107 protein-coding genes, 4 tRNA genes and 1 pseudogene (2 of these 112 cut by a window edge) are annotated in these 111,533 nt (G+C 59.9%); 84 read left to right on the top strand and 28 right to left on the bottom strand.

Going from position 1 to position 111,533, the window contains the following annotated elements; genetic code table 11:
* Positions 1-1,944: the 5' portion of a response regulator gene (locus tag ACA070_RS22835; protein WP_497448444.1), read on the bottom strand. It extends 810 nt beyond the left edge of the window; 1,944 of the gene's 2,754 nt are visible here — the first part of the coding sequence; its start codon is at positions 1,942-1,944; its stop codon lies beyond the left edge, outside the window.
* 213 nt (positions 1,945-2,157) lie between these two features.
* Here ACA070_RS22835 and ACA070_RS22830 point away from each other — a divergent pair, with 213 nt between their 5' ends.
* The 8 genes from ACA070_RS22830 to ACA070_RS22795 all read left to right on the top strand — a co-directional run bounded on the left by ACA070_RS22830 (position 2,158) and on the right by ACA070_RS22795 (position 11,750).
* Positions 2,158-2,880 (top strand): response regulator transcription factor, encoded by a 723-nt coding sequence (locus tag ACA070_RS22830; RefSeq protein WP_497448443.1) that lies wholly within the window; start codon positions 2,158-2,160, stop codon positions 2,878-2,880.
* Entirely contained in the window at positions 2,867-4,291 is a 1,425-nt protein-coding gene (locus ACA070_RS22825) for a sensor histidine kinase (protein WP_497448442.1), read from the top strand. Before ACA070_RS22830 ends, ACA070_RS22825 begins: the two co-directional genes overlap by 14 nt.
* A 183-nt stretch (positions 4,292-4,474) precedes the next feature.
* Positions 4,475-5,497: a PDDEXK nuclease domain-containing protein gene (locus ACA070_RS22820; RefSeq protein WP_497448441.1), complete on the top strand. Its 1,023-nt coding sequence runs from the start codon at positions 4,475-4,477 to the stop codon at positions 5,495-5,497.
* 107 nt (positions 5,498-5,604) lie between these two features.
* Complete coding sequence (gene cysM, locus ACA070_RS22815; RefSeq protein WP_461955230.1) at positions 5,605-6,507, top strand: cysteine synthase CysM; 903 nt, start codon at positions 5,605-5,607, stop codon at positions 6,505-6,507.
* A complete protein-coding gene (gene rlmD / locus ACA070_RS22810; RefSeq protein WP_497448440.1) occupies positions 6,507-7,859 on the top strand; it encodes a 23S rRNA (uracil(1939)-C(5))-methyltransferase RlmD in 1,353 nt (450 codons plus the stop codon). The genes cysM and rlmD overlap by 1 nt, the downstream gene beginning before the upstream one ends.
* Positions 7,860-7,980: 121 nt before the next feature.
* Positions 7,981-10,224, top strand: coding sequence for a GTP diphosphokinase (gene relA / locus ACA070_RS22805; protein WP_497448439.1), 2,244 nt, complete (start codon positions 7,981-7,983; stop codon positions 10,222-10,224).
* Positions 10,225-10,345: 121 nt separating this feature from the next.
* Positions 10,346-11,179: a nucleoside triphosphate pyrophosphohydrolase gene (gene mazG / locus ACA070_RS22800; protein WP_403105999.1), complete on the top strand. Its 834-nt coding sequence runs from the start codon at positions 10,346-10,348 to the stop codon at positions 11,177-11,179.
* A 28-nt stretch (positions 11,180-11,207) separates the two neighbouring features.
* On the top strand, positions 11,208-11,750 hold the full coding sequence (locus tag ACA070_RS22795; RefSeq protein WP_403106002.1) for a DUF2058 domain-containing protein: 543 nt from the start codon (positions 11,208-11,210) through the stop codon (positions 11,748-11,750).
* Between the two features lie 70 nt (positions 11,751-11,820).
* Here the strand turns inward: ACA070_RS22795 and ACA070_RS22790 are convergent, their stop codons facing one another.
* From ACA070_RS22790 to ACA070_RS22765, 6 genes are all read right to left on the bottom strand, one after another.
* Entirely contained in the window at positions 11,821-12,009 is a 189-nt protein-coding gene (locus tag ACA070_RS22790) for a hypothetical protein (protein ID WP_497448438.1), read from the bottom strand.
* A 443-nt stretch (positions 12,010-12,452) separates the two neighbouring features.
* The gene (gene fabB, locus ACA070_RS22785) at positions 12,453-13,673 is read right to left on the bottom strand and encodes a beta-ketoacyl-ACP synthase I (RefSeq protein ID WP_461975890.1); all 1,221 of its coding nucleotides are present in this window, start codon (positions 13,671-13,673) and stop codon (positions 12,453-12,455) included.
* Between the two features lie 11 nt (positions 13,674-13,684).
* Positions 13,685-14,200 (bottom strand): 3-hydroxyacyl-[acyl-carrier-protein] dehydratase FabA, encoded by a 516-nt coding sequence (fabA, locus tag ACA070_RS22780; protein WP_140667384.1) that lies wholly within the window; start codon positions 14,198-14,200, stop codon positions 13,685-13,687.
* Positions 14,201-14,448: 248 nt separating this feature from the next.
* Positions 14,449-16,350 (bottom strand): ATP-binding protein, encoded by a 1,902-nt coding sequence (locus ACA070_RS22775; RefSeq protein WP_497448437.1) that lies wholly within the window; start codon positions 16,348-16,350, stop codon positions 14,449-14,451.
* Positions 16,347-17,279: an ABC transporter substrate-binding protein gene (locus tag ACA070_RS22770; protein ID WP_497448436.1), complete on the bottom strand. Its 933-nt coding sequence runs from the start codon at positions 17,277-17,279 to the stop codon at positions 16,347-16,349. Before ACA070_RS22770 ends, ACA070_RS22775 begins: the two co-directional genes overlap by 4 nt.
* Complete coding sequence (locus ACA070_RS22765) at positions 17,280-19,403, bottom strand: TonB-dependent receptor plug domain-containing protein (protein ID WP_497448435.1); 2,124 nt, start codon at positions 19,401-19,403, stop codon at positions 17,280-17,282.
* A gap of 196 nt (positions 19,404-19,599) precedes the next feature.
* Here ACA070_RS22765 and ACA070_RS22760 point away from each other — a divergent pair, with 196 nt between their 5' ends.
* The 10 genes from ACA070_RS22760 to ACA070_RS22715 all read left to right on the top strand — a co-directional run bounded on the left by ACA070_RS22760 (position 19,600) and on the right by ACA070_RS22715 (position 28,529).
* Positions 19,600-20,625 (top strand): NAD(P)H-dependent glycerol-3-phosphate dehydrogenase, encoded by a 1,026-nt coding sequence (locus ACA070_RS22760; protein ID WP_462028246.1) that lies wholly within the window; start codon positions 19,600-19,602, stop codon positions 20,623-20,625.
* Between the two features lie 32 nt (positions 20,626-20,657).
* On the top strand, positions 20,658-21,005 hold the full coding sequence (locus ACA070_RS22755; protein ID WP_010457073.1) for a DUF4389 domain-containing protein: 348 nt from the start codon (positions 20,658-20,660) through the stop codon (positions 21,003-21,005).
* Positions 21,002-21,454 carry a phosphohistidine phosphatase SixA gene (gene sixA / locus ACA070_RS22750; protein WP_497448434.1) on the top strand — a complete coding sequence of 151 codons (453 nt, stop codon included), beginning with the start codon at positions 21,002-21,004 and terminating at the stop codon, positions 21,452-21,454. Before ACA070_RS22755 ends, sixA begins: the two co-directional genes overlap by 4 nt.
* Before the next feature lie 208 nt (positions 21,455-21,662).
* Positions 21,663-23,330: an AMP-binding protein gene (locus tag ACA070_RS22745; RefSeq protein WP_497448433.1), complete on the top strand. Its 1,668-nt coding sequence runs from the start codon at positions 21,663-21,665 to the stop codon at positions 23,328-23,330.
* A gap of 32 nt (positions 23,331-23,362) precedes the next feature.
* The gene (locus ACA070_RS22740) at positions 23,363-23,806 is read left to right on the top strand and encodes a hotdog fold thioesterase (protein WP_497448432.1); all 444 of its coding nucleotides are present in this window, start codon (positions 23,363-23,365) and stop codon (positions 23,804-23,806) included.
* Between the two features lie 416 nt (positions 23,807-24,222).
* Positions 24,223-25,029 (top strand): alpha/beta fold hydrolase, encoded by an 807-nt coding sequence (locus ACA070_RS22735; RefSeq protein WP_497448431.1) that lies wholly within the window; start codon positions 24,223-24,225, stop codon positions 25,027-25,029.
* Positions 25,026-25,880, top strand: coding sequence for an alpha/beta hydrolase (locus ACA070_RS22730; RefSeq protein ID WP_497448430.1), 855 nt, complete (start codon positions 25,026-25,028; stop codon positions 25,878-25,880). Before ACA070_RS22735 ends, ACA070_RS22730 begins: the two co-directional genes overlap by 4 nt.
* A gap of 50 nt (positions 25,881-25,930) precedes the next feature.
* Positions 25,931-26,590 carry a glutathione S-transferase family protein gene (locus ACA070_RS22725; RefSeq protein WP_497448429.1) on the top strand — a complete coding sequence of 220 codons (660 nt, stop codon included), beginning with the start codon at positions 25,931-25,933 and terminating at the stop codon, positions 26,588-26,590.
* An 8-nt stretch (positions 26,591-26,598) separates the two neighbouring features.
* Positions 26,599-27,405, top strand: coding sequence for a DUF4892 domain-containing protein (locus ACA070_RS22720; RefSeq protein WP_497448428.1), 807 nt, complete (start codon positions 26,599-26,601; stop codon positions 27,403-27,405).
* 68 nt (positions 27,406-27,473) lie between these two features.
* Positions 27,474-28,529, top strand: coding sequence for an AI-2E family transporter (locus tag ACA070_RS22715; protein ID WP_497448427.1), 1,056 nt, complete (start codon positions 27,474-27,476; stop codon positions 28,527-28,529).
* A 125-nt stretch (positions 28,530-28,654) separates the two neighbouring features.
* On the opposite strand, the gene xopAW is transcribed toward ACA070_RS22715, so the two are convergent.
* The 3 genes from xopAW to ACA070_RS22700 all read right to left on the bottom strand — a co-directional run bounded on the left by xopAW (position 28,655) and on the right by ACA070_RS22700 (position 31,550).
* Positions 28,655-29,503 (bottom strand): XopAW family type III secretion system calcium-binding effector, encoded by an 849-nt coding sequence (gene xopAW, locus ACA070_RS22710; protein WP_497448426.1) that lies wholly within the window; start codon positions 29,501-29,503, stop codon positions 28,655-28,657.
* A gap of 239 nt (positions 29,504-29,742) precedes the next feature.
* Positions 29,743-30,792, bottom strand: a complete 1,050-nt coding sequence (locus tag ACA070_RS22705) for a sensor histidine kinase (protein WP_497448425.1) — start codon at positions 30,790-30,792, stop codon at positions 29,743-29,745.
* A complete protein-coding gene (locus ACA070_RS22700) occupies positions 30,792-31,550 on the bottom strand; it encodes a response regulator (protein ID WP_497448424.1) in 759 nt (252 codons plus the stop codon). Before ACA070_RS22700 ends, ACA070_RS22705 begins: the two co-directional genes overlap by 1 nt.
* 293 nt (positions 31,551-31,843) lie before the next feature.
* On the opposite strand from ACA070_RS22700, the gene pyrF reads away from it, so the two are divergent.
* On the top strand, positions 31,844-32,542 hold the full coding sequence (gene pyrF / locus ACA070_RS22695) for an orotidine-5'-phosphate decarboxylase (RefSeq protein ID WP_497448423.1): 699 nt from the start codon (positions 31,844-31,846) through the stop codon (positions 32,540-32,542).
* Between the two features lie 139 nt (positions 32,543-32,681).
* Here the strand turns inward: pyrF and ACA070_RS22690 are convergent, their stop codons facing one another.
* Entirely contained in the window at positions 32,682-33,686 is a 1,005-nt protein-coding gene (locus ACA070_RS22690; RefSeq protein ID WP_497448422.1) for an NADP-dependent oxidoreductase, read from the bottom strand.
* A 236-nt stretch (positions 33,687-33,922) separates the two neighbouring features.
* On the opposite strand from ACA070_RS22690, the gene ACA070_RS22685 reads away from it, so the two are divergent.
* The 4 genes and pseudogenes from ACA070_RS22685 to ACA070_RS22670 all read left to right on the top strand — a co-directional run bounded on the left by ACA070_RS22685 (position 33,923) and on the right by ACA070_RS22670 (position 38,335).
* Positions 33,923-34,684, top strand: a complete 762-nt coding sequence (locus ACA070_RS22685; protein WP_131063511.1) for an SDR family oxidoreductase — start codon at positions 33,923-33,925, stop codon at positions 34,682-34,684.
* A gap of 186 nt (positions 34,685-34,870) precedes the next feature.
* Positions 34,871-36,262, top strand: coding sequence for an aminotransferase-like domain-containing protein (locus tag ACA070_RS22680; protein WP_497448421.1), 1,392 nt, complete (start codon positions 34,871-34,873; stop codon positions 36,260-36,262).
* A 108-nt stretch (positions 36,263-36,370) separates the two neighbouring features.
* Positions 36,371-37,426, top strand: a pseudogene (locus ACA070_RS22675) (HAMP domain-containing protein); the annotation flags it as partial.
* Positions 37,427-37,453: 27 nt separating this feature from the next.
* Positions 37,454-38,335: a methyl-accepting chemotaxis protein gene (locus ACA070_RS22670; protein WP_497452008.1), complete on the top strand. Its 882-nt coding sequence runs from the start codon at positions 37,454-37,456 to the stop codon at positions 38,333-38,335.
* A 631-nt stretch (positions 38,336-38,966) separates the two neighbouring features.
* Here the strand turns inward: ACA070_RS22670 and ACA070_RS22665 are convergent.
* Positions 38,967-39,737: a hypothetical protein gene (locus tag ACA070_RS22665; protein ID WP_497448420.1), complete on the bottom strand. Its 771-nt coding sequence runs from the start codon at positions 39,735-39,737 to the stop codon at positions 38,967-38,969.
* 378 nt (positions 39,738-40,115) lie between these two features.
* On the opposite strand from ACA070_RS22665, the gene ACA070_RS22660 reads away from it, so the two are divergent.
* The 4 genes from ACA070_RS22660 to ACA070_RS22645 all read left to right on the top strand — a co-directional run bounded on the left by ACA070_RS22660 (position 40,116) and on the right by ACA070_RS22645 (position 40,530).
* Positions 40,116-40,191 (top strand) — tRNA-Glu (locus tag ACA070_RS22660).
* A gap of 3 nt (positions 40,192-40,194) precedes the next feature.
* Positions 40,195-40,270, top strand: a tRNA-Gly gene (locus ACA070_RS22655).
* A gap of 105 nt (positions 40,271-40,375) precedes the next feature.
* Positions 40,376-40,451 (top strand) — tRNA-Glu (locus ACA070_RS22650).
* 3 nt (positions 40,452-40,454) lie between these two features.
* Positions 40,455-40,530: transfer RNA gene (locus ACA070_RS22645), tRNA-Gly, on the top strand.
* Between the two features lie 149 nt (positions 40,531-40,679).
* Here the strand turns inward: ACA070_RS22645 and ACA070_RS22640 are convergent.
* The 4 genes from ACA070_RS22640 to ACA070_RS22625 all read right to left on the bottom strand — a co-directional run bounded on the left by ACA070_RS22640 (position 40,680) and on the right by ACA070_RS22625 (position 44,746).
* Positions 40,680-42,419, bottom strand: a complete 1,740-nt coding sequence (locus ACA070_RS22640; protein WP_497448419.1) for a dipeptidase — start codon at positions 42,417-42,419, stop codon at positions 40,680-40,682.
* Between the two features lie 196 nt (positions 42,420-42,615).
* Positions 42,616-43,254 (bottom strand): LysE family translocator, encoded by a 639-nt coding sequence (locus ACA070_RS22635; protein WP_497448418.1) that lies wholly within the window; start codon positions 43,252-43,254, stop codon positions 42,616-42,618.
* 1 nt (position 43,255) lies between these two features.
* Complete coding sequence (locus ACA070_RS22630) at positions 43,256-44,026, bottom strand: 2OG-Fe(II) oxygenase (RefSeq protein WP_497448417.1); 771 nt, start codon at positions 44,024-44,026, stop codon at positions 43,256-43,258.
* 93 nt (positions 44,027-44,119) lie between these two features.
* Entirely contained in the window at positions 44,120-44,746 is a 627-nt protein-coding gene (locus ACA070_RS22625; RefSeq protein ID WP_497448416.1) for an alanyl-tRNA editing protein, read from the bottom strand.
* A gap of 90 nt (positions 44,747-44,836) precedes the next feature.
* Between ACA070_RS22625 and ACA070_RS22620 the strand changes: the two genes are divergently transcribed.
* Positions 44,837-45,835, top strand: coding sequence for a LysR family transcriptional regulator (locus ACA070_RS22620; RefSeq protein WP_497448415.1), 999 nt, complete (start codon positions 44,837-44,839; stop codon positions 45,833-45,835).
* Between the two features lie 159 nt (positions 45,836-45,994).
* Here the strand turns inward: ACA070_RS22620 and ACA070_RS22615 are convergent, their stop codons facing one another.
* A complete protein-coding gene (locus ACA070_RS22615; RefSeq protein WP_497448414.1) occupies positions 45,995-46,402 on the bottom strand; it encodes a PA2817 family protein in 408 nt (135 codons plus the stop codon).
* Between the two features lie 65 nt (positions 46,403-46,467).
* Positions 46,468-48,915 carry an acyl-CoA dehydrogenase gene (locus tag ACA070_RS22610; RefSeq protein ID WP_497448413.1) on the bottom strand — a complete coding sequence of 816 codons (2,448 nt, stop codon included), beginning with the start codon at positions 48,913-48,915 and terminating at the stop codon, positions 46,468-46,470.
* Between the two features lie 248 nt (positions 48,916-49,163).
* Between ACA070_RS22610 and ACA070_RS22605 the strand changes: the two genes are divergently transcribed.
* From ACA070_RS22605 to ACA070_RS22590, 4 genes are all read left to right on the top strand, one after another.
* Positions 49,164-49,823, top strand: a complete 660-nt coding sequence (locus ACA070_RS22605; RefSeq protein ID WP_497448412.1) for a transglutaminase-like domain-containing protein — start codon at positions 49,164-49,166, stop codon at positions 49,821-49,823.
* A 43-nt stretch (positions 49,824-49,866) separates the two neighbouring features.
* Entirely contained in the window at positions 49,867-50,490 is a 624-nt protein-coding gene (locus ACA070_RS22600) for a glutathione S-transferase family protein (protein ID WP_497448411.1), read from the top strand.
* 133 nt (positions 50,491-50,623) lie between these two features.
* Complete coding sequence (locus ACA070_RS22595) at positions 50,624-51,556, top strand: ABC transporter ATP-binding protein (RefSeq protein ID WP_497448410.1); 933 nt, start codon at positions 50,624-50,626, stop codon at positions 51,554-51,556.
* The gene (locus tag ACA070_RS22590; protein WP_497448409.1) at positions 51,553-52,332 is read left to right on the top strand and encodes an ABC transporter permease; all 780 of its coding nucleotides are present in this window, start codon (positions 51,553-51,555) and stop codon (positions 52,330-52,332) included. The genes ACA070_RS22595 and ACA070_RS22590 overlap by 4 nt, the downstream gene beginning before the upstream one ends.
* A gap of 149 nt (positions 52,333-52,481) precedes the next feature.
* Here ACA070_RS22590 and ACA070_RS22585 read toward each other — a convergent pair whose 3' ends face one another.
* Positions 52,482-53,000 (bottom strand): DUF2062 domain-containing protein, encoded by a 519-nt coding sequence (locus tag ACA070_RS22585; protein WP_497448408.1) that lies wholly within the window; start codon positions 52,998-53,000, stop codon positions 52,482-52,484.
* 135 nt (positions 53,001-53,135) lie between these two features.
* Here ACA070_RS22585 and ACA070_RS22580 point away from each other — a divergent pair, with 135 nt between their 5' ends.
* The 12 genes from ACA070_RS22580 (at position 53,136) to ACA070_RS22525 (ending at position 64,598) form a co-directional block, all read left to right on the top strand.
* On the top strand, positions 53,136-55,370 hold the full coding sequence (locus ACA070_RS22580; protein ID WP_497448407.1) for a DNA internalization-related competence protein ComEC/Rec2: 2,235 nt from the start codon (positions 53,136-53,138) through the stop codon (positions 55,368-55,370).
* 98 nt (positions 55,371-55,468) lie between these two features.
* Entirely contained in the window at positions 55,469-56,104 is a 636-nt protein-coding gene (gene pocA / locus ACA070_RS22575; RefSeq protein ID WP_162556235.1) for a flagellar polar localization protein PocA, read from the top strand.
* Positions 56,101-56,532: a flagellar polar localization protein PocB gene (gene pocB, locus ACA070_RS22570; RefSeq protein ID WP_461975829.1), complete on the top strand. Its 432-nt coding sequence runs from the start codon at positions 56,101-56,103 to the stop codon at positions 56,530-56,532. Before pocA ends, pocB begins: the two co-directional genes overlap by 4 nt.
* On the top strand, positions 56,532-57,542 hold the full coding sequence (lpxK, locus tag ACA070_RS22565) for a tetraacyldisaccharide 4'-kinase (RefSeq protein WP_497448406.1): 1,011 nt from the start codon (positions 56,532-56,534) through the stop codon (positions 57,540-57,542). The genes pocB and lpxK overlap by 1 nt, the downstream gene beginning before the upstream one ends.
* A 25-nt stretch (positions 57,543-57,567) precedes the next feature.
* Positions 57,568-57,753 (top strand): Trm112 family protein, encoded by a 186-nt coding sequence (locus ACA070_RS22560; protein ID WP_010461887.1) that lies wholly within the window; start codon positions 57,568-57,570, stop codon positions 57,751-57,753.
* Positions 57,750-58,514, top strand: a complete 765-nt coding sequence (gene kdsB, locus ACA070_RS22555) for a 3-deoxy-manno-octulosonate cytidylyltransferase (protein WP_497448405.1) — start codon at positions 57,750-57,752, stop codon at positions 58,512-58,514. Before ACA070_RS22560 ends, kdsB begins: the two co-directional genes overlap by 4 nt.
* Positions 58,514-58,978: a low molecular weight protein-tyrosine-phosphatase gene (locus ACA070_RS22550; RefSeq protein ID WP_497448404.1), complete on the top strand. Its 465-nt coding sequence runs from the start codon at positions 58,514-58,516 to the stop codon at positions 58,976-58,978. Before kdsB ends, ACA070_RS22550 begins: the two co-directional genes overlap by 1 nt.
* Positions 58,975-59,994 (top strand): UDP-N-acetylmuramate dehydrogenase, encoded by a 1,020-nt coding sequence (gene murB, locus ACA070_RS22545; RefSeq protein WP_497448403.1) that lies wholly within the window; start codon positions 58,975-58,977, stop codon positions 59,992-59,994. Before ACA070_RS22550 ends, murB begins: the two co-directional genes overlap by 4 nt.
* Before the next feature lie 245 nt (positions 59,995-60,239).
* Positions 60,240-60,710, top strand: coding sequence for a (2Fe-2S)-binding protein (locus ACA070_RS22540; protein WP_497448402.1), 471 nt, complete (start codon positions 60,240-60,242; stop codon positions 60,708-60,710).
* A complete protein-coding gene (locus ACA070_RS22535) occupies positions 60,707-63,028 on the top strand; it encodes a xanthine dehydrogenase family protein molybdopterin-binding subunit (RefSeq protein WP_497448401.1) in 2,322 nt (773 codons plus the stop codon). Before ACA070_RS22540 ends, ACA070_RS22535 begins: the two co-directional genes overlap by 4 nt.
* A complete protein-coding gene (locus ACA070_RS22530) occupies positions 63,028-64,011 on the top strand; it encodes an XdhC family protein (protein ID WP_497448400.1) in 984 nt (327 codons plus the stop codon). The genes ACA070_RS22535 and ACA070_RS22530 overlap by 1 nt, the downstream gene beginning before the upstream one ends.
* Positions 64,008-64,598, top strand: a complete 591-nt coding sequence (locus ACA070_RS22525; protein ID WP_497448399.1) for a nucleotidyltransferase family protein — start codon at positions 64,008-64,010, stop codon at positions 64,596-64,598. The genes ACA070_RS22530 and ACA070_RS22525 overlap by 4 nt, the downstream gene beginning before the upstream one ends.
* Positions 64,599-65,115: 517 nt before the next feature.
* On the opposite strand, the gene rne is transcribed toward ACA070_RS22525, so the two are convergent.
* Positions 65,116-68,340: a ribonuclease E gene (gene rne, locus ACA070_RS22520; RefSeq protein WP_497448398.1), complete on the bottom strand. Its 3,225-nt coding sequence runs from the start codon at positions 68,338-68,340 to the stop codon at positions 65,116-65,118.
* 700 nt (positions 68,341-69,040) lie between these two features.
* On the opposite strand from rne, the gene rluC reads away from it, so the two are divergent.
* From rluC to ACA070_RS22505, 3 genes are read left to right on the top strand one after another with little or no spacing between them, the layout of a single operon-like run.
* The gene (gene rluC / locus ACA070_RS22515) at positions 69,041-70,003 is read left to right on the top strand and encodes a 23S rRNA pseudouridine(955/2504/2580) synthase RluC (RefSeq protein ID WP_461955184.1); all 963 of its coding nucleotides are present in this window, start codon (positions 69,041-69,043) and stop codon (positions 70,001-70,003) included.
* Positions 69,990-70,652 carry an HAD-IA family hydrolase gene (locus tag ACA070_RS22510; RefSeq protein ID WP_497448397.1) on the top strand — a complete coding sequence of 221 codons (663 nt, stop codon included), beginning with the start codon at positions 69,990-69,992 and terminating at the stop codon, positions 70,650-70,652. Before rluC ends, ACA070_RS22510 begins: the two co-directional genes overlap by 14 nt.
* Positions 70,653-70,676: 24 nt before the next feature.
* A complete protein-coding gene (locus tag ACA070_RS22505) occupies positions 70,677-71,666 on the top strand; it encodes a S49 family peptidase (RefSeq protein ID WP_497448396.1) in 990 nt (329 codons plus the stop codon).
* Positions 71,667-71,714: 48 nt separating this feature from the next.
* Here ACA070_RS22505 and ACA070_RS22500 read toward each other — a convergent pair whose 3' ends face one another.
* A complete protein-coding gene (locus ACA070_RS22500) occupies positions 71,715-72,293 on the bottom strand; it encodes a Maf family protein (protein ID WP_497448395.1) in 579 nt (192 codons plus the stop codon).
* 105 nt (positions 72,294-72,398) lie between these two features.
* Here ACA070_RS22500 and ACA070_RS22495 point away from each other — a divergent pair, with 105 nt between their 5' ends.
* From ACA070_RS22495 to ACA070_RS22365, 27 genes are all read left to right on the top strand, one after another.
* Positions 72,399-72,926 (top strand): YceD family protein, encoded by a 528-nt coding sequence (locus ACA070_RS22495; protein ID WP_004371317.1) that lies wholly within the window; start codon positions 72,399-72,401, stop codon positions 72,924-72,926.
* A gap of 13 nt (positions 72,927-72,939) precedes the next feature.
* The gene (gene rpmF, locus ACA070_RS22490) at positions 72,940-73,122 is read left to right on the top strand and encodes a 50S ribosomal protein L32 (protein WP_008152339.1); all 183 of its coding nucleotides are present in this window, start codon (positions 72,940-72,942) and stop codon (positions 73,120-73,122) included.
* A gap of 4 nt (positions 73,123-73,126) precedes the next feature.
* Complete coding sequence (gene plsX / locus ACA070_RS22485; RefSeq protein ID WP_497448394.1) at positions 73,127-74,137, top strand: phosphate acyltransferase PlsX; 1,011 nt, start codon at positions 73,127-73,129, stop codon at positions 74,135-74,137.
* Between the two features lie 126 nt (positions 74,138-74,263).
* Positions 74,264-75,202, top strand: coding sequence for an ACP S-malonyltransferase (fabD, locus tag ACA070_RS22480; RefSeq protein ID WP_008152335.1), 939 nt, complete (start codon positions 74,264-74,266; stop codon positions 75,200-75,202).
* A gap of 16 nt (positions 75,203-75,218) precedes the next feature.
* Positions 75,219-75,962, top strand: a complete 744-nt coding sequence (gene fabG / locus ACA070_RS22475; protein WP_438657890.1) for a 3-oxoacyl-ACP reductase FabG — start codon at positions 75,219-75,221, stop codon at positions 75,960-75,962.
* A 191-nt stretch (positions 75,963-76,153) separates the two neighbouring features.
* Positions 76,154-76,390 carry an acyl carrier protein gene (gene acpP / locus ACA070_RS22470; protein ID WP_003442511.1) on the top strand — a complete coding sequence of 79 codons (237 nt, stop codon included), beginning with the start codon at positions 76,154-76,156 and terminating at the stop codon, positions 76,388-76,390.
* A 107-nt stretch (positions 76,391-76,497) separates the two neighbouring features.
* Positions 76,498-77,742 (top strand): beta-ketoacyl-ACP synthase II, encoded by a 1,245-nt coding sequence (fabF, locus tag ACA070_RS22465; RefSeq protein ID WP_131062725.1) that lies wholly within the window; start codon positions 76,498-76,500, stop codon positions 77,740-77,742.
* Positions 77,742-78,557 (top strand): aminodeoxychorismate lyase, encoded by an 816-nt coding sequence (gene pabC / locus ACA070_RS22460; RefSeq protein WP_497448393.1) that lies wholly within the window; start codon positions 77,742-77,744, stop codon positions 78,555-78,557. The genes fabF and pabC overlap by 1 nt, the downstream gene beginning before the upstream one ends.
* A 3-nt stretch (positions 78,558-78,560) precedes the next feature.
* Positions 78,561-79,796 (top strand): endolytic transglycosylase MltG, encoded by a 1,236-nt coding sequence (mltG, locus tag ACA070_RS22455; RefSeq protein ID WP_497448392.1) that lies wholly within the window; start codon positions 78,561-78,563, stop codon positions 79,794-79,796.
* A gap of 19 nt (positions 79,797-79,815) precedes the next feature.
* Positions 79,816-80,448, top strand: a complete 633-nt coding sequence (gene tmk, locus ACA070_RS22450; RefSeq protein WP_497448391.1) for a dTMP kinase — start codon at positions 79,816-79,818, stop codon at positions 80,446-80,448.
* Entirely contained in the window at positions 80,441-81,427 is a 987-nt protein-coding gene (locus ACA070_RS22445) for a DNA polymerase III subunit delta' (RefSeq protein WP_497448390.1), read from the top strand. The genes tmk and ACA070_RS22445 overlap by 8 nt, the downstream gene beginning before the upstream one ends.
* 42 nt (positions 81,428-81,469) lie before the next feature.
* Positions 81,470-81,826, top strand: coding sequence for a PilZ domain-containing protein (locus ACA070_RS22440; protein ID WP_497448389.1), 357 nt, complete (start codon positions 81,470-81,472; stop codon positions 81,824-81,826).
* A 14-nt stretch (positions 81,827-81,840) separates the two neighbouring features.
* Positions 81,841-82,626 (top strand): TatD family hydrolase, encoded by a 786-nt coding sequence (locus ACA070_RS22435; protein WP_497448388.1) that lies wholly within the window; start codon positions 81,841-81,843, stop codon positions 82,624-82,626.
* 342 nt (positions 82,627-82,968) lie between these two features.
* Positions 82,969-83,607, top strand: coding sequence for a TetR/AcrR family transcriptional regulator (locus tag ACA070_RS22430; protein ID WP_008152317.1), 639 nt, complete (start codon positions 82,969-82,971; stop codon positions 83,605-83,607).
* 138 nt (positions 83,608-83,745) lie between these two features.
* Positions 83,746-84,714 (top strand): GTP 3',8-cyclase MoaA, encoded by a 969-nt coding sequence (locus ACA070_RS22425; protein WP_403108147.1) that lies wholly within the window; start codon positions 83,746-83,748, stop codon positions 84,712-84,714.
* A gap of 171 nt (positions 84,715-84,885) precedes the next feature.
* A complete protein-coding gene (locus ACA070_RS22420; RefSeq protein WP_438657882.1) occupies positions 84,886-85,491 on the top strand; it encodes a DUF4823 domain-containing protein in 606 nt (201 codons plus the stop codon).
* 15 nt (positions 85,492-85,506) lie between these two features.
* Complete coding sequence (locus ACA070_RS22415; protein ID WP_497448387.1) at positions 85,507-86,067, top strand: DUF1285 domain-containing protein; 561 nt, start codon at positions 85,507-85,509, stop codon at positions 86,065-86,067.
* A 208-nt stretch (positions 86,068-86,275) separates the two neighbouring features.
* Complete coding sequence (locus ACA070_RS22410; protein ID WP_497448386.1) at positions 86,276-86,992, top strand: FadR/GntR family transcriptional regulator; 717 nt, start codon at positions 86,276-86,278, stop codon at positions 86,990-86,992.
* 126 nt (positions 86,993-87,118) lie between these two features.
* The gene (locus ACA070_RS22405; RefSeq protein WP_497448385.1) at positions 87,119-87,994 is read left to right on the top strand and encodes an SMP-30/gluconolactonase/LRE family protein; all 876 of its coding nucleotides are present in this window, start codon (positions 87,119-87,121) and stop codon (positions 87,992-87,994) included.
* 196 nt (positions 87,995-88,190) lie between these two features.
* Complete coding sequence (locus tag ACA070_RS22400; RefSeq protein WP_497448384.1) at positions 88,191-89,009, top strand: SDR family oxidoreductase; 819 nt, start codon at positions 88,191-88,193, stop codon at positions 89,007-89,009.
* A 115-nt stretch (positions 89,010-89,124) separates the two neighbouring features.
* On the top strand, positions 89,125-90,129 hold the full coding sequence (locus ACA070_RS22395; protein ID WP_109633825.1) for a substrate-binding domain-containing protein: 1,005 nt from the start codon (positions 89,125-89,127) through the stop codon (positions 90,127-90,129).
* Between the two features lie 66 nt (positions 90,130-90,195).
* Positions 90,196-91,740 carry an L-arabinose ABC transporter ATP-binding protein AraG gene (araG, locus tag ACA070_RS22390; RefSeq protein ID WP_497448383.1) on the top strand — a complete coding sequence of 515 codons (1,545 nt, stop codon included), beginning with the start codon at positions 90,196-90,198 and terminating at the stop codon, positions 91,738-91,740.
* 9 nt (positions 91,741-91,749) lie between these two features.
* Complete coding sequence (araH, locus tag ACA070_RS22385; RefSeq protein ID WP_497448382.1) at positions 91,750-92,718, top strand: L-arabinose ABC transporter permease AraH; 969 nt, start codon at positions 91,750-91,752, stop codon at positions 92,716-92,718.
* 254 nt (positions 92,719-92,972) lie between these two features.
* On the top strand, positions 92,973-93,686 hold the full coding sequence (locus ACA070_RS22380; RefSeq protein WP_497448381.1) for a GntR family transcriptional regulator: 714 nt from the start codon (positions 92,973-92,975) through the stop codon (positions 93,684-93,686).
* Positions 93,683-94,681, top strand: coding sequence for an ADP-ribosylglycohydrolase family protein (locus ACA070_RS22375; RefSeq protein WP_497448380.1), 999 nt, complete (start codon positions 93,683-93,685; stop codon positions 94,679-94,681). The genes ACA070_RS22380 and ACA070_RS22375 overlap by 4 nt, the downstream gene beginning before the upstream one ends.
* 237 nt (positions 94,682-94,918) lie before the next feature.
* The gene (locus tag ACA070_RS22370) at positions 94,919-96,385 is read left to right on the top strand and encodes a purine-cytosine permease family protein (protein ID WP_497448379.1); all 1,467 of its coding nucleotides are present in this window, start codon (positions 94,919-94,921) and stop codon (positions 96,383-96,385) included.
* Entirely contained in the window at positions 96,378-97,307 is a 930-nt protein-coding gene (locus ACA070_RS22365; RefSeq protein ID WP_497448378.1) for a PfkB family carbohydrate kinase, read from the top strand. Before ACA070_RS22370 ends, ACA070_RS22365 begins: the two co-directional genes overlap by 8 nt.
* A 189-nt stretch (positions 97,308-97,496) precedes the next feature.
* Here ACA070_RS22365 and ACA070_RS22360 read toward each other — a convergent pair whose 3' ends face one another.
* The 4 genes from ACA070_RS22360 to ACA070_RS22345 all read right to left on the bottom strand — a co-directional run bounded on the left by ACA070_RS22360 (position 97,497) and on the right by ACA070_RS22345 (position 100,183).
* Positions 97,497-97,751 (bottom strand): hypothetical protein, encoded by a 255-nt coding sequence (locus ACA070_RS22360; protein WP_462028191.1) that lies wholly within the window; start codon positions 97,749-97,751, stop codon positions 97,497-97,499.
* 40 nt (positions 97,752-97,791) lie between these two features.
* Complete coding sequence (locus tag ACA070_RS22355; protein WP_497448377.1) at positions 97,792-98,127, bottom strand: hypothetical protein; 336 nt, start codon at positions 98,125-98,127, stop codon at positions 97,792-97,794.
* An 84-nt stretch (positions 98,128-98,211) separates the two neighbouring features.
* A complete protein-coding gene (locus ACA070_RS22350; protein ID WP_497448376.1) occupies positions 98,212-99,417 on the bottom strand; it encodes an MFS transporter in 1,206 nt (401 codons plus the stop codon).
* A gap of 112 nt (positions 99,418-99,529) precedes the next feature.
* Positions 99,530-100,183 (bottom strand): HD domain-containing protein, encoded by a 654-nt coding sequence (locus tag ACA070_RS22345; protein ID WP_497448375.1) that lies wholly within the window; start codon positions 100,181-100,183, stop codon positions 99,530-99,532.
* A 212-nt stretch (positions 100,184-100,395) separates the two neighbouring features.
* Between ACA070_RS22345 and ACA070_RS22340 the strand changes: the two genes are divergently transcribed.
* The 4 genes from ACA070_RS22340 to ACA070_RS22325 all read left to right on the top strand — a co-directional run bounded on the left by ACA070_RS22340 (position 100,396) and on the right by ACA070_RS22325 (position 102,844).
* Entirely contained in the window at positions 100,396-100,878 is a 483-nt protein-coding gene (locus tag ACA070_RS22340; protein ID WP_497448374.1) for a GNAT family N-acetyltransferase, read from the top strand.
* A gap of 234 nt (positions 100,879-101,112) precedes the next feature.
* Positions 101,113-101,607, top strand: coding sequence for a PAAR domain-containing protein (locus ACA070_RS22335; protein WP_497448373.1), 495 nt, complete (start codon positions 101,113-101,115; stop codon positions 101,605-101,607).
* A 109-nt stretch (positions 101,608-101,716) separates the two neighbouring features.
* A complete protein-coding gene (locus ACA070_RS22330) occupies positions 101,717-102,340 on the top strand; it encodes an alpha/beta hydrolase (RefSeq protein ID WP_497448372.1) in 624 nt (207 codons plus the stop codon).
* Between the two features lie 6 nt (positions 102,341-102,346).
* The gene (locus tag ACA070_RS22325; protein WP_497448371.1) at positions 102,347-102,844 is read left to right on the top strand and encodes a hypothetical protein; all 498 of its coding nucleotides are present in this window, start codon (positions 102,347-102,349) and stop codon (positions 102,842-102,844) included.
* 49 nt (positions 102,845-102,893) lie between these two features.
* Here the strand turns inward: ACA070_RS22325 and ACA070_RS22320 are convergent, their stop codons facing one another.
* Positions 102,894-103,337: a hypothetical protein gene (locus ACA070_RS22320; RefSeq protein ID WP_497448370.1), complete on the bottom strand. Its 444-nt coding sequence runs from the start codon at positions 103,335-103,337 to the stop codon at positions 102,894-102,896.
* A gap of 181 nt (positions 103,338-103,518) precedes the next feature.
* Between ACA070_RS22320 and ACA070_RS22315 the strand changes: the two genes are divergently transcribed.
* The 5 genes from ACA070_RS22315 (at position 103,519) to ACA070_RS22295 (ending at position 108,731) form a co-directional block, all read left to right on the top strand.
* Positions 103,519-104,511, top strand: a complete 993-nt coding sequence (locus ACA070_RS22315) for a 2-dehydro-3-deoxygalactonokinase (RefSeq protein WP_497448369.1) — start codon at positions 103,519-103,521, stop codon at positions 104,509-104,511.
* A 19-nt stretch (positions 104,512-104,530) separates the two neighbouring features.
* Positions 104,531-105,151 carry a 2-dehydro-3-deoxy-6-phosphogalactonate aldolase gene (locus ACA070_RS22310; protein ID WP_497448368.1) on the top strand — a complete coding sequence of 207 codons (621 nt, stop codon included), beginning with the start codon at positions 104,531-104,533 and terminating at the stop codon, positions 105,149-105,151.
* A gap of 60 nt (positions 105,152-105,211) precedes the next feature.
* The gene (dgoD, locus tag ACA070_RS22305) at positions 105,212-106,360 is read left to right on the top strand and encodes a galactonate dehydratase (RefSeq protein ID WP_497448367.1); all 1,149 of its coding nucleotides are present in this window, start codon (positions 105,212-105,214) and stop codon (positions 106,358-106,360) included.
* A gap of 196 nt (positions 106,361-106,556) precedes the next feature.
* The gene (locus ACA070_RS22300) at positions 106,557-107,867 is read left to right on the top strand and encodes an MFS transporter (RefSeq protein ID WP_010461785.1); all 1,311 of its coding nucleotides are present in this window, start codon (positions 106,557-106,559) and stop codon (positions 107,865-107,867) included.
* 60 nt (positions 107,868-107,927) lie between these two features.
* Positions 107,928-108,731, top strand: coding sequence for an IclR family transcriptional regulator (locus tag ACA070_RS22295; protein ID WP_461975754.1), 804 nt, complete (start codon positions 107,928-107,930; stop codon positions 108,729-108,731).
* Here ACA070_RS22295 and ACA070_RS22290 read toward each other — a convergent pair.
* The gene (locus ACA070_RS22290) at positions 108,728-109,780 is read right to left on the bottom strand and encodes an NAD(P)-dependent alcohol dehydrogenase (RefSeq protein ID WP_497448366.1); all 1,053 of its coding nucleotides are present in this window, start codon (positions 109,778-109,780) and stop codon (positions 108,728-108,730) included. The two genes, ACA070_RS22295 and ACA070_RS22290, sit on opposite strands and share 4 nt — an antisense overlap.
* A 191-nt stretch (positions 109,781-109,971) precedes the next feature.
* Here ACA070_RS22290 and ACA070_RS22285 point away from each other — a divergent pair, with 191 nt between their 5' ends.
* Positions 109,972-110,862 (top strand): AraC family transcriptional regulator, encoded by an 891-nt coding sequence (locus tag ACA070_RS22285; RefSeq protein WP_497448365.1) that lies wholly within the window; start codon positions 109,972-109,974, stop codon positions 110,860-110,862.
* Positions 110,863-110,981: 119 nt separating this feature from the next.
* Here the strand turns inward: ACA070_RS22285 and ACA070_RS22280 are convergent, their stop codons facing one another.
* Positions 110,982-111,533, bottom strand: partial view of an electron transfer flavoprotein-ubiquinone oxidoreductase gene (locus ACA070_RS22280; RefSeq protein WP_461975748.1) — the end only. It continues 1,113 nt past the right edge of the window; only the last 552 of its 1,665 coding nucleotides appear in the window; its start codon lies off the right edge, out of view; it ends in the stop codon at positions 110,982-110,984.

Genomic DNA, 111,533 nt, shown 5'->3' with positions numbered 1-111,533 from the left:
CAGATCGGACAATGCCCGGCGCAGTTTGCGGGTGCAGGCCGGTTTGGCCTGAAGCTGACTGTGCGGGTTGGGTACCGAAAGATGGAACAGCGTCTGTTCGGTGGTCGGGCACAGCACCAACACTTTGCAGCCCAGGTGCTCAAGGTCCCAGATGTGCTGGTTAAGGCGCTCCGGCGGCATGTCGTTGCTGGTAATGCCGAGCACCGCCAGATCGATCGCCTGATCGGTCTGATGTGCGCCAGTCACGCCATTGGCCAGGCTTTCCAGCGTGTTGAAAGGCGTCACGACCAGGCCGCAATCTTCCAGTTGATGCTGCAAGGCCTGGCGTGCCAGTTCATGGTTTTCCAGCACCGCCACCCGGCGCCCGAGCAGCGGCGGGGCGGGAAGGTCTTCGGCATCGTCGCGGGTCTTGGGCAGGCTGAGGCTGATCCAGAACTCCGAGCCTTCGCCCGGCGTACTGTCGACGCCGATCTCGCCGCCCATCTGTTCGATCAGGCGCTTGGAAATAACCAGCCCTAAACCGGTGCCGCCGGGCTGGCGGGACAGCGAATTGTCGGCCTGGCTGAACGCCTGGAACAGGGCGCGCACGTCCTGGTTCGACAGGCCGATGCCGGTGTCTTGAATGCTGATGCGCAGTTGCACGCTGTCTTCGTGTTCCTCTTCAAGCATGGCCCGGGCGACGATGGTGCCTTCGCGGGTGAACTTGATCGCATTGCTCACCAGGTTCGTGAGGATCTGCTTGAGTCGCAGCGGATCACCCACCAGCGACAACGGCGTATCGCGATAAACCAGGCTCACCAGCTCAAGCTGTTTGGCGTGGGCGGCCGGGGCGAGGATGGTCAGCGTGTCCTGCAACAGGTCGCGCAGGTTGAACGGAATATTGTCGAGCACCAGTTTGCCGGCCTCGATTTTCGAGAAGTCGAGGATCTCGTTGATGATCCCCAGCAGGCTGTCGGCGGACTTTTCGATGGTGCCCAGATAGTCGAGCTGGCGCGGGGTCAGCTCGCTTTTTTGCAACAGGTGGGTGAAGCCGAGAATGCCATTGAGCGGCGTGCGGATTTCATGGCTCATGTTGGCCAGGAACTCGGATTTGATCCGGCTCGCTTCCAGGGCTTCCTTGCGCGCCAGGTCCAGCTCGATGTTCTGGATCTCGATGGTTTCCAGATTCTGGCGCACGTCTTCGGTGGCTTGGTCGACGCTGTGCTGCAATTCTTCCTGGGCGTTTTGCAGCGTGCCGGCCATGCGGTTAATGCCCGACGCCAGCTCATCCAGCTCCTGACTGCCAAGGGGCGGCAGGCGGGTTTCCAGGTGACCGTCCTTGAGTTGCGCCACCGCCAGTTTGATCTGGCTGATCGGCCGATTGATCGTCCGGCCCATGCGCAAGGCGAGCAGCGCCGCACCGGCCAGGCCCGCGCCAATCAGCAGCAGGCTGGCGAACAGGCTGCGGTAACCGCGCAGCAGCATGCCGCTGTGGGACAGTTCGAGCTCGACCCACCCCAGGAGGAGGTCGGCTTCGTCAGGTATCAGGTCGCCGGCCAGGTTGCGGTGCTTGCCAAACACCGGCAGCAGATAACGCGTCGCATCGTTGCCGCTGCGGCGCAGCATCTGCGAGCCATTACCCATAGGCGCCGGGTTGAGCATGGTCGGGCCGGCGTGAGCCACGGGCGTGCGGTCCGGGGCGAGGAAGGTCACGGCGCGCACGTCAGGTGTTTCCAGCGACTGGGTGGCGATGCGCTCCAGCAGCTCATTGTCTTTGTGGCCCATGGCCGGGGCCACCAAAGGTGCGAGCTGTTCGGCGATCATTTCGCCACGCTGCATCAGTTGGGCTTGCAGGTCGGATTGCTTCGTCCAGGTGAAATAGCCGCCCAGGACCAGCGCCATCAGAGTGGTCGGCAACAGGGTCAGCAACAGCACGCGGCCTTTAATTCCCAGTTTCTTGAGCACGCATCTCTCCTGCATCCAGCTATTGATTGACCTGCACGTACGTCCGGCACGCGCCATCGGGCCAGTGTAGCGATTTGCAGGCAGGCAATCTTCGTAAATTGATGTCGTCATTCGTCGGCCAGATCGCCGCTTTTGCGCCACGGGCAAACCTTGGGTTGCCCATCGGCAGGCAATCTTGAATAATCGCCAACTGAGAATTATTTGCAGATACTCATGACTCCCATCTCTGTTGGCCATCCCCGCATCCTGTCCATCGAAGACGATTTGGTCCTCGGTGCTTATGTGCACGAGCATTTGGGCCGTTGTGGTTTTCAGGTGACCTGGTGCCAGAACGGCCAGGAAGGCCTGGACATTGCCCGCCAGCAGCCCTTTGACGTGGTGTTGATGGATATTTTGCTGCCAGGGCTGAACGGACTGAACGTGCTGACGCAATTGCGCCAGAGCCATTCCACCCCGGTGGTGCTGATGTCAGCACTGGGCGCCGAGGCGGATCGCATCAGCGGTTTTCGCCTGGGGGCCGATGATTACCTGCCAAAACCCTTCAGCATGGCCGAGTTGCGCGTGCGCATCGAAGCGATCCTGCGCCGGGTGGCGCTCGACCGTCGGCCGGAGCCGGCAGCGGTGGCGTCCTTGGTCGACAGCCTGCGTTTCGACGATGAGCGCTGTGAGGTTTTCTATGGCGAACATGCCGCCGGCCTGACCCGCAGCGAGTATCGACTGCTGGACACACTGAATCGCAATGGCGATGAAGTGCTGAGCAAAGCCTTCCTTTATCAGCAGGTGCTGCAACGCGGTTTTGCGGCCCATGACCGCAGCCTCGATATGCACATCAGTCAGATCCGCCGCAAACTCAAAGGCATCGGCTACACCGAGCGGGAAGTGCGTACGGTCTGGGGCAAGGGTTACGTGTTGAGCGCTGGCGATGAAATGGTCTGACCTGCCGGGCCGGCATTCGCTGTTCTGGAAACTGGCGTGTTTGCTGGTGGCGTTCTGTCTGCTGATGATCTGGTTGAGCTGGTCGTGGGGCCGCTACATGGAGGAACGAAACCAGTTCCTGTCGGATCAGGCCCGAGGCACCTTGACGGCTTATGCCGCCGAGGCCGGACAGGCGTGGCGACAGGGGCAGCGGGTCGGCGTCGATCAATGGCTGCAAACCATGCGACAGCGCGAAGCGGGCTGGGTAGGTGTCATTGGCGGTGATTTACAGTCGTTGGGCAGTCAGCCGCTGGCGGACAAGGAAGTCGAGCGTCTGACTTTTCTGCGCGGCCTGGATTGGCCCATTCACAAGAAACGCCTGCCGTGGCTGCGCGTGCCGTTTCCCGGCGATCCGACCGCGGGCAGTCTGGTCATCCAACTGCCCCAGCGCTTCGTGCCCGGCCAATACCGGGTGTTCTGGCGCGTGATCACCAACGGCATCATCCCGGGACTGTTCACGCTGTTGCTGTGCGTCGGTCTGTATCGGCTGCTGGTCGTGCCGTTGAACAGCCTGCGCGAACAAGCCAACGCCTGGCGCGCCGACCAGTTGAGCGTGCGCGTGTCGAGCAGCACCACTAATCGGTCGGATGAACTCGGTGAACTGGGCCGGGCGTTCGACCACATGGCCGAGCGGCTGCAAAGCACTGTGGCCCTGCAACAGCAATTGCTGCGCGATTTATCCCATGAACTGCGTACGCCGCTGAGTCGTCTGCGGGTTGCCAGCGAAAGCGAGCAGGGGCTGGCGCAATTGCGCGAGCGCATTGGTCGAGAAGTCGATGGCATGCAGCGGCTGGTAGAAGACACGCTGCAACTGGCCTGGCTCGACACCGAGCGCGCGCCGTTACCCGACGAAGCGATTCAGGTCCAGGCACTGTGGGAAATGCTCACGGAAAACGCCTGCTATGAAAGCGGGTGGCCGGCGAGTCAGCTGCAGTGTGTGGTGGATTCGTCGTGCTGGGTGCGGGGCAATCTCAACACTTTGGCGCAGGCGCTGGAGAACATTCTGCGCAACGCCATTCGTCATTCACCGAGTGGCGGCATCATACGACTCGGCGGTCAGCGCGATGGCGACTTCTGGTATTTGTGGCTGGAGGATGAGGGCGGCGGGGTGGCTGAAGCGGATCTTGAGCGGATCTTCTGCCCATTCACTCGGCTCGACGGTTCGCGACCGGGGGATGGCGGGTTCGGGTTGGGGCTGAGCATTGCGCGGAATGCGGTGAAGCGTCAGGGCGGGAGTCTTTGGGCGCAGAACACTGAGTTGGGGTTGCGGTTGAATATGCGATTGGTGGCTGAGAATGATGGCGTCTTCAAAGACGCTATCGCGAGCAGGCTCACTCCCACAGTGGATGTGTGTCGACCACAAATCGTGTGACCAACCCGATCCCTGTAGGAGTGAGCCTGCTCGCGATGAGGCCCTCCCGGCCACTTCCATCCTGATCTTGCCGGAGCGTTCCCGTTTTTTTTGTACGACCCTTCCTAAAGCGTGTCGCCGACACCTTTATGGCTACCTTGACGGTTTAGAGTCTCGCTTTTCCTCGTCCTCAAGGAGTTGGGCATGAATGCACCCAATGTTGCCGGCAGCACAGTTGATGTCCGTTTCGATGAGGTACTTGCGCTGATTCACAGTGCCAAATTGCAAGCCATGCAGGCGGTCAATACCCAACTGATCGACCTGTATTGGCAGGTTGGTGCTTACATCAGTCGCAAGCTGGAACAGGCTGAGTGGGGGGATTCGGTGGTCAATCAACTGGCCGAACATCTGGCGCAGACTCAGCCGGGGTTGCGCGGTTTTACCCGGTCGAATTTGTTTCGAATGTGCCAGTTCTATGAGACTTACCACGCCGAAGAGAAAGTCGCACCACTGGTGCGACAATTGTCTTGGTCGCACAACTTGATCATTTTCAGCCAGAGTAAACGTCCGGAAGAGCGGGAGTTTTACGTGCGTATGGCAGTCCAGGAGAAATGGTCGAAGCGAGAGTTGGAACGCCAGTTAAAGGCTGCACTGTTCGAACGAAGCGTCACCCAACCGGCAAAAGTCTCAGCAGCGCTGAGACAAACTCACCCGGCAGCGCTTGAGATATTCCGCGATGCCTACATGCTTGAGTTTCTCGACCTGCCCGGGGGGCATGCCGAAACGGATCTGCATAAAGGGTTGCTGGCGCGCCTCAAGGAATTTCTGATCGAGCTTGGCCGCGACTTCTGCTTCGTCGGCTCCCAATACCAACTGCAAGTTGGAGGGCGTGATTTTGCTCTGGACCTATTGTTCTTCCACCGTGGGCTCAACTGCCTGGTGGCCATTGAACTCAAGGTCGGGCGTTTCGAGCCGGAGTATCTGGGCAAGCTCAACTTCTATCTGGAAGCACTGGACCGCAATGAACGCAAATGCCACGAAAGCCCGGCCATCGGTGTGCTGCTCTGTGCCAGCAAAGATGACGAGGTGGTCGAGTACGCCCTCAACCGAAGTCTGTCGCCAGCGTTGATTGCTGAATATCAGGTCCAACTACCGGACAAGCAGTTGCTGCAGGCCAAGTTGCATGAATTCTATGCATTGAATATCGCGCAGGGAGAGCAGTACTGAATAGACGCTTATTCCCATAAGCCATAAGCACCACACTTTGCGTGATATGGCCTGCGCAGGTTTGCCGGTATGATAGGCGCCCCCGCAGTCTGGATTGCGAATACGCCATGACCTTGCAGTACCCAACCATCGCCGATTGCGTCGGCAACACTCCGCTGGTCCGTTTGCAGCGCCTGCCTGGCGCCACCAGCAATACCCTTTTGCTCAAGCTTGAAGGGAATAACCCGGCGGGTTCGGTCAAGGACCGTCCGGCGCTGTCGATGATTACCCGCGCTGAATTGCGCGGGCAGATCCACGCCGGCGATACGCTGATCGAAGCGACTTCGGGTAACACCGGTATCGCGCTGGCCATGGCTGCCGCGATCAAGGGTTACAAGATGATCCTGATCATGCCGGACAACTCCAGCGCCGAACGTAAAGCCGCGATGACGGCCTATGGCGCCGAGCTGATTCTGGTCACCCAGGAAGAAGGCATGGAAGGCGCGCGCGACCTCGCCCAGCGAATGGAAGCCGAAGGCCGTGGCAAGGTGCTGGATCAGTTCGCCAATGGGGATAACCCTGAAGCGCACTACACCACCACCGGCCCGGAAATCTGGCGCCAGACCGAGGGCACCATCACCCATTTCGTCAGTTCGATGGGCACCACCGGCACCATCATGGGCGTGTCGCGCTACTTGAAAGAGCAGAGCGACAACGTGCAGATCATCGGCCTGCAACCGATGGAAGGTTCGGCGATTCCGGGCATCCGTCGCTGGCCGCAGGAATACCTGCCGAAGATCTACCAGGCCGAGCGCGTGGACCGGATCGTCGACATGGCGCAAAGCGAAGCCGAAGACGTGACCCGTCGTCTGGCCCGTGAAGAAGGCATCTTCTGCGGCGTGTCCTCGGGCGGTGCCGTGGCAGCGATGCTGCGCCTGTCCCAGGAAGTTGAAAACGCGGTGATCGTCGCGATCATCTGCGACCGTGGCGACCGTTACTTGTCGACCGGCATTTTCGACGCGCCCAACTGATGGCCAAGCAAGAGAGAGGCCTGCGCTTCCAACCCACCGGTGGCAGCAAGGCCCCGCAAATTCCGACCGGCAAAAAGCAGCGCTTGAGCATCGAGCGCCTGGCCAATGACGGTCGCGGTATCGCGTTTTTCGAAGGTCGCACCTGGTTCGTCATCGGCGCGTTGGCCGGTGAAGAAATCGAGGCGCGCGTGTTGGGTGCCCACGGCAAGGTGGTCGAGGCGCGCACAGAACGTGTGTTCCAGGCCAGCGAATTGCGTCGTCCGGCACCGTGTCCGCATGCCGGTCGCTGCGGCGGTTGCAGCGTGCAACATCTGCCGCACACCGAACAACTCGCCCTGAAACAGCGCATGCTCGCCGAGCAACTGTCCAAGGTCGCCGGTGTCGAACCCCAAGAGTGGGCAGCGCCATTGAGCGGTCCGGAATTCGGTTACCGTCGTCGCGCCCGAGTGGCGGTGCGTTGGGACATGAAGGCGAAGAAACTCGAAGTCGGTTTCCGCGCGGCGGGCAGTCAGGACATCGTGGCCATCAACGAATGCACGGTGCTGGTACAGCCCTTGCAGCCGATCATGACTCGCTTGCCGGAAATGCTCAGACGCTTGAGCAAACCTCAGGCGCTCGGGCATGTGGAATTGTTCGCCGGATCGTCGTTGGCGGTATTGCTGCGACACATGGCGCCGTTGTCCGACGCCGACCTGACGATCCTCAAGGATTTCTGCGCGTTCCATGAAGCGCAATTGTGGCTGCATGGAGATGGCGAACCACAACCGGCCGAAGCCGATCAGTCTTTGGGCTATCGACTTGAGCAGTGGGATTTGAACCTGGCGTACCGGCCGGGGGATTTCATCCAGGTCAATGCCGGGGTCAACGAAGCGATGATTGCCCAGGCGCTGGACTGGCTGAAGCCGACAGCGGATGAGCGGGTTCTCGATCTATTCTGTGGGTTGGGTAACTTTGCTTTGCCGCTGGCAAAAGCCGTTCGCGAAGTGGTGGCAGTGGAAGGCGTGCAGGCCATGGTCGAGCGGGCCGCCGAAAATGCGGCTAGCAACAATCTTCATAATGCGAAGTTTTTTCAGGCCGATTTATCCCAGCCTTTGACCGATGCCGAATGGGCGCGCGAAGGCTTTTGTGCGGTACTCTTGGACCCACCGCGTGACGGCGCTTTCGAGGTCGTGCGCAAGCTGGCGTCCCTGGGCGCCAAACGGTTGGTGTATGTATCGTGCAACCCGGCAACGCTGGCGCGCGATACGGCTGAATTGATCAAGCAGGGCTACCGGTTAAAACGTGCCGGGATTCTCGATATGTTTCCTCAGACGGCACATGTCGAGGCCATGGCGTTATTTGAAGCGAGCTAGGACGGCTCGTCTGGTCCGACTGGCCGCCCGTGCTGCTCTCGCTTAGCCCCGTGAGGGCCATCGGGCAATGAAGGTCAGCGAATTGACGCATTGAATCTGCGTCGTAGGGAAGGTAAGCAAGATGGTACAGGTGAGAGCACACCAGCCGATCAACACCGACGGCAGTATCAATCTCGAGGCTTGGCTCGATCATGCGGTCAGTGTCGATCTGGCACTGGATCGCGAAGCCTTGAAGGAAGCGTGCGAGTTCGCTCGCGTGTCTGAACAACAAGCCAATGCGGCGAAGAATCTATGGTCCGAAGGGACCTCGAGTTTCCGCACGGGCCTTGAGATCGCCGAGATTCTCGCCGACCTCAAACTGGATCAGGATTCGTTGGTCGCGGCGGTCTTGTACCGCGGCGTGCGCGAGGGCCAGATCGAACTGCCGGCGGTCAGCCAGCGCTTCGGTCCGGTGGTCGCCAAACTCATCGACGGCGTGTTGCGCATGGCGGCGATCAGCGCCAGCCTCAGCCCCCGTCAATCGTTGGTGCTGGGCACCCAGGGCCAGGTCGAAAACCTGCGCAAAATGCTGGTGGCCATGGTCGACGACGTTCGCGTCGCGCTGATCAAACTGGCTGAACGCACCTGCGCGATCCGTGCGGTGAAAACCGCCGACGACGAGAAGCGCAACCGCGTTGCCCGTGAAGTCTTCGACATCTACGCGCCGCTCGCTCACCGTCTCGGCATCGGTCATATCAAATGGGAACTGGAGGATCTGTCCTTCCGTTACCTGGAGCCCGATCAGTACAAACAGATCGCCAAGTTGCTCCACGAGCGGCGTCTGGATCGCGAGCGCTTCATCGCCGATGTGATGAGCCAGCTCAAGAACGAATTGCAGGCCACCGGCGTCGATGCCGACATCAGCGGCCGGGCCAAACACATCTATTCGATCTGGCGCAAAATGCAGCGCAAGGGTCTGGAGTTCAGCCAGATCTACGACGTGCGCGCCGTGCGCGTGCTGGTGCCGGAAATGCGCGACTGCTACACCGCGCTCGGCATCGTCCACACCTTGTGGCGCCATATCCCGAAAGAGTTCGACGACTACATCGCCAACCCGAAAGAAAACGGCTACCGCTCGCTGCACACGGCGGTGATCGGGCCTGAGGGCAAGGTGCTGGAAGTGCAGATCCGCACCCATTCCATGCACGAAGAAGCCGAGCTGGGCGTGTGCGCGCACTGGCGCTACAAGGGCACCGACGTCAAATCCGGCTCCAATCACTACGAAGAGAAAATCTCCTGGCTGCGTCAGGTGCTCGAGTGGCATGAAGAGCTGGGCGATATCGGCGGTCTGGCCGAACAGCTGCGGGTCGATATCGAGCCGGACCGGGTCTACATCTTTACCCCGGACGGTCACGCCATCGACCTGCCGAAGGGCTCGACGCCGCTGGACTTCGCCTACCGCGTGCACACCGAAATCGGTCACAACTGCCGTGGCGCGAAGATCAACGGGCGCATCGTGCCGCTCAACTACAGCCTGCAAACCGGTGAACAGGTCGAGATCATCACCAGCAAGCACGGCACCCCGAGTCGTGACTGGCTGAACTCGAACCTGGGTTACATCACCACCTCGCGAGCGCGGGCGAAGATTGTTCACTGGTTCAAATTGCAGGCGCGCGACCAGAACGTCGCCGCCGGCAAAACCTTGCTCGAACGCGAACTCACCCGCCTTGGCTTGCCGGCGGTGGACTTCGACAAGCTGGCCGACAAGGCCAACATGAAGACCGCCGAGGACATGTACGCCGCGTTGGGTGCCGGTGATCTGCGCCTGGCGCAACTGGTGAACCTGGCGCAGCAACTGGTCGAGCCGGAACGCGGCAACGAGCAGCTGGAACTGATCCCGCGCAAAGCCACCGGCTATAAACCGGGCAAGCGTGGCGACATTCAGATCCAGGGCGTCGGCAACCTGATGACGCAGATGGCGGGTTGCTGCCAGCCGCTGCCGGGGGATGCCATCGTCGGCTACATCACCCAGGGCCGCGGCGTGAGCATTCACCGTCAGGATTGCGCCTCGGTGCTGCAACTGGGCGGGCGCGAGCCGGAACGGATCATCCAGGTCAGCTGGGGCCCGGTGCCGGTGCTCACCTACCCGGTGGACATCATCATCCGCGCCTACGACCGGTCCGGTCTGCTGCGTGACGTTTCGCAAGTGCTGCTCAACGAGCGGATCAACGTGCTGGCGGTCAACACCCGCTCGAATAAAGAAGACAACACCGCGTTGATGTCCCTGACCATCGAGATTCCGGGGCTGGATGCACTGGGTCGGTTGCTGGGGCGGATTTCCCAGTTGCCGAACATCATCGAAACCCGGCGTAACCGTACTCCTTGAAGATGTCCCCGTGTGGGAGCTGGCCTGCCAGCGATACAGGCACCTCGGTCTTTAAGTAGAGTCGAGGTGATGCCATCGCTGGCAGGCCAGCTCCCACAGGTTTTGTGGTGAGAGATAAATGATGTACAGCCTTGAAGATTTGCTGCACCTGATGAGCCGTCTGCGCGACCCGCAGTTCGGCTGCCCGTGGGATATCAAGCAAACCTACGCCACCATCGTCCCGCACACCCTTGAGGAAGCCTACGAAGTCGCCGACGCGATCGAGCGCGGTGACTTCGATCACTTGCAGGGTGAGTTGGGCGATTTGCTGTTCCAGGTGGTTTATTACAGTCAGCTGGCCCGTGAAGAAGGGCGCTTCGAATTCGCCGGCGTCATCGACAGCATCACCCGCAAGCTGATCCGTCGTCATCCTCACGTGTTTCCCACCGGCGATCTGTACGCGCCGCTGGATGTTCCGCGCCTGAGTGAAGAACAGGTCAAGCAACGCTGGGAAGAGATCAAGGCTGAAGAACGCGCCGAGAAATCTGCCGCACCCGAACAGCTGTCCTTGCTCGACGACGTGCCCGCCGCACTGCCGGCGTTGTCTCGTTCGGCCAAGTTGCAAAAACGTGCGGGGCAGGTCGGTTTCGACTGGCCGGACGCCTTGCCGGTGCTGGACAAGGTCCGCGAAGAATTGGATGAAGTACTCGAAGCCATGGCCGACAACGACTCGGCAGCGATTGCCGATGAAGTCGGTGATCTGCTGTTTTCCGTGGTCAATCTGGCGCGTCATTTGAAGGTCGATCCGGAAACTGCACTGCGTGGCGCCAACAGCAAGTTCGAAAGACGCTTCCGTTTTATCGAACAGGCATTGCGCGACACCCACCGTCCCATGGAAGATTGCACCCTCGAAGAGTTGGACGCCCTGTGGGGTGAAGCCAAACGTCAGGAAAAGAATTTGCCCAGCTGCGGTTGAGCAGTTGCCTAAGTGAGAAATAAGCACCATGAGCATTTCCCTTCGCGACCAGTTGCTCAAAGCAGGGCTGGTCAACCAAAAGCAGGCCAAACAGGTCGGCAAAGAGAAACAGAAGCAGCAACGCCTGGCCCATAAAGGCCAGATTGAGCTCGATGACTCGCAGCAGCGTGCGGCTCAAGAAGCGATGGCCGAGAAGGTCAAGCGCGACCAGGAGTTGAACCGTCAGCAACAGGAAAAAGTCGAGGCCAAGGCCCGCGCGGCCCAGATCAAGCAGTTGATCGAAGTCTCGCGCCTGCCGAAGCTGACCACCGAGGACTACTACAACTTCGTAGATGACAAGAAGGTCAAGCGCATCTCGGTCAACACGCTGATGCGCAACCAGCTCAGCAATGGCTTCCTGGCGATCGTGCACCACGCCGGCGGTTACGAAGTAATCCCGCGTGAAGCCGCCCTGAAGATCCAGGAGCGCGATCCGCAGAGGATCGTGCAGCTGAATGTGAAGACTGAAGAAGTCGCTGCTGAGGACGATCCGTACGCGGCCTATCAGATCCCTGACGATCTGATGTGGTAAGTCTTTAAAGGCTGCAACAACGACGAACCCCGCTCATGGCGGGGTTTGTCGTTTTCAATGCTGTCATTGCTTATGCGGATTGGAGCGCTCGTTGCTGCTCCAGTATTTCGAGTTCGGCCTTGTAGCTGTGGGCCTCGGTTTCTGAATGAAACATCCCCACCAGCATGTCTTGTTGATGTACATCCCAGATACGGATGCCGGCGGCTATGCCTTCATGGGATTTATGTGAATCGTCGCGTTCAGTTACTTTTACAGTCATCTGCTAGCTCCAATCTCTGTTATCTGCAGCAAGGCGTGTGCAGGACTCAGTTATATATTTTGGTAGCTAGCTAAGTAAACGGCTGAGTTCGGTAACGAATTTTTGCGAAATCCGCAAAAGTCCTGCAGCCCGCCAAACACGCGGCATTCGGTCGCAGGGCGTTGAGTTTTATGACAAAAGCTTCATGTTCACGAAGAACAAAACTGCAGGCTACGCACGACTTGTAGCAGCTGGCGAAGCCTGCGTTCGGCTGCGAAGCAGTCGTAATTCCTGCAAATGCGATTTGCCTGATATACCGAGGTGCTGATTTCACGACGACTTCGTCGCCGAACGCAGGCTTCGCCAGCTGCTACAGGGAGCGGCAGTGAAGTCATTTTCTTCGGGCACAAAAAAACGCCCCGAACCAGTCGGGGCGTTTTTATGTGCGGCGTAGCAGCGGGGTGTTACTTACCCTGCCAGCGCTTCAGTACCAGGGTGGCGTTGGTGCCACCGAAGCCGAAGCTGTTGCTCATCACGGTGTTGATGGTAGCGTCTTCGCGAGTCTTGGTCAGGATCGGCATGTCAGCCACTTCCGGGTCCAGTTCGTCGATGTTGGCGGAGCCCGCCATGAAGTTGCCTTCCATCATCAGCATGCAGTAGATCGCTTCGTGAACGCCGGCGGCGCCCAGGGAGTGACCCGACAGGCTCTTGGTGGAGCTGATGGCCGGAGCCTTGTCGCCGAACACTTCACGCACACCTTTCATTTCCGCGACGTCGCCGACCGGGGTCGAAGTGCCGTGGGTGTTCAGGTAGTCGATCGGTGCATCAACGGTGGACATGGCCATCTGCATGCAGCGGATGGCGCCTTCGCCGCTTGGGGCGACCATGTCGTAGCCGTCGGAGGTCGCGCCGTAGCCAACGATTTCCGCGTAGATCTTCGCGCCGCGAGCCAGAGCGTGTTCCAGCTCTTCGACCACGACCATGCCGCCACCGCCGGCGATGACGAAACCGTCACGCTTGGCGTCGTAGGCACGGGAAGCTTTTTCCGGGGTTTCGTTGTACTGGCTGGACAGTGCGCCCATGGCGTCGAACAGGAACGATTGGCTCCAATGTTCTTCTTCACCGCCGCCGGCGAACACGATGTCCTGCTTGCCCATCTGGATCTGTTCCATGGCGGTACCGATGCAGTGAGCACTGGTGGCGCAGGCAGAAGCGATGGAGTAGTTCAGGCCCTTGATCTTGAACGGCGTGGCCAGGCAAGCGGAAACGGTGCTGCTCATGGTCCGCGTTACACGGTATGGGCCGACGCGCTTCACGCCTTTCTCGCGCAGGATGTCCAGCGCTTCCATCTGATTCAGCGTGGAGGCACCACCGGAACCGGCGATCAGGCCGGTACGCGGGTTGGAGACTTGCTCATCGGTCAGACCGGAGTCGGTGATGGCGTCTTTCATGGCCAGGTAGGCGTACGCCGCCGCGTGGCCGACGAAGCGATAGATCTTGCGATCGATCAGTTCTTCGAGAGGAAGGTCGATGGAGCCGGAAACCTGGCTACGCAGACCCATTTCGGCATATTCCGGGTTGAACCGGATGCCAGGGCGGCTTGCACGCAGGTTAGCGGAGACGGTCTCTTTGTCATTGCCCAGGCACGATACGATGCCCAGACCAGTGATAACGACGCGGCGCATGCGGATAACCCTTAGAAGTTTTCAGTGGAGGTGAAAACGCCGACCCGAAGGCCTTCGGCGGTGTAGATCTCGCGGCCGTCGACGCTGACCGAACCATCGGCGATGGCCAGGTTCAGCTTGCCCTTCAGCACGCGCTTGATCTGAATGTTATAGGTCACTTTCTTGGCGGTCGGCAGGACCTGGCCGAAGAATTTCACTTCGCCCGAACCCAGCGCACGGCCGCGGCCCGGCAGACCTTGCCAGCCGAGGAAGAATCCGACCAGTTGCCACATGGCGTCGAGGCCCAGGCAGCCTGGCATCACCGGATCACCTTCGAAGTGGCAGGCGAAGAACCACAGGTCCGGAGTGATATCCAGCTCGGCGACCAATTCACCTTTGCCGTACTTGCCACCCTCGGCACTGATATGGGTGATGCGATCCACCATCAGCATGTTCGGGGCGGGCAGTTGTGCGTTACCTGGGCCGAACAGCTCACCGCGACTGCAGCGCAGCAGGTCTTCCCGAGTAAAGGCGTTTTGTTGGGTCATGCGAGCTCCTCAATAATCCCATGCGGCAGGGTGGGGCAAATCTTCCCGGCCGACCGAAGCGTTCATGCTTCAAGTCAGCAGCCTACTCATAGACTATTGCGTTGTGGTGAAAGTCACAGCACCAAGGACATGAATGTACACTTGTGCACTGAAATTATTATTCAAGCCCCTTTTCGGGCCTGTTCGGGTGCCTAAGACTGCCGCACTTTCGCCTTTCACGCCAGTCGCAGATGGTCGAAAGGCCTGCACTACTGCACCCAGCGCTGCAGAATCTGCTGCAGATCAGTACGTTTGAAGGGCTTGGCAAGGTAATCGTTCATTCCAGCCGATAAACACGCCTCACGGTCGCCCTGCAAGGCATTGGCGGTCAGGGCGATGATCGGCAAATCTGCGCAGCCGTGCAGTTGGCGAATCTGGCGGGTCGCTTCGTAGCCGTCGATGATCGGCAGTCGGCAATCCATCAGAATCGCTTCGAAAATCAGGCTCTCGGCACTTCGCACCGCCTGCGCGCCATCGGTCGCAACGCTGACAGTAAAGCCCAGGCTGCGCAACATTGCTTCGATGACCGTCTGGTTGACCGGATTATCCTCCACCAGCAGTACATTGCGCCCTTCGCCATGGCCGTCGCCGGCGTGTTTTCGTGGCTTCAATTCCGGCAGCGACTGCTTATAGAGCGCCAGCGGAATTTCGAGGGTGAACACCGAGCCCAGGCCTTCTTCGCTCTGCGCGCGCAAGGTGCCGCCCATCCGTTCGGCCAGCGTGCGCGCAATCGGCAACCCCAGTCCGGTGCCGCCGTAACGCCTTGAAATAGAACTGTCGGCCTGCTGGAACGCATTGAACATCAATTCCAGGCTTTCGGCCGAGATGCCGATCCCGCTGTCGCGCACGGTGCAGGTGAACCACAGCAATTCGTGATCCAGTGACTGCCATTGCGGTTCGATGCTGACGCGGCCTTGTTCGGTGAACTTCAGCGCATTGCCGACCAGGTTGACCAGAATCTGCCGGATCCGCGTCGGGTCGCCCTGAACCTGCAGCGCGCGCATGTCCTCGGGAATCGCCAGGGCCAGATCGAGCCCGCGTTGCACCGCGCTGTGCTGGAACGACTGGGCGCAGCTGCTGATCAGGTCCGCGAGGTTGAACGGAATGTGTTCAAGCTCCAGTTCCGAACGCTCGATGCGCGAGAAGTCGAGAATGTCGTTGATGACTTTGAGCAGGTGTTCGGTGGACTCCGAAGCCAGCGCCGCGTACTCGATCTGCTCCTCGGTCATGTCGGTGGTTTCCAGCAGTTGCAGCATGCCCAGCACGCCATTCATCGGCGTACGCAATTCATGGCTCATCATCGCCAGGAAATCGGATTTGGCGTTGTTGGCCTTTTCCGCTTCTTCACGGGTCTGGATCAATTGCGCCATGGCTTGATGCTGCTCACGGCTGGCCTGCTCGAGGCCCTGCGCGAGGTTGTTGATGTGTTGCGACAGGGCGCCCAACTCGGTGTCGTCGACGATCGGCAGCGGCGTCTTGTAGTCGCCGTCCTGGATCGCCTTTACGGCGTGGCCGATGTCACGGATCGGCTGCGACAGGCTGCCGGCCAGGCGCCGGGCCACCAGAAAGGTAAACAGCAAGGCGAACAAGGCGAGGATCCCGGCCTTGAACAGGATCTCCTGCTGGCGCTGGCTGAAGGCGTCATTGGACAAGCCGACGATCACCCGGCCCAGATAATCCTCGGGCGGGGCCGTGTTGGCGACTTTGCTGCCCTGGAAAAAATCATTGTTCAGCGCGATCCGTTGCAGCCGCACCGGCGCCTGGAACACTTCGACCTGGTGCGAGCGGGTATGGGTTTCCGACGGCTGTTCGACGTACACCAGAATCCGGTTGGCGCTGTCCTGGACTTCCAGAAAGCGCACGTTGGGGGTGGCCAGCGTGGCCTTGAGCAAACTTTCTAGCACCTCGTTGTTGCCCGAAATAACCCCGTATTCCGTGGCGGGCGCCAGTTGGTTGGCGATCAGCTGACCGGTGTGGTTGAGCTCCTGACGCAAGTCCTGGATCCGCACGAAGGTGAAGAAGCTGATCAGCAGCAACGTCAGCAACAGGGCGGGGCCGAGGCTGATGATCTGCGTGCGGGTATTGATGTCCCAACCGCGACGGAAGGTCATGGGCGGCTTTCTCCTTCGGCCAACTGTGCTGCGACAAACGCTTCAGTCACCTGTTCAATACCCAATGAACGAGCTACCTGCGGGTTACTTAAGACTTTGAAGTGTTGCGGATACAACGCACGCGGCCAGCCTGTCAGCGGCCGATCGAGCAATTCGTCGAGCACTTCCAGCCAATCGTTCTGATCGCTGTAGGTGCTGGCCAGGCTACCGGCCTTGACGAACGCCGCGTTAGGGCCGATCAGCGCAAGTTGTCGCGAATAGCTGCTCAGCAGCAGGTTTTTTGCGGTTTTCGGGTTGTACAAATCGTAATCGTCGAGGCCCAGCAGCACGTCGCAGTTCCTGAGCAAATCCTGTAAGGGGCGGCTGTCGTTGGTGTTGTCCCATCGCTCGGCGATCACTTCAAGGCCCAACGCTTGCGCCGACAGACGCAATTCCTTGAGCAGGAATTCGCTGTGACTGTCGTACAGCACGCCGATGCGTCCGGCCTCGGGCAAGATGAGCCGGGTCAGGCGCAATTGCCGATCCAGCGGCGGATCGCTCCAGAGCAGGCTAAGGTGCGATGGAAAATCAGCACCGAACCGTTGGTGGGCTTGCAGGCGACTGATGCGCAGCACCAGCGTCGGCGGACCTTGTGTCTCTTGCAGGCGCCAGTCGAGGCTCGGCAGATCGAGCAGGATCAAACGAGTATCGGCGGGTAGTTTGCCCGGCCTCGGCAAGTTGTCCAATACCTGGAAACGCACGCTGTCGGCAGGGCGCATGCCGCTCAGCGCCTGCACAAAGGATTGCACGCCGGGGCTGTCTTCGGCGCCGGTCAGCAGAATTTCAGCGGCCTGAGTCGGCAGGTTGCCGAGCAGGCCGGCAAACACCAGGCACAACCCTGCCAGCAGGCGGCCAAGGGTTGGCGACTTCCGTGACAGGCGATACAGCATTTAAAACGTCAGCTCCGCGCTGAAGTAGAGCACCCGACGCTCGTCGTAGTTGTTATCGACGAAGGTGGTGGGTTGGTTGTCGAGGCGTTGCTGGAGCACGCCGGCCAGTTCCAGGCTGGCCTTGCCCAGGCCGATGCGTTTGGCGATGCGCGTGTCGACGCGTTCGAAGCGGTAGCCGTTGAGGGCGTCGTCACCATAATAGAAGAGGGCGCTGTTCCAGCCGTGGCCCCAGTTGCGCAGCCAACCGGCGGAACCGCTGTTGCGCGCGGTCAGTAGCTCATCCTGCGGATTGCTCGCCTCGGCATCGACGTAGGCGTACGTCAGGCGCAGGCGATCGGCGCTGCTAATGCGCCAGTCCAGCTGGGTTTCCGTGCCCTTAAAGCGCGAGCTGTTGGCATTGCTGGCGATGTACTGATTGTTGCGCAGCGGTTCGCTGATCATGCCGCTGATTTCGTCGTAGAACAGCTTCACATCGACCGTCAGCCCAAGCTCAGCGAAGTAGCCGTTGTAGCCCAGCTCGCGCGAGCGCATGCGTTCCTGTTCGAGGTCGCCGGGGCCGCGGGTCTTGACGAAATACCGGGCGCTGGTCTGGCCATAGGCACTGGGTCGCAGGTTGGTGACCTGGTAACTCCAGTTGACGTTGTTTTCGAACATGTCCGGTGAGCGGATGGCTTCCGAGTACACCGCGCGCAAGCCGTGACGCGGGTTGATCAAATAATTGACCGCCACCCGCGGGGTCAGCGAGCTGCCGGTCAATTGCGTGTCTTCGAACATGGCTCCGCCCTGCAGCAGCCAGTGCTCGGTGGCGCGCCACTCAAGTTGGCCGAATGCCCGCCAGGTGGTGTCGTCGAGGGTGCCATTGAAGTAGGTCTCGGAATCTGCCCGGTCGTAACGATAGTTCATGCCGCTGACCAGTCGCAGACTGTCGGACAGACTGAGGGTGTCTTGCAGTTCCAGGTCGTAGCGCGATTCCCGGGCGCTCTGGTCGATGTCGCCACAGAGGGTTTGCCGGGCGCCGTTGCGCCATTGCGCCAGCACTTGATTGCCCAGCGCACGTTCCGCCGCCGTGCCGGCCGGTGCGCCCGGACCGGTGAAACGTTCCATGTTGCGCGCCAGACGTTCGGTGTAGTTCGGGTTGAGCTGCCAAAGTTCGGTCAGTTCCGGGCTGAACGAAACCTCTGCATCACAGGCGCGCCAGGTCTGCTGACGGTCCCAGTGCTGGGCCGAGCCCTGGATATAAAGGCTGTGATCAGGATTGATGTCCAGGTTCCAGCGCAACGAACCGGCGTAGTCCTTGGCAATGACGTCGGAATTATTACCGGCAGCGGTAATCCCGGAGAACACCGGGCGGTAGGTATAAGGCCGCTGGTTGGTTCCGTCCTTGGCGTTCAATTGCCAATCGATGCTCTGGTTTTCACTCAGCGTTTGGCTGACGGCCAGGTTGAAGCGGTTCAAGCGGCGGCTGTCGCGATAATCGCCTCCATTGCGGTTGGTGTCGAAGCCGTCGTCCTGCTGGCCGGACAGCGACAGGCGCAGGTCGCCGCCGTCCCAACCCACACCCTGGCTGGCATAAAAGTCGTTGATGCCGCGCTGGCCACGGGTGACTTTCATCCGCGTGCCGTGGCTGTCGGCCGGGTTGCGGGTGATGATGTTGACCACCGCCATCAGCGCATTGGCGCCGTAGCTGACGGTGTTTGGGCCACGGAAAACCTCGATGCGTTCGATGTCTTCCATGGCCACCGGAATATCACTCCAGTCCACCGTGGCCAGGCCGGCGCGATACACCGAACGGCCGTCGATCAGCACCTGCATGCGCCGCGCTTCAGTGGCGTTGGTGCCGTGGTAGTTCACTGCCGCCTGGTTGCCGCTGATATTGCCGACCATCATGCCCGGCACCAGCCGCAACAATTCGCTGATGTCCCGGGCGCCGCTGGCGATGATCAGTTCGCTGTCGATCACCGTCATGCTTCCCGGGACGGCGGCCGGCGATTGCTTCAGGCGGGTGGCCGTGAGCACTTGCGGCAGCGGTTCGTTGTCGAGGAACAAGTCGTCGGCCAGCAATGGCGAGCTGAAAATCAGTGCCAGAACCAGCGGCGAGCGGGGTGAAGGAGAGCCAAACGACACGAAACATCCTTGATAGCGATCAGTTGGCGCGCATGTTAACCGAGCTGATCGACTTTTCCATTCACGATGCCGGCATTTTCCTAGGATTTATTGGTCTTCTTCCTACAAGTGTGGGTAATTGACACGGGGGCTGGCCGCCACTGGGACGCTCCGTATAATGCCGACATCGCCACTGGTATGGATTAACGGATTGCATATGACTGAACAGCGCCCAATTGCGGTCCTGGGAGGCGGAAGTTTTGGTACCGCCGTGGCTAATCTGTTGGCCGAGAACGGGCATCAGGTCCGGCAGTGGATGCGTGACCCCGAACAGGCCGAGTCCATTCGGGTCAATCGCGAGAACCCGCGTTACCTCAAAGGCATCAAGATTCTTCCGGCAGTAGAACCGGTGACTGACTTGCAAGCGACTCTGGAAGCGTGCGACCTGTGCTTTGTCGCGCTGCCGTCCAGCGCTTTGCGCTCGGTACTGGTTCCGCACGCCGAACGTTTGAACGGCAAACTGCTGGTGAGCCTGACCAAAGGCATCGAAGCCCACACGTTCAAGCTGATGAGCGAGATCCTTGAGGAAATTGCCCCGCAAGCGCGCATCGGCGTGCTGTCCGGGCCGAACCTGGCCCGTGAAATCGCCGAACACGCACTGACCGCCACCGTGGTCGCCAGCGAAGACGAAGAACTCTGCCAACGGGTTCAGGAAGCGCTGCATGGCCGTACCTTCCGTGTGTACGCCAGCGCTGACCGCTTCGGCGTGGAGTTGGGCGGGGCGCTGAAAAATGTGTACGCGATCATCGCCGGTATGGCCGTGGCGCTGGGCATGGGCGAAAACACCAAGAGCATGCTGATCACCCGCGCGTTGGCGGAAATGACTCGCTTCGCAGTGAATCAGGGCGCCAACCCGATGACCTTCCTGGGGCTGGCAGGCGTGGGCGATTTGATCGTCACATGCTCGTCGCCGAAAAGCCGCAACTATCAGGTCGGGTTTGCCCTCGGGCAGGGGTTGAGCCTGGAAGATGCGGTCACGCGTCTGGGCGAAGTCGCCGAAGGCGTGAACACGCTCAAAGTGCTCAAGGCCAAGGCTCAGGAAGTCGGCGTCTATATGCCGCTGGTCGCCGGGTTGCACGCCATCCTGTTCGAAGGGCGCACTTTGAATCAAGTGATTGAACTGTTGATGCGCGGCGAACCCAAAACCGATGTCGACTTCATTTCCACCAGCGGTTTCAACTGATCACGCTTTCCAGAAAAAGCAGGGAGTTGCACATGAACGATCCGAAAACAGAGGCCACCTACGAGTCCATTCTGCTGCGGGTGTTATGGATGATCGTCTTCTTGCTGGTCTGGCAAGTGGCGCAGTTCATCCTCGGCGCGGTGGTGCTGGTGCAACTGATCTATCGTTTGATTTACGGCGCCCCGAGCGCCAGCCTGATGAACTTCGGCGACAGCCTGAGCCAGTTCCTGGCGCAGATCGGTCGTTTCGGCACTTTCCACAGCGACCAGAAACCCTGGCCGTTCGCCGACTGGCCGACGCCGCGTACACCGGAAGGCGAAGCGCCACACGCCGTGCCGCCAGCGCCACATCCGGCCCGAGATGAGGAGCCGAAACTATGAAACTCTGGGTATTGCGTCATGGTGAAGCCGAGCCTTATGGCTCGCGTCCAGACTCCGAGCGGGCACTGACTCCACACGGTTGTGAAGAGGTGCTGCGTAGCGCCGCCGAACTGATCGGTCAGCCGATTACAGCCATCTATGCCAGCCCGTTTTTGCGAGCGCAGCAGACCGCGCAGCTGGTGCGTGAAGCGCTGGGCTTTCAACCGGACATTCGCACCGTCGAATGGCTGACCCCCGGTTACAGCCCGCAAGCGGTGGCGGAGCAATTGGTGTCGGTGGATTACGCGCTGCTGGTCAGTCATAACCCGTTGGTGGGCAACCTGTTGGGCTACCTGCAGAACGGCCATGTGCAGGACCCGGAAAAAGTGGGAACTGCCGGCCTTGCCGAGCTGGAAGGCGATTTGCCGCTGGCCGGGGCAATGAAACTCAAGGGCATCAAACACCCGTAGTATTTGTTGGAACCGGCCCCTTGTGGGAGCGTGGCTTGCCCGCGATGGCATCACCGCGGTCTGACTGATGCACCGCGGTGAAGCCATCGCGGGCAAGCCACGCTCCCACAGGTGCGGCGGCAGGGCTGAATTTTGTGTGAAATAGTCAACCAAGCAACCGCTTGGTTGACTACGCTTGCTCCAGACCAAAAATAAAGGAGCGAGTCGCATGTCTGCTGCTTTTCGTTTGCCGCTGGACGTCTTTTACGAGCGTGAAGCCCGTCATCCCCGCCAGCGGTTTCTGGTCCAGCCTACGGGCGGCGGACAGGTCGAGACCCTGTCCTGGGCCGACGTCGGCCATCAGGCTCGCTGCGCCGCACACTGGCTGCGGGCCCGCGAATTGCCCCAAGGCAGCCACATCGCCCTGATCTCGAAAAACTGCGCCCACTGGATCATCGCCGACCTGGCGATCTGGATGGCCGGGCACGTTTCGGTGCCGTTGTACCCGAACCTTACCGCCGAGTCCGTTGCGCAAGTGCTTGAACACTCCGAAGCCGCGCTGGCGTTTATCGGCAAACTCGATGACTGGCCGAACATGTCACGCGGGGTCAGCGCCGATCTGCCGACCATCAGCCTGCCCTTGCACCCACCCGGCGCCTTCGATTTCAGTTGGGCCGACTTGCAACGCAGCTCGCCGATCCAGGACGATCCCAAACCCGCCGCCGATCAGTTGGCGACCATCATCTACACCTCCGGCACCACCGGGCTGCCCAAAGGTGTGATGCACAGCTTTGGCAATCTGGGGTTCGCCACCACGCGCGGCACCCAGTTGTTTGGCCTCAATGAGTCGGACCGGCTGCTGTCCTATCTACCGCTATGCCACGTCGCCGAGCGGATGTTCGTCGAGCTGGCGTCGATCTATACCGGGCAAACCGTATTCTTTGCCGAAAGCCTCGACACCTTCCTCACGGATTTGCAGCGCGCGCGGCCGACCGCGTTGTTTGGTGTGCCGCGGATCTGGACCAAATTCCAGATGGGCGTGTACAGCAAGATCCCGGCAAAACGCCTCGACTTTCTGCTCGGCCTGCCCTTCATCGGCAAGCGGGTAGGGCACAAAGTGCTCGTCGGATTGGGGCTGGATGCGTTGCGCGTGGCGTTGTCCGGCGCCGCGCCCGTGCCGCAGACCTTGCTGCTGTGGTACCGCAAGCTGGGGCTGGATGTGCTGGAGGTCTACGGCATGACCGAGAGCTGCGGTTATTCCCACATCGGCCGCCCCGGCGACAACAAACCCGGCTGGATCGGCAAGCCCTGCCCGGAGGTTGAAGTGCGGATCGCCGACTCCGGCGAAGTCATGGTGCGCAGCGGTGCGACCATGCTCGGTTATTTCAAGGAGCCCGGGAAAACCGCTGAGACCATCACCGAGGACGGCTTCCTGCGCACCGGTGACAAGGGCGAGCAAGATGCCGAAGGCAACCTGCGCCTGACCGGGCGGCTGAAGGAAATCTTCAAGACCAGCAAAGGCAAATACGTCGCACCGGCACCGATCGAAAACCGGCTGGCGGTGCATTCGCAGATCGAACAGGTGTGCGTGGTCGGCGATGGCTTGAGTGCGCCGCTGGGGTTGTGCGTGCTGTCGGCGGCCGGTCAGCAGGACGCGGGCGGAACGGCGCGGGCGGGGCTGCATTCAAGCCTTGAAAAACTGCTGGAGGAGGTCAATGGCGTGCTCGACAAACATGAACGCTTGCGCCGATTGGTGGTGGTCAAGGACAGTTGGGCGGTGGAAAACGGCTTCCTGACGCCGACCCTGAAGATTAAGCGCAACGTGATTGAAGCGGCGTACGGTGACCGGTTTGAAGAATGGAGCGAGCGCAGCGAGACGGTGCTGTGGCAGGATTGAGCCACGAATAAAACCAACAAAGGAAAGCAACGATGAGTCTGTGGCGTACCACTCCCAACGTCGAGCAGTTGAACGCAATCCAGAAAAACACCATCGGCGAAGTGCTGGATATTCGCTTCGAAGCCTTTGATGAAGAGTCCCTGACCGCGAGCATGGTCATCGACCACCGCACTCATCAGCCGTACGGTTTGCTGCATGGCGGCGCCTCGGTGGTACTGGCCGAGACGGTTGGCTCCATGGCCAGCTACCTGTGCATCGATGCCAGCAAGTTCTATTGCGTGGGTCTGGAAATCAACGCCAACCACCTGCGTGGTTTACGTAGCGGGCGGGTGACGGCGGTGGCCAAGGCGATTCACATTGGGCGCACGACGCATGTCTGGGATATCCGTTTGACCAGTGATGAAGGCAAGGCCAGTTGCGTGTCGCGGTTGACCATGGCGGTCGTGCCGTTGGGCGAGAATCCACCTTCCCGTTGAACACAATCCCATGTAGCAGCTGTCGAGCCCCGGCGAGGCTGCGTTCGGCGCGGTAGCAGCTGTCGAGCCCCGGCGAGGCTGCGTTCGGCTGCGCAGCAGTCGTAAACCCTACTACCTCGATCTTCCTGAAACACCGTGGTGGATGAATTTACGACTGCTGCGCAGCCGAACGCAGCCTCGCCGGGGCTCGACAGCTGCTACAGAGCCGAACGCAGCCTCGCCGGGGCTCGACAGCTGCTACAGAGCCGAACGCAGCCTCGCTGGGGCTCGACAGCTGCTACACGGATCTTCATCAGGTTTGAGTCTTGCGACATGCCCCTGACCGGACTGTCATCATTCCTGGCACTTACAGTCATTGCCGCAGCCTCGCGTCTTACGGACAATCAACCCCTGTTCTCGCTCATGGATTTGCCGGTATGTCGCAACAGATATTTTTCGCCCACGCCAATGGCTTTCCTTCGGGCACCTACGGCAAATTGTTCGCGGCGCTGGCGCCCGAGTATCAGGTGACGCATCTGGAACAGCACGCCCACGATCCGCGTTTCCCGGCGGACGACAACTGGCGCAACCTGGTGGATGAGCTTATCCATCACCTCAAACAGCAACCGGAACCGGTCTGGGGTGTCGGCCATTCCTTCGGCGGCGTGCTGCACCTGCATGCGGCGTTGCGTTGCCCTGAACTGTATCGCGGCGTGGTGATGCTCGACTCGCCGGTGCTGACCCGTGCCGATCAATGGGTGATCCGAGCGGCCAAACGTTTTGGTTTTATTGATCGTCTGACGCCCGCCGGCCGCACGCTGGGGCGACGGGAAGAGTTCGCCGATCTGGAAGCGGCGCGACGTTATTTCGCTGGCAAAACCCTGTTCCGCAGCTTTGATCCGGAGTGCTTCGACGCCTACCTGCAACACGGTTTGCAAAAAGTCGGCGACAAGCTGCGTCTGCGCTTCGACCCGGCCACGGAAATCAGCATCTACCGTGGCGTCCCACACACCAGCCCAGGCCAGGCACGGCAGTTGAAAGTGCCGCTGGCGGTGGTGCGCGGACACAAGAGCCGAGTGGTGATGCGTCATCACGCCAGCTCCGTCGGGCGTATGCCGCTGGGTGAATCCCTGACCGTGCCCGGTGGCCACATGTTCCCCCTCGAACGTCCGCAAGACACCGCCACGTTGCTGAAAAACCTGTTCAGCCGCTGGGAAGGTCGTCGCCAGCAGGATTGCGCATGAGCCACGTCGTTGAAGAAGTTCGCCTGAGCCTGCCGCACATCGAGCTGGCAGCGCACCTGTTCGGCCCTGAAGACGGCCTGCCGGTGATTGCCTTGCACGGCTGGCTCGACAACGCCAACAGCTTCGCCCGACTGGCGCCGAAGCTCAGAGGCCTGCGCATCGTCGCCCTCGACATGGCCGGTCACGGTCACTCCGGGCATCGCCCGACCGGTGCCGGCTACGCGATGTGGGACTACGCCCACGACGTGCTGCAAGTCGCCGAACAGCTGGGTTTGAAGCGTTTTGCACTGATGGGGCACTCCATGGGCGCGATCGCTTCATTGATCATCGCCGGGTCGATGCCGGAACGCGTCACGCACCTGGCGTTGATCGACGGCATCATTCCTCCTACAGACAAAGGCGAAAATGCCGCCGAACGCATGGGCATGGCCCTGCAAGCGCAGCTGGATTTGCGGGAAAAACGCAAACCGGTCTACAGCACCCTGGACCGCGCCATCGAGGCACGAATGAAAGGCCTGGTGGCGGTCAGTCGCGAAGCCGCCGAACTGTTGGCCCAACGGGGTTTGATGCCGGTGCCGGGCGGTTACACCTGGCGCACCGACAACCGTCTCACGCTGCCGTCGCCGCTGCGTCTTACAACCGAGCAGGCGATGGCCTTCGTCCAGCGGGTCAATTGTCCTGCGTTATTGGTGGTTGCCGCTGACGGCATGCTCGCCAAACATCCCGAACTGCTGGAGCGTCTACCCTTTAGCCGTGAACAGCTGCCTGGCGGCCATCATTTGCACCTGAATGATGAACTTGGCGCCGACCTTGTCGCAGACTGTTTCAATCGGTTCTTCGCCGTTCCTTGACTTGCGCCGGGCAACTGTCGAGGCTGGGCGGGTTGAAATGGGAGACAACCATGATAGATCTCTACACCGCTGCGACCCCGAATGGCCACAAGGTCTCTATCGTGCTCGAGGAACTCGGCCTGCCCTACACGGTGCACGCCTTGAGTTTCGACAAAAAGGAACAGAAGTCACCGGACTTCCTCAAGATCAATCCCAATGGCCGAATTCCGGCGATTGTCGATCGCGCCAACGGCGATTTTGCCGTGTTCGAATCCGGCGCCATCCTGATTTACCTCGCTGAACAGAGCGGCAAACTGCTGCCCCAGGACCCCAAGGGGCGTTCGGTCGTCCTGCAATGGCTGATGTTCCAGATGGGTGGGATCGGTCCGATGCAGGGCCAGGCCAACGTGTTTTTCCGTTACTTCCCGGAAAAGCTCCAAGGCGCCATCGACCGCTATCAACATGAAACCCGTCGCCTCTATGAAGTGCTCGATACGCGCCTGCAAGCCGTGGAGTTTCTGGCGGGCGAGTACAGCATTGCCGACATCGCCACCTATCCGTGGGTGCGTGGCCATGAGTGGTCCGGTGTCGAGGTGGATGGTTTGCCGGCCTTGCAGCGCTGGATGGCGACCATGGAGGCACGTCCGGCGGTCCAGCGCGGTTTGCTGGTGCCCGAGCGCATCGATGATGCCAGTGTCGTCAAGGGTGCCCAGGCCATGCTGATCCGATGAGTCTATCCATGCGTTCATTCAGTGTGTTGGCGCTGTGTTGTTTCAGTCCCTTGTTGTTTGCCGCCGATGTCCCGGGCAGTCAGGACTTGCCGATCGTGCCGCGTATGGCCGATGCGCAGATCGTCGACTATCGCCCTGGCGCCGAGCTTGAGCGGATTTATCCGCTGGGTTCGATCCGTAAAATCAGTGGCCAGTTGCGCTTCGATGGTCAGGTCAGCGCCAGGGGTACGGCGACGTCGGTGACCTACGAGTTGCCGCCGGAGCATTCTTCTACCGACGCCTTCACCGCCGCCCGTGAAGCCCTGCAGAAGCAGGGCGCCGGTTTGCTGTTCTGGTGTCAGGCGCGTGATTGCGGTGAAAGCAGCCTTTGGGCCAATGATGTCTTCGGCAACGCCAAGTTGTACGGTGCCGACGATCAACAGGCGTACTTGTTGTTGCGTCTCGCGGCGCCGCAGGACAATACGCTGGTGGCGCTTTACAGCATCACTCGCGGCAATCGCAAAGCCTATCTGCACGTCGAGCAGTTCGACGCTGCTGCGCCGCTCGGTGATTTGCTTCCGACTTCGGCGACGCTGCTGCGAGAGCTCAAAAGCACCGGTGAACTCGATTTTCCGACATTGAGTGCCGATCCCGATGAGACCTGGCTGCGTTTGATTTCTCGCGGCTTGAACCTCGACACCACGTTGCGGGTCAGTGTTTCCGGAGCCAAGGCCGAAGCCTGGCGTCAGGCGCTGATCGGGCAGGGCGTGCGGGCGGCACGTATGGAAGCCGGCAACGTCGAAGGCTCTGGCCTGCACATCGAACTGTTGCGATAAGCTTTATAGGGCGAACGCGCCCGGTGCGTTCGCCTATTCTTTTCTGACTGATTCTTTCGAGACTTTACATGCCCAATAACGATCGGCTGTTGGTGCAGATCCTGCTCCTGGTGCTGTTTGGCGCGAGCTTCTGGGTGATGGCGCCGTTCTGGTCGGCGCTGTTCTGGGGCGCAGTGCTGGCGTTTGCCAGTTGGCCATTGATGCGTTTGCTGACTCGTTGGCTCAACGGTCGCGAATCCCTGGCCGCGCTGGTGCTGACACTGGGCTGGATGTTGCTGGTGGCGGTGCCGCTGGTGTGGCTCGGGTTCAACCTGGCAGACCATGTGCGTGATGCCACGGCGATCATCAAGGATGTGCAGATGGACGGTTTGCCGGAAGCGCCGACCTGGCTAGGTGGTGTTCCATTGGTGGGCGAGCGGTTGGTCGTGATCTGGAACAGCATTGATCAGCAAGGCGCGGCGATGATGGTGGCGATCAAACCTTATCTGGGGCAGGTCGGCAACTGGCTACTGGCACGCAGCGCGCAGATTGGCGGCGGCATTCTCGAGCTGACACTGAGCATCGTCTTCGTATTCTTCTTTTATCGCGATGGGCCGCGGCTGGCGGCGTTTGTCCATGGCTTGCTTGAGCGCCTGATCGGTGATCGTGCCGGCTATTACATTGAGTTGGTGGCGGGCACCGTACAACGGGTGGTGAACGGAGTAATCGGCACGGCAGCGGCGCAGGCTGTTTTGGCGTTGATCGGGTTTTTGATTGCCGGGGTGCCTGGGGCACTGGTGCTTGGCATCGTAACCTTCATGCTCAGCCTGATTCCAATGGGGCCACCGTTGGTGTGGATTCCGGCTACCGCGTGGCTGGCCTGGAAGGGTGAGTACGGGATGGCGGTGTTCCTCGGGTGCTGGGGCACGTTCATTATCAGCGGCGTCGACAACGTGCTTAAGCCGTACCTGATCAGCCGGGGCGGGAATTTGCCGTTGGTGATCGTGTTGCTGGGCGTGTTTGGCGGGTTGATTGCGTTTGGGTTTATCGGGTTGTTTATCGGGCCTACGTTGTTGGCGGTTGCGTACAGCCTGTTGACTGACTGGAGCAAGAGTCATGCGCGGGTAGATGATCGCCGGCCTTAAGATTTCTGCGGAGCTTATGGCCTCATCGCGAGCAGGCTCGCTCCCACAGGGTTCGGTGGTGTTCACACATTCTGTGTTTCACCTCGGTCCAATGTGGGAGCGAGCCTGCTCGCGATGCTTTTGACTTAAGTCGCTACGTTTAGGTATTTGCCTACCGTCGCCACGTTATCGAGCGAATACTGCTTGCTCAGGTTGGCGATCATTTTGTTCAGCGCTTCATTGACGTTGAACTGCGTGGTGGAGCTGTCGCTGGATTTCTCGCGACCCGCTTGCAACGCTACTTTCAGTTCATCGCTGCTGACCCCGCCACTGCTGTCACTGTCCAGCGCTTTGAGCAACGCGGCGCTGGTGTCGGTGCTGGTCGATGAGGTGCTGTTACTGGCCTGCAACGCGCTGCTCAATTCGCTGGCGGTCACGCTGCCATCGCTGTCCGTATCAAGCTGGCTGAACAGTTCTTCGCTGGACACCTGCTGTGGCGGCGGTGGCGGCGGGGTGAGGCTGGCGGCGAGTTCGTCCTTGCTGACGGTGCCGTCTTCGTTCTTGTCCAGGGCCGAGAAGATTTCTGTGCTGTCGGCACTGCTGCCAGCGCTGGTCAGGCCCGTGCTCAGTTCGTCACTGCTAATGGCACCGTCACCATCGGTATCCAGGGCGCTAAGCAGCGCATCAGCCAGTTCGGTGTTCGGTGCCTGGTCATGCGGCGGTGGCGGTGGTGCCATCGCCGCCATTTCCTCGCTGCTCAGACTACCGCTTTCGTCGCTGTCCAGGTCGCCAAAGTTCTTGCTCAGGCTCACCAGAAGACCGTCGTCGGTTTTCTGTGACAGGGCGCTTTTAAGTTCGTCCTGATCCACCGCGCCGTCGCTGTTGCTGTCCAGCTTGGCGAACAGTTCTTTGTGGAATTGCTGGCTGCGGGCGCTGTTGGTTGTGGTGCTGCTGGTGCTGGTATTGCTCGTGTAATTGCTGACGCTACCAATCATTGGACTCACTCCCTGGAATGGAAAACCGGCGGGTGCACCGGCTTATGCAGCGTCAGGGGGCAAGGTGTCGTGGGTGTGTGGGGTTTGTACCGACGGATACACATGCGCAGGTTTCAAAATCGACGCGAACCCTGTGGGAGCGAGCCTGCTCGCGATAGCGATCGGCCAGTCAACAACAATATTGAATGATCGACCGCTATCGCGAGCAGGCTCGCTCCCACAGGGGATTTGTGTGTGGCTTATGTGCGGGGCAGGTGGATGACGGCGGTGAGACCGCCGCCGGGCGTTTCTTCCAGGCTCAACTGCCCACCCAGCCGTTCCGCTGCCTCGCGGGCAATGGTCATGCCGAGACCGACACCCCCCGAGTTGCGATTACGCGAACCCTCAAGCCGAAAGAACGGCTCGAACACCGCTTCACGTTTGTCCGCCGCAATCCCCGGGCCGTGGTCGATGACGCGGATCACCAATTGCTCGCGGTTGTCTTCGAGGGTGATCAGCGCGTGCCCGGCATAGCGCAAGGCATTGTCCAGCAGGTTGTTGATGCACGAGCGCAAGGCCATCGGCTGCACTTGCAGCGGCGCGCAGTGGCCGCTGGCCTGGACGTCGGCACCTTGATCCTGGGCGTTTTCGCTCAAGGATTCCACCAGCGCCTGCACGTCCATCCATTGCCCGGCTTCGCTGGTGCGCTGTTCGTGCAAATACGTGAGGGTGGCGTCAAGCATGCTGATCATGTCGTCCAGATCCTGGCGCATCTGGCCCTGGAGCTTGTCGTCCTCGATCTGCTCCAGCCGTAACTTGAGGCGAGAGAGCGGCGTGCGCAGGTCGTGGGATACCGCACCCAGCATCCGCGAGCGCTGCTGCACCTGCTCGATAATTCGTTTCTGCATCAAGTTAAAGGTGTAGGCCGCTTGCCGTGCTTCCCGTGGACCGGACTCATCCAGCGGCGGGCTGTCGAGGTTTTCGCTCAAGCGTTCGGCAGCATCGCTTAACCGCTGGATCGGCCGACTCAACAGTTTGGCGCCGTACCAAGCGGCAATGATCAATGTGACAAACTGAAATGTCAGCGGCACCAGAGGGCCGCCAAACCACGGGCGCGGTGGCCGGTTTTCGAAGCGCGGGTTCATCGGCGCGCGCTGTCCGTTCAGGCCTTCGGAAAACTCTGGCGGCGGTGGAGGCGGCGGTGGGCCGTAATGGTGAAACCAGGCAAACGCCAATAGGTGCGCGAGGATGATCGCCAGCAGCAGCACGCCAAACAGGCGGCCGAACAGCGTATCGAAGCGCGCCCGCATCAGCCGATGTCTCTCGCGTCGAACAGATAACCCTCACCGCGTACGGTCTTGATCAACTGCGGGGCTTTCGGGTCATCGCCGAGCTTCTGGCGCAGGCGCGAAACCAGCAAATCGATGCTGCGATCAAACGCTTCAATCGACCGACCGCGGGCAGCGTCCAGCAGCTGTTCACGGCTGAGCACCCGACGCGGACGTTCGATGAACACCCAAAGCAGGCGGAATTCGGCGTTCGACAACGGCACCACCAGGCCATCGGCAGCGATCAATTGGCGCAACACGCTGTTCAGGCGCCAGTTGTCGAAGCGAATATTCGCACGCTGTTCAGTACGATCGTCGCGCACCCGACGCAGAATGGTCTGAATCCGCGCGACCAGTTCTCGCGGTTCGAAGGGCTTGGCCATGTAGTCATCGGCACCCAGTTCCAGGCCGATGATCCGGTCGGTGGGTTCGCAGCGCGCGGTGAGCATCAGGATCGGGATGTCCGATTCGGCACGCAGCCAGCGGCACAGTGACAATCCGTCTTCGCCGGGCAGCATCAGGTCGAGTACCACCACGTCGAAATGCTCCGCTTGCAGCGCCAGGCGCATGGCGGCGCCGTCGGTGACGCCGCTGGCGTGAATGTTGAACCGGGCCAGGTAGTCGATCATCAGTTCGCGGATCGGGACGTCATCGTCGACGATCAGGGCGCGGATGCTCCAGCGCTTGTCGTCACCGGGCGCTTTTTGATCGTCGTTCAGAGGTGTTGGGGTGCTGTGCATGCGTACGTTCATCTGCCAGGTAGGCTGCCAACCACAAAGATGGGCTGCGAGGTTGTGGTTCCAGCATAGGCGTCCAGCCCGCAGGCTGGAAGTGCTGTAAGGACGTGTTGCGGCTGCCGAGGGTAGCGAGGAAGGGTGTTGTGGGCGTGTCGTGTGTGTATCGAACTCGACACAATCGGCGAAGGGGCTAGGCTTGCTGGAGTCTTCGGGACGATTTACCGATCATCGGGTCCCGCAGTGGCGCTGGTTCCGCTACAATGCGCGCCGATTTCGTCCTGCCTGAGAGCCCGCTCATGTCCGTCTGCCAGACTCCTATCATCGTCGCCCTGGATTTCCCCACCCGTGACGCCGCACTGAAGCTGGCCGACCAGTTGGACCCGAAGCTGTGCCGGGTCAAAGTGGGTAAGGAGCTGTTCACCAGCTGCGCCGCGGAAATCGTCGGCACCCTGCGTGACAAGGGTTTCGAAGTGTTCCTGGACCTCAAGTTCCACGACATCCCGAACACCACGGCCATGGCCGTCAAGGCCGCTGCGGAAATGGGCGTGTGGATGGTCAACGTCCATTGCTCCGGTGGTCTGCGCATGATGGCTGCCTGCCGTGAAGTGCTCGATCAGCGTACCGGCCCTAAACCGCTGTTGATCGGCGTGACCGTGCTGACCAGCATGGAACGTGAAGATCTGGCGGGTATCGGCCTGGACATCGAGCCACAGGAGCAGGTGCTGCGTCTGGCGGCATTGGCGGAAAAAGCCGGGATGGACGGTCTGGTGTGCTCAGCCCTGGAAGCCCAGGCCCTGAAATCGGCGCACCCGTCGCTGCAACTGGTGACCCCGGGGATTCGCCCGGCGGGCAGCGCCCAAGACGATCAGCGCCGTATCTTGACCCCACGTCAGGCGCTGGATGCCGGTTCTGATTATCTGGTCATTGGTCGTCCGATCAGCCAGGCAGCTGATCCGGCGAAGGCGTTGGCCGCCGTCGTGGCCGAACTCGCCTAACCAAACACCGCAAATCCAAATGTGGGAGTGAGCCTGCTCGCGATGAGGGCATGTCAGTCGATATCAATATTGACTGATACACCGCCATCGCGAGCAGGCTCGCTCCCACCATTAGTTTTGTGGTGAATCAACTATCGGGTTAAACCTTCAACACCAACTTCCCGAAATTCTCGCCGCTGAACAATTTCATCAGCGTCTCCGGGAACGTCTCCAGCCCTTCAACAATGTCTTCCTTGCTCTTGAGTTGCCCTTTGGCCATCCACCCGGCCATTTCCTGTCCGGCGGCGGCGAACTGCGCGGCGTAGTCCATCACCACAAAGCCTTCCATTCGTGCACGGTTGACCAGCAACGACAGGTAGTTGGCCGGCCCCTTGACCGCTTCCTTGTTGTTGTACTGGCTGATCGCGCCACAAATCACCACCCGCGCTTTCATGGCCAGGCGACCCAGCACCGCGTCGAGAATATCGCCGCCGACGTTATCGAAATACACGTCGACACCTTTCGGGCATTCACGCTTCAGGCCGGCATGCACGTCTTCGTTCTTGTAGTCGATGACGCCGTCAAACCCCAGTTCGTCGATCAGGAACTTGCACTTGTCCGCGCCGCCCGCGATGCCGATCACGCGGCAGCCTTTGATCTTGGCGATCTGCCCTGCAATGCTGCCCACTGCACCGGCCGCGCCGGACAGCACCACGGTGTCACCTTCCTTCGGTGCGCCGACATCGAGCAGCGCGAAGTAGGCAGTCATCCCGGTCATGCCCAGCGCGGACAGGTAACGCGGCAGCGGTGCCAGTTTCGGATCGACCTTGTAGAAACCTCGTGGCTCGCCGAGGAAATAATCCTGCACGCCCAAGGCACCGTTGACGTAGTCCCCTACCGCGAACCCAGGATTATTCGAGGCAATGACTTTTCCTACACCCAATGCGCGCATGACTTCGCCGATACCGACCGGCGGAATGTAGGACTTGCCCTCGTTCATCCAGCCACGCATGGCCGGGTCCAGGGACAGGTATTCGTTTTTGACCAGGATCTGACCCGCAGCCGGTTCGCCGACTGGCACTTCTTGATAGGTAAAGGTCTCGCGGGTTGCCGCGCCCACCGGGCGTTTGGCGAGCAGGAACTGGCGATTGGTCTGGGTAGTCATGACTGGCACTCAAGATGAATGAAGCCTTGTTGATAGACCTTCATGATCAATGCCGCAAGTTTGGCTGATGCGGCGAATGCATATCGATCCAGTGCAGTGATAGTCACTGCCGCAGTTCTATCACTGCAACTCATGGTCGCCCAACCGGGCTTCTGATAGTGCTGCCGTGTCACACACCCCTGTGGCTAGACTGCGAACACGTGATCCCCCGCACTCTTCTCTTCGAGGACATAACAATGAGCATGACGTTTTCCGGCCAGGTCGCTGTTGTGACCGGCGCTGCCAACGGTATTGGCCGCGCGACCGCTCAGGCATTCGCCGCTGAAGGGTTGAAAGTGGTGGTGGCCGACATGGACACGGCCGGGGGCGAAGGCACGGTGGCACTGATTCGTACGGCGGGCGGCGAAGCGACCTTCGTGCGCTGCAACGTCACCGTGGAAAGCGATGTAAAAAATCTGATGGACGAGGTGGTGAATACCTACGGCCGTCTGGACTATGCCTTCAACAACGCCGGCATCGAGATCGAGAAAGGCAAACTGGCCGAAGGCACAATCGATGAGTTCGACGCGATCATGGGCGTCAACGTCAAAGGCGTCTGGCTGTGCATGAAGTACCAGTTGCCGTTGCTGCTGGCCCAGGGCGGTGGCGCGATCGTCAACACCGCTTCGGTGGCGGGCCTCGGTGCTGCGCCAAAGATGAGCATTTACGCGGCGTCAAAACATGCGGTGATCGGCCTGACCAAGTCGGCGGCAATCGAATACGCCAAGAAAAAGATTCGCGTCAACGCGGTGTGCCCGGCGGTGATCGACACCGACATGTTCCGTCGTGCCTATGAGGCGGACCCGAAGAAGGGTGAGTTCGCCAACGCCATGCACCCGGTCGGCCGCATCGGCAAGGTCGAGGAAATCGCCAGCGCGGTGCTGTATCTGTGCAGCGATGGCGCGGCGTTTACTACCGGTCACTCGCTGGCAGTGGACGGTGGTGTCACGGCGTTCTGAACAATCAAGGTTTGCCGTGTAGGAAAAAGCCCGCATACGTGCGGGCTTTTTCATGGCGCCGTGAAAGAGACGGACAAGTGTGTTTCAAATGGTTAGAACCGAGGGTTTTGGCGGCGTTGTCGCACATCCGATCAAGCAGACCTGTGATTAACTGCTCCTCGCAAATGGACAGGAGTTTGCTTGCTCATGGAATTGAGAATCGATCGACAGGCATTGGTGCCGGTCGTACAGCAAATCGTCGACGCGTTGGCCGTCTGGCTCCGTCAGAGCGAGGTGCTGCCGGGGACGCGTTTACCTTCTGCGCGGCAAATCGCGCGGGTCAATCTGCTCAGTCAGTCCAGCGTCGTCGAAGCCTGTGAGCGCCTGGTAACTCAAGGCGTGCTGGCTTCGCGTCATGGCGCCGGTTTCATTGTCGCCACACCGGCGCTGGCCGCTCAGGGGCAACAGGATTGCCTTTGGTTCGAAGGGGCGGAAGTGCAGCAGGGCGGCCTCTCGGGCGAACTTTTATTGGGCTGTGGCGGGTTGCCCGAAAGCTGGCGCGAAACGGACGACCTGAGCTACGCGATCCGTCAGGTCAGCCGAACCGACATGGCCGGGTTGTTCAACTACAGCACGTCATGGGGCCTGCCAGCCTTGCGTGTACAGATCCTCAAGCGCCTTAAACAGCTCAGTATCGAGGTGGACGAAAACCGCATTCTGACCACCGCCGGTGCCAGTCATGGGCTCGACCTGATCGTACGCACCTTGCTCAAGCCGGGTGATTGCGTGGTGGTGGAAAGTCCGGGGTATCCACTGCTGTTCGACCTGCTCAGGCTGCACGGCGTGACGATGATCGAGGTCCCGCGTACCCCGCGTGGGCCCGACACGCTGCAACTTGAAGCGCTGTTGCTCAAGCACAGGCCCCGAGCGCTGTTCATCAACAGCTTCTATCACAACCCGACGGGCAGCTGCCTGACGTCTGTGGTGGCGCAGCAGATCATGCAGCTGACCAAAACCCATGGCGTGCTGGTGATTGAAGATGACGTCTATGCGGATTTGCACAGCGGCCCCGGCACCCGCCTCGCTGCGTTGGGTGTCGATGACAACGTGATCTACGTCGGCAGTTACTCGAAAACCCTCAGCAGTTCATTGCGGGTCGGCTTTGTCGTGGCCAGTGACGAGATAATTGCGCAACTGGCCGAGGTCAAGATGATCAGCAGCATGGGGGCTTCAAGGTTCTGCGAATCGGTGCTGACCTGCCTGTTGGCCAGCGGCGCGTACCGCAAGCTGGTCCAGCGTCAGCGCCAGCGTTTGAATACGGACAGAGAGGCGGCCCTGCAAGTGCTCGAAGACGCCGAGTGGGAAATTTTCGGCAAGCCGGCCGGTGGCTTGTTCATCTGGGCGCGGTCGCGGATGTCCGACTACGCTCAGGTGCGCAAACAGGCCCGGCGCTTTGGTGTGCTGTTGTCTTCTGCCACGGCATTCAGTCCTGACGGTCAGGCCAATGACTGGCAACGCATCAACGTGGCTTATGCCTGTGATCCTCGTGCCCGGGCATTTTTTCAGGCGACCGCTGCGAATCGACCTAAAACGTTCTGAAAACGACGTGGGCGTAGCTTTTTGCCATTATTCCGACGCCAGAGACTTGTGCTGGCGTATGCCCGTTGCGAATCTGCGTCAACAGACTATGTCAGGGGACTAAGTGCAATGATTTCGGCCGTGCAAGGACGTTTTGCCAACCTCGGTATGGCAAAAAAAATGGGTGTCGGGTTTGTATTGGTGCTGCTGCTGACGGCGCTGGTGGCAGCCATCGGCGTTTGGTCCCTGCAGACCATCAGTCATCGCTTCGACGGGCTCAAGCAGATGTCGTCGCTCAACAGCGGTTTGCTCAAGGTGCGAATGCTTGAGCAGGAATACGCCTTGCACGGCAACCCGAAAACCGCCGATGCCCTGCGCGAGGGCGTTGATGGCCTGATCGCCCTGGCGACGCAGCTCAAGGCTGCATCAGCGGCCAACGTGCCGGTGATGAATGACGTCGAGCAGTCCCTGGGGGCTTATCGCAAGGCCTTCGACGAGTTCGTCTCGCTGAGTCAGGCCAAGGACCTGGCCCTCGAAATGGCCAGTTGGTCGGTGTCCAGCGTGGCCAACAACCTTGATGTCCTGCAAGCAGGGCTTGCCGATGACGGCGCCTATACCTTGAAAGAGTCCGAGGGCAAGGACGGTGGGCAGTTCATCGAGCAGGCCAATCAGGTCAGCCAGGTGTCGCGGCTGATGTTACAGGCCATGAACGAGGCGCGGGTGCGTCTGGACCAGAGCCGCAAGGGCGATGACAGCGCAGGCCAGGGCAAGATCGAACAGGCCGATCAGGCGCAGGTTCAGGCCGAGCAGTTGAAAACCACGGTCAAGGATGAGGGCTATCAGACTGTCCTCAATGAGGTGGCGGGGCACATCAACAGTTTCAGCGAGAAACTGACCGAGTACACCGGTCTGTTGGCTCAGGAAAAAACCGTCTACGAGCAACTGCACCAGCGTGCCGCACAGGTGGTGGAACGGGTCGATCAGGCCTATGTCGCTGAAGACCAATCGATGCAGGCTGAGTTGAAAAAGAACTCGATGCTGATCATCGGTTCCTCGGCGCTGGCGTTGCTGGTCGGGTTGATTGCGGCGTGGGTGATCACCCGGTTGATCGTGGCGCCGCTGCGCAGCGTGATTCGTGTCGCGCAGCAGATCGCCGCAGGTGATTTGAGTGCGACGGTGGAAGTGACGCGCCGTGACGAAATCGGCCAGTTGATGCAGGAAATGCAGCAGATGGGCGCGGGGCTGAGCACCATCGTCAGTGGTTTGCAGGCCGGTATCGAGCAGTTGGCGAGTTCGGCTCAATCGTTGTCGGCGGTGACCGAGCAGACCAACCTGGAAGTCAGTAGCCAGAAGGAAGAAACCGAGCAGGTCGCCACGGCGATGAATCAGATGACGGCGACGGTGCACGACGTTGCGCGTAACGCGGAGGAAGCTGCACAGGCTGCGCAAACGGCGGACGGCAAGGTTGAAAGTGGCCAGCAAGTGGTGCGTCAGAGCATGGCGCGGATTGAGCAGTTGGCGGACTCGGCGACCTCGGCCAGTTCGAGTATCGAAAGCTTGAGTGCGGAAATCCAGAATATCGGCACGGTGCTGAGTGTGATCAAAAGCGTTGCCGAGCAAACAAATCTGTTGGCGCTCAATGCGGCGATCGAGGCGGCTCGGGCCGGCGAGCAGGGCAGGGGTTTTGCGGTAGTGGCGGATGAGGTTCGGGCGCTGGCCAAGCGGACTCAGCAATCGACCGAGGAGATTGAGCGTCTGGTGAGTGCCTTGCGTTCGGCGGCACAGTCGTCGGTGCAGCAGATTCAGAACAGTGGTGAGCTGGTGAAGCTGGCGGTGAGTGACGCGTTGCAGACTGAGAGTGCGTTGGGGAGTATTGCGGCGGCGGTGTCGTTGATTCAGCAGATGAATCAGCAGATTGCGGCGGCCGCCGAGGAGCAGAGTTCGGTGGCCGAGGAGATTAATCGCAGTGTGACGAGTATTCGGGCGAGTGCGGATCAGTCTTCGTTGGCGATGCGGGGGAATGCGGCGTCGAGTATTGAGCTGGCGCAGTTGGGGGTTGAGTTGAAGGGGATGGTAGGGCACTTTCGGCTCTGATCTTTCTCCCGCATATGTACACAGATCTACTGTAGGAGCGAGGCTTGCCCGCGAAGGCGGCCTGACAGCCGACCTATCTCTTTCAGGTGTACATATCCATTTCTGCGGTAAAGGCGGCTGGCGGTTTCGCCCTTACGGCGAGGCACTTTTTTCAAACGCCAAAAAAGTACCCAAAAAGGCTCGCCCCAAGCGTCCGGCCCCTCGCCTGGGCTCGGCGTTCCTTCGCTCCGGTATCCATCCGGGGACACTGCCCTCCGGTTGGCTTCGCTGCACCTACATGCAGCGTGTTCGACTGCGTCGAACGGCGCTACGCGCCACTCCCCGGATGAACACCTCCACTCAGCCTTCCGAAAGGGGCGGGCAGATCAAGATCAAAAGCAGGCGAGCTAACGCTCGGCCTATTGAGTGGTGAGAAGCAGGTGTACGCCGAAGCCTTGTAGGAGCGAGGCTTGCCCGCGAAGGCGGCCTGACGGCCGACCAATTTCTTGCAGATGTACACCAACCCCCTGTGGAAGCTGGCCTGCCAGCGATGGCGGTCATTCACCCGATCTATCTTCCCTGGCTGTACTCGTCCACCAAACCCAACCACAAAAAAAGCCACCTGTTTCGGTGGCTTCTTTAGTTCTTCGGATCAGTCGTAAATCACTTTCTTCTTCCAGTCCGCATCTGCCTCGACGTCTTTGAGGCCTACGTTCAGTTGGTTCGCTTCGCTTTCAACCGCTGCGATTTTGTCCATCACCATGGCGTTGGCGCGAGCCAGGAGTTTTTCCAGGTATTCGAGTTGTTCGGCGTAGACCTGGGGTTCCTGTTGTTTGCGCAGGTATTGCACGCCGCGTTCGAAGGCGAGGCGGGCCTGGCCTGGCTGGTTTTGTTGCAGGCATTGCTGGCCGAGGTTGTTGAAGAACTCGATGTGCAGCAGGACCAGAATGTGGCGCACTTCGCGGATCCAGCGCTTGGCTTCGTTGGTCGGCAGGAAGCCGTCCTGTGCGGCGCGGGTGATTTGGCCGTGGAGGGCTTCGAGCAGGAAGCGCACGTCCTTGGCCTTGGCTTCGGTCTGGATCGGTGCCGGCGGGTTGTTGACCGGGATCGATTCTCCTTGAGCGGCCAGGGCTTCCAGTTCGGTAATCCGGGCCCTGAGGTTGGCGCTGGTTTTTTCCAGGTTGAGCAAACGCTGGCAGACGTTGAGCTCCAGACGGGTCAACAGCAGCTTGAGCCCGGGTGTCATCAGCTGACCGGGGAAGGTCTCGGTGATTTCGCCGCAGCGACGCAGGCGGTCGTTGAGTTCAATCTTGGTGCGGGCCTTTTCCAGCTTGTTATTTTCCACCACATGGTTCATGTAGCCAATGGCGATCAATAGTGCGATCCCGGCTACGACTAGCAGGGTGATCATGAGTGGTGTCACCGGTAAGACCTCTTTATAGGGTTCGCGATCGAGTGTAGTGGCTTGGCATTTGGGCGCATAGGGCCGCTCGACGAGTTGAATCGGTTGTGGCTGTCTTTATATCGGCCGTCGTTCCACTTATATAAATGCTGGCAACCGTGAATCACATTGCCATCATCTACAGCGGCGGACTATAACGTCTTGGTGGTTGACAGAATATAGTCGCCAAAGGTCACGAGGCGCAAAAGCCTGAATCGCGTCTGAAAGCGGGGCGAAGTCATTGATTTAAATAAATTTATATCTGGGGGTTGACGACCCCTCAATCCATCCATAGAATGCGCGCCACTTACAGCGTAAAGCACACAGCGAAACGCGGTAGGGAGTGAATGTTGTACGTGTGTCCCCTTCGTCTAGTGGCCTAGGACACCGCCCTTTCACGGCGGTAACAGGGGTTCGAGTCCCCTAGGGGACGCCATAAGCGGGAATAGCTCAGTTGGTAGAGCACGACCTTGCCAAGGTCGGGGTCGCGAGTTCGAGTCTCGTTTCCCGCTCCAATTTTAAGCAGCGTTGCTTTCGGGCAGGGCTGAGTGAAGCCAGAGCCGACATCTTCGGATGCGGATTTGGGCACTGAAATACACACCATGTGTTTCAGTTAGCGTGTCCCCTTCGTCTAGTGGCCTAGGACACCGCCCTTTCACGGCGGTAACAGGGGTTCGAGTCCCCTAGGGGACGCCATTTGCGGGAATAGCTCAGTTGGTAGAGCACGACCTTGCCAAGGTCGGGGTCGCGAGTTCGAGTCTCGTTTCCCGCTCCATATTTAACGAAAACGCCGCTCAGTGATGAGCGGCGTTTTTGCTTGTGCGTCATTCATAAAGAAGGACCTCAAGGTCCTTTTTTTGTTTGTGTAGGAATCAATGCGATCAACGTGTCGGACCCGCCACAACAGCGGGCCCGAAAAAGCGGTCAGAGCTTCGGCAATTGCCCGATTCGCCCCATCATTTCCGTCACGATCTGCAGGTCCAGCAGGAACTGGTCAACCGTCTTGAACTCATTGTCGGTGTGGCCGGTGTACTTGACCTCGGGTCGGGCCAGGCCGAATTGCACGCCATTAGGCAGTTCATGGACCGAGGTGGCGCCGGCGGAAGTGCCGTACTTGTGTTCCATGCCAAGGTTTTCGCTGGCCACGGCGAGCAAGGCCTTGACCCATTCACCCTCAGGGTTGCGGTACATCGGTTCGGCGATCGAGTAGTCGAAGGTCACCGCAACGTGGGTCTTCTTGCCCCAGGCGCCAAGTTTTTCGGCGATTTGTGCCTTGAGCACTTCGGGGGATCTACCCTTCGGCACGCGCAGGTTGACCGCGAGCTTGAAGGCTTTGTCATCCATGGCGACATAGGTCAGGGAAGTGGTCAGCGGCCCCATGAAGTCATCGGAAAAACCGACTCCCAATTTGCCGCCCAGGTAATCCAACCCCCAATTGTCGGCAGCGTAGCGAGCGGCGTCGGTGATGTGGTTGTGCTTGAGCGCGACCTTGCCGTCGAGGCTGTTGATGAAGCCCAGCATTCTGGACACCGGGTTGACGCCGGACTCGGGTTCGGAGGAGTGGGCGGAAACACCAGTCACGGTGAGTTTGACGTCTTTGCCGTCGACCTTGGCGTTCACTTCGAAGTCGCCGCCGTTGCGTTTGGCATAATCAGCGCCGGCCTTTTGCAGGCTGGCGGCCAATTCGGCGGGCTTATCCGTCACCAATGTGACGACGGAAGCCGACGGAATCTGGTTGGTGGCCAGGCCGCCAGTCATCGAGATGATTTCCGCGCCTTTGCCCTCGGCCTTACGCTTGGGGAAATTCGCCATCACAGTGCCGTAACCTTTCTCGGCAATTACCACCGGGTAGCCGCCATCCAGTGCCAGGTTGTAGTTGGGCGTCGGGTTGTGTTCGAAGTAATAAGGAATGGCGTCGCCGGTGGTTTCTTCGGTGGTGTCGACCAGCAGCTTGAAATTGCGCGCCAGCGGCAGCTTCTCTTCCTTGATGATCTTCATGGCATAAAGCGCGACCACGATGCCGTTTTTGTCATCCTCGGTGCCTCGGCCATACATGCGGTCGCCGATCAGGGTGACCTTGAACGGATCGAGTTTGGTGCCGTCTTTCAGGACCCAGTTTTCCGGCGTTACGGGCACCACGTCGGCGTGCGCGTGAATGCCCACGACTTCATCGCTGCTGCCTTCAAGGGTGATTTCATAGACGCGATTGTCGATGTTGCGGAAGTTCAGGTTGAAGGCCTGGGCCAGGCCCTTGATCTTGTCGGCGATCTTGATGAATTCGGGATTGTCGTGCTGATCAACGCCGTCTACGCGGAAGGTTGGGATTGCCACCAACTCCCGCAGGGTCTCGGTGGCAGCGGCGCCGTATTTCACTCGTGCGTAAAGGCCAAGCAGGCGATGGATCTCGTTCTGTTGTTCAGCAGTAAGGGTTTTGTTGTCGAGGAAGGCGCTGATGGCCGGGCCGAGATCATTGGTTTTGCCAAGGTCGCTCTTGGCCAGGCCTCCCAGGAATTGCCGGAAATCCGTCACCGATGCATCGCTGAAAGTCTTGAGGATCTCCGCGCTCTGTTGCGGGCTGATGTTGGCCTGCGCTGTCAGGGTGAACGATGAAAGGCTGGCCACAATCAGGGTTGACGCAGCCAGGTGCTTGAGTGAGAAATTCATTGCTGTGGGCATTCCTTTGCAGGCAGTTTGTGAGAAGTTTCTGATCGATGAGACAGAAACGTTTCCAACCTAACACTGTAACGGAGTGTTACGGGAGTACTGAAGTGGGATCTGTCGCACAGAAATGCAAAAGCGGCGCAGAAACGAAAAAGGCCCGTCAGTCTGACTGAGCGGGCCTTTTGCATGAACGCAGGTTTTACATCGACAGAATCAGGCGCCCGGCGAACAGGATCAGAATCACCCCCATGGTGCGTTCGAACCAATGCCCCATGCGCATGAACAGCAATCGCACCCGGGCGCTGGAAAAGAACAGCGCGACGATCACGAACCACAGCGCGTTCACGAAACACATCCACACCCCATACAGCGCCTGAACCTTCAACGGTGTCGTGGCGCTGATGATCGTGGTGAAAATCGCCAGGAAAAACAGCGTCGCCTTGGGGTTGGTCGCATTGGTCAGAAAACCGGTGGTGAACGCCTTCAGCAGCGTTTGCTCCACAACCGGCTCCTCCGCGACTTTCTCACCCTCAAGCGCAGACTTGGGTTTACTGCGCAACAGGCAGACCCCGAGGTACAAAATGTAAGCGCCGCCCACCACCTTGGCCACGGTCAACAACCAAGGCGTCGTGTGCATCAACGCCCCGACCCCGAGCAGGGTGTAAAGCACGTGCACGGAAATCCCCGCGCCAATGCCCAGCGCCGTGCAAATCCCGACCAATCGGCCAAAGCGCACACTTTGACGGATGGTCACCGCGAAGTCCGGTCCGGGTGCGACCACCGCTAGAAAATGAATCGTCGCCAGCGCAAGAAACTCGCCCAGGTAATTCGAAAACATCTCAACTCCAAAAAGTAAGGGGTGAAGCATTGCCGCGATAACCGACAAAGAACGAAAGGCTCAATCGCGGATCCGCCACGCCCGGCGTCACCGAGTGCATGCAGCGCGAATTGAACATGATGAAGTCACCCGGCTCAGGACGAATCTCCAGGGTCGGAGTGCCGAGCAGGGCCGGGTCGATGCCGTAGCTGTCGCCGCGCATTTCGTCGAATTGATCCGGGGAAATGTCGTGGTCCCACATCTGCAGCGCGCCGCCCTCGGTCGGCATGTTCAGATAAACGTTGCAGGCGAACTGCGCTTCCAGGCTTCTGGCCTGGTAACTGTCCGGGGCGTCCTTGGCGAAAATGTCGTGGTGGGCGAGGAAGCACACACCTGGTTTCACGACTCGGGACAACCCGACATACATCTTGCGACCGTAGAGATTCTCCAGATGCGCACCCGCCGGCCAGGACTCATCGAGCATGCAGCGCAGGGTGTCGACCGGGGACGAGTAGGGCGCGCAACGTTTGCGCAACTCCGCGATGTTGCGCGAGGCATGCTCAAAATAATCCTCGATCAACAGCGGCTGGTTTTCCGCCTCATAAAACGCCATGCCGATGCGGCCGATGCTCGGCGCATTGATATAGCCTTCGAAACCCGGGGCGAGGATCTTGTCGCCTATCTGAATCGCCAGCGGCCGGGGCAACAGGCCTTTGACGCGGACGGCGAGGACTTCTTCGTTGGCCAGTTTTTTTATGCACGTCTCATCGAGACGCTCGACGTCAAGCATCATGTCTTAGGTCCATCTATCAGATAGTCAACAGAACCCGCGAACGCAGGCTCCCCCGGGCGTCAGGCGATGACGGGGACGGCATCGCCCGAAAGCTCAATCCACGCTGTAGTGGACTGACAGCGTTCCCTTTTTCATTGAAAGGGAAGCGATCGTGACCGTGCCCAAATCCTTCAGGCTACGTACATGGGTGCCGCCGCAGCCGTAGGCGGGCAGTTCACCGAAACCTATTTCCCGGGCGCCTTCGCGCATCGACGTCAGGCGCGGCAGACCATGGGCAACCCATTGCTCGATGCCGCGCTGAAGGATCTCGGCATCCACCTCTTTTGCGGACTCCAAGGGTTTGAATTGCACGCGTCCTTCGCCCGGCCAGTGGTGAGCCTTGATCGGCATCCAGCCCAGCGCCTGGACAAAGTGGCCGATCAGGTGACCGGCCGAATGCATGCGCGAATTGAACTGGCGGCGTTGCTCGTCAATCCGGATTTGGGTCATGCCCGGTTTCACCGGGCGGTCGACGAAATGAATGATCCGGTCCGGGTCCTGCACCACGCGCAGGACCTGGCTTTCACCGATCCAACCGGTATCACAAGGCTGACCGCCACCTTGGGGGTGAAACAACGTGGCGCGCAGCACCACTGCAAATTCGTTCTCCTGGGGCGTGCATTCCAGGACTTCCACATTGGCCTTGAGGTCATCACTATGGAAAAAGAGGCGAAGCGTCATATTCCATGTCCTCATTAGAGTTTCTTTTTTTATTATATGAAGCGTGGAATTGCGTGATAATCCGTTCAAACATCAAAGGACTGTTGCGCTGTGAGCATAAATCTTCCACTGCCACTGCTGGGTGAAATGGCGATCTTCGTCAAGGTTGTCGAGACCGGCAGCTTTTCCGAAGCGGCTCGCCAATTGGGCTCTTCACCTTCGGCGGTGAGTCGCAGCATTTCGCGTCTGGAAAAGGCGTTGGCCACGCGTCTGCTGCAGCGAACCACCCGCAAATTGCGGTTGAGTGACGGTGGCGAAGAGGTCTTCAAGCGTTGCCAGGAAATGGTCAGTGCCGCCAAGTCCGTGATGGAAATCAGCGGGCAGTTCACCCATGAAGCGGAAGGGCTGGTGCGGGTCAGCGTGCCCAAGGCGGTTGGCCGATTTGTGATTCACCCGCATATGCCGGAATTTTTGCGCCGTTATCCGAAAGTGGATGTGGAGCTGTTGCTTGAGGATCGGCAGGTGGATCTGATCGACGACAACGTTGATCTGGCGATTCGCATTACCGATCGGCCACCCGCTGGATTGGTCGGGCGGCAGTTGCTGACCATCGACCATTTGCTCTGCGCAACACCACAGTACCTGGCCGAACATGGCACGCCGACACATCCCCATGACTTGCTCAACCATAGCTGCATCTACCTGGGTGAAACCCCGAGCGATGCGCGTTGGAAATTCAAGAAAGGTACCAAGGCTGTGACGGTCGGTGTCCGCGGGCGGTATGCGGCGAATCACACGGGCGTGCGACTGGGGGCGGTGTTGCAGCACATCGGGATTGGCAGTCTGCCGTACTTCACTGCGCGTTATGCGTTGGAGCAGGGGTTGATTGTGCAGGTGTTGCCGGACTGGACATTTCTCGCGTCCTACCATGGCGGCGCCTGGTTGCTGCATTCGCCGACGCGGTATCTGCCGCCGAAGTTGCGGGTGTTTATTGATTATCTGGTGGAGTGCCTGGAGAAAGAGCCGACGTTGGGCAAACCGGGGAGGCCAAGTGCATTGGGCAAGGGTGCGACGGAGTATGAGTTGCCTGAGAGTGATGGGTTGCTTTAAAGGGCCTCTTCGCGGGCAAGCCTCGCTCCTACAGGTGTCCGCGATCCCCTGTAGGAGCGAGGCTTGCCCGCGAAGGCGTCCTTGCAGGCGCTACATCATCCGGCAACAAAAAGGCCCGCATGAATAACCATGCGGGCCTTTTGCTTTTCTGATCGGTGATCAGTGCTTGCTGTCGTCCTTCGACATCGCCAGCAACTGTTTTTCCTGATTCCAGTCGAAAGGTTCGTCGTTCTGTTCGGCTTCGAAACGACGCTCTTCCAGTGCCTGGTACAACTCGATTTCATCATCGGGCATGTAGTGCAGGCAGTCACCGGCGAAGTACCACAGCAGGTCGCGCGGGACCAGGTGGGCAATCTGCGGATAGCGGGTGATCACTTGGCACAGAATGTCCTGGCCCAGGTATTGGCTTTCGATCGGGTCGACCGGCAACAAGGCACGCAGTTCGTCAAAGCGCTCCAGGAACAAGGCATGGCTTTCTTCGGGAACCTGTTCGGCCTCACCTACGGCGACCAGGATGCTGCGCAGGTGGTCGAGCAAGACAAGATGATCGGCAACGACGTTGGACACGAGATAAGTCCTCAAGAGCAAAACGGGCGCGGGAGTATAAAGCCCCCACGCCCCTTTTTACAGGATCAGCGGACCTTTCCGTCGGCCAGCGTCAGCTCTTCTTTGTCGAAATCATCGACATCGATCACCTTGCGCCGCGCCGTTTCTGCTTCACGCAAGGTCTGCGCTTCGACTGGCTGCAACACCCCGGCCTCGAGCGCTGCATCGATGACGTGTTCCCCGGCGGCAGGTTTGACCTGACCACTTTTGAGCGCCACGTGCAGTTTTTTCTGTAACGGCTGCGCCGCGTTCAACAGGTTGCAGGCGTGTTGCAGTGCACCCACTGCGTCGTCCGCCGATTGCGGACGGTAGCAACCGCCGAGCAATTCTTCGAGGGTTGGATCGCCCTTGGCCCGGCCAATTACCGCGGCGACTTCGGCGCCGAGTTTGTCCGATGGCCCTTTGTGGCGCCGGCCGAACGGAAACACGATCACCCTCAACAGGCAGCCCAATACCTTGTTCGGAAAGTTGCTCAGCAGCTCATCCAGCGCGCGTTCCGACTGGCCAAGGCTTTCTTCCATGGCCCAGGTAAACAGTGGCGCCATATGCTCCGGCGAATCAAGGTCGTGATATCGCTTGAGCGCGGCGGAGGCGAGGTACATGTTGCTGAGCACATCACCAAGACGCGCCGACAGACGTTCGCGACGTTTCAGTTCGCCACCCAGCAGCATCATGCTCAGGTCGGCAAGCATGGCGAACGCGGCGGCCTGACGATTAAGCGCGCGGAAATAACCCTGACTGAGCTTGTTCCCAGGCGCGTGTTCGAAGTGTCCGAAGCCGAGGTTCAGCACCAGCGTGCTGGCGGCGTTGCTCACGGCGAAACCGATGTGCTTGAGCAACAGGCCATCGAACTCGGTGAGTGCCTGATCCTTGTCTTCACGACCAGCGAGGGCCATTTCCTTGAGCACGAATGGATGGCAGCGAATGGCGCCTTGGCCGAAGATCATCAGGTTGCGCGAGAGAATGTTCGCGCCTTCCACGGTGATGAAGATGGGGGCGCCATTCCAGCTGCGACCAAGGTAGTTGTTCGGCCCCATGATGATCGCCTTGCCGCCATGCACATCCATGGCGTGGCTGATGCACTCGCGGCCGCGTTCGGTGAGGTGGTACTTGAGAATCGCCGACAGCACCGACGGTTTCTCGCCAAGGTCCACCGCGTTGGCGGTCAGCATTCGGGCGGCGTCCATCATCCAGGCGTTGCCGCCGATGCGCGCCATGGCTTCCTGAATGCCTTCGAACGCCGACAGTGGCACGTTGAATTGCTCACGAACCTGCGCGTACTGACCGGTCACCAGACTGGTGAACTTGGCCGCGCCGGTGCCGACCGCAGGCAGGGAGATCGAACGCCCGACCGACAGGCAGTTCATCAGCATCATCCAGCCTTTGCCGAGCATTTCCTGGCCGCCGATGAGGAAGTCCAGTGGCACGAAGACGTCCTTGCCGGAGTTCGGGCCATTCATGAAGGCGGCACCCAACGGCAGGTGACGGCGGCCGATTTCAACACCGGCGGTGTCGGTCGGGATCAGCGCCAGGCTGATGCCCAGGTCTTCCTTGTCACCCAGCAGATGGTCCGGGTCATAGGCCTTGAAGGCCAGCCCGAGGAGGGTGGCCACCGGGCCCAGCGTGATGTAACGCTTTTCCCAGTTCAGGCGCAGACCGAGGGTTTCCTCGCCTTCCCATTCACCTTTGCAGATCACGCCGGTGTCGGGCATGGCACCAGCGTCGGAGCCGGCCAGCGGACCCGTCAGTGCGAAGCACGGGATGTCGTCACCGCGGGCAAGCCGTGGCAGGTAATGGTTGCGTTGTTCGTCGGTGCCGTAATGCAGCAGCAGTTCTGCGGGGCCAAGCGAGTTAGGGACCATCACGGTGGACGCGAGGTCGCCGCTGCGGGTCGCCAGTTTCATCGCCACCTGGGAGTGGGCATAGGCCGAGAAGCCCTTGCCGCCGAACTCCTTGGGAATGATCAGCGCAAAGAAGCCGTTTTCCTTGATGTGTGTCCAGGCTTCGGCAGGCAAGTCCATGTCCTGCCCGATCTGCCAGTCGGTGACCATGGCGCAGAGCTCTTCGGTCGGGCCGTCGATAAAGGCCTGTTCCTCTTCGCTCAGCTGCGCTTTTGGATAAGAAAGCAGCTTGTTCCAGTCCGGGCGACCGCTGAACAGTTCACCGTCCCACCACACCGTGCCCGCGTCGATGGCATCGCGTTCGGTCTGCGACATCGGCGGCAGGGTTTTCTGGAACCAGCTGAACAGCGGCGCGCTGAAGAATTTACGGCGCAGGTCGGGCAGCAATAACGGCGCCGCCACCGCGGCGATCAACACCCAGAAAATCAGCAGCAGCCAGCCTGGAGCGTGACTGAAGGCGCCCATCGCGACGATATAGACAGCGACGATGCACAGGGCGGGCAGGGGAGCGATACGACGGTGGGCTAAATAAGCTATCCCGACAACCAGAACCAGTATCCACAACAGCAGCATATTTAATCCTCCGTGAACCAGGGCAAAACCAACCTTCAGAGCTTAGACGGCATCCGCAAAACAGGGTGGTCGGAGCGAGGTGATTGAGTTCGTGGGAAACCATCGATGAGTTTTGTAGGTTGGGTTGGCAACACGCCCGGAAAATCGTTCGTTTCCTACGCGCCAATGCGCCCATGTTTGGCCGAAATGTCGTTATCTCTGTGCTGGAGGTGTCGCTAGACTCGTGGCTTCACCAGGAGATTGTTCTCATGCACGAGTATCTGAGTCCCGGCCGCTTCATCGATAGTGACCACCCCTCGGTGGTGGAGTTCGCCGAAAAACATCGTGGCGCCAGTCGCGATCCGCTTGAGCAGGCGATCAATCTCTATTACGCGGTGCGCGAAGCCGTGCGCTACAACCCCTACACGTTCAGTCGCGACCCGCAGACCTTGTGCGGCAGTTATGCACTGGCGACCGGGGAAAGTTATTGCGTGCCCAAGGCCACACTGCTGGCCGGATGTGCCCGGCATTGCGGGATCCCGGCCCGCATCGGCCTGGCGGACGTGCGCAATCACTTGTCGACGCCGCGTTTACTCGAATTGCTCAAGAGCGATGTGTTTGCCATGCACGGTTATACGGAGCTTTTTTTAAACGGCCGCTGGGTCAAAGCAACGCCGGCCTTCAACCAAAAACTCTGCGAACTGTTCAACGTGGCGCCGCTGGAGTTCGACGGCATCAACGACAGCGTTTTCCATCCTTTCAACCGCGACGGCGAACAGCTGATGGAGTACCTGGTTGATCACGGCCAGTTCACCGACGTGCCTGAAACGTTCTTTTTCGAGCACCTGCAAAAGTGCTACCCGCATCTGTTCAGCGACCAACTGCCGGCGCTGCTGGGTGACATGCAGAGTGATTTGAGCCGCGCCTGATCCGGCGTATGCTGCCTGCGCATTCATCCATAAAGAGGCGGTCATGCTGAAGATCTGGGGTCGGAAAAATTCGTCGAATGTCAGAAAGCCATTGTGGGCCGCCGAGGAACTGGGCCTGGCTTATGAAGCTATCGATGCGGGCGGCGCCTTTGGTGTAGTCGATACGCCGCAGTACCGTGCGATGAATCCCAATGGCCGCGTGCCGGTGATCGAAGACGACGGCTTCGTGCTCTGGGAATCCAACGCCATCGTGCGTTACCTGATGGCCAGTCGTGCCGATGGCACGGCCTGGTATCCGGCGGATCCGAAGGCCCGCGCCACTGCCGATAAGTGGATGGACTGGACCACCTCAAGTTTTGCCGGCCCGTTCCGCACCGTGTTCTGGGGCGTGTTGCGCACCCCTGAAGGCAAGCAGGACTGGCCCGCCATCAAGGCCGCGATCAAGGAATGCGATGACCTGCTGGCGATGGCCGACCAGGCGTTGGCGGCCAAGCCGTATTTGTCCGGCGACGAAATCGGCATGGGCGACATCCCCCTTGGCAGTTTCATTTATGCCTGGTTCGAGATGCCGATCGAGCGCGCAGCTCAGCCCAATCTTGAAGCCTGGTATGCACGGCTGAAACAACGTCCGGCGTATAAAAAAGCCGTTATGACCGCGTTGACTTAATACTCACTATCGACACACTTGACTGTACTTGTGTGGCGGCGACAAGCACCATTGCGCTCACGCGCCGCGGTTGCATTGCTCGCCGCCCGCCCAGAGTTATTCCTTTCTTCCCTTCTTGGTGCGTAAATCCGATATGAGTTCCGCTCTGTCCATCCGGCAGCTAACCAAAACCTACGGCAACGGTTTCCAGGCCCTGAGTGGTATCGATCTGGACGTCGCCGAAGGTGACTTTTTCGCCTTGCTCGGCCCTAACGGTGCCGGCAAATCCACGACCATCGGCATTCTCTCGACCCTGGTGAACAAGACCAGCGGCACCGTGAATATCTTCGGTCACGACCTGGACAAAAATCCTGCGCAGCTCAAGCGCTCCATCGGCGTGGTGCCCCAGGAATTCAACTTCAACCAGTTCGAAAAGACCTTCGACATCGTCGTGACCCAGGCCGGTTACTACGGCATCCCGCCGAAGATCGCCAAGGAACGCGCCGAGCAGTATCTGACCCAGCTCGGGCTGTGGGACAAACGCGATGTGCCGTCTCGTTCGCTGTCCGGCGGCATGAAGCGTCGCCTGATGATCGCCCGCGCTCTGGTTCACGAGCCACGCCTGCTGATCCTCGATGAACCGACCGCGGGTGTGGACATCGAACTGCGTCGCTCGATGTGGAGCTTCCTCACCGAACTGAACCAGAAAGGCATCACCATCATCCTCACCACCCACTACCTGGAAGAGGCTGAGCAGTTGTGCCGCAACATCGGCATCATCGACCACGGCACCATTGTCGAGAACACCAGCATGAAACAGCTGCTCGGCCAGCTGCATGTGGAAACCTTCCTGCTCGATCTCAAGAACACGCTGAACGTTGCGCCGCAGTTGCTCGGTTACCCGACCAAGCTGCTCGACAGCCACACCATTGAAGTCCAGGTCGACAAGGCCATGGGCATCACCGCGCTGTTCACCCAGTTGGCGCAGCAGAACATCGAAGTGCTGAGCCTGCGCAACAAAACCAATCGCCTCGAGGAGTTGTTCGTGTCCCTGGTGGAGAAAAATCTGTCGAAGGTGGCGGTATGAGTTCCGAGCTGCAACCCAACCTCGTTGCCCTCAACACCATCGTTTACCGTGAGGTGAAGCGCTTTACCCGGATCTGGCCGCAGACCCTGCTACCGCCGGCCATCACCATGGTTCTGTACTTCGTGATCTTCGGTAACCTGATCGGTAAGCAGATTGGTGGCATGGGTGGCTTCACCTACATGGAGTACATCGTGCCGGGCCTGATCATGATGTCGGTGATCACCAACTCTTACGGCAACGTGGTCTCGAGTTTCTTCGGCAGCAAGTTCCAGCGCTCCATCGAGGAATTGATGGTCTCACCGGTATCGCCGCACACGATTCTGATCGGCTACACCTTGGGCGGCGTGCTGCGCGGCTTGATGGTTGGCGTCATCGTGACGCTGCTGTCGCTGTTCTTCACCGATTTGCAGGTGCATCACCTGGGCGTGACCATTCTGGTTGTAGTGCTGACGGCGACCATCTTCTCGCTGCTGGGCTTCATCAATGCCGTGTTTGCACGCAACTTCGATGACATCTCGATCATCCCGACCTTCGTGCTGACACCGCTGACGTACCTGGGCGGGGTGTTCTACTCGATCAGCTTGCTGCCTCCGTTCTGGCAGACCGTGTCCCTGGCGAACCCGGTGCTGCACATGGTCAACGCCTTCCGTTACGGCATCCTTGGCGTTTCGGACATCAAGATCAGCGTGGCGATTACCTTCATGCTGGTGGCGACGGTTGTGTTGTACGTCGGTTGTGCGCGGTTGCTGGTGAGTGGGCGCGGGATGCGTACCTGAGAAAGACCGAGTCGCCTGCTTCGCGAGCAAGCCCGCTCCCACATTGGATCTATGTCGCAACGAAGATCTCCTGTGGGAGCCAGCCTGCTGGCGATGGCGCCATCCCAGACACAAAAAAAAACGGCCTCCAATTGGAGGCCGTTTTGCATTTACTGCATCCGGTTTTTCTTGCGCCGCTTCCACTGCCGGCTCACCCACCAGCGCCAATACATCATCACCAAGCAATAGGCGAGGGCACCCAGCACCAGCCCCGTCACCACTGACCCCAACAAAAACGGCTGCCACAACGTAGACAGCTCGCCGCTGATCCATTCCCAGGTCAGCTCGTCCGGCAAATGCCTGGCTGGCACATCCATCAGCCACGCTCCCGTCTGATAAGTACAGAAGAACACGGCAGGCATGGTGATCGGGTTGGTCAGCCAGACCAGGCTGACGGCAATCGGCATGTTGCCCCGCACCACGATCGCAAGGATGGCCGCGACCAGCATTTGCAACGGAATGGGCAGGAAGGCCGCGAACAGACCCACCGCCATGCCCCGGGCGACGGAGTGACGGTTGAGGTGCCAGAGGTTCGGGTCATGCAGCAGGGTACCGAGAAAGCGTAAGGATTTGTGTTCCCTGATGCTGGTCGGGTCTGGCATGTAACGTTTGAATAAGCGCCGGGGCATAAGGCTTCTCGGTCGGTTAAGGCGGCAAGTATGTCTGGATTCTATGAACCGCCCATTCAGACTTTGTGACAATTAATAACCGTGCGCGTGCGGTCGGCCAGCTATGCCTAGGGTGGGACTCTCAAGGACGGGCGTATGCGCACAGGGATGATGGCGCTGGCGTTGGGTCTGCTGGCCCTGCGTTTTTTACCGGTTTTACCGCCGGTCTGGTTATGGATGTTGCTGCCGGTTGTGGGTTTGATGCTGCTGCCGTTTCGGACTTACCCGTTGGCGTTTTTCCTGTTCGGCTTCAGTTGGGCGTGCGCGAGTGCGCAGTGGGCGCTGGATGATCGCCTGCCGTTGAAGCTCGATGGCGAGACTCGTTGGGTCGAAGGCCGGGTGACGGGCCTGCCGCAGAATGCTGAAGGTGTCGTGCGCTTCGAGCTGACCGACAGTCAGTCCCGAAGCACCCGGCTGCCTCGGCACCTGCGTCTCGCCTGGTATGAAGGACCGCCCGTCAACAGCGGCGAACGCTGGCGACTGGCGGTCAAATTGAAGCGTCCTGCCGGGCTGCTCAATCCGCATGCCTTCGACTACGACGCCTGGCTGCTGGCTCAACGCATCGGCGCTACCGGGACGGTCAAGGATGGCCAGCGGCTTGCCGCCGCTCAATGGGTCTGGCGCGACAGCATTCGCCAACGATTGCAGGCCGTAGATGCTCAAGGCCGAACGGGAGCGCTGACGGCCTTGGTATTGGGTGACGGCGGCGGGCTGAGTCGCGAGGATTGGCAGGTGCTGCAAGACACCGGCACCGTGCACCTGCTGGTGATTTCCGGGCAGCACATCGGGCTGCTGGCGGGGCTGGTGTATCTGCTGATTGCCGGTCTGGCCCGCTATGGTCTGTGGCCAAGCCGTTTGCCTTGGCTGCCATGGGCTTGCGGACTGGCGTTCGCTGCGGCGCTGGGTTACGGGCTGCTGGCCGGTTTTGAGGTGCCGGTGCGGCGGGCCTGCGTGATGATCGGTCTGGTGCTGTTGTGGCGGCTGCGATTTCGTCATCTCGGTGCTTGGTGGCCACTGTTGTTGGCGCTCAACGGCGTTTTATTGCTCGACCCGCTGGCAAGCCTGCAGCCGGGATTCTGGTTGTCCTTCGCGGCGGTGGCGGTGTTGATTTTCACCTTCGGTGGACGGCTGGGCCCCTGGCGCTGGTGGCAAACCTGGATCCGTGCGCAATGGCTGATCGCAATCGGTCTGTGCCCATTGCTGTTGATACTCGGGTTGCCGATCAGCGTCAGCGGGCCGGTGGCCAATTTGCTGGCGGTGCCCTGGGTCAGTCTGGTGGTTTTGCCGCCAGCCTTGCTCGGGACCTTGTTATTGCCCGTCCCTTATGTGGGCGAGGGATTGCTGTGGTTGGCGGGCGGTCTGGTCGACCTGCTGTTCAAGGGGCTGGCATTGATGGCCGGGCATTTGCCCGCCTGGGTGCCGGTCGCGGTGCCGGTGTGGATTTGGGCGCTCGGCACGCTGGGTGCTCTTCTTCTATTACTGCCTGGCGGTGTGCCGTTGCGTCCGTTGGGGTGGCCGCTGTTGCTGTTGCTGGTTTTTCCACCTCGCTCAATGCACCCCGAAGGTGTCGCTGAAGTCTGGCAGCTGGATGTCGGCCAGGGCTTGGCCATCCTCGTGCGCACTCGTCATCACACGTTGTTGTATGACACCGGCCCGCGTTTTGGGGATTTCGACCTCGGCGAGCGGGTGGTGCTGCCGTCATTGCGCAAACTGGGCGTGGCCGGGATCGACCTGATGCTCATCAGCCACGCTGACGCCGATCACGCCGGCGGCGCACGCGCGGTTGCCAACGGATTGCCGGTGACGCGGGTCCTGAGCGGTGATCCCGAAGTGCTGCCAGCCGAATTGCGCGCTGAGGGCTGTGATAGCGGCCGGCAGTGGACCTGGGACGGTGTGAACTTCCAGCTCTGGCAATGGACATCGGCCCACGACAGCAATCAGAAATCCTGTGTCTTGCAGATCGAAGCCAATGGCGAGCGACTGCTGTTGACCGGCGACATCGATGCTGCTGCCGAACGGGCGCTGCTCGACAGTCCGCTCGCCGTGCCTACCGACTGGCTGCAATCGCCGCACCACGGCAGCCGCAGTTCTTCGTCGATGGCACTGCTCGCCGCGTTACAACCCAAGGCTGTGCTGATTTCCCGTGGCCAGGGCAATTCTTTTGGTCACCCGCATCCCACAGTCATGGCGCGCTACCGAAAGCGCGGGATGGCGATCTACGACAGTGCCGCCCACGGTGCCATTCGTCTGCAACTGGGGCGCTTCAAGCCGCCGAGGACGATGCGTCTGGAACAACGTTTCTGGCGCGATCCGCCACCGTCCGACCCATAACCATGAGTTATGAAACCCCGACCGGATGCGACATCACGGTCTTCGGTGCATCCAGCCCCTATGTTAGAGTGGCGCACTTTTTCGAGGGGGCTGTCACTGTGTGGGAATTGGTCAAATCCGGCGGCTGGATGATGCTGCCGATCATTTTGAGTTCCATCGCGGCCATGGCGATCGTCGCCGAGCGTCTCTGGACCCTGCGAGCCAGCCGTGTGACCCCCGAGCACTTGCTCGGGCAGGTCTGGGTGTGGATCAAGGACAAACAGCTCAATAAAGAAAAACTCAAGGAACTGCGCGCCAACTCACCGTTGGGCGAAATCCTGGCGGCGGGCCTGGCCAACTCCAAGCATGGTCGCGAGATCATGAAGGAGTGCATTGAAGAAGCCGCCGCGCGGGTGATTCACGAGCTCGAACGCTACATCAACGCGCTGGGCACCATCGCCGCGATGGCGCCGTTGTTGGGCCTGTTGGGCACGGTCCTGGGCATGATCGATATTTTCAGCGCGTTCATGGGCACGGGCATGGGCACCAATGCCGCGGTGCTGGCGGGCGGTATCTCCAAGGCGCTGATCACCACGGCCGCCGGCCTGATGGTCGGTATCCCGGCAGTGTTCTTTCACCGATTCCTGCAACGCCGGATCGATGAGCTGGTGGTAGGCATGGAGCAGGAAGCGATCAAACTGGTCGAAGTGGTGCAGGGCGACCGTGATGTGGACCTTGCCGAGGGCAAAGCGTGAAATTCCGCCGCAAACCGCGGGAAACGGTAGACATCAACCTCGCGTCGCTGATCGACGTGGTGTTTATCCTGCTGCTGTTTTTCGTGGTCACCACTACGTTTACCCGTGAAACCCAGTTGCGCGTCGATCTGCCGGAAGCGGTGAGCGGTTCGCCTGCCGAAGACCAGCAGGTCAAACACCTGGACGTGGCCATCAGTGCCGAAGGCGTGTTCTCGGTGAACAATCAATTGTTGCCGAAGAATGACCTGACCAGCCTGATGGAGGCGCTGCAGAAAGAATCCAACGGCGACACCAACCTGCCGCTGTCGATCAGCGCGGACGGCAAGACCCAGCATCAATCCGTCGTCACCGCCATGGACGCCGCCGGCAAACTGGGTTTCAGCCACTTGCGCATGACCACGGTCGAAGCGGCGCCGCCCGCGCCCTGATGGCCATGTCCGATCGCTTGCTTGCCGCGTGGTACCAGGGTCATCCGGCCCTGAAACTGTTGCAGCCACTGGAGTGGCTGTACCGGCGCGTGGTCATGAACAAGCGCAAGCGCTTTCTGGCGGGCGAGGGCGAGATCTATCAGCCGCCCGTGCCGCTGATTGTGGTCGGCAACATCACCGTCGGTGGCACCGGCAAGACACCGCTAATTCTGTGGATGATCCAGCATTGCCAGCGCAGCGGCTTGCGGGTCGGCGTGGTCAGCCGGGGGTACGGCGCCAAACCGCCGCAATTGCCGTGGCGCGTCGAGGCCGATCAGAGCGCCGACATTGCCGGTGACGAACCGCTGTTGATCGTCCAGCGCACCGGTGTGCCGTTGATGATCGACCCGGATCGCAGCGGCGCCGTCAAAGCGTTGCTGGCGAGTGAGCCGCTGGACCTGATCTTGTCCGATGACGGCATGCAGCATTACCGTCTGGCCCGAGACCTGGAACTGGTGCTGATCGACGCCGCCCGAGGCTTGGGCAACAAACGTTGCCTGCCGGCCGGCCCTTTGCGTGAACCGGTCGAGCGCCTGCAAAGCGTCGATGCCGTGTTGTACAACGGCGCGGCGGAAGATCGCGAAGGCGGGTTTGCCTTCCAGTTGCAACCCACCGAACTGGTCAACCTGCAAAGCGGTGAGCGTCGTCCCCTCGACCACTTCCCCGCAGGCCAGGCGCTGCACGCCGTGGCCGGGATCGGCAATCCGCAGCGTTTCTTCACGACCCTCGAAACGCTACACTGGCGACCAGTACCGCATGCGTTTGCCGACCACGCCGAGTACAGCGTGCAGGCCTTGAATTTCACACCGTCATTGCCGTTGGTGATGACTGAAAAGGACGCGGTGAAGTGCCGTGCCTTCGCCGCCGCCGATTGGTGGTACCTGGCGGTCGATGCTGCACCATCGCCGGCCTTCGTGGCCTGGTTCGATACGCAGTTGATGCGCCTGTTGCCGGCTCGTCTCTTGCCTTAACTCCGTTTTTATCCAGGGAATGCTCATGGACACCAAATTGCTCGACATCCTCGCTTGCCCGGTCACCAAAGGCCCACTCAAGCTCAGCGCCGACAAGACCGAGCTGATCAGCAAGGGCGCCGGCCTGGCTTACCCGATTCGCGACGGCATCCCGGTGATGCTCGAAACCGAAGCCCGCACCCTGACCACCGACGAGCGTCTGGATAAATGACCACAGCCTTTACCGTTGTCATTCCATCGCGTTATGCCTCCACCCGTCTGCCGGGCAAACCGCTGCTGCTGATCGCCGGCAAGCCGATGATCCAGCACGTCTGGGAACAGGCGAGCAAAAGCAGCGCCGAGCGTGTGGTGGTCGCCACAGACGACGCGCGCATCGTTGAGGCGTGCAAGGCGTTTGGTGCCGAAGTGGTGCTGACTCGCGAAGATCACAATTCCGGTACCGATCGCCTGGCGGAAGTCGCCGCGAAACTGGGCCTGGCCGCCGACGCCATCGTGGTCAACGTTCAGGGTGACGAACCGCTGATCCCACCGAGCGTGATCGATCAGGTCGCGGCCAACCTGGCTGCCCACACCGAAGCGCGCATGGCCACCCTGGCCGAGCCGATCGAAGACGTGGAAACCCTGTTCAATCCCAACGTGGTCAAGGTCGTCAGTGACCTCAATGGCCTGGCGCTGACCTTCAGTCGCGCCACGTTGCCGTGGGCCCGGGACGCGTTCGCCAAAAGCCGCGAGCAATTGCCGGAAGGCGTGCCGTATCGCCGCCACATCGGCATTTATGCCTACCGCGCCGGTTTCCTGCATGACTTCGTCAGCTGGGGCCCGTGCTGGCTGGAAAACACCGAATCCCTGGAACAGCTGCGAGCCCTGTGGCACGGCGTGCGGATTCACGTCGCCGATGCGCTGATCGCACCGCCCACCGGCGTCGACACCGTCGAAGACCTCGAGCGCGTTCGTCGCCTGCTGGAGGCCTGATGCGCGTTCTGTTCGTGTGCCTGGGCAATATCTGCCGTTCTCCGACGGCCGAAGGTGTGCTGCGGCATAAATTGCGCGAAGCGGGGCTGGCCGATCACATCGAAGTCGCCTCCGCCGGTACCGGTGACTGGCATGTCGGCAAGGCGCCGGACAAACGCAGTCAGGCAGCCGCCAAACTGCGCGGTTACGACCTGTCCGCCCAGCGCGCCCAGCAAGTAACCCGCGCCGATTTCGCCAGCTACGACCTGATTCTGGCGATGGACAACAGCAACCTGCGCAACCTCAAGGCCTTGCAACCGGCCAAGGGCAAGGCCGAGCTGGACCTGTTCCTGCGTCGCTACCAGTCGGAACTCGATGAAGTGCCGGACCCGTACTACGACGGCGACCAGGGCTTCGAGCAAGTGCTGGACCTGATCGAACGCGCCGGTGATCTGCTGGTGATCGAACTGAAGGGGCGGTTATGAGTTTGCAGGTTCAACCCAGGGTTTCGCTCAAGCCGTTCAATACGTTTGGTGTGGACGTTCAGGCCCGGTTGTTCGCCGAGGCCCGCAGCGATGCCGATGTGCGTGAAGCCCTGGCTTACGCGTTGGCCCATGACGTGCCGTTGCTGGTGATTGGTGGCGGCAGCAACTTGCTGCTGACCGCTGATATCCAGGCGCTGGTGTTGCGCATGGCCACCCGCGGGATTCGTATTCTCAGCGATGACGGCAGCAAAGTCGTGATCGAAGCCGAGGCCGGCGAGCCTTGGCATCCATTTGTGCAGTACACCCTGGCAGAGGGTTTGTCGGGGCTGGAGAACCTCAGCCTGATCCCCGGCACGGTCGGTGCAGCGCCGATGCAGAACATTGGCGCCTATGGCGTCGAGATCAAAGACGTGTTCGCCGGCCTTACCGCGCTGGATCGCCAGACCGGCGAGCTGCGAGACTTCACCTTGGCGCAGTGCAACTTCGCTTATCGCGACAGCCTGTTCAAACAGGAACCGGGGCGCTGGTTGATCCTGCGCGTGCGTTTCTCCCTGGACCGCGCCGCGCACCTGCACCTGGAATACGGTCCGGTTCGTCAGCGCCTGACCGAGCAAGGCATCGATCAACCGACCGCCACCGATGTCAGTGAGGCGATCTGCAGCATTCGTAACGAAAAGCTCCCGGACCCGGCCGTGCTCGGCAATGCGGGCAGTTTTTTCAAGAATCCTCTGGTGCCGGCGGCGCTGGTCGCACAGCTGAAAAGCCAGTACCCGGACCTTGTGGCATACGCGCAACCTGATGGGCAGATGAAACTGGCGGCAGGCTGGTTGATCGAGCGGGCCGGCTGGAAAGGCTTTCGAGACGGCGATGCCGGCGTGCATAAGTTGCAGGCGCTGGTGCTGGTCAACTACGGCAGCGCCACCGGCCTGCAATTGCTGAACCTGGCGCAGCAGATCCAGAAAGACATTTGCGAACGTTTTAAAGTCGACCTGGAAATGGAGCCAAATCAGTATTGAAGCTACGCTTTAATGACTGATCTCAAAGCCCTGCACACCTTCAACTGTGCAGGGCTTTTTTGTTAATGCTGGGTTAACTTAGCCCCCTAACGATGCATTCATTTGCTCCATCAAAGGCCCGATGCAGACGTTGCCGTTCGCATAAGAGAGCCTCATTAGCCTGAGCGGATCTGCGTGATGCCAACCGCCACCCCCTGGCGGCAGATTGCTCGACCCCATAACCCAACACCTATGCGGGCGTGCCCATGATTACCCTGAAGCTCAATGGTCAAGACCATCAACTCGACGTCACCGAGGACATGCCGCTGCTCTGGGCGATCCGCGACGTGGCCGGTTACAACGGCACCAAGTTCGGCTGCGGCATGGGCCTGTGTGGCGCCTGCACCATTCATATCGAAGGCGCTCCGGCGCGCAGTTGCATCACGCCGATCGGCGCGGTGGTCGGCCAGAACGTCACCACCATCGATAACTTGCACGTCGACCCGGTCGGGCAAGTCGTGCAACAGGCCTGGCTCGACACCGCCGTGGCCCAATGTGGTTTCTGCCAGGGCGGGCAGATCATGTCGGCGACGGCGCTGCTCAAGACCAACCCCAACCCCAGCGACGCACAGATTGAAGAGGCGATGGTCGGCAATATCTGCCGTTGCGGCACCTACAACCGCATCAAGACCGCCATCCGCCAGGCATCCACTCACCTGAAGGAGGCCAAGGCATGAGCCAGTTACCGAATGACTTTGCGTTGAGCAATCTCAGCCGCCGCGGTTTCCTTAAAGGAGTCGGTGCGACCAGCGCGTTAGTTCTGGTTGCGAGCTGGGGCTGGCAAGACGCTTTCGCCGAAGAAAAAGAGAAAAAGTTTGGCGCCGACGGCATGCCCAATGGCTGGATCGATGATCCCAAGGTTTACATCAGCATTGCCGCTGACGGCATGGTGACGGTGGTCTGCAACCGGTCGGAAATGGGCCAGGGTGTGCGCACCAGCCTGACCATGGTGGTGGCCGATGAACTGGACGCCGACTGGGCAATGATGAAAGTGCAGCAGGCGCCGGGCGACGAAATTCGCTTCGGTAACCAGGACACCGACGGTTCGCGCAGCATGCGTCACTGGTACGAGCCGATGCGCCGTTGCGGTGCTGCCGCGCGGACCATGCTTGAACAAGCGGCGGCCGAGCAGTGGAAAGTGCCGGTCAGCGAGTGCCATGCGCAGCTGCATAAAGTGATTCACAAACCGACCGGTCGTGAACTGGGCTATGGCGCCCTGGCCGCCGCGGCGGGTGCACTGGCAGTGCCTGCGCGTGACAGCCTGCGGCTCAAGCAACCGTCGGAGTTTCGCTACATCGGCAAGGAAGGCAGCAAGGCGATCGACGGTGCCGACATCGTCAATGGCCGCGCCATATACGGTGCCGACGTGCATTTCGACGGCATGCTCTACGCCGTGATTGCGCGTCCGGCGGTCTATGGCGGCACGGTTAAATCCGTCGACTCCAGCGCCGCGATGAAAGTCCCGGGCGTGATCAAAGTCATTCAGATCGAAGGCCGTCCGCTGCCGTCCGAGTTCCAGCCGTTAGGTGGCGTGGCCGTGGTGGCCAGCAATACCTGGGCCGCGATCAAGGGCCGCGAAGCGCTGAAAATCGAGTGGGATGACGGCCCCCATGCCAGTTACGATTCGATTGCCTACCGCAAAGAGCTGGAAGCGTCGTCCCTCAAACCCGGCAAAGTGGTGCGCAATACCGGCAACATCGACGAAGCCATGAAAGGCGCTGACAGCACCCTCGAAGCTTCTTATTACCTGCCGCACCTGACGCAGGCGCCGATGGAACCGATGGTCGCCATCGCCCGGTTCAAGGACGGTGTGTGCGAAGCCTGGGCCCCGAGTCAGGCGCCACAAGTCACCCGCACACGGATCGGCGAACGCCTCGGCATTCCATTCGATAACGTCACCTTCAATGTCACCTTGCTGGGCGGCGGTTTCGGTCGCAAGTCCAAGCCGGACTTCATCATCGAAGCGGCGATCCTCGCCAAGGAATTCCCCGGCAAGGCAGTACGGGTGCAATGGACCCGGGAAGACGACATCCACTGCTCCTACTTCCACACCGTGTCAGCCGAATACCTGAAGGCCAGCCTGAACAAGGACGGCCTGCCATCCGGCTGGTTGCACCGCACCGTCGCCCCGAGCATCACCGCACTGTTCGCCCCGGGCATGAATCACGAGGCGGCGTTCGAGTTGGGCATGGGCTTTACCAACATGGCCTATGCGATTCCCAACGTACGCCTGGAAAACCCGGAAGCGGCGATTCATACCCGGGTCGGCTGGTATCGCTCGGTGTCGAACATTCCCCACGGGTTTGCGATTCAGAGCTTTGTCGATGAGCTGGCACACAAGGCCAAGCAGGATCCACTCAAGTACCAGATCAAATTGCTCGGCCCGGACCGTCAGATCGATCCGCGCACCTTGAGTGAAGAGTGGAACTACGGCGAATCGCCCGAGCGTTACCCGATTGACACCGGCCGTTTGCGCACGGTGCTGGAAACCGCTGCCAAAGCCGCCGGTTGGGGGCGTGAGTTGCCCAAGGGCCGAGGCCTGGGCCTGGCGGTGCATTACAGCTTCGTCTCTTATGTAGCGGCGGTGATCGAAGTCGAAGTCAAAGACGACGGCACGCTGATCGTGCACAAGGCCGACATCGCTGTGGATTGCGGTCCGCAGATCAACCCCGAACGGATTCGCGCTCAGTTCGAAGGCGCCTGCGTCATGGGCCTGGGCAATGCGGTGGTCGGGGAAATCAGCTTCAAGGACGGCAAGGTGCAGCAGGACAACTTCCACATGTACGAAGTGGCGCGCATGTCGCTGGCGCCGAAGGAAGTGGCCGTGCATCTGGTCACGCCACCGGGCGTTGTGCCGTTGGGCGGTGTCGGTGAACCAGGCGTGCCGCCGATTGCGCCCGCGCTGTGTAATGCGATCTTCGCCGCCACTGGCCAGCGCATCCGCAGTTTGCCGGTTCGCTATCAGCTGCAAGGTTGGCAGAAGGCGCAGGCCTGATGGACAGCGCGGATCTGAACGTCCTGCGCAGCGTGCTGGAATGGCGCCGCGCCGGTCAGCGGGTGGTGTTGTACAGCGTGGTCCAGACCTGGGGCACCGCGCCCCGGGCGCCGGGCGCGATGCTGGCGTTGCGTGAAGATGGCGTGGTGATCGGCTCGGTGTCCGGTGGGTGTGTCGAGGATGATTTGATTGCCCGGTTGCACGATGGGCGGATTTCGCCTGACGGACCGCCCGTGCAGTTGATCACCTACGGCATCACCCGTGAGGAGGCCGCACGTTTTGGTTTGCCGTGCGGCGGCACGTTGCGCCTGACCGAGGAGCGGATCGGTGACGCCGACTGGGTCGCCGAGTTGCTGGCGCGCTGCGAGGCTCATGAAATCGTGGCTCGCTCGCTTGATATTGCGACCGGTGAAGTGGTTTTGCAGGCGGCGAACAAAAGCGACTTATTGAGTTTTGACGGCAACACGCTGCGCGCTATCTACGGTCCGCGTTGGCGGCTATTGCTGATCGGTGCAGGGCAACTGTCCCGGTATGTCGCCGAGATGGCGCGGCTACTGGATTTCGAAGTGCTGATCTGCGATCCGCGCAGCGAGTTCGTCTACGGTTGGGAAGAGCAGCACGGCCGTTTCGTCTCGGGCATGCCGGATGACGCGGTGCTGAACATCCAGACTGACGAACGCACGGCCATTGTTGCCCTGACCCACGATCCGCGCCTGGATGACATGGCGCTGCTGACAGCCCTGGACTCCAAGGCTTTTTATGTCGGTGCCCTGGGGTCTCGGGTCAACAGCCTGAAGCGTCGGGATAACCTGGCTCAGCTAGGCTTGTCGCAACAGGCCATCGAGCGGCTGCACGGCCCGATCGGTTTGCACATCGGCAGCCACAGTCCGGCGGAAATCGCCTTGTCGCTGCTGGCCGAGATTGTGGCCATCAAGAACGGCGTCGAACTGAAGCAGAAGAAGCCGTTGCAGGAGGTTGTATGAGTGAGTCCATCGGCGTCATCGTGCTGGCGGCGGGGCAGGGCAGTCGGTTCAGGCAGGTGGCGGGAGAGGACAAGGACAAGCTTCTGGCGGACTGTGCCGGTCGCGATGGCGCTGTTCGCTCGGTGATCGAACACGTGCTGGTGAATTTGCCGGCCAGCCTTGGGAAACGCGTGCTGGTGACCACCGAAGATCGCCCGCAAGTGATGCGCATGGCTCAAGCGTATGGCTTCGAGATTGTGGAAGTCGAGTCGACCGGGATGGGCGACAGCATTGCGGCCGGGGTGAAGGCGTGTCCAGAGCTCAGTGGCTGGTTGATTGTGCTGGGGGATATGCCGTTTATCTTGCCAGCGAGTATTGAGCGGGTGGTGGCGGGGATTGCTGATGATAGCGTCAGTGTGCCGTTGCAGGCGGGTGAGTACGGGCATCCGGTCGGGTTCGGTCGCGATTTTGGGCCGGGGTTGATGGCGTTGTCGGGTGATCATGGGGCCAAGCCGTTGTTTGCCCAGCGCCGGGTGGTTGAAGTGCCGGTGGATGATGCCGGGGTGTTGTGGGATGTGGACACACCAGAGAGGCTGGTTTTCGCCTGATCCACCGCAATCGCGAGCAGGCTCGCTCCCACATTGTATTGGCGGTGTGATCACTATTTTGTCATCACCGCCGACCCCTGTAGGAGTGAGCCTGCTCGCGATAGCGGTTTAACATTCGACATTGATGCAAGCTAATCCACCGCCTTCGCGAGCAAGCTCGCTCCCACATTGTATTGGCGGTGTGATCACTATTTTGTCATCACCGCCGACCCCTGTAGGAGTGAGCTTGCTCGCGATAGCGGTTTAACATTCGACATTTATGCAAGCTGATCCACTGCCATCGCGAGCAGGCTCACTCCCACATTGTATTGGCGGTGTGATCACTATTTTGTCATCACCGCCGACCCCTGTAGGAGTGAGCTTGCTCGCGATAGCGGTTTAACATTCAACATTGATGCAAGCTGATCCACTGCCATCGCGAGCAGGCTCGCTCCCACAGGGTAATCGCGGTGATATTTACGGACATAAAAAAGCCCCGCCTGGATCACCAGGCGGGGCTTTTTAGTGGCCGATGGAATCAGACGAGCGGTTTAGGCTCGTGTTCTTTTTCCAGGGCTTGCTCGTGTTGCTCTACCGCTTCCTGTACTGAACGCGGCGCTTCTTCAATGACCGACTCGGCAGATGCCGCTTCGACCACTTCAGCAACAACCGGTGCAGGCTCGGCAGCGACAACCGCTTCAACCGGAGCAGCAGTGGCAGCCAGTTCGGCTTCCTTCTGCAGACGCTCGGCTTCACGCTTGCGACGACGCACTTCACGCGGGTCGTTTGGCGCACGGCCATTTTCGGTCAAGGCGCTGACCGGTGCGGCTTCAACGACTGGTGCAGCCACTTCGGCAACAACCGGCGCTTCAACCACCGGAGCAGGCTCGACAGCCAAAACCACTGGCTCGAAGACCAAGGCTTCAGCTACCGGGGCTTCAGCAACCGGTGCAGGCGCTTCAGCAGCCACCGGCTCGGCAACCCAGTTGAACGCGGTTTGTTCTTCACGAACTTCGCGGACAGCTTCGGTCACGGTTTCGGTCGAGGTTTCGACAGCAGGCTCGGCAGCAAACACTGGCTCGGCCACTGGAGCGGTTTCAACAACCGGCTCAGCTTCACGAACCGGAGCCACTTCGATTTCCGGAGCAGCAGTAGCTTCGACCGGAGTCGTCGCTTCTACCACTGGCGCTTCAACCGGAGCAGTTTCCAGGGTGGCGGCAGTTGCGCGTTCGGCTTGCTCGTTGGCTTGTGCTTCAGCAGGCGCGCTGATCACGGTGCTGGCAACGGCTGCGGTAACAGCCAGGCCGGCGGCCAGATCAGCAGTGCTTGGCGCTTCGTTGCTTTCGTCAGCTTCGCTGCCTTCGGCGGACTCGGATTCTTCCGAACCTTCGATCACGTTGCCGTTGGCATCGCGTTGACGCTCGCGACGGTTGCTGCGACGACGCTGGCCACGGGAGCGGCGGCGTGGACGATCGCCTTCGGCGCCTTCCTGACCGTCTTCCTGCAATTGCTCTTCGTTGGTCACCAACTCTTCTTCGGCAACGGCAGCAGCTTGCTCGGCACGTGGCTGACGTTCTTCACGCGGTGGGCGCGGAGCGCGTTCTTCACGTGGCTGGCGAGCCGGACGCTCTTCAGCGGTCGCAGCGGCGGCGGCCGCAGCGACTGGAGCCGTGGCATCCAGAGGTTCGCGCAGTTCACGTACTCGTTCTTCACGCTCGCCACGTGGCTTGCGGTCTTCGCGAGGCGCGCGCGGTGCACGTTCCTCACGAGGTGCGCGTGGTGCGCGCTCTTCACGTGGAGCACGTTCTTCGCGGGCAACTGCTGGAGTTTCTTCGCGGGCTTCGCGTGGTTGACGCTCTTCACGTGGCTCACGTGGTGCGCGCTCTTCACGCGGTGCACGTTCCTCACGAGGCTTGCGTTCTTCATCGCGGCGACCGTTACGGTTGCGGCTCTGCTGACGACCGTTGCGACGCTCTTCATTGCGGGCAGGGCGTTCGGTGGTCGCCGGTTTTTCAACGGCGGCCGGGGCAACAGGCTCTTCCTTGGTCGCAAACAGGCCGACCAGCGACTTCACCAGGCCTTTGAACAGGCTTGGCTCTGGCACAACGGCCGGAGCAGCAGCAACCGGTGCGGCAACGACTTCGGTCGGAACCGGAGCATTGGCGCGAGCCGGAGCCGTCTTGACCGCAGCTTCCTGGCGAACCAGGGTGCGGGTCGCAGCGGCTGGCTGGACTTCTTCGACTTCGGCAGCGGCAGCAGCGATTTCGTAGCTGGACTGGCCGACCGCGGCTTCCGGGCTGTCATCGCGCAGACGCTGAACTTCGAAGTGCGGCGTTTCGAGGTGATCGTTCGGCAGAATGACGATGCGGGCACGGGTGCGCAGTTCGATCTTGGTGATCGAGTTGCGTTTTTCGTTGAGCAGGAAGGCTGCGACCGGAATCGGCACTTGTGCGCGAACTTCGGCGGTGCGGTCTTTCAGGGCTTCTTCTTCGATCAGACGCAGGATCGCCAGGGACAGCGATTCAACGTCACGGATGATGCCGGTGCCATTGCAACGCGGGCAAACGATGCCGCTGCTTTCGCCCAGCGATGGACGCAGGCGTTGACGGGACATTTCCAGCAAGCCGAAGCGCGAGATGCGACCGACTTGCACGCGAGCGCGGTCGGCTTCCAGGCATTCGCGGACTTTTTCTTCCACGGCGCGCTGGTTCTTGGCAGGGGTCATGTCGATGAAGTCGATGACGATCAGGCCGCCGATGTCGCGCAAGCGCAACTGACGGGCGATTTCTTCGGCGGCTTCAAGGTTGGTCTGCAGTGCGGTTTCTTCGATGTCGCTGCCTTTGGTGGCGCGCGCCGAGTTGATGTCGATGGACACCAGGGCTTCGGTCGGATCGATAACGATGGAACCGCCGGAAGGCAGTTCAACGACGCGCTGGAAGGCGGTCTCGATCTGGCTTTCGATCTGGAAACGGTTGAACAGCGGAACGCTGTCTTCGTACAGCTTGATCTTGCTGGCGTACTGCGGCATCACCTGGCGAATGAAGGTCAGGGCTTCGTCCTGGGCTTCAACGCTGTCGATCAGCACTTCGCCGATGTCCTGGCGCAGGTAATCGCGGATGGCGCGGATGATCACGTTGCTTTCCTGGTAGATCAGGAATGGCGCGGAGCGATCCAGCGAGGCTTCTTTGATGGCGGTCCAGAGTTGCAGCAGGTAATCGAGGTCCCACTGCATTTCTTCGCTGCTGCGGCCAAGGCCGGCAGTGCGAACGATCAGACCCATGTCGGCCGGGGCAACCAGGCCGTTCAGGGCTTCACGCAGTTCGTTGCGCTCTTCACCTTCGATGCGACGGGAGATACCGCCGGCACGCGGATTGTTCGGCATCAGAACCAGGTAACGACCGGCCAGGCTGATGAAAGTGGTCAGGGCTGCGCCCTTGTTGCCACGTTCTTCTTTTTCGACCTGAACGATGACTTCCTGGCCTTCGCTCAGGACGTCCTTGATGTTGACGCGGCCTTCGGGGGCTTTCTTGAAGTATTCGCGGGAGATTTCTTTGAGGGGCAGGAAGCCGTGGCGCTCGGAGCCGAAATCGACAAAGGCAGCCTCAAGGCTTGGTTCGATGCGAGTAATCCGGCCTTTATAGATGTTGGCCTTTTTCTGCTCGCGTGCACCGGATTCGATGTCCAGGTCGTAGAGGCGTTGGCCATCTACCAGTGCAACACGCAACTCTTCGGGTTGAGTTGCGTTAATCAGCATTCTTTTCATGTAGTACCGTCGGTTTCCGGGCTGCCGGAAACGGCGTTCGGCACACACGACTTCTCACGGTCGGTGTCAGGTGCGTCGGGAGTGGTTGGCCATTCCCGTGTCCAGCGATGTCCGGCCAATTGGGCCGTTATCGCGACGTACGCGTCCTGCTTGCTGTGGCTACTTAAGCACTCAGTCAGGAGGAGGAATCAACCAGCGGCTGTGGACGAGATGAAGCGTCTTGATAAAGCCTATTGCTACACAGTCCAGCGGTTGTGCATCTCCACCCTACACGTATCCCTGATAATTCGGGTGCTGCCGCGCGCAGAATCCGCAGCGGGTTGGCATTTACCGTGAGCTCCGAAGGGGGAGGTCACGCATCATGGCTAATTTAGGCGTTGTTTCCGAAGCGTTCGCTCGGGGTCGTCCGTAGCCGACTGCACTTTGTGAACTGGCCGTGAATATTGGCTCGCAAGGCGAGTGAAAACTCTGCTTTGCGGCTTGATTCAGGCCTCATGTCACCTGCGCTTGTTACAGCTGCAAACTCCACCGTTACGTAGCGAAAGCCCCGTAGGACGGCCTCGCGCCCTGGTGAATTGCGTTGGTCAGGGCCGGTTTTTGACCGTTAGTCCGCTGTCCAGGCCGCTTTTGGCGGCGTTCGCGACTATAGCAGCAATGATTAAGTGCTTCAATTCCATAAAAAATTGTTATCATCCGCGGCATGACGACTACTGCCCCTTCGACCCCAGCCGTACAACTGCTGGAGGTCTCGCCGGAATATGCCGGCCAACGTATTGATAACTTCCTTCTCGCTCGGCTCAAAGGCGTGCCCAAGACCTTGATTTACCGCATTTTGCGCAAGGGCGAAGTGCGAGTGAACAAAGGTCGGATCAAGCCCGAATACAAGCTGCAGGCGGGCGATATCGTGCGCGTGCCGCCGGTTCGCGTGCCTGAGCGCGACGAACCGGTGCCACTGGCCCAGGGCCTGTTGCAGCGCCTCGAAGCCTCGATTGTGTTCGAAGACAAGGCGTTGATCGTGATCAACAAGCCTTGCGGCATTGCGGTTCATGGCGGCAGCGGCTTGACCTACGGGGTGATCGAAGCCTTTCGTCAGTTGCGTCCGGATTGTAAGGAGCTCGAACTGGTTCACCGTCTCGACCGTGACACCTCCGGTCTGCTGATGATTGCCAAGAAGCGCAGCATGCTGCGTCACTTGCACACGGCATTGCGCGGCGATGGCGTCGATAAGCGCTACATGGCGCTGGTCCGCGGTAACTGGGCGGCCTCGATCAAGCAGGTCCGTGCGTCCCTCGGCAAGAGCAATCTGCGTTCCGGCGAGCGTATGGTCGAGGTCGACGAGGAGGAGGGCAAGGAATCTGTGACCGTCTTCAAGGTCCTGCGTCGTTTCGGCGACTTTGCCACCCTGATCGAAGCCAAACCGATCACCGGCCGGACTCACCAGATCCGCGTCCACACCTTGCACGCCGGGCATTGCATCGCTGGCGATACCAAGTATGGCGATGAAGGTTTCAGCAAGGAAATTCGTGACCTGGGCGGCAAACGCCTGTTCCTGCACGCCTACATGCTGACCGTACCACTGCCGGATGGTGGTGAGTTGAAGTTGCAGGCCCCAGTGGACGAAATGTGGGCCAAGACCGTGGAGCGCCTGAGTGCACCCCTCTGATTACAAACTGCTGATTTTCGATTGGGACGGTACGCTGGCTGACTCCATTGGTCGGATTGTCGAGGCGATGCATGTCGCGTCCGAACGGTCGGGGTTTCATTTGCGTGATGATTTTGCGGTCAAGGGCATTATCGGTCTGGGCCTGCCTGAGGCCATTCGCACGTTGTACCCCGAAATTGGCGATGACGAGCTGGTAGCATTCCGTCAGCACTATGCGGATCACTACATCGCTGCCGAAGCCGTGCCTTCGCCGCTGTTCGAGGGTGTGCTCGAGTCGATGGAGGCGTTTCGTGCCGAGGGTTATCATCTGGCTGTGGCGACGGGCAAGGCTCGTCGCGGGCTCGACAGGGTGCTGAAAGCTCACGGCTGGGAAGATTATTTCGATATCACCCGCGCCGCCGATGAAACCGCCAGCAAGCCTCATCCGCTGATGCTTGAGCAGATTCTCGATCATTGCGAGGTTCGCCCGGACCAAGCGCTGATGGTCGGCGATTCGTCTTTCGACCTGCAGATGGCGCGTAACGCCGGCATGGATTCGGTAGCGGTCAGTTATGGCGCTCAATCGATCGACGCGCTGAAGCTGTTCGAACCGCGACTGGCCATTGATCGTTTTTCAGAATTGCATGCCTGGCTGAGTCAGCGGGTTTAATAGGTTTTTGCTGGGGTAGATGTCATGACCGACGAATGGAAAGCGCCCGCCAAGGCGAGCGCAGAGAGCGGTGACGAAAAAAGCTGGAAGCTGCTGGAAAAGACCCTGCTGGCCAGTGTCCAGGAGCAGCGCAGGTCTCGTCGCTGGGGAATTTTCTTCAAGCTGCTGACCTTTGTGTACCTGTTTGGCGCGTTGATTCTGTTCACGCCGCTGATGGACATGGAAAAAAGTGCGACCCGCGGTTCCCACTACACGGCGTTGATCGACGTGACCGGCGTAATCGCCGACAAGGAGCCGGCCAGCGCTGACAACATCGTCGGCAGCCTGCGTGCGGCCTTCGAGGACGAGAAGGTCAAGGGTGTGATCCTGCGCATCAACAGCCCTGGCGGCAGTCCGGTGCAGTCGGGTTATGTGTATGACGAAATCGTTCGTCTGCGTGGTCTGCACCCGGATACCAAGGTGTACGCGGTGATCTCCGACCTGGGCGCTTCCGGTGCCTACTACATCGCCAGCGCGGCTGATCAGATTTACGCCGACAAGGCGAGCCTGGTCGGTTCCATTGGTGTGACGGCGGCCGGTTACGGCTTTGTCGGCACCATGGAGAAGCTCGGTGTCGAGCGTCGGACCTACACGTCGGGCGAGCACAAGTCGTTCCTCGACCCGTTCCAGCCGCAAAAGCCTGAGGAGACTCGGTTTTGGCAGGGTGTGCTGGATACCACGCACCAGCAGTTCATCAACAGCGTGAAAAAGGGCCGTGGCGACCGTCTCAAGGACAAAGAGCATCCGGAGTTGTTCTCCGGGCTGGTCTGGAACGGCGAGCAGGCGTTGCCGCTGGGTTTGATCGATGGCCTGGGGAATGCCAGCTCGGTGGCGCGTGATGTGATTGGCGAGAAAGAACTGGTGGACTTCACCGTTCAGGAATCGCCGTTCGATCGCTTCTCGAAAAAACTCGGTGCCAGCGTGGCTGAGAAACTGGCGATGTGGATGGGCTTTAACGGTCCGTCGTTGCGCTGAATTCTCCAGCGGCATAAAAAACCGGCCCAAGTGGCCGGTTTTTTGTGTTCAGGGGATTTGCACGCCTTCGGTCAGCAGCATGTCGATCAGGCGAATCAGCGGCAGGCCGATCAGGCTGGTGGCGTCAGGGCCTTCGGTGCTTTGAAACAGGCTGACCCCCAACCCTTCAGCCTTGAAGCTGCCAGCGCAGTCGTAGGGTTGTTCGGCGCGCAGGTAGCGCTCGATGCGTGCCGGATCCAGCGTGCGCATGTGGACGGTGAAGGGCACGCAGTCGACCTGGCAGTCGCCGGTCTCGCTGTTGAGCAGCGCCAGGCCTGTCAGGAAGGTCACGCTGGCACCGCTCGAAGCCAGCAATTGTTCGCGGGCTTTCTCGAAGGTATGGGGCTTGCCGATAATCCGCTCGCCGAGGACCGCGACCTGGTCGGAGCCGATGATCAGATGAGCGGGGTGGCTACCGGCAAGTGCCCGGGCTTTTTCTGTGGCGAGGCGTTTTACCAGCTCAATGGCGGACTCCCCCGGACGATGGCTTTCATCGATATCCGGCGAGCTGCAGGTGAACGGCAGCTGCAAGCGGGCCAGCAATTCCCGGCGATAAACCGAGCTTGAAGCGAGTAATAAAGGCAGCATGCGCATCTCCGGAAGACAGGCGCGAATTCTACCGAGGCTTCCAAGTGACGGACAGGGCTGAATTTCCTTTGACATGGCCGGGTGCATCCCTATAATGCTGCGCCTATGTTGAATGACCCGATTCCACCTCACGTTGACCCGCGCAAATTGGCTGACCGTGGCACCACCCTTCAAGGTGAACTGCTGCTGGCCGATTTGGAGAGACTCTGCGACCCGCTTTCCGACACTGTCGGTACGGTGCAGGCTAAATTCGTTTTTGAACGAGATGAACGTAAGTCTGTGGTAATCCACAGCTTTATCGACACCGAAGTCAAAATGGTTTGCCAGCGTTGTCTTGAGCTGGTCACCCTGCCGATCCATAGCGAATGCAGTTATGCTGTGGTGAAGGAGGGTGCGAATACCCAGTCGTTGCCGAAAGGTTATGACGTGCTGGAACTGGGCGAAGATCCTTTGGATCTGCAGTCACTGATCGAGGAGGAGCTTCTGCTCGCCTTGCCCATTGTGCCTGCTCATCATCCGGAAGAATGCCAGCAGCCGGCGGGTCTCGATGAGCCCGAACCGAGCGAGGACGAGGTAACGCGGTCCAACCCGTTCAGTGTATTGGCGCAGTTAAAGCGTGACCCAAACGTTTAGGAGTTAATCAATTATGGCTGTTCAGCAGAACAAAAAATCCCGCTCTGCCCGTGACATGCGTCGTTCGCACGACGCCCTGACGGCAAGCACTCTGTCTGTAGAAAAAACCACCGGTGAAATTCACCTGCGTCACCACGTATCGCCAGAAGGCGTATACCGTGGCCGTAAAGTGATCGACAAGGGCGCTGACGAGTAATCACTTGTCTGCCCAAGTCATCGCGATTGACGCAATGGGCGGGGACTTCGGTCCCCGCAGCATTGTTCAGGCCAGCCTTGCTTGCCTGGCTGCTACACCCTCGCTGCACCTGACCCTCGTCGGTCAACCCTCCCTCCTTGAAGAATTGCTCTCTGGCCAATCGGCTGTGGATCGCTCACGCCTGTCGATTGCTCCGGCGTCCGAAGTCATCACCATGGACGAAAAGCCTGCCCAGGCCTTGCGTGGCAAGCCTGATTCATCGATGCGTGTGGCACTCGAGTTGTTGCGTGACGGCAAGGTCCAGGCGTGTGTCAGTGCCGGCAATACCGGCGCGCTGATGGCGTTGTCGCGGTTTGTGCTCAAGACGTTGCCGGGCATCGACCGGCCGGCGATGGTTGCGGCCATTCCGACGCAGAAGGGTTATTGCCAGTTGCTCGATCTGGGCGCCAATGTCGATTGCAGCGCCGAACACCTGCTGCAGTTCGCAATCATGGGGTCGGTGGCAGCGGAGACTCTGGGGGTCGTTCGCCCGCGTGTGGCGTTGCTGAACATTGGCACTGAAGACATCAAGGGCAATCAGCAGGTCAAGCTGGCTGCAACCTTGTTGCAAAGTGCCCGTGGTATCAATTACATCGGCTTTATCGAAGGCGACGGTTTGTACCGTGGCGAGGCGGACGTGGTGGTGTGTGACGGCTTTGTCGGCAATATCCTGCTCAAGTCCAGCGAAGGCCTGGCGACCATGATTGCCGGGCGAATCGAAGCCTTGTTCAAGAAAAACCTCGCGTCGAAAATGGTCGGCGCACTGGCGCTGCCGTTGATGAAGCGCCTGCAAGCCGAACTGGCACCGGCGCGGCATAACGGCGCAAGCTTCCTGGGTTTGCAGGGGATTGTGGTGAAAAGCCACGGTTCGGCCGGGGTTCAGGGTTTCCAGAGTGCCATTTCCCGTGCGCTGATCGAGATCCAGGAAAACCTGCCGGAACGCATTCACGGTCGTCTGGAGGATTTGTTGCTTTAGGCGTTTTCGTCGGACAATGCTTAAATGTGACCGCTTAGTTCAATTGGCCATCCAACTGTCAGTTTCTTGCGTCCCCCGAGCGGGACGTCAAATTCTTCGACGACAAGATCATTAGGGGCTTGTTACATGTCTGCTTCCCTCGCATTCGTCTTTCCAGGACAGGGTTCGCAGTCCCTCGGCATGCTGGCCGAGTTGGGCGCGCAACATCCGGTTGTCCTCGAAACATTCAAAGAAGCTTCCGATGCTCTGGGTTACGACCTGTGGGCACTGACCCAGCAAGGGCCGGAAGAGCAACTCAATCAAACCGATAAAACCCAGCCGGCCATTCTGACCGCCTCGATCGCCTTGTGGCGTCTGTGGCTGGCTGAGGGCGGCGCGCGTCCGGCTTACGTTGCCGGTCACAGCCTGGGCGAGTACAGCGCGCTGGTCGCGGCTGGCAGCCTGAGCCTGGGCGACGCCGTCAAATTGGTGGAGCGCCGTGGTCAGTTGATGCAAGAAGCCGTTCCGGCCGGGCAGGGCGGCATGGCCGCGATCCTCGGTCTGGACGACGCTGACGTGTTGGCAGCCTGTGCCGAAGCAGCGCAAGGCGAAGTGGTCAGTGCGGTCAACTTCAACTCCCCGGGCCAAGTGGTTATCGCTGGTGCCAAGGCTGCGGTCGAACGCGCCATCGAAGGCTGCAAGGCGCGGGGTGCCAAGCGCGCCATGCCTCTGCCAGTCAGCGTACCGTCCCATTGCGAGCTGATGCGTCCGGCAGCCGAGCGTTTCGCCGAATCGATCGCTGCGATCGACTGGCAAGCGCCGCAGATCCCGGTTGTACAGAACGTCAGCGCTACCGTGCCGGCCGATCTGGAAACCCTCAAGCGCGATCTGCTTGAGCAGCTCTACAAGCCTGTGCGCTGGGTCGAATCGGTCCAGGCGCTGGCCGCCAAGGGCGCGACCCAGTTGGTCGAATGCGGTCCTGGCAAAGTGCTGGCCGGCCTGAACAAGCGTTGCGCCGAAGGCGTGTCGACATCCAACCTCAATACCCCAGACGCTTTCGCTGCCGCCCGTGCAGCGCTGGCCTGAATCAGGAGAAACTTGCATGAGTCTGCAAGGTAAAGTTGCATTGGTCACCGGTGCGAGCCGCGGTATTGGCCAGGCCATCGCCCTGGAACTGGGTCGTCAGGGCGCCATCGTTGTGGGCACCGCGACGTCCGCTTCCGGCGCCGAGAGCATTGCCGCTACCCTGAAGGAAAACGGTATTCAAGGCACTGGCCTGGAACTCAATGTCACCAGCGACGAATCTGTCGCGGCGGTGTTGGCGAGCATCTCCGAGCAGTTCGGTGCGCCGGCGATCCTGGTCAATAATGCCGGTATCACCCGCGATAATCTGATGATGCGCATGAAAGATGACGAATGGCATGACGTCGTCGATACCAACCTGAACAGTCTGTTCCGCCTGTCCAAGGGCGTTTTGCGTGGCATGACCAAAGCCCGTTGGGGACGAATTATCAGTATTGGCTCTGTTGTGGGTGCCATGGGCAACGCAGGCCAAGTAAACTACGCAGCCGCCAAAGCCGGTCTGGAAGGTTTCAGCCGTGCGCTGGCGCGTGAAGTCGGTTCGCGTTCGATTACGGTAAACTCGGTGGCCCCTGGGTTCATCGACACCGATATGACTCGCGAACTGCCCGAAGCGCAGCGTGAAAGCCTGGTGACACAAATTCCGCTGGGTCGTCTGGGGCAAGCACAAGAGATCGCGTCTGTGGTCGCTTTTCTTGCATCCGACGGTGCGGCTTACGTTACTGGGGCTACAATCCCGGTGAACGGCGGGATGTACATGAGTTAAATGTGACGGATTGCTTCAAAAAAATGTCATACGAGCTGTCTAAAATCCGTTATAAAGCTGCAATCTATTTATAGGCAGAGGGCTGTCGGGTTTGAGGAGTGAAGCTTTCAGTTGAAAAACTGAAAAGTCTTTCTATACACTTACCCACTGGCCAGCTGCCTGAATTTGTCCATTAGGAGTGAAAACAAGGTATGAGCACCATCGAAGAGCGCGTCAAGAAAATCGTTGCTGAGCAACTGGGCGTTAAAGAAGAAGAAGTGGTCAACACTGCTTCCTTCGTTGAAGATCTGGGTGCCGACTCCCTTGACACCGTTGAGCTGGTGATGGCTCTGGAAGAGGAATTCGAGACCGAAATCCCTGACGAAGAAGCTGAGAAGATCACTACTGTACAAGCTGCAATCGATTACGTTACTAACCACCAGGCTTAATAGCTTGTAATCGTTGCTTGCTGTCATGGAAAAACCGCACTGCCTCATGGCGTGCGGTTTTTTCTTTAGGCCTGATGCAAAGTCGTCATTTGAAAAAGGAGAGTGCTGTGTCGCGTAGACGCGTCGTAGTCACCGGTATGGGTATGTTGTCGCCACTGGGCACGGATGTGCCGAGCAGTTGGCAGGGCATTCTGGCTGGCCGCAGTGGCATTGGTCTGATCGAACACACCGACCTTTCTGCCTATTCCACCCGTTTTGGCGGCTCGGTAAAGGGCTTCAATGTCGAGGAGTACCTGTCGGTCAAGGAAGCTCGCAAACTCGATCTGTTCATTCAGTACGGTCTGGCCGCAGGTTTTCAGGCGGTACGTAACGCAGGCCTTGAAGTTACCGATGCCAACCGTGAGCGCATCGGCGTGGCCATGGGGTCGGGTATTGGCGGTCTGACCAATATCGAAGAAACCAGCCGCACCCTGCATGATTCCGGTCCACGACGGATTTCTCCGTTTTTCGTGCCTGGCTCGATCATCAATATGATTTCCGGTTTCCTGTCCATCCACCTGGGTGCACAGGGACCTAACTACGCCATCGCCACCGCGTGTACCACCGGTACGCACTGCATCGGCATGGCAGCCCGCAACATCATGTACGACGAAGCCGACGTGATGATTGCCGGCGGCGCCGAGATGGCGGCTTGCGGCCTGGGCATGGGCGGTTTCGGTGCCTCCCGCGCACTGTCGACCCGCAACGACGAGCCAACCCGCGCCAGCCGTCCATGGGACAAGGGCCGTGATGGCTTCGTGTTGTCCGATGGTGCCGGCGCTCTGGTTCTCGAAGAACTGGAACACGCCAAGGCGCGCGGCGCGACCATCTACGCCGAGCTGATTGGTTTTGGCACCAGTGGCGATGCGTTCCATATGACGTCGCCTCCGGCAGACGGTGCCGGTGCTGCGCGCTGCATCACCAACGCCCTGCGTGATGCGAAGATCAATAGCGATCAGGTTCAGTACATCAACGCCCACGGCACCTCGACGTCGGCCGGCGACCTCGCCGAAGCCTGTGCGATCAAATCGGTGTTTGGCGATCACGCCTACAAACTGGCCGTCAGTTCGACCAAGTCCATGACCGGTCACTTGCTGGGTGCAGCAGGCGCGGTCGAGGCGATCTTCAGCGTGCTGGCGATCAACAGCCAGGTGGCGCCACCGACCATCAACCTCGATGAGCCGGACGAAGGCTGCGACCTCGATTTCGTGCCGCACACCGCGCGCAACATGGATATCGATGTGGTGCTGTCCAACTCCTTCGGTTTTGGCGGTACCAACGGCTCGCTGGTGTTCCGCCGGTTCGCTGACTGATGGACAGCTGGGTCGACGGTCAGCCGGCTGACACGTTGTCGCTGAAGAATCGCGGCCTGGCTTACGGCGATGGTCTGTTCGAGACCATTGCCGTGCGAGGCGGGCAACCGTTGCTGCTGGACCGACATCTGGCGCGTCTGGTCGATGGCTGTTCGCGCCTGGCAATCGCTGCCGATCATGAGTTGATCCGCAGCGAGCTGCTGGCCTATGCCGGCGCGCTGGATGAGGGTGTGCTCAAACTCATCATCACTCGCGGCGACAGCTTGCGCGGTTACGCCCCCGATCCCTCGGCTCGGGCTCGACGTATTCTGCAAGGCAATCCTCCTGCTGCTTATCCTGCCGTTCATGGCGAGCAGGGCGTTCGCCTGTTCCCTTGTGCGACACGCCTGTCCAGGCAACCACTGCTCGCCGGCCTCAAACACCTTAACCGCCTCGAGCAAGTGATTGCTCGCTCCGAATGGCAAGATACGGAGCACGCCGAAGGCTTGATGCTCGATCTTGCGGGGCGCGTGATCGAAGGTGTGTTCAGCAATCTGTTCCTGATCCGCGATGGCGTGTTGATCACGGCCGATTTGAAGCGCTGTGGTGTGGCCGGCGTGATGCGTGCCGAGTTATTGTTTCAAGCCGAGTCATTGGGGATCCCCACACAAATCTCCGACATCAGCCTGGATCAGCTGCAATGGGCCGATGAAGTCTTTGTCTGCAACAGCGTGTATGGCGTTTGGCCGGTGCGCGCCTATGCTGCGCTGAGCTGGTCGGTTGGGCCGCTCACCCGTAAACTCCAAACCATTGCCCGCGCGCTACTGGATGCTTGATACGTGAGACGTAAATTCTTGCTGCTGCTGGAAACCGGATTGGTTCTGGCAGGGCTGTGTCTGGGCGCCGCCGCCTGGAAAATTCATTCGGCGCTGGATCAGCCGCTGAACATCACCCAGGAAGAACTGCTGGAAGTGCCCAAAGGCACAACGCCCACCCGCACTTTCTATCGACTCGAAGCTGATGGCGTCATCAAGGACGCTTTCTGGTTGCGCGTGTATTGGCGTTTCAACCTGGCGGGACAGCCCTTGCACAAGGGCGAATACCGCATGCAGCCCGGCATGACCGTCGAAGGGCTGATCGACCTGTGGAAGCGTGGGGAAATCGTCCAGTACAGTCTGACCCTGGTCGAAGGCTGGAATTTTCATCAGGTCCGGGCGGCATTGGCCAAGGATGAAAAACTCGAGCAGACCCTTAACGGCTTGAGCGATAGCGAAGTGATGACCAGGCTCGGCCACACAGGGATCTTTCCGGAAGGACGCTTCTTCCCCGACACTTACCGCTTCGTGCGTGGCATGACCGACGTCGATCTGCTGAAGAAAGCCTACGATCGCCTCGACGAAGTCCTTGCCAAGGAATGGGAACAGCGCGCCGCAGACGTGCCCTACACCGAACCCTATCAGGCGCTGATCATGGCCTCGCTGGTGGAAAAGGAAACCGGTGTGCCACAAGAGCGCGGGCAGATCGCTGGCGTGTTTGTGCGGCGCATGGCGATCGGCATGCTGCTGCAGACCGATCCGACGGTGATCTACGGTCTGGGTGATCGCTACAGCGGCAAATTGACCCGTGCCCACCTCAAGGAACCCACGCCGTACAACACCTACATGATTTCGGGCCTGCCGCCGACGCCGATTGCTATGGTCGGTCGCGAAGCGATTCATGCCGCGTTGAATCCGGTGGCGGGCAACAGTCTCTACTTCGTCGCTCGCGGTGATGGCAGCCACGTGTTCTCCGATGATCTGGATGCCCACAATAATGCGGTGCGTGAGTTCCAGCTCAAGCGTCGTGCCGACTACCGGTCCAGCCCGGCACCGGCCTCGTCGCCCGAAATCCAGAATGGCGAAACCCCGGACGCTGAGGCGCCGATTCCGGCCGCGTCGCCCAGTCCTGATGCCGAGACTGTGGCACCCGTAGCGCCGCAGGAACCTGCTGCTGCGCCCGCTCCGGAGCCTGAACCGGAATCCGTACCCGAACCTGTGCCCGAGCCGGACGCAACCGCGCCGCAAAACCCGCAATGACCCTGATTAAGGACTGCCTGTGACTGGCTTGTTTATTACCCTGGAAGGCCCGGAAGGCGCCGGCAAAAGCACCAACCGCGAATACCTGGCCGAGCGCCTGCGCGCCGCTGGTATCGAGGTGGTGCTGACCCGCGAACCGGGTGGTACGCCTTTGGCCGAGCGGATTCGCGAAGTGTTGTTGGCGCCGGTTGATGAAGTCATGAACCCCGACACCGAGTTGTTGCTGGTGTTTGCCGCGCGTGCCCAGCATTTGGCCGAGGTGATTCGCCCGGCGCTGGCCCGCGGTGCGGTGGTCTTATGTGATCGTTTTACCGATTCGACCTACGCCTATCAGGGTGGCGGTCGCGGTTTGTCGCTGGAGCGCATCGCGGCCCTGGAGACGTTTGTCCAGGGTGATTTGCGCCCGGACCTGACGCTGATCTTTGATCTGCCGGTGGAAGTGGGTCTGGCTCGCGCCAGTGCTCGCGGTCGTCTGGACCGTTTCGAACTTGAAGGCCGGACCTTTTTCGATGCCGTGCGCAGTGCCTTCCTCAAGCGCGCTGAAGCTGACCCGGCGCGTTATGTCCTGGTCGATGCGGCTCAGCCGCTCGCGCAGGTCCAGCAGTCGCTGGACGCCTTGCTGCCACGTCTGCTGGAGCTGACCCGTGGCTGAAGCCTATCCGTGGCAGGACAGCCTCTGGCAGCAGTTGGCCGGTCGCAAGCAACATGCGCACGCCTATCTGCTGCATGGCCCGGCCGGGATCGGCAAGCGTGCGCTGGCGGAGCGGTTGATGGCCAGTCTGCTGTGCCAGCGTCCGACTGCCCAGGACGCTTGCGGTGAATGCAAATCCTGCCTGCTGCTCAAGGCCGGCAGCCACCCCGACAATTACATCCTGGAGCCGGAAGAAGCCGACAAGGCGATCAAGGTCGATCAGGTTCGAGATCTGGTCAGCTTCGTGGTCCAGACCGCGCAGATGGGCGGGCGCAAGGTGGTGTTGATCGAGCCGGTCGAGTCGATGAACGTCAACGCCGCGAATGCCTTGCTCAAAAGTCTTGAAGAACCGTCCGGCGATACCGTTTTGCTGTTGGTCAGCCACCAGACCAGTCGTCTGCTGCCGACCATCAAGAGCCGCTGCGTGCAGCAGGCCTGCCCGCTGCCGAGCGAAGCGATGAGTCTTGCCTGGCTGGCCATGGCCCTGCCGGACAGCTCGGAAGAAGAACGTATCGAACTGCTGACCCTGGCGGCTGGCTCCCCGCTGGCCGCGGTCAAGTTGCAGAACCAAGGCGTGCGCGAGCAGCGGGCGCTGGTGGTCGAAGGCGTGAAGAAGTTGCTCAAACAGCAGCAATCGCCGACGCAGTTGGCTGAAGAATGGAAAACCGTCCCGCAGCTGTTGTTGTTCGACTGGTTCTGCGACTGGTCGAGTCTGATCCTGCGCTATCAGTTGACTCAGGATGAAGAAGGGCTTGGATTGACGGACATGCGCAAGGTCATTCAATACCTGGCGCAGAAAACCGCTCAGGATAAAGTCTTGAGTATCCAGGACTGGATTCTCGCCCAGCGCCAGAAGGTCATGAGCAAAGCCAACCTCAATCCGGCATTGTTGCTCGAGGCGCTGCTGGTGCAATGGGCATCCTTGCCTACCCAGAAGTGATCGTCTGTGCCTAGACTCTGATCATCAGCAATGGAGGTCAGCATGAACGAAGCCGTCAATCCGGGGCCGCGCAACGGCATTTTGTCCCTGACCATCAAGGACAAGTCCGTGCTTTACGCGGCCTACATGCCATTCATCAGGAACGGTGGCCTGTTTATCCCGACCAACAAGAGCTACAAGTTGGGCGATGAGGTCTTCATGCTGCTGAACCTGATGGATGAGACCGAGAAGATTCCGGTCGCCGGCAAGGTTGCCTGGATCACCCCTAAAGGTGCTCAGGGTAACCGGGCTGCCGGGGTCGGCGTACAATTCAACGACGGCGACAACACCGCGCGCAGTCGAATCGAAACCCATCTGGCCGGAGCCATGAAGTCCGACCGTCCCACTCATACGATGTAAGTTGCAGCCCTTTTATGCTCGTAGATTCCCATTGCCACCTCGATCGTCTTGACCTCGCCGCCCACGACGGCTCCCTGGATGCCGCGCTCGATGCGGCCCGCCAGCGCGGGGTAGGGCACTTTCTGTGTATTGGCGTCAGCGTCGAGAACGCCGCGGACGTCAAAGCCCTGGCTGAACGTTATGACGATGTCGACTGTTCGGTGGGTGTGCATCCGCTGGATGTACAACCGGGTGCCGCGCCGGCGCTGGATTGGCTGTTGCGTGAGCTCAATCACCCGCGAGTGGTCGCGATCGGTGAAACCGGTCTGGATTATCACTACGAGCCGGAAGCTGCGGAGTTGCAGCAGGAATCGTTTCGCTTGCACCTGCAGGCCGCTCAGCAAACCGGTAAACCGGTGATCATCCACACCCGTGGCGCCCGGGAGGATACGTTGAGTCTGTTGCGCGAGGCTGCGTTGCCTCAGGCGGGTGTGTTGCATTGCTTCACTGAAGACTGGGACATGGCCAAGGCCGCGCTCGACATGGGTTATTACATTTCCCTGTCTGGCATTGTCACTTTTCGCAATGCCGATGCGCTGCGTGACGTCGCCAGCAAAGTGCCGGCTGATCGGTTGCTGGTTGAAACCGACTCGCCGTACCTGGCGCCGATCCCTTATCGCGGCAAACCAAACCTGCCGCAGTACGTTCGCGAGGTTGCGGAATTTCTGGCAATGTTGCGTGGTGAGTCTTTTGAGCGATTTGCCGAGCAGACCACTGAAAACTTCAAGCGGCTGTTCCCTCTGGCGCATGTGAAAGGCTAAATCGCAGGCAAAAAAAACCCGGGTTCTGGGGGGTGAATCCGGGTTAAGACCATTAGGAGTAAAACAAAGGCACGCGGTCCGTTGGTACCTATATCGACGCGACACTTGGGGGAGATGCCCCGCCGACAGTTCAAGTATTGATCAGTATTTCGCCGAGTCCAGTTTACCGGCCCCGGTTTTTAAACAATTTTGGAATACGGCCGCTTCAGAAGAGTTCTCATCAACTGGCGACCTTGCGTGAAATCATCAAGAAACACAGATATGGTCGGATGATCCGTGCATTTTGGCGCAAGTTAGGCATAATACGCGGCTTCGAATTTTGACCCCAACAGACCTTTTCTTATGCATAAAGAACCTCGTAAGGTCCGTGAGTTTCGTCGCCGCGAGCAAGAAATTCTCGATACCGCGCTCAAGCTGTTCCTCGACCAGGGTGAAGACAGTGTCACCGTCGAGATGATTGCTGATGCCGTCGGTATCGGCAAAGGCACGATCTACAAGCATTTCAAATCCAAGGCGGAGATCTATCTGCGCCTGATGCTCGACTACGAGCGTGATCTGAACGAGCTGTTGCATTCGGCGGATGTCGACAAGGACAAGGAAGCCCTGTCCAGGGCCTACTTCGAATTCCGCATGCGCGATCCGCAGCGCTATCGCTTGTTCGATCGCCTGGAAGAGAAGGTGGTCAAGGGCAACCAGGTGCCGGAGATGGTCGAGGAGCTGCACAAGATCCGCGCCTCGAACTTCGAACGCCTGACCTTGCTGATCAAGGGCCGGATCAGCGAAGGGAAGCTCGAAGACGTTCCGCCTTACTTCCATTACTGCGCGTCCTGGGCGCTGGTGCACGGCGCTGTGGCGCTGTATCACTCGCCGTTCTGGAGCAATGTGCTGGAAGATCAGGAAGGTTTCTTCCAGTTCCTGATGGATATCGGCGTGCGCATGGGCAACAAGCGCAAACGCGATACCGACACGCCGAGCAGCTGAACCATTCAGTTGCCTTATCGCGCCATGATTTCGCTATATGGCGCCGTACCTCAGGAATATACTCAGGCATGGGACTTGCTAAAACTTGATTTGTGAGTCAAGTTTTGCGCGTTCGAATTCCTTTTGCCGGAGTGATCCATGATCGTTGACCGTCAAGGCAGGCGTTTTCGCAATTTGCGGATCAGCCTGACCTCAGCCTGCAATTACGCGTGTACTTACTGCGTGCCTAACGGCAAGCGGCTGGTGGCTGCGCAGGATGAATTGTCGGCCGAGGCCATGGCGCGCGGCGTGGCGTATCTGATCGAAGCGGCGGGCATTGAGCGTTTGCGCATCACCGGTGGCGAGCCGCTGGTCAGCCCCAAGCTCGAAGCCTTCATGACGGCCGTCGGCAAGATGGGCCTCGAAGACATCAGCCTGACCACCAATGGTCAGCTGCTGGCAAAGAAGCTGCCATTGCTGGTGGACGCCGGCATCCGTCGCATCAACGTTTCCCTCGATACCCTGGATGCCAGCGCATTCCGCAGCATTGCCCGTGGCGGCGATCTGGCGACCGTGCTCGACGGTATGGATCAGGCCAAGGCGGCCGGCCTGAAAATCAAAGTCAACATGGTGCCCCTGCGCGGGCAAAACCTTGATCAGGTAATGCCGCTGCTCGATTACTGCCTGGAGCGTGGCTATGAGTTGCGCTTCATCGAGCTGATGCGCATGGGCCACCTGGCCAGCGACAACAATGCCTTCCTGCAACAGTTCGTCAGCCTTCAGCAGTTGTTGAGCCTGATCGGCGAGCGCTACGAATACCTGCAAGCCGATGCGCCCGTAGACGCGACTGCCGTGCGCTACGAAATACCGGGATTGGGCCACTTTGGCGTGATTGCCAACGAAAGCGTTCCCTTCTGCCGGACTTGCTCGCGACTGCGATTGTCATCCACCGGTTGGTTGCATGGCTGTTTGTCGTCGAGCAATCGCCACTATGTCGGTGACCTTCTGGACAAGCCGCGCCATCAGGCATTGCCGGCGTTGCAGCGACTCTTGGTTAAAGCCCTGGGGGACAAGCAGGAAGTGGCGTTTTCGGGTGGTGCGACGGTCATGAAGATTATTGGCGGCTGATAGGGCCTCTTCGCGGGCAAGCCTCGCTCCTACGGGAATGATGCGAAGCCTGTAGGAGCGAGGCTTGCCCGCGAATGCAATCTGTCGGGCGCTGATGTTTCCCGAGCTGGCGCGGAAGCTGCATCCCATGGCCATTCGCCGGTTTTCCGTCACCGGCCTCTGGAGGGTAGGATGCGTAGCCTGGTTTTGCTGCTGGCCGTTTTGGCGCTTGGTGGCTGCATGAATGTCAGCGATATGGCTGAAGGAACTCGCTACCACATGAGCGATGCGGGGCTGCTGGATCACAGCGACAGTCGCCGGGTGAATAACCTGCGCATCCAGCCGGACTCGTTCATCTACATCGCCCAAGGTGCCTTCGCACCGCCGGGCAGTGCCTATCCGCGACCGAACGTGGTCGCTGAAGAAGCCTTCAATGGCTTTATCGAATACTTTCCGATGGTCCGCCGTGCGCGCACCCCCGAAGGCCTCGACCAGGCCATGGGTGAAGCCCGCGCCGCCGGTGCCCATTACCTGCTTTACACGCGGTTCGCCAAGGCAGATGACCGTATCGGCAACTCGGACGAATGGCTTGATCAGGAATACGTGGATCGCCTCGGCATCGACAGCGGCGTGATTCAGATCATGTTGATCGAGACCAGCACCCAGTATTTGATTGATACTGCACGTATCAAGAGTCGTGGCGGTTTACTGACGTTCCACGATAACAAGCCACAAGACCTGATTGGCCCGCCGCTGGAGCAGTACGCGCGCAGCCTGATCGGGCTCAGCGACCAGTAATTCAAGGAGAACGCCATGAGTGGCCCGCAAAAAGCCAACGACTTGTTGGGGCAAATCCCCAAGACCAAAGGCTTGCCGCCGGTCCACCTGTGGAACCCTGACTTCTGTGGCGACATCGACATGCGCATCGCCCGCGACGGCACCTGGTTTTACCTGGGGACGCCAATCGGACGCAAACCGATGGTCAAGCTGTTCTCCACCATCATCCGCCGCGATGGCGATGATTACTTTCTGATCACCCCGGTCGAGAAGGTTGGCATCAAGGTCGATGATGCGCCGTTTGTGGCGATTGCCGTGGACGTGGAGGGCGAGGGCGAAGCTCAGCTCCTGCGCTTCACCACCAACGTCGACGAGACCGCGGACGCCGGCACTGAACACCCGATCCGCGTGGTGATCGATCCGGTCACCCAAGAGCCTGCGCCGTATGTGCATGTGCGCACCAACCTCGAAGCCCTGATCCATCGCAACGTGTTCTACCAATTGGTGGAACTGGCCGTGACCCGCGAAATCAACGGGCAACGCTGGCTTGGCGTGTGGAGCGGCGGTGAGTTCTTCCCCATAGGCCTAGAGCCTTAACACATACCAATGTGGGAGCGAGCCTGCTCGCGATGCGGTGTATCAGGCGACATCAATGTCGGATGATAAGCCGCCATCGCGAGCAGGCTCGCTCCCACACTGAATTTGTGAGTTCATCCAAAAAATTCAAATTGACACCCAATCGTATGATGATTAGCGTGGGCATCCATCGCGAACGGCTTTGTGCCGTTCCTGCATCGAGGTGCCCATGTCCAGCAGTTTTCATGCGTCGACCGTCGATTGGCTGGGTTGCTGGATAGCCGCAGGGCAGGTCAGGCCCGGTGAAACCATTAAGGTCGAAGCCGACCTGGGTGAACAGCTCGGTGTCAGTCGCACGGTCATCCGCGAAGCCATCAAGACGCTGGTCGCCAAAGGCATGCTCGAAGTCGGGCCGAAGGTCGGCACGCGGGTGTTGCCTGTGCGGCGCTGGAACCTTTTCGATCCGCAAGTCGTGGGCTGGCTGTCGCGCAGTGGCTTGCCGGAAAACTTCGTCGACGACTTGCTCGATCTGCGCCGCACCATCGAACCGATGGCGGTGCGCTGGGCGTGCGAGCGCGCTACCGGCGAACAGGTTCAAGCGATCCTGCAGGCCTACAACGCTCTGGAACGAGCGGTGGACAGTGGCATCGATTACAACCACGCCGACCAGATCTTCCACGAGTGTATTCTCGCCGCCAGCCACAATCAGTTCATCGAACAAATGGTCCCGGCCCTTGGCGCGCTGTTGGCGGTGTCTTTCGAAGTGTCCGCCGCCGACCCGGACGAACTGCGCCGCACGCTACCGATTCACAAAGACATGGCCGACGCCATCGCCGCCCGGGATGCCGCGCGGGGTGTCTGGGCCTGCATGACCCTGATCGATAACGCGGACCTGGCGATCAAACGCTTCTATCCCCAAGTCATGGCCGACAAAAAAGCCAGCTGACACAACGAACCCTGTGGGAGCGAGCCTGCTCGCGATGAGGCCAGCCCATTCAACATTGATGTCGACTGACACACCGCCATCGCGAGCAGGCTCACTCCCACATAAAGCAACAAAGCAGGAGGTTTCATGACGTGGAATGCGGTTACCGGACACCGTGCGCAACTCGGTGAAGGCCCGTTCTGGGATGTGCCGACCCAGGCGCTGTACTGGGTGGACATCGCCGGCAAGCAAGCCCTGCGGCTGATCGGCGCCAACGTGCAGATCTGGGAAATGCCGGAACACGTCTCCGCGTTCATCCCCTGCGAAAGCGGCGATGCGCTGGTGACGTTGAGCAGCGGCGTCTATCGACTGGACCTTGATTCTCCGGGGCTCGAACCGCGTCTGACTCTGCTTTGCGTCGCCGATCCGCAACCCGGCAATCGCGCCAACGAAGCCCGCTGTGATGCTCAGGGCCGGCTGTGGCTCGGCACCATGCAAAACAACATTGGCGAAAACGGCGAAGACCTGCCCATCGTGCGTCGTTCCGGTGGCCTGTTTCGCATCGATCGCGATGCCCGGGTCACGCCCCTGCTTCGCGGGCTGGGCATTCCCAACACGATGTTGTGGAGCGAGGACCAGACCACGCTGTTTTTCGCCGACAGCATGGACAAAACGTTGTACCGCTATTTCGTCCACACCGACGGTAACCTGGACACGGCGTATGTCTGGTTCGGTCCTTATGAGCGAGGCGGCCCCGATGGCTCGGCGATGGATGCCGAGGGTTTCATCTGGAACGCCCGCTGGGACGGCAGTTGCCTGATCAGGCTGACACCGGACGGCTACGTTGACCGCGTGATCGAGCTGCCGGTCAGCCGCCCCACCAGTTGCGTGTTCGGCGGCGAAGATTTGAAAACCCTGTACATCACCAGCGCCGCGAGCCCGCTCAACCATCCGCTGGACGGTGCGCTGCTGTCGATTCGAGTCGATGTACCTGGAAAACCTTGCACTCGCTTCGCCGGATAAATCCCAAAATATGGGATGTAAAATTATATATTGAGATTATTTGGTGGTCGGGTTTATAGTCGGCCATCAGTTACACGCACTCACACTTAAAAAAACAAAACAGGTGAAGTGATGCAGCAATTTTCCAAACAGTTTTTTGACCGGACATCGACAGATGCCCGGTTTTTGTCGTGCTTGCAAAAGGGAGCCTTGATTCATGGCTGAACGTCTCTCCCTGCCGCCAATGATCGAACCGCCGAAGGGCAAGCGCCTGAAAGACAAGGTCGTGCTGGTCACCGGCGCCGCTCAGGGCATCGGCGAGGCGATCGTCGCAGCCTTCGTCAATCAACAGGCCAAAATAATCATCAGCGACATCCAGGGCGACAAAGTTGAAAAAGTCGCGGCTCGGTGGCGTGATCAAGGCTTCAATGTTCATGCGATCACGGCTGACGTGTCTCGTCAGCAGGATCTGCACGCGATGGCTGAACTGGCCATCGAGCGACATGGCCGGATCGATGTGCTGGTCAACTGCGCCGGGGTCAACGTGTTCCGTGACCCACTGGAAATGACCGAAGAAGACTGGCATCGCTGCTTCGCCATCGACCTCGACGGCGCCTGGTATGGCTGCAAAGCCGTGCTGCCGCAAATGATCGAGCAGGGCATCGGCAGCATCATCAACATCGCGTCGACCCATTCCACGCACATCATCCCGGGCTGCTTTCCTTACCCGGTGGCCAAGCACGGCTTGCTCGGCCTGACCCGCGCGCTCGGCATCGAATACGCGCCAAAGGGCATTCGTGTGAATGCGATCGCGCCGGGCTACATCGAAACCCAACTGAACGTCGATTACTGGAACGGTTTTGCCGACCCCCACGCCGAACGTCAAAGGGCCTTCGACCTGCACCCGCCGCGCCGTATCGGGCAACCGATGGAAGTGGCAATGACCGCCGTATTCCTGGCCAGCGATGAAGCGCCGTTCATCAATGCCTCGTGCATCACCATCGATGGTGGTCGCTCGGTCATGTATCACGACTGAATAAAACCGGATTCAGACGCGGAGTTCCGTCTGAAATCCAATCATCATACGATATGACTATTTGCGGTACCGGCTTTCAAAATAACGCTCAAAAAAAATAACAAGGAGTCAGCTTATGAATCGTCGTCGTGGGATCCGTTCCCTGTGCTGTGCCGCTTTGGCGGTTACTGCGGTCAGCCTGAGCAGCACGCTGCTGGCGGCCGAGGAAGTGAAAATCGGCTTCCTGGTCAAGCAGGCGGAAGAGCCCTGGTTCCAGACCGAATGGGCATTCGCCGAAAAGGCCGGGAAAGAAAAGGGCTTCACCGTGATCAAGATCGCCGTGCCGGACGGTGAGAAAACCCTTTCGGCCATCGACAGCCTCGCCGCCAACGGCGCCAAAGGCTTTGTGATCTGCCCGCCGGACGTCTCCCTCGGCCCGGCCATCATGGCCAAGGCCAAGCTCAATGGTTTGAAGGTCATCGCTGTCGATGACCGTTTCGTCGATGCCAATGGCAAGTTCATGGAAGACGTTCCGTACCTCGGTATGGCCGCGTTCGAAGTCGGCCAGAAGCAGGGTGCGGCAATGGCCACCGAAGCGAAAAAACGCGGTTGGGACTGGAAGGACACCTACGCGGTGATCAACACCTTCAATGAACTCGACACCGGCAAGAAGCGCACCGACGGTTCGGTCAAAGCCCTGGAAGACGCCGGGATGCCGAAAGACCACATTCTGTTCTCAGCCCTGAAAACCCTCGACGTGCCGGGCAGCATGGACGCCACCAACTCGGCCCTGGTGAAGCTGCCGGGCGCGGCGAAAAACCTGATCATCGGCGGCATGAACGACAACACCGTGCTGGGCGGCGTGCGCGCCACCGAAAGCGCCGGTTTTGCCGCGGCCAACGTGATCGGCATCGGCATCAATGGCACCGACGCCATCGGCGAGCTGAAGAAAGCCAACAGCGGTTTCTTCGGTTCGATGCTGCCAAGCCCGCACATCGAGGGCTACAACACCGCCAGCATGATGTTCGAGTGGGTCACCACCGGCAAAGAACCACCGAAGTACACCGCGATGGACGACGTAACACTGATCACCCGCGAGAACTTCAAGCAGGAACTGGAAAAGATCGGCCTGTGGAACTGAGGGCTGGTTGATTTCATCGGCAGCCCTGGCGACGGGGCTGCCTGATCTGTGTGATGAGGTGGTTTTATGCACGCGCAAGTACAGACACATGAACACAGCGTCGGCGGCAGCCTGCGCTTCAACGGGATCGGCAAAACCTTTCCCGGGGTGAAGGCGCTGGACAACATCAGCTTCGTCGCGCATCCGGGGCAGGTTCATGCCTTGATGGGCGAGAACGGCGCCGGCAAATCGACCCTGCTGAAAATCCTCGGCGGCGCTTACACGCCGAGCAGCGGCGGCCTGCAGATCGGCGAGCAGACGATGGTCTTCAAGTCCACCGCCGACAGCATCGCCAGCCGGGTCGCGGTGATCCATCAGGAACTGCACCTGGTCCCGGAAATGACCGTGGCCGAGAACCTGTTCCTCGGTCACCTGCCGGCCAGTTTCGGCCTGATCAATCGTGGCGCGTTACGACAACAAGCGCTGGCCTGCCTCAAAGGCCTGGCCGATGAAATCGATCCGCAAGAGAAAGTAGGGCGCCTGTCCCTCGGTCAGCGGCAACTGGTGGAAATCGCCAAGGCGTTGTCCCGTGGCGCGCATGTGATTGCCTTCGATGAACCTACCAGCAGCCTGTCGGCGCGGGAAATCGATCGCTTGATGGCGATCATCGGGCGACTGCGCGACGAAGGCAAAGTGGTGCTTTACGTCTCCCACCGCATGGAAGAAGTGTTCCGCATCTGCAACGCGGTGACGGTGTTCAAGGACGGCCGCTACGTGCGCACGTTTGAAGACATGAGCGAACTGACTCACGACCAACTGGTGACGTGCATGGTCGGTCGCGACATTCAGGACATTTACGATTACCGCAATCGCCAGCGTGGTGCGGTGGCGCTCAAGGTCGACGGTTTGCTGGGGCCTGGGTTGCGTGAACCGGTGAGTTTCGAGGTGCACAAGGGCGAGATTCTCGGGTTGTTCGGCCTGGTAGGAGCGGGGCGTACCGAGTTGTTCCGGATGCTCAGCGGGCTGACGCGCAATACCGCGGGACGCCTTGAGCTTCGCGGTCATGAGGTGAAACTGCGTTCCCCTCGCGACGCCATCGCTGCGGGCATTCTGCTGTGCCCCGAAGACCGCAAGAAGGAGGGCATCATTCCGCTCGCCAGCGTCGCCGAGAACATCAACATCAGCGCGCGTGGCGCCCATTCCACTTTCGGTTGCCTGTTGCGCGGCCTGTGGGAGAAAGGCAACGCCGACAAGCAGATCAAGGCACTGAAAGTGAAGACGCCCAACGCGGCGCAGAAAATCATGTACCTGTCCGGTGGCAATCAGCAGAAGGCCATTCTCGGCCGCTGGCTGTCGATGCCGATGAAAGTCCTGCTGCTGGACGAGCCCACTCGGGGCATCGATATCGGTGCCAAAGCCGAGATCTACCAGATCATCCACAACCTCGCCGCCAGCGGCATTGCGGTGATCGTGGTGTCCAGCGACCTGATGGAAGTGATGGGCATTTCCGACCGCATCCTGGTGCTCTGCGAAGGCGCGATGCGCGGCGAGTTGTCTCGCGCAGAGGCCAATGAATCCAACCTGCTGCAACTGGCTTTGCCGCGCCAACGCGCTGACGGCGTGGCGAACTGAGAGGTGACTATGACAATCCAAAACAACGCTCTGCCTACCCAGCGCAAACCTCTGGACCTGCGGCGCTTTCTCGATGACTGGGTGATGTTGCTGGCGGCGGTCGGGATCTTCGTGCTGTGCACGCTGCTGATCGACAATTTCCTGTCACCGCTGAACATGCGCGGTCTGGGCCTGGCGATTTCGACGACCGGGATTGCGGCCTGCACCATGTTGTATTGCCTGGCTTCCGGGCACTTCGACTTGTCGGTGGGTTCGGTGATTGCCTGTGCCGGCGTGGTCGCGGCGGTGGTGATGCGCGACACCGACAGCGTGTTTCTCGGCGTGAGTGCTGCGCTGGTGATGGGGCTGGTTGTCGGGCTGATCAACGGTATCGTAATCGCCAAGCTGCGGGTCAACGCGTTGATTACCACCCTGGCGACCATGCAGATTGTTCGTGGCCTTGCTTACATTTTTGCCAATGGCAAAGCGGTCGGCGTGTCGCAGGAGTCGTTCTTCGTCTTCGGTAACGGCCAGTTGTTTGGCGTGCCGGTGCCGATCCTGATCACCATCGTGTGCTTTCTGTTTTTTGGCTGGCTGCTGAATTACACCACCTACGGGCGCAACACCATGGCCATCGGCGGCAACCAGGAAGCGGCGTTGCTGGCCGGGGTGAACGTTGACCGGACCAAGATCCTTATCTTTGCCGTGCATGGTGTGATCGGCGCATTGGCCGGGGTGATTCTGGCGTCGCGCATGACCTCGGGTCAGCCGATGATAGGCCAGGGTTTTGAGTTGACGGTGATTTCTGCCTGCGTGCTGGGCGGGGTGTCGCTGAGCGGTGGGATCGGCATGATTCGGCATGTGATTGCCGGCGTGTTGATTCTGGCGATTATCGAGAATGCGATGAACCTGAAGAACATTGATACGTTTTATCAGTATGTGATTCGCGGTTCGATTTTGTTGCTGGCGGTGGTCATCGACCGACTCAAACAACGCTAATCCCCATTACCTGTGGGAGCGAGCCTGCTCGCGAAGCGATCTGTCTGATACATAGATGGTGGATGTACCGACGCTATCGCGAGCAGGCTCGCTCCCACAGTTGATTTGTGTCGCGCACAAATTTTGTATTCTGCGCAAATCCCTTGTTGGAGCGAGCCTGCTCGCGATTGACCGCGCAGCGGTCACTTCTCCTTCTGTCACCTCCCTTAAATAATCCTTGCCCGTCCCAGCCCGTTTCGGTTATCACTTTGTACATGATTAGACAGGTACGATTTGACAAGAAACAACGGGTGGTCGACGAGCTCATCCGGCGCATCGAAAGCGGCCTCATGGAGGACGGCTTTCTGTTGCCGGGCGAGCATCAGTTGGCTGAAGAATTCAAAGTCAGCCGCGGCACGCTGCGCGAAGCCCTGGCCGAGTTGAAACGACGCAACTACATCGCGACCCAAAGCGGCGTGGGCTCCATCGTCACCTTCGACGGTGTGGTGCTCGATCAACGCAGCGGCTGGGCGCAGGCGCTGGCCGACAGCGGGGCGATGATCAATACCGAAGTGCTGCGGCTGGAAGCGGTGACGCGCCCTGACCTGCTGTCGCGCTTCGGCACCGACCAGTTCATCACCCTCGACCGGCGCCGGCGCTCCACCGACGGCAAGCTGGTTTCCCTCGAACGCTCATTGATGCCCGCCACCGGAGGCCTGGAAGGCCTGCCGCGCGTCGGTCTGATCGACAACTCCCTGACCATCACCCTGGCCGCCTACGGCTACATCGGCGAACGCGGCGATCAATGGATCGGCGCAGAACCCTTGAGCGCCGAAGACGCCGAGTTGCTCGGGCGCCCCGTCGGCACGGTGTTCCTCAAAGCCTTGCGCACCACGTACGACCGGCAGAACCGCTTCATGGAGCAGGTCGAAAGCTTGCTCGACCCGGTGCATTTTCGCCTGCACCTGCAATTTGGAGAGTCAAAATGACCGCGCTCGACCGTGCGCTCGGCGCGTTCTACGGACTGGCCTTGGGCGATGCGCTGGGCATGCCGACTCAGTCCTTGAGCCGTGCGGAAATCAAGGCGCGCTTCGGCGCGATCACTGATCTGCAAGACGCCGGCCCCGATCAACCGATCGCTGCCAACATGCCAAAGGGCTCGATCACCGACGACACCGAACAGGCGATTCTGGTTGGTCAATTGCTGGTGGACGGTGAGGGCCGGATCGAACCGGCCGTGCTCGCTCAACGGCTGATCGAATGGGAAGCCGAGATGCAGGCCAGGGGCTCGCAGGACTTGCTCGGGCCTTCGACCAAACGCGCGATCGAAATGATCCTCGCCGGCCACTCGCCGGAAGAAGCGGGGCGCTACGGCACCACCAATGGTGCGGCGATGCGCATCACTCCGGTGGGCATCGCGGCGGATGTCGCCAACCCTGAACGGTTCATCAGCGCCGTGGTGCAAGCCTGTCAGGTGACCCACAACACCACGCTGGGCATTTCCAGCGCGGCGGCGGTGGCGGCGGTGGTCTCGGCCGGCATCAACGGCATGGATTTGGGCGAGGCCTTGAACCTCGGCCAGCAAATCGCCCAGCAAGCTGAAAGCCATGGCCACTGGGTCGCGGGCGGGCGGATTGCCTCGCGCATCAGCTGGGCACGGACCCTCAGCGTCGACAGTGACAAGGCGCTGCTGGCGGATCTGCTGTACGACGTGATCGGCACTTCGGTGGCTTCCCAGGAATCGGTGGTGGTCTCGTTTGCCCTGGCGCAACAAGTCGCCGTCGGTGAAATGAACGCCTTCGAAGCAGTGTGCATGGCCGCGAGTCTGGGCGGTGACACCGACACCATCGCGGCGATACTCGGCGCGATGCTTGGGGCCTGTCTGGGGCTTGGGAGTTGGCCGGTGGCGATGATCGAACAGGTCAAAACCGTTAATGGTCTGGAGCTGGAGCCTTTGGTAAAAGGGCTTTTGGCTTTGCGTTGACCGGACTGACGCCATCGTCGGAACGCCGCCCGGAGCAAGCCCGCTCCCACAGGTACGGCGTGTACCGTGAGGTTTGCACTATCCCTGTGGGAGCGAGCCTGCGCGCGATGGGCGCTCCGCGTATTTGAATTGATAACCCCGCAATGGATCGCACGGACTTGGCCAGGACAGCCGGGCTGTTGTTTTCGTCTTCCGTCATTGCCCACAACCACAACAAAGGCAACAGGAGCATTTTTCATGAGTTCATCGAACGCCGGGCAAAGCGCCGGGCAACTGGAAACCCGCGGCATCGAACCGGTGCCGGAAGCGGAGTGCAACGGTCATCCGCTGCAACTGTTCTGGGTCTGGTTCGCGGCCAACATTTCCATCCTCGGCCTGCCGCTGGGTGCCACGCTGGTGGCGTTTCGCGGGTTGGCGATCTGGCAGGCGATCATCGTCGCGATCCTCGGCGCCGCGGGTTCTTTTGCGGTGGTCGGGATCATCTCCATCGCCGGTCGTCGCGGCCGGGCGCCGAGCCTGACCTTGTCGCGAGCGATCTTCGGGGTGCGCGGTAATATCGGCCCGACCCTGGTCTCGCTGATGTCGCGGCTGGGCTGGGAAACCGTCAACACCACCACCGCCGCCTTCGTGCTGCTGTCGCTGTGCTCGATCCTTTTCGGTTCGCCGGTGGAAGCCAAAAGCGCGCCGGTACTGACCCTGATCTTCATCGCGATTTTCGTGCTGCTGACCTTGTCGGTGTCCGGCCTCGGTCACGCCACATTGCTGGTGATCCAGAAGTGGGCGACTTACGTGTTCGGTGCGCTGAACATTCTGGTCGGCGGCTTCCTCTGCGCCACCATCGACTGGAGCGCCGTGTTCAACGCCACGCCCGCGCCGTTGAGCGCGATGATCATCGGCGTCGGCACCATGGCCGCTGGCACCGGAATCGGTTGGGCCAATGCCGGTGCCGACATGTCGCGCTATCAGCACCGCAGCGTCAAAGCCGTGCGTCTGGTGGCATCGGCGGCATTCGGTGCGGGTATTCCGCTGGTGCTGCTGATCACCCTCGGCGGCCTGCTGTCGGTGGGCAACAACGACTTGGCGTCGGCCACTGACCCGATCATCGCGATCCGCGACATGCTGCCGACCTGGATGGCCGTGCCGTACCTGATCACCGCGTTCGGCGGCTTGCTGCTGTCGAACAACCTGTCGGTGTACTCCGCCGGTTTGACCACGCTGACCCTCGGCCTCAAGGTCAAACGCGTCTACGCCGTGGTGGTCGACATCGTCGCGATCTTCGCCGGTTCAATCTACTTCATGCTGATCGCCGACAGTTTCTATGGTCCGTTCATTACCTTCATTTCGCTGCTGGCGGTGCCGATCACGGCGTGGGTCGGGATCTTCATCGTTGACCTGATTCATCGTCATTACTACAGCCCCAAAGACCTGCTGGACGTCAGCCCGAGCAGCGCCTACTGGTACAGCGGCGGTATCGAGTGGCGCGCGTTTGGTGCGTGGGCACTGGCGATCGTGCTGGGCTTCAGCTTCACCACCATTGGCACCACCGAACAAAACGTCTGGTTCCGCGGTTTCCTGTCTGATTCGTGGCTGGGCCATAACGGCCTCGGCTGGATCGTGACGTTCCTGGTGGCTGGCGGGATTTATTGGGTACTCGGTGGGGCGAAGGATCGTCGCGCCGCAATAACCGAGAACGCTCATGCTTAGGTTGCTGCACACCGGCCAGGTCATCATCGACCTGGTCATGGCCGTGGATAAATTGCCTCAACCGGGCGGTGACGTGCTGGCGCAATCCGCCAGTTTCGAAGCCGGCGGCGGTTTTAACGTGATGGCCGCCGCTGCGCGTAACGGACTGCCGGTGGTCTACCTTGGCCGTCACGGCACCGGTCGTTTCGGCGACCTGGCCCGTGAGGCGATGAAGGCTGAAGACATCCGGATCGGCATCGCACACAAGGCTGACCGGGACACGGGGTTGTGCGTTGCGGTGACCGATGCGTCGGCCGAGCGCAGTTTCATTTCCTATATCGGTGCCGAGGGCGAATTGACTGTCGAGGACCTGGCGAGCGTGCCGGCCGAGGCGGGCGACTACGTTTACGTCAGCGGCTACAGCCTGCTGCACGCCGGCAAGGCCCAGGCACTGGTGGAGTGGGTGCTGAGTTTGCCGGAAGCGATCAACGTGGTATTCGATCCCGGTCCGTTGGTGGATTCGCCGGACGAGCCACTGATGCAGGCGTTGTTGCCGCGCATTGATCTGTGGACCAGCAACAGTGTCGAGGCGCTACGGTTTACCGGAGCGTCGGACATTGCCGAGGCGCTGGACAGGCTGACCGATCATCTGCCGGTCGATGTGCTGATGGTGGTCCGCGATGGCCCGCAAGGGTGCTGGATCAGTCAGCGCGGCGACCGACAGCATGTGCCCGGTTTCAAGGTTGAAGCGGTGGACAGCAATGGCGCCGGCGATGCGCACGCCGGGGTGTTTCTGGCCGGGTTGGCGCAAGGGTTGCCTGCGGATGAAGCGGCACGGCGGGCGAATGCGGCTGCGGCGTTGGCGGTTACTCGGTGGGGGCCGGCGACTTCGCCTGGGACTGCTGAAGTTGATGCGTTAATCCGCAAAACTTTCGGCGCCTGATCTGACGCATTCGCGGGCAAGCCTCGCTCCTACAGGGGATTCATGTCGTTCGTAAATTCGCTGTAGGAGCGAGGCTTGCCCGCGAAGGGGCCAGAAAATTCACTGAAGATCCTGAAGTAATTTCTCCTGCTGCCTGTAGAGCCGGTCAAACGGTCGCAGTCGCGCACGACTGCGACCTGATTCATCTGTCTAAGCGTCCAGCTTTCGCGCCGCCTCGACTCCTGCCGCGCTGAGTTTGATCGGCAGTTGCAGCGAGTGTTCGCCGGCCTCGTTACAGGTCACATGCCCGTGCTGAATCAGCCCGCGATCCTGCAGCGTGGCGAGGGTGCTGGCCACGACTTTCTCCCCCCGGTAATTGTCCAGGAGCTCCTTGCCCAAGCCACTTGGATGGGCGTGCAGCAGACGGGTCAGGACTTCTTTCTCAAGGTTTTTATCAACGTTCATGGTTACCTCTTCATGGATGTGGATAGATCGCGTGGGCGAACTATTGGCTGGCACCGCCTTCGGAACCCGAGCCACCGGTGGTGGTTTTCGAGCCCATGCCGGCGCCGGCGTTATCGGGTGTCTGGGTGTCCGGCAGGTTCATTCCCCCTTGACGGCACGCGTCGTTGCCCTGAGTCCGTGGGTCGGTGCCCGTGGACGCAGGTACGCTGTCGACGCCCGATCCATTAGTGTTCATGCCGGGTGAGCCTTGGGTGGTCGGGGTTTTTTGACCTTCGGCCGGGTTGGTTGGGCCGGTACCGGCGGCTGGGGTCGCCGCGAAAGCGGCAGAGGACAACAGCGTGGCGAGAGCGAGGGCAGTCAAGCGGGACGTGATCATGGTGTCGTCTCCATTTAATTAGAGTCCTTACCTGATGTTGGTCCGCCCCCGATTTGGATTGGTGCCTGATGAACGACGAACGGTCTAGACCTGCTGCAACGATCTGGCGCCGACCACCCGGCGCCAGATCAAGCGGCCCACGGTGATCAGCCAGTTCAACAACGCTACGGCGAGAACGGTGAGCAGAAGTGTCGTCATCCCGTGTTCGACGATGATCTTCCCGGCCAGCAACGGAAAACCGAACACGCCGATGAAGTACGACAGGCTGAACAGCAGCAGCGATTGCGAGGTGGTGCCGTGCGGCGCTTCGTTCGCCGCCAGGCCATTGATCACCGAATACGTCAGCCCGTAACCGACTCCGAGCATCATCGCCGCCAGCACGTAGCTGAACCCACTGTCGACCACAAAACCGAACAGCACAATCGAGCCCGTCATCAGCCCCGACAGCAGGCAGGATGCGCGCAACGGATCACGTTTGACCACGAAGCCGGCAATCAACATTCGGCTGCTGATCGCCGCGCCCATGAAACCGAAAAAGAACAGTGAGTAGTCCAGCGAGCGAGACGCCGCGTAACTGGTTTGAAAGCTCGACAGGCCGCCGAATACGCACCCGCCGAGGCCGACCATGATGATCGGCAGCACCGCTTTGGATGACAGCACCTGGGCGGTGGCTCGCCAGGAAATGCGCGCGACTGTGGCGGTAGGCGAGGGCGCTTTTTTCAACTGAGCATCCAGCCGCCAAAACAGCAGCACGCCGATCAGACTGGCCAGCGCCGCGAGGTAAAACGCGGCGGTCACCGGGTAGCCCAGCGCACTGGCCGCGCGGCCCAGCAACGGCCCGCTGCCGATGCCGGTCATCATGCTGCCCGACAGCAGCGCGAAGTACTTCGCGCGTTGGGCGGGCGTTACCAGACTCGCGACGATAATCGGCCCCAAGGTGTAAAACACCCCCCAACCAAGCCCCAAAAGCAGTCCGAAAAACAGCAACAGATTGCCGAACCCCGGCGTCAGCGCGAAGCCAAGACTGGCGGCCACCAGCAACACACCAAACAGCGCAATCGAACGCGCGGCGCCGAGCAGATCGGACAAGTGCCCGGAGACAATCACCGCTGCAAACGTACTGATCATCGCCGCGGAAATCACACTGCCAGCATCGTGTTCGTTGCCGCTGCGCGAGCCGATTAACAGCGACAACAAAAACGTCGAGCCGTAGGACAGCGACAGCAAATAACTGGCGAGGCAAAACAGGCCGAACAGCCTGCTTGAAACGTGGGGCGTTGCGGTAGACATGACGCGGTTCCTTGACCCGATGCAGGCGCTATCCCTCTATCTACCATGCACAGCGCCACCGTTAGGTCCGAGGTTATCGATGCCAGGGTTAGCGCCGGCCGGAGTAACGGGTTCAGCCGATGCCGATTTCTTCCTTGAACAGCTCCATGAAACCCTTCAAACGCTCATGCCTGATCCGCGCCAGTCGTTGGCCGGTTGGCGTCTGGAAACCGTCTGCCAGGTGCAGCAGCTTGGTCTGAAAGTGATCGAGGCAAAAGCGCTTGTCATCGTAGTCCCGCGCCTTCGCTTCCGGGTCATGCGGGTCGTACAGCGCGCTGCCCATGCGTCCTGCGATGTAGAACGTGCGCGCTACGCCGAGCATGCCGAGCGAGTCGAGACGGTCAGCGTCCTGCATGATCTTCGCTTCAAGCGAGGTTGGGGTGATGTTGGCGGAAAAGCTGTGGGCCTCAATGGCGTGGGCAACGGCGCTGATTGTTGCGCTTGGCCAATCCATGTCGACCAACACGGCAGACGCCTTCTCGGCGGCCAGGCGTGAAGCCTGCGAACGCAACGGCGAGTTCTTCTCCACCGCCACGCAATCATGCAAAAGCACCGCTGCCAGCAACACTTCAAGATCGCCGCCTTCCTGCACATGCAGCGTGCGCACGTTGTGCCAGACACGCTGCAAATGCGACAGATCGTGAGCGCCATCTTCGGAGGGTTCCAGCGCATGGGGGAGCAGCTCAGCGGCAAGCGTTTGCAGCGGCGCAAAGGCATCAGTGGTCATAAACTTCCTGTTAAGTGAAAACGCTTTTGTGGCGAGGGAGCTTGCTCCCGCTGGGTTGCAAAGCAACCCCAATCCCGGGGCAAAGATATTTCAGTTAAAACCGAGTTGCCAGCCATTGCGACTGCTTTGCACTCGAACGGGAGCAAGCTCCCTCGCCACAAACCTCGCGCCGACTTAGTATGGCGTTTTCAACTTTCGACAAAGGCCCGTCCATGACGATCGACATCCGCCCGGCGACCCCCAGCGATGCGCCGCAAATCCTCGGGTTCATCACCGAACTGGCCGACTACGAACGTGCCCGCCACGAAGTCATCGCCAGCGTCGCCGACATCGAACGCAGCCTGTTCAACGAAGGTGCGACAGCTCACGGCCTGATCTGCCTGCGCGACGGCGTGCCGATCGGCTTCGCGGTGTTCTTCTTCAGCTATTCCACTTGGCTCGGTAGCAACTGCCTGTACCTCGAAGACCTCTACATCACCCCCGAACAGCGCGGCGGTGGCGCCGGTAAAACCTTGCTGCGCCACCTGGCAAAAATCGCCTGCGCCAATGACTGCGGACGCTTCGAGTGGAGCGTGTTGGACTGGAACAAACCCGCGATCGAGTTTTATAAGTCGTTGGGCGCACAGCCCCAGGAAGAGTGGGTTCGGTATCGGATGGATGGGGCGGTGTTGCGGGAGTTTGCTGAGGGGAGTTGATGCACGTTTTGCCCTAACGCTGAATCCAGTTGTCGCCACCTGTTTAGTTCGTCATCCTGTGCGCCTTTGCGCGCTCACGGATGACTCCTGCAATGCCTATGGCATCTTCATCTCTCGACATCCGTCATGATCGCCATCGGCTCTCCAGTTTGGTTGAACGTTGTTGGTGCATTTCTTTTGCACTCTGAATGTTTGCCGCCATCGCTTTAAAACTCAAAAGCAAGGAGCTTTGACTTGAGTGGAAAACCTGCTGCACGCGTTACCGACCCCACTTCGTGCCCGTTGCCCGGACATGGCACCAATCCAATTGTTTCTGGATCGCCAGATGTTTTCTTCGATGGCCTCGCCGCTGCTCGCATGACGGACAAATCTGCCTGTGGCAGCCCAATTACCGGCGCTGTTTCGGGTACGGTATTCATCAATGGTCTCAACGCCGCAACCCTCGATAGCACGGGTGGGCATGGCAACGTAATCATCGGCGGTTCCGGGACCGTTATCATCGGGCAAAGCGGTGGCGGAGCAGCCTTTAGTGGGCTGCTTCCGATGCCGGTGCATTTCACCGACAGATTACAAGTGGTGAATGACGCGACCGGTGAGCCGATTCCTTATCACTCCTACACCATTCAGCGTGGTGACGGCAGCGAAGAGCATGGCGTTACGGATGCGTCCGGGTTTACTCACACCGTCAGTTCTCATTTGGCCGAGACCATTAAATTGTTTGTGGAGTGATTGCCATGGCTGGTGATGCAGCGGTGAAACAAGAGTTACCTAAAAGAGAAGTAAAAAGCCATACCTTGACCTGTAAAACGGATCAGTCTGTTAGCAGGTGCCTATTGCGTTGCGAAACTTGGTTGTATTTTTTATCGGTGGTGCGGGCGATCAGGAAAGTTACTACGGTACAGGCCCCAATAATAATATCGATTATGTGCGCCGGATTACTGTTGACGACGCAAAACAATTGGAGATTTTGAAGCGCTGTCCGTCGTGGGCGCTCAGTTACAATTCGTTTATTAGTAATGATGATCTTGAGCGAAATGTGTTGAGCCGAATACCTAATTGCTCCACCGCGATTTACATTGTTGGCCACAGTCTCGGTGGTTGGAATGGTGCCCACCTTTCCAGTGTGCTGGCAGACAAAGGCTTCAAAGTAAAAATGCTTATTACACTGGATCCAGTAGGTGAAGGGAAAATCGTCTACGGCATCTCAAGTATCTTTAGAAGAGAGCCAATCCCCAAGGCTGACTACTGGGTTAATATTCGGGCAGCAGCGGTCGATTGGAATGTGTCGGATCTGGTCGCGGACTTTGGTGAACAGTGGGAAGTAACACAGGGACCTAATGTCATGGGGCGGGTGGATGTGAATCATGCAGATGCCGACAGGATGTTCGTGCAGACATTGCCTGGTGGAAAGTCTGCTCGGCAAATATTCAATGAGTCGATTTTGAGCTACTTCAGGGAGTGATTCTGGATGCATAAGGTTTTTTTGTTTTTAGCAATCATAATGAGTGCATCTTGTTCTCTGAATCACGGAAGACCTATCGCAACACTTGAATACTCCAGTGTAAAGGAACTTCGTAGTACTGGGCTGTACCAGATTTATTTCACTTCCGATGTGGAGCTTCTTGGGTTGTTCAAGTCACGGATAGGTGAGGGGCTTGTCTGTTCTTTAGAAGATGATCTTGATTTTACCGAAGCACACCATATAAGGCGTTCTGGTTTTGGCTTGGTAGAAAAAGAGATGGAGTCGGGACCATTGCTCTATCGAGCGAATGTCATTTTTAGTGAGTCAGAAAGCGGGAAAGGAGGAGAGGATTATTTGGGGGGAGAGGCTCTGGTTCCATTATTGAAGAAGCGTGATTTTGTTTCGTGCGTGTTTCGAGTTCATACTACCAAGTACAAAACATACTTCTCAAAAGTCATGCACGTGCCAACCGCAGAGCTATTGAAGGCTGTTTCTAAACAGTAAAACAAGCCTAGGTCATACGAGGTTGTTTACCGAGAGAAAGCAGCCTCACTCATTCATTGGCTTCCCAATTACTATTGATCAACCCGTTTAGAACTTGTTGAACGGTAATCTTGAAAGCCCCGGCCTTCCCCTCATCAAAGGCCGCTCGCCATGCCGCATAACCCTGACTGAAATCCGGGATGTCAGAGGTGTTCCTCACGCGATGGGTGATGCTGCGTTCTATGGCTTTTGCCTGGAAGGGCAGGTGAGGCATTTCGTTGAATTCATTCCCTGTCACCGGGTTGATCAGCCGAAAGCCGTCCACTCTGATGTGAACGACCTTACCCAACTTCGGATAATTCTCGATTTTCAGGATCGTCAGTGTCGATCCATCCTCGCCCGGCCGGTTTTTGTAAGCCCAGATATCGCCCACCTTCAATTCCTTCGATGCGCTGAGTGCTGCCGCGGACCAGAGAGCACTGCAGAACAGCAGCGCCTTTAGAGCCATCTTCATTTTTCTTCCTTGAGGGTTGGATGCCGTTCCGATGGCCCGGCATTTTAAAGCGTTGGCAGAGAAAATCTTGTCACACTTGTAAATCCCATAATATGGGAGTGATATTTATATATTGAGATTTCCCCGCGTCCGGGTTTATAGTCCGGCTCACTCACTGCCAATAAACAAAACAGGTGAAGCGATGCTGGCGCAATTGATCGCGCTCGATTGGGGGACGACCTCATTACGTGCTTACAAACTCGCCGCGGGTGGCCAGGTGCTGGAACAGCGTTCGCTGTCGTCCGGGATCATGCAGTTGCCCCGGACGCCGCGAATCATCAACGGTCAGGAATGCGCCGACGGTTTTGAACTGGCCTTCGATGAAGCGTGCGGTGACTGGCTCGACGCGCAGCCCGATTTGCCGGTGATTGCCTGTGGCATGGTCGGCAGCGCCCAGGGCTGGCGTGAAGCGGCCTACTGCGACACGCCGGCAAACGTCGCCAATCTCGGAACTTCCCTACAAACCATTCGCAGTCTACGCGGTGTCGATGTGCACATCGTGCCGGGGGTGATTCAGCATTCGCGCTTGCCAAACGTGATGCGCGGCGAAGAAACCCAAGTGCTGGGTGTCCTGCAAAGTCTACCGATCGAGCAGGGTCGTGATCTGTTGATCGGCCTGCCGGGCAGTCATTCGAAATGGGTGGAAGTGGCCGGCGGTTGCATCGTGCATTTCGATACCTTCATGACCGGCGAGATCTTCGCCGTGCTCAGCGAACACAGCATTCTGGGGCGCACCCAGCAAAAGGGTGCGCCCTTCGATGGCCGGGCGTTTGATCGGGGTGTGCAAGTGGCGCTGTCGGCGGAGGGCGAGATCGGTCCGTTGTCGACGTTGTTCAGCGCCCGCAGCCTCGGGCTGACCGGTGAACTCAGTGCGACCGCCCAGCCGGAGTACTTGTCCGGCCTGCTGATCGGCCATGAGCTGTCAGCGCTGGCGAATGTCCAGCGACGCCGACGCAACAGCGTCCATCTGCCGTCGATCATCCTGATCGGAAATTCTCAACTCTGTGCCCGCTACAGCCGGGCCCTCGACGCCTGCGGTTTTGCCCGCGTGACCCTGGCCGAACAAGCCACCGAACGCGGGTTGTGGCAGCTGGCGGTCGCCGCCGGACTGATCGCCGCACACCCACCCCGTTAAACCTGACTGGAGGTCTGACATGCTCAAGCAAGCACTGGCGCAAAACGGTCTGATCGCGATCCTGCGTGGCCTGCGCCCGCAGGAAGCGGCCGCCATCGGCGAAGTCCTTTACGCCGCCGGATTTCGCGTCATCGAAGTGCCGCTCAATTCCCCTGAGCCGTACGAAAGTATCCGCATCCTGCGCAGTACCTTGCCTGCCGATTGCCTGATCGGCGCGGGCACGGTGCTGACGCCGGATCAGGTCGAGCAAGTGAAGGCGGCGGGCGGGCAGGTAATTGTCATGCCGCACAGCGATGCCAAGGTGTTGCGGGCAGCAAAAGCGGCTGGGCTGTTTCTGTCGCCGGGCGTTGCCACCCCAACCGAAGCCTTCGCCGCACTGGCCGAAGGCGCGGACGTGCTGAAGATGTTCCCGGCCGAGCAGATGGGGCCGGCAGTCGTCAAAGCCTGGCTCGCAGTGCTGCCGGCCGGAACCATTCTGGCGCCGGTTGGCGGGATCACACCGGACAACATGCAGGTGTTTATCGACGCCGGCGTCAAGGGATTCGGACTGGGTTCCGGGTTGTTCAAACCGGGCATGACACCTGAGGAAGTGGCGGTAAACGCCAAGGCCTATGTCGCTGCATGGAACGCTCTGCGTTAAGACTTTCTGGCGCCGAGCGCGCTGCATCTATAAGAGCTGCATTTACAAAAGAGAGCAGAGATGAAAATCACCAAACTCACCACCTTCATCGTTCCGCCGCGCTGGTGCTTCCTCAAGATCGAAACCAACGAAGGCGTGACCGGTTGGGGCGAGCCCGTGGTCGAAGGCCGCGCGCACACCGTGGCGGCTGCCGTTGAAGAATTGTCCGACTACCTGATCGGCAAAGACCCACGCAACATCGAAGACATCTGGACCGTGCTCTACCGCGGCGGCTTCTACCGGGGCGGCGCCATCCACATGAGCGCGCTGGCCGGTATCGATCAGGCGCTGTGGGACATCAAGGGCAAGGCCTTGGGTGTATCGGTCAGTGACTTGCTGGGCGGCCAGGTGCGCGACAAGATTCGTGTGTATTCGTGGATCGGCGGCGACCGCCCGGCGGACACCGCTCGCGCGGCGAAAGAAGCGGTGGAGCGTGGTTTCACTGCGGTGAAAATGAACGGCACCGAAGAGCTGCAGTTCCTCGATTCCTTCGAGAAAGTCGACCTGGCCCTGGCCAACGTCGCTGCCGTACGTGACGCGGTGGGCCCGAACGTCGGCATTGGTGTCGACTTCCATGGCCGGGTGCACAAGCCCATGGCCAAAGTGCTGATGAAGGAACTCGACCCGTACAAACTGATGTTCATCGAAGAGCCGGTGCTCAGCGAAAACTACGAAGCGCTGAAGGAGCTGGCGCCGCTGACCAGCACCCCGATTGCCCTCGGCGAGCGCTTGTTCTCGCGCTGGGATTTCAAGCGTGTGCTGAGCGAAGGTTACGTCGACATCATCCAGCCGGACGCGTCTCACGCCGGCGGCATCACCGAAACCCGCAAGATCGCCAACATGGCCGAAGCCTATGACGTAGCGCTGGCGTTGCATTGCCCGCTGGGCCCGATTGCCCTGGCGGCGTGCCTGCAACTGGACGCGGTTTGCTACAACGCGTTCATTCAGGAGCAGAGCCTGGGCATCCATTACAACGAGAGCAACGACCTGCTGGATTACGTCAAGGATCCGCGGGTGTTCGACTACGACAAAGGCTTCGTGAAAATCCCGAACGGCCCGGGGCTGGGGATCGAGATCAACGAGGAATACGTGATCGAACGCGCCGCTGTCGGCCACCGCTGGCGCAACCCGATCTGGCGCCATGCCGATGGCAGTTTTGCTGAGTGGTGAGTTCTCACTGACCCACCGCAAACCCCTGTGGGAGCCAGCCTGCTGGCGATTTGGTCGGCACATCCGCATTCATGGTGACTGACACACCGCGATCGCCAGCAGACTGGCTCCCACAGTTTGATCTCCATGGACAGGAGATTTGCGGCAAATCCCGATTTCACATCGACCTCAATAAACATAAGAAGAGGCATTCCCCATGCAACCGCAAACCCTCACCGGGCAGGCGTCGTTGGTGGCGCCCAGCCGCAAGCGTTTTTTCATCATGGTGCTGCTGTTCATCACCGTGGTGATCAACTACCTCGACCGCAGCAACCTGTCGATTGCCGCACCGGCGCTGACCAGCGAACTGGGCATCGACCCGATCCACGTCGGGCTGATTTTCTCGGCGTTCGGCTGGACCTACGCCGCCATGCAAATCCCCGGCGGTTGGCTGGTCGACCGGGTGCCGCCGCGCATCCTCTACAGCGTTGCCTTGTTGCTGTGGTCGATCGCCACGGTGATGCTCGGTTTCGCCGCCAGCTTCATCGCGCTGTTCGTCTTGCGCATGGCGGTCGGTGCCCTGGAAGCGCCGGCATATCCGATCAACAGCCGGGTGGTCACCACTTGGTTCCCAGAGCGCGAACGCGCCACGGCCATCGGTTTCTACACTTCCGGGCAGTTCGTCGGTCTGGCATTCCTGACGCCGGTGCTCGCCTGGCTGCAGCATGAATTTGGCTGGCACATGGTGTTTGTCAGCACCGGTGCGGTCGGTATTCTCTGGGCGGTGATCTGGTACGCGGTGTACCGCGAGCCACGGGATTTCAAGGGCGCCAACGACGCTGAAATCGAGCTGATCCGCGAAGGCGGCGGGCTGGTGGATATCCAGGCCGAACAAGCCAAGGTCAAAGCCAAATTCAGCTGGACCGACCTCGGCATCGTTCTGACCAAACGCAAGTTGTGGGGCATCTACCTCGGACAGTTCTGCCTCAACTCGACCCTGTGGTTTTTTCTGACGTGGTTCCCGACCTATCTGGTGAAATACCGCGGCATGGACTTCATCAAGTCCGGCCTGTTGGCGTCGCTGCCGTTTCTCGCGGCGTTTATCGGCGTGCTGTGTTCCGGGTTTTTCTCCGATTTCCTGATCCGTCGCGGCTACACGGTGGGCTTCGCGCGCAAATTGCCGATCATTGGCGGCTTGCTGATTTCTACGTCGATCATCGGCGCCAACTTCGTTGAATCGACGCCGCTGGTGATTGCCTTCCTTGCGTTGGCGTTCTTCGGAAACGGACTGGCTTCGATTACCTGGTCGCTGGTGTCGACGCTGGCTCCGGCGCGGTTGCTCGGGTTGACCGGTGGGGTGTTCAACTTCATCGGCAACCTGTCTGCGATTACCACGCCCATCGTCATCGGTTTCCTGGCGACCGGTGATTCGTTTGCCCCGGCGATCACCTACATCTCGGTTCTGGCGTTGATCGGTGCACTTTCCTACATCTTGCTGGTCGGCAAGGTCGAGCGTATCAAGTTGTAGTCGCAGCCATCGGGCGACCATAATGCCGCCCGTTCACTCGCTCAACGGTAAAGGCTGGATATGCAGGAAGACGCCCCAAAAATCGCCAAGGACGCCGCACCGACCGGCACCCAGACATTGCTTCGTGGTCTGGGTGTGGTTCAGGCCGTGGCCAGTGGCGCCCGCGATCTCAAGGAAATCGCCCGGCTGATCGGCACGACGCGCAGCACCACCCATCGTCTGGCCAGTTGCCTGGTGGACGAGCGTTACCTGCGAGTGGTGCCGCAAGTCGGTTACCTGCTGGGGCCGAAGCTGATCGAGCTGGGTTTCCAGGCGCGTGAAGAGTTGCCGCTGGTGACCCTGGCCGGGCCGTACCTGGATGAGCTGTCAGCGTTGACCGGTGACACCATTCATCTGGCGATTCGTGAAGGCGACGAGGTGCTGTACCTGCACAAGAATCCGGGGCGTAATGGCCCGGAAATGCGTTCGCGGGTCGGCCATCGCATGCCGTTGGCGCGCACCGGGATCGGCAAGGCGCTGATGCTCGATGACACGCAAGAAGAATGGCAGCGGCTGTACGAAGTCAGCCTGCCGGCAGGTGGGAAAAATCTGTTCTGGCCGCAGCACCCGGAACAGTCCTGGGAGCAGTTTCAGCAGCGCATGGTCGAGTACGTGGCGGGCGGTTACGCCTTCGACCTGGAAGACAATGAACCGTCGATCCGTTGTGTCGCGGCGCCGATCCGCGATGCCAGCAAACGCATCGTCGCCGGTATCAGCATCGCCAGCACGGTGCCGTACATGCCGCTGGAAAAAATGGCCGAGCTGATTCCCCTGATCAAAGGGGTCACAGCCCGGCTCTCGGCAGAACTAGGCTTGAAGGTTTAGAGCTTCAAAGTCGCCATGTCGATGACGAAACGGTACTTCACGTCACCGGCGATCATGCGGGCGTAAGCCTCGTTGATCTGGCGGATGTCGAGCATTTCGATGTCGCAGGTAATGTTGTGCTCGGCGCAGAAATCCAGCACTTCCTGGGTTTCGGCAATGCCACCGATCAGCGAGCCGGCCAACACGCGACGGCTCATCACCAGTTTGCCGGCGTGGACCGGAGGATCGACCGGTTCAATCAAGCCCACCAGAATGTGTACACCGTCGAATCGCAAGGTGTCGAGGTAGGGATTGAGGTCGTGCTGCACCGGAATCGTGTCCAGCAGGAAGTCGAAATAGCCCGCCGCAGCCTTCATTTGATCGGCATCGGTGGACACGATCACATGGTCTGCACCCTGACGACGACCTTCTTCAGCCTTGCTCGCCGAACGGGTAAACAGCGTGACTTCCGCGCCCATCGCCTTGGCGAACTTGATGCCCATGTGGCCGAGGCCACCCATGCCGAGAATCCCGACCTTGTCGCCGGCCTTCACGCCGTAGTGCTTGAGCGGCGAGTAGGTGGTGATGCCGGCGCAGAGGATCGGCGCGGCGCTGGCCGGGTCGAGTTTTTCCGGGATGCGCACCACGAAGTGCTCGCTGACCACGATGCTGTCGGAATAGCCGCCCATGGTGTTGCTGCCATCGACCCGGTCCGGAGTGGCGTACGTCATGGTCGGACCTTCGAGGCAGTATTGCTCGAGGTTCGATTGGCAGGCTTCGCAGCTGCGGCACGAATCGACCATGCAGCCAACACCGACCAGATCGCCGACTTTATGTTGGGTGACATTCGCACCGATGGCGGTGACTTTGCCTACGATCTCGTGGCCGGGCATCAGTGGGTAAACGGCAATGCCCCATTCGTTGCGTGCCTGATGGATGTCGGAATGGCAGACGCCGCAGTAGAGAATATCGATCGCAACGTCGTCGGCTCGTGGGCTGCGGCGTTCGAATTTCACGGGGGCGAGGGGAGTGGTGGCCGACTGGGCGGCGTATCCGATGGCGGTGTACATGATGAACCTCGCATAAACAGTGACAAGTGAGGCGGCGCATTTTGGGCGTCGTGTCCGCCACCGGCCATGGCGATTCCTCCGGGTGTCATGCCTATTCCTCCGGCAACCGCGTTCGTTTGATCAAATGGGCGTTCAGACCTGCGATGATGCTTTCATCCCATTTTCCGCGACTTTTTTTGTGAAGAGCTCTCATGTTGTTAACTCGTCATCTCGATGCCAATGCCACGCTGGTTTCGCTGATTGAGCCTCTGACCACTCGCGATGGTTTCGCCCCTACAGCGTTGCCGGGCGTGCAGGTTTTACGGGCCAGTTGCGATGTGGCCCGTGGTCCGCAGATTTACGAGCCAAGCCTGGTCATCATCGCCCAAGGCAGCAAACTGGCGTATCTGGGGCCGCGAACGCTGGAGTACGGCGCCGGTCACTACCTGATTCAAGCATTGCCGGTGCCGTTTGAGTGCGAAACGTTTTCGGCGCCGGGTGGGCCAATGCTTGGAGTGTCCATCGCCATCGACCGAGCGCTGCTCGGGGAGTTGGTGCTGGCCATGGGGCTGGTGCCGGGGCGCACGATTCCTGCGCAAACGCCGGAATCCATGACGTCAGCGGTGCTAGACGACGGGATGCGCGGTTGCGTGGAGCGGCTATTGCGTTGCCTGCACGATCCGCTGGAATGCCAGATCATGGGGCCGGCACGGCTTCGGGAATTGTTGTTCGTTGCATTGCGCGGTCCGCAAGCCGATGTGTTGCGTGCGCTGGTGGAGCAGCAGGGGCAGTTCGCCCGAATTGCCGCTTCGCTCAACCATCTGCACGGGCATTACACCGAGCCGTTGAATGTGGAAATCCTGGCCAGTTGCGCAAACATGAGTGCGTCGACGTTCCATGAGCATTTCAAACGCAGCACGTTGTTGTCGCCGGTGCAGTATTTGAAGCGTCTGCGTTTGCTCAAGGCGCAGACGTTGCTGGTCGCCGAGGGGTTGGGCGTGGCGCAGGTGGCGCATCGGGTCGGGTATCAGAGCACGTCGCAGTTCAGTCGTGAGTACAAGCGCTACTTTGAGCGTAATCCGGGCGACGAACGCGCTGCCTGATTTGTCGACTTACCCTGTGGGAGCGAGCAAGCCCGCTCCCACAGGTTTTGGGTTGGAGCTTGAATTGCGGGCAACAAAAAGGCCCCCATTTCGGGAGCCTTGATGTTCAGGCGTTCGGCTTACATGTTCGGGTAAGTCGGGCCGCCAGCACCTTCCGGTGCCACCCAGGTGATGTTCTGTGCAGGGTCCTTGATGTCGCAGGTCTTGCAGTGAACGCAGTTCTGGGCGTTGATCTGGAAGCGCTTCTCGCCGTCTTCCTTGGTCACTACTTCGTACACGCCGGCCGGGCAGTAACGTTGGGCAGGCTCATCGTACATCGGCAGGTTCTTGGCGATCGGAATGCTAGGATCGGTCAGCTTCAGGTGGCACGGCTGCTCTTCTTCGTGGTTGGTACCGGAGATGAACACCGAGCTGAGTTTGTCGAAGCTGATCTTGCCGTCCGGTTTCGGGTAGTCGATCTTCTTGCAGTCGGCCGCGAGCTTGAGGCACGCGTAGTCCGGCTTGTTGTCGTGCAAGGTGAACGGCAGTTTGCCGCCGAAGATGTTCTGGTCCAGCCAGTTGAAACCGCCGCCGACGATGGCGCCGAACTTGTGGATCGCCGGGCCGAAGTTGCGGCTGGCGAACAGTTCGTCGTAGAGCCAGCTTTTCTTGAAGGCGTCGACGTAAGTGGT

Source organism: Pseudomonas sp. LBUM1678 (genome assembly GCF_059695575.1).
The sequence above is the reverse complement of the archived record's forward strand: the minus strand, read 5'-3'. Positions and strand labels throughout refer to the sequence as shown.

What these genes read in the sequence shown, in the direction of transcription:
- ACA070_RS22725 (WP_497448429.1), top strand. Translation starts at nt 25,931, where the DNA reads ATGATAGATCTCTACACCGCTGCGACCCCGAATGGCCACAAGGTCTCT.
- relA (WP_497448439.1), top strand. Translation starts at nt 7,981, where the DNA reads ATGGTACAGGTGAGAGCACACCAGCCGATCAACACCGACGGCAGTATC.
- ACA070_RS22310 (WP_497448368.1), top strand. Translation starts at nt 104,531, where the DNA reads ATGCTCAAGCAAGCACTGGCGCAAAACGGTCTGATCGCGATCCTGCGT.
- ACA070_RS22540 (WP_497448402.1), top strand. Translation starts at nt 60,240, where the DNA reads ATGATTACCCTGAAGCTCAATGGTCAAGACCATCAACTCGACGTCACC.
- ACA070_RS22635 (WP_497448418.1), bottom strand. Translation starts at nt 43,254, where the DNA reads ATGTTTTCGAATTACCTGGGCGAGTTTCTTGCGCTGGCGACGATTCAT.
- ACA070_RS22285 (WP_497448365.1), top strand. Translation starts at nt 109,972, where the DNA reads ATGTTGTTAACTCGTCATCTCGATGCCAATGCCACGCTGGTTTCGCTG.
- ACA070_RS22600 (WP_497448411.1), top strand. Translation starts at nt 49,867, where the DNA reads ATGCTGAAGATCTGGGGTCGGAAAAATTCGTCGAATGTCAGAAAGCCA.
- xopAW (WP_497448426.1), bottom strand. Translation starts at nt 29,503, where the DNA reads ATGATTGGTAGCGTCAGCAATTACACGAGCAATACCAGCACCAGCAGC.
- ACA070_RS22595 (WP_497448410.1), top strand. Translation starts at nt 50,624, where the DNA reads ATGAGTTCCGCTCTGTCCATCCGGCAGCTAACCAAAACCTACGGCAAC.
- acpP (WP_003442511.1), top strand. Translation starts at nt 76,154, where the DNA reads ATGAGCACCATCGAAGAGCGCGTCAAGAAAATCGTTGCTGAGCAACTG.
- ACA070_RS22370 (WP_497448379.1), top strand. Translation starts at nt 94,919, where the DNA reads ATGAGTTCATCGAACGCCGGGCAAAGCGCCGGGCAACTGGAAACCCGC.
- ACA070_RS22735 (WP_497448431.1), top strand. Translation starts at nt 24,223, where the DNA reads ATGTCGCAACAGATATTTTTCGCCCACGCCAATGGCTTTCCTTCGGGC.
- murB (WP_497448403.1), top strand. Translation starts at nt 58,975, where the DNA reads ATGAGTTTGCAGGTTCAACCCAGGGTTTCGCTCAAGCCGTTCAATACG.
- ACA070_RS22590 (WP_497448409.1), top strand. Translation starts at nt 51,553, where the DNA reads ATGAGTTCCGAGCTGCAACCCAACCTCGTTGCCCTCAACACCATCGTT.
- ACA070_RS22560 (WP_010461887.1), top strand. Translation starts at nt 57,568, where the DNA reads ATGGACACCAAATTGCTCGACATCCTCGCTTGCCCGGTCACCAAAGGC.
- ACA070_RS22830 (WP_497448443.1), top strand. Translation starts at nt 2,158, where the DNA reads ATGACTCCCATCTCTGTTGGCCATCCCCGCATCCTGTCCATCGAAGAC.
- pyrF (WP_497448423.1), top strand. Translation starts at nt 31,844, where the DNA reads ATGTCCGTCTGCCAGACTCCTATCATCGTCGCCCTGGATTTCCCCACC.
- pabC (WP_497448393.1), top strand. Translation starts at nt 77,742, where the DNA reads ATGGACAGCTGGGTCGACGGTCAGCCGGCTGACACGTTGTCGCTGAAG.
- ACA070_RS22440 (WP_497448389.1), top strand. Translation starts at nt 81,470, where the DNA reads ATGAACGAAGCCGTCAATCCGGGGCCGCGCAACGGCATTTTGTCCCTG.
- ACA070_RS22505 (WP_497448396.1), top strand. Translation starts at nt 70,677, where the DNA reads ATGACCGACGAATGGAAAGCGCCCGCCAAGGCGAGCGCAGAGAGCGGT.
- ACA070_RS22715 (WP_497448427.1), top strand. Translation starts at nt 27,474, where the DNA reads ATGCCCAATAACGATCGGCTGTTGGTGCAGATCCTGCTCCTGGTGCTG.
- ACA070_RS22605 (WP_497448412.1), top strand. Translation starts at nt 49,164, where the DNA reads ATGCACGAGTATCTGAGTCCCGGCCGCTTCATCGATAGTGACCACCCC.
- araH (WP_497448382.1), top strand. Translation starts at nt 91,750, where the DNA reads ATGACAATCCAAAACAACGCTCTGCCTACCCAGCGCAAACCTCTGGAC.
- ACA070_RS22640 (WP_497448419.1), bottom strand. Translation starts at nt 42,419, where the DNA reads ATGAATTTCTCACTCAAGCACCTGGCTGCGTCAACCCTGATTGTGGCC.
- fabB (WP_461975890.1), bottom strand. Translation starts at nt 13,673, where the DNA reads ATGCGCCGCGTCGTTATCACTGGTCTGGGCATCGTATCGTGCCTGGGC.
- ACA070_RS22435 (WP_497448388.1), top strand. Translation starts at nt 81,841, where the DNA reads ATGCTCGTAGATTCCCATTGCCACCTCGATCGTCTTGACCTCGCCGCC.
- rluC (WP_461955184.1), top strand. Translation starts at nt 69,041, where the DNA reads ATGACGACTACTGCCCCTTCGACCCCAGCCGTACAACTGCTGGAGGTC.
- ACA070_RS22690 (WP_497448422.1), bottom strand. Translation starts at nt 33,686, where the DNA reads ATGACTACCCAGACCAATCGCCAGTTCCTGCTCGCCAAACGCCCGGTG.
- ACA070_RS22760 (WP_462028246.1), top strand. Translation starts at nt 19,600, where the DNA reads ATGACTGAACAGCGCCCAATTGCGGTCCTGGGAGGCGGAAGTTTTGGT.
- mazG (WP_403105999.1), top strand. Translation starts at nt 10,346, where the DNA reads ATGTACAGCCTTGAAGATTTGCTGCACCTGATGAGCCGTCTGCGCGAC.
- ACA070_RS22525 (WP_497448399.1), top strand. Translation starts at nt 64,008, where the DNA reads ATGAGTGAGTCCATCGGCGTCATCGTGCTGGCGGCGGGGCAGGGCAGT.
- kdsB (WP_497448405.1), top strand. Translation starts at nt 57,750, where the DNA reads ATGACCACAGCCTTTACCGTTGTCATTCCATCGCGTTATGCCTCCACC.
- ACA070_RS22360 (WP_462028191.1), bottom strand. Translation starts at nt 97,751, where the DNA reads ATGAACGTTGATAAAAACCTTGAGAAAGAAGTCCTGACCCGTCTGCTG.
- ACA070_RS22345 (WP_497448375.1), bottom strand. Translation starts at nt 100,183, where the DNA reads ATGACCACTGATGCCTTTGCGCCGCTGCAAACGCTTGCCGCTGAGCTG.
- fabA (WP_140667384.1), bottom strand. Translation starts at nt 14,200, where the DNA reads ATGACCCAACAAAACGCCTTTACTCGGGAAGACCTGCTGCGCTGCAGT.
- ACA070_RS22500 (WP_497448395.1), bottom strand. Translation starts at nt 72,293, where the DNA reads ATGCTGCCTTTATTACTCGCTTCAAGCTCGGTTTATCGCCGGGAATTG.
- ACA070_RS22290 (WP_497448366.1), bottom strand. Translation starts at nt 109,780, where the DNA reads ATGTACACCGCCATCGGATACGCCGCCCAGTCGGCCACCACTCCCCTC.
- fabG (WP_438657890.1), top strand. Translation starts at nt 75,219, where the DNA reads ATGAGTCTGCAAGGTAAAGTTGCATTGGTCACCGGTGCGAGCCGCGGT.
- ACA070_RS22320 (WP_497448370.1), bottom strand. Translation starts at nt 103,337, where the DNA reads ATGAAGATGGCTCTAAAGGCGCTGCTGTTCTGCAGTGCTCTCTGGTCC.
- ACA070_RS22740 (WP_497448432.1), top strand. Translation starts at nt 23,363, where the DNA reads ATGAGTCTGTGGCGTACCACTCCCAACGTCGAGCAGTTGAACGCAATC.
- ACA070_RS22295 (WP_461975754.1), top strand. Translation starts at nt 107,928, where the DNA reads ATGCAGGAAGACGCCCCAAAAATCGCCAAGGACGCCGCACCGACCGGC.
- ACA070_RS22685 (WP_131063511.1), top strand. Translation starts at nt 33,923, where the DNA reads ATGAGCATGACGTTTTCCGGCCAGGTCGCTGTTGTGACCGGCGCTGCC.
- ACA070_RS22325 (WP_497448371.1), top strand. Translation starts at nt 102,347, where the DNA reads ATGCATAAGGTTTTTTTGTTTTTAGCAATCATAATGAGTGCATCTTGT.
- ACA070_RS22585 (WP_497448408.1), bottom strand. Translation starts at nt 53,000, where the DNA reads ATGCCCCGGCGCTTATTCAAACGTTACATGCCAGACCCGACCAGCATC.
- ACA070_RS22405 (WP_497448385.1), top strand. Translation starts at nt 87,119, where the DNA reads ATGACGTGGAATGCGGTTACCGGACACCGTGCGCAACTCGGTGAAGGC.
- ACA070_RS22350 (WP_497448376.1), bottom strand. Translation starts at nt 99,417, where the DNA reads ATGTCTACCGCAACGCCCCACGTTTCAAGCAGGCTGTTCGGCCTGTTT.
- rpmF (WP_008152339.1), top strand. Translation starts at nt 72,940, where the DNA reads ATGGCTGTTCAGCAGAACAAAAAATCCCGCTCTGCCCGTGACATGCGT.
- ACA070_RS22340 (WP_497448374.1), top strand. Translation starts at nt 100,396, where the DNA reads ATGACGATCGACATCCGCCCGGCGACCCCCAGCGATGCGCCGCAAATC.
- ACA070_RS22375 (WP_497448380.1), top strand. Translation starts at nt 93,683, where the DNA reads ATGACCGCGCTCGACCGTGCGCTCGGCGCGTTCTACGGACTGGCCTTG.
- ACA070_RS22395 (WP_109633825.1), top strand. Translation starts at nt 89,125, where the DNA reads ATGAATCGTCGTCGTGGGATCCGTTCCCTGTGCTGTGCCGCTTTGGCG.
- ACA070_RS22790 (WP_497448438.1), bottom strand. Translation starts at nt 12,009, where the DNA reads ATGACTGTAAAAGTAACTGAACGCGACGATTCACATAAATCCCATGAA.
- ACA070_RS22530 (WP_497448400.1), top strand. Translation starts at nt 63,028, where the DNA reads ATGGACAGCGCGGATCTGAACGTCCTGCGCAGCGTGCTGGAATGGCGC.
- ACA070_RS22680 (WP_497448421.1), top strand. Translation starts at nt 34,871, where the DNA reads ATGGAATTGAGAATCGATCGACAGGCATTGGTGCCGGTCGTACAGCAA.
- ACA070_RS22550 (WP_497448404.1), top strand. Translation starts at nt 58,514, where the DNA reads ATGCGCGTTCTGTTCGTGTGCCTGGGCAATATCTGCCGTTCTCCGACG.
- ACA070_RS22820 (WP_497448441.1), top strand. Translation starts at nt 4,475, where the DNA reads ATGAATGCACCCAATGTTGCCGGCAGCACAGTTGATGTCCGTTTCGAT.
- ACA070_RS22745 (WP_497448433.1), top strand. Translation starts at nt 21,663, where the DNA reads ATGTCTGCTGCTTTTCGTTTGCCGCTGGACGTCTTTTACGAGCGTGAA.
- ACA070_RS22355 (WP_497448377.1), bottom strand. Translation starts at nt 98,127, where the DNA reads ATGATCACGTCCCGCTTGACTGCCCTCGCTCTCGCCACGCTGTTGTCC.
- ACA070_RS22300 (WP_010461785.1), top strand. Translation starts at nt 106,557, where the DNA reads ATGCAACCGCAAACCCTCACCGGGCAGGCGTCGTTGGTGGCGCCCAGC.
- sixA (WP_497448434.1), top strand. Translation starts at nt 21,002, where the DNA reads ATGAAACTCTGGGTATTGCGTCATGGTGAAGCCGAGCCTTATGGCTCG.
- dgoD (WP_497448367.1), top strand. Translation starts at nt 105,212, where the DNA reads ATGAAAATCACCAAACTCACCACCTTCATCGTTCCGCCGCGCTGGTGC.
- ACA070_RS22610 (WP_497448413.1), bottom strand. Translation starts at nt 48,915, where the DNA reads ATGCTGCTGTTGTGGATACTGGTTCTGGTTGTCGGGATAGCTTATTTA.
- ACA070_RS22400 (WP_497448384.1), top strand. Translation starts at nt 88,191, where the DNA reads ATGGCTGAACGTCTCTCCCTGCCGCCAATGATCGAACCGCCGAAGGGC.
- ACA070_RS22495 (WP_004371317.1), top strand. Translation starts at nt 72,399, where the DNA reads ATGTTGAATGACCCGATTCCACCTCACGTTGACCCGCGCAAATTGGCT.
- fabD (WP_008152335.1), top strand. Translation starts at nt 74,264, where the DNA reads ATGTCTGCTTCCCTCGCATTCGTCTTTCCAGGACAGGGTTCGCAGTCC.
- ACA070_RS22415 (WP_497448387.1), top strand. Translation starts at nt 85,507, where the DNA reads ATGAGTGGCCCGCAAAAAGCCAACGACTTGTTGGGGCAAATCCCCAAG.
- ACA070_RS22425 (WP_403108147.1), top strand. Translation starts at nt 83,746, where the DNA reads ATGATCGTTGACCGTCAAGGCAGGCGTTTTCGCAATTTGCGGATCAGC.
- lpxK (WP_497448406.1), top strand. Translation starts at nt 56,532, where the DNA reads ATGGCCATGTCCGATCGCTTGCTTGCCGCGTGGTACCAGGGTCATCCG.
- ACA070_RS22700 (WP_497448424.1), bottom strand. Translation starts at nt 31,550, where the DNA reads ATGCACAGCACCCCAACACCTCTGAACGACGATCAAAAAGCGCCCGGT.
- ACA070_RS22625 (WP_497448416.1), bottom strand. Translation starts at nt 44,746, where the DNA reads ATGACGCTTCGCCTCTTTTTCCATAGTGATGACCTCAAGGCCAATGTG.
- ACA070_RS22720 (WP_497448428.1), top strand. Translation starts at nt 26,599, where the DNA reads ATGCGTTCATTCAGTGTGTTGGCGCTGTGTTGTTTCAGTCCCTTGTTG.
- ACA070_RS22580 (WP_497448407.1), top strand. Translation starts at nt 53,136, where the DNA reads ATGCGCACAGGGATGATGGCGCTGGCGTTGGGTCTGCTGGCCCTGCGT.
- ACA070_RS22825 (WP_497448442.1), top strand. Translation starts at nt 2,867, where the DNA reads ATGAAATGGTCTGACCTGCCGGGCCGGCATTCGCTGTTCTGGAAACTG.
- ACA070_RS22535 (WP_497448401.1), top strand. Translation starts at nt 60,707, where the DNA reads ATGAGCCAGTTACCGAATGACTTTGCGTTGAGCAATCTCAGCCGCCGC.
- ACA070_RS22420 (WP_438657882.1), top strand. Translation starts at nt 84,886, where the DNA reads ATGCGTAGCCTGGTTTTGCTGCTGGCCGTTTTGGCGCTTGGTGGCTGC.
- ACA070_RS22430 (WP_008152317.1), top strand. Translation starts at nt 82,969, where the DNA reads ATGCATAAAGAACCTCGTAAGGTCCGTGAGTTTCGTCGCCGCGAGCAA.
- ACA070_RS22670 (WP_497452008.1), top strand. Translation starts at nt 37,454, where the DNA reads ATGCAGGAAATGCAGCAGATGGGCGCGGGGCTGAGCACCATCGTCAGT.
- ACA070_RS22365 (WP_497448378.1), top strand. Translation starts at nt 96,378, where the DNA reads ATGCTTAGGTTGCTGCACACCGGCCAGGTCATCATCGACCTGGTCATG.
- ACA070_RS22775 (WP_497448437.1), bottom strand. Translation starts at nt 16,350, where the DNA reads ATGACCTTCCGTCGCGGTTGGGACATCAATACCCGCACGCAGATCATC.
- araG (WP_497448383.1), top strand. Translation starts at nt 90,196, where the DNA reads ATGCACGCGCAAGTACAGACACATGAACACAGCGTCGGCGGCAGCCTG.
- rne (WP_497448398.1), bottom strand. Translation starts at nt 68,340, where the DNA reads ATGAAAAGAATGCTGATTAACGCAACTCAACCCGAAGAGTTGCGTGTT.
- ACA070_RS22705 (WP_497448425.1), bottom strand. Translation starts at nt 30,792, where the DNA reads ATGCGGGCGCGCTTCGATACGCTGTTCGGCCGCCTGTTTGGCGTGCTG.
- ACA070_RS22630 (WP_497448417.1), bottom strand. Translation starts at nt 44,026, where the DNA reads ATGATGCTTGACGTCGAGCGTCTCGATGAGACGTGCATAAAAAAACTG.
- ACA070_RS22755 (WP_010457073.1), top strand. Translation starts at nt 20,658, where the DNA reads ATGAACGATCCGAAAACAGAGGCCACCTACGAGTCCATTCTGCTGCGG.
- ACA070_RS22730 (WP_497448430.1), top strand. Translation starts at nt 25,026, where the DNA reads ATGAGCCACGTCGTTGAAGAAGTTCGCCTGAGCCTGCCGCACATCGAG.
- ACA070_RS22410 (WP_497448386.1), top strand. Translation starts at nt 86,276, where the DNA reads ATGTCCAGCAGTTTTCATGCGTCGACCGTCGATTGGCTGGGTTGCTGG.
- ACA070_RS22315 (WP_497448369.1), top strand. Translation starts at nt 103,519, where the DNA reads ATGCTGGCGCAATTGATCGCGCTCGATTGGGGGACGACCTCATTACGT.
- ACA070_RS22380 (WP_497448381.1), top strand. Translation starts at nt 92,973, where the DNA reads ATGATTAGACAGGTACGATTTGACAAGAAACAACGGGTGGTCGACGAG.
- cysM (WP_461955230.1), top strand. Translation starts at nt 5,605, where the DNA reads ATGACCTTGCAGTACCCAACCATCGCCGATTGCGTCGGCAACACTCCG.
- ACA070_RS22795 (WP_403106002.1), top strand. Translation starts at nt 11,208, where the DNA reads ATGAGCATTTCCCTTCGCGACCAGTTGCTCAAAGCAGGGCTGGTCAAC.
- ACA070_RS22770 (WP_497448436.1), bottom strand. Translation starts at nt 17,279, where the DNA reads ATGCTGTATCGCCTGTCACGGAAGTCGCCAACCCTTGGCCGCCTGCTG.
- rlmD (WP_497448440.1), top strand. Translation starts at nt 6,507, where the DNA reads ATGGCCAAGCAAGAGAGAGGCCTGCGCTTCCAACCCACCGGTGGCAGC.